We start from the raw sequence: 115,343 nt of genomic DNA, 5'->3' as shown, positions 1-115,343 counted from the left end.
TTGCCTTCGGCGAGACAGGTTTGGAACTTTTGCGCGGCGGCAGTCAGAACTGGCACCTTCAACGCGGTTTCGTTCGCTAATCGCACGCCGCAGTCAATATCCTTTTTGGCGTTTCTGATCGATATTGCCAAAGCATCCGGCTTTTCGTCCAACAAAAAGGCTGCAAAGTTTTGGAATATCCCGCTGTTGGTCGCGCCGCGACTGACCAAAGAGCGTAAGGTTGCAAGGTCGACGTCAATGGCATCGGCAAGCTGGCAAGCTTCGGCTACCACCGCCGCCATGCCCATCGTCATGCTATTATAGACAAGTTTGAGCTTATGGCCCTGTCCAATATCACCCACATGGACGATGTTCTCGCAAAATGCGGTAAGAACACGAGCCGCGATAGGAAACGTGTTCTGATCCGATCCAACGATGGCGTTGAGACGCCCTTGCTCTGCTTGCTCAGGGCTTCGTGTTACCGGGGCATCTATGAAGTGCAATGCCTGCTTTTTGGCCTGTTCGGCTAGAGTGAGGGTTGAAGCAGGATAGGACGTCGTGCAGTCAAGTATCAAACTCTCTCGGGGCAAATGTGCAAATAGCCCATGTTGCCCAAGGCAGACTTCCTCGACCTCGCAACTTGAGGGCAGGGATAAAACGACGGCACTTACATGCCGGGCCAATTCAGAAATTGCGGTGTGCTCATGAGCACCCATGCCAGTCAAGCGTTCCGCGCCAACACGGGTTCTGTTGACTTTGATATGCAGTTCAGCGCCATGACGCAAAAGACTGATTCCTATGCCTGTTCCCATGCGCCCTGCGCCGATTAGGCCGATTCGTTGTCCGACTTTCCCAGGCGTTGCAGTTGACGGAGTTTCAGTCATGCTCTGCGTCGTTATGAGTTCTGAAAAAGGCCACGCTCCTGCAGAATGGGCAGCAGCTGATGATGGTCCTCGATGAGATAATCCGGCTGCGCCGCTCGCAGACGCGTCTCGGAAACAAATCCGCCCGTAATGGCTACGCTGATCAAGCCAAGTTCGCGTGCAATATCCGTTTCGACCGGCATGTCCCCGACGATGAACGTTGAGCTGGGGTTCAGATTGTATGCTCGCATATACAGACGAAGCCGCTCTCCTTTGCTTATGCCTTTATATTGAGTAGCGCGGCTTTCAAAAGCCAGAACCTCCGCGACACAATCTTCGATTCCATGTCTTCGTAATTGGGTAATAAGGGGATCGACTATATGGTTACTGACAATAATGCTGGAAACGTCTTGTTGACGTGCCGTTTCCAATATGCAACGCGCGCCTTCGCGCAGATCGGCTTTGCTCGCCAGCGGTTCGTAGGTGTCGTGAAAAATAGCGCTGTCATGGCTATCCACCGTTTCGATTTCGCTCTCCGACATTCCTAGATTGCGGAATAAAACCGAAAGTGGAACATCGAAATGATCCCGGAAAGTTTGCATATCGATGGCAGCCCGGCCGAAGCGACCCAAAATGGTGTTCGTCGTTTGTAGCAAGGCGTCGGCGTCGTCGAGGAGAGTGCCGTTCCAGTCGAATACAAGAGCAAGTTTCATCATGGCCTCATGCTGCAGACGGTTTCGTTGAGGTGAGATCGGCGATCAATCTATTCAAATTCTCGTCTGCGCGTTTTTGCCCGCCAGGGGTCGGCATCTCGAACGTAAACGCAGAAAGATCGATTCCCTCATGTCCCCGCGGCAGCAAGGAAAGCAGATCTTCAAAGGGCAAATACGTGATGGTAGCAGCGTTGATCGATAGAGCAATTTTGCGTTCGATCACCCGGAGCGTTTGCGGCGCGATCCTATGAAAGCGCAGGCTATCCTGCTGCGTTTCGGGTGGCAGGCTTTTCCATATTTTCCAGAACGCTAGCTCATCTATGGTCTCGATACCCATGCCGTAGTAATTTGGTGCAACGATAGGCGGCGAACCGATTGCCCAATGCACAGCCTTTGCCCCAGCGGCAAGGAGCATCTCCGTCACTGCGCGGCTTGTATCGCCACGAATAAGGGCTTCATCGGCTACGACGATGATTCTATCCGTGACGTCGTTCGTTGCGACGCGGTACTTTTGCCAGATGAGCGAGTTGCGCTCGCCAAGAGATCCGATAAGTGTGCGCTGAGAACGGTTTACCGCGATCACCTCGTGCCGTTGGACGAGCGCACTTTGCTGCTTGGCCAGCGATGCAAATAGACCGTCGGCATACGGTATCCCGGTGCGCGGCATGGAAGAAACGATTATGGGAGCGGAGCTTGTTTCGACTGCTAATCGCGGCCAGACAATTCGGCCCAAGGTCATGCCTATATCATGGCGAGTTGCTAGATGAGAGTGCCCTTGCACCAACGTTCTTGCATTTCCCAGATAAAGCGTTTCGTAGGCGCAAAGCTTGGGGCTGTGTCGAGCCTGGCCCACAAAGTGATCAAGGCAGTCTCCCGTTCTGCCGTTCACATGCTTGATGTGGCTTGGCCGGATCTCGTCGACTCGGCCTTGTAGCCCAGAGAAAGCACTGTTTTCTGAGGCAAAAAGTAGAAAACCATCTTCGGTTTGCATGAATTCCAAAGGCCGCAAGCCCCTGCGATTGCGGAAGGCGGTCAGATTTCCTAGGCCATCCAACAAGAGTGCGCTGACGGCTCCGTCAACGCCCTTATCAATATCTTGGAAGACTTTCTCGTAGTTAACCGGTAGACCGTGCTGCCAATAATCTCTTTGACAAATACTCTCGATAAGCTTGAGCAAGAGCTCCGCATCGGTTTTGCTGCGGATGGCATGACCTTCAGCGTGCAGTTCTTTCCTAAGTTCATCAGCGTTGACCAGAGCCCCGTTCAAACAAACCGTCAAACGGCGGCAGGAGGTTTTATGATTGTCAAAGGGCTGGAAGTCGGCGTCACTCTTCTCTCTGTGAGAGGGAGTGCGAACGTGTGCTATAGCTACATGCGGTCTGAAATGCGCGTCCTGCTCAGTGAAATCAACACTCGCTAGTTTGCCTGCTGGCCGGCATGACTTTGTATGTTGAAACCGTTCTTCATGCATAAACGCGGCAACGCCGAACCCCTCCTGTCCACGGTTTTCAAGCTTCGGCACCATGTGCTTGAGCTGATCGTAAACCGTCCTTTGTGAGCGGCTTGAAGGCAACAGAAATGCGCCTGCAACACCGGACATGCTATGTCTCCTTGACGGACGATTATGGATGTCGCCCGTTGCGTGTTGTTGTTTTCAACCCTGTCCGATTGCAGACATCCAATGTCTGGAACCGACACCGAGCGGAGTAATCCGTCGGCTCGCGCGAAGCACATGGTTTTGCGCCTCAGCAAGCAAGGCTCGTACCAAGTCCTCTTTCGCGCGCATGAGGCTTCGCCGAGATTGGCAAACGAAGTGTGTGATTCGAAAAAGCCGCCCTGATCCGGCTGCCGGACTTCCGAGAACGCGGCCGCCAAAAGTCAGCTTTGGTGGGCACGGTGCCTGATGGGGGCTATCCCGCGGTGCTCCGCCTAGAAGCCGCAGCAAAGAGCGTTACGCGGCTGTTGCCGCGGCGGGAATGTCTTTGTCCAATCCTCAAGCGGCCAGTCCCAACCGTACGCTGAAGAACGAAGACGTTCAGTGAACTGGACGCCCCACCGAGGGACCATCGGGCCTGTTTGCTGATTGAATTCGTGCGCGCTCCGATCTCCTTGATGTCACGGAGCGAACAGCGCTGTCCGCCGTTGTTGCGGCTTTGAAGGGGTAGACGCTCCGTGACGGCATCGATGCGCAAAGTGAAGGCTATTGAAGCGTCACATAAATGAGGAGGCGTTTGTGAACGAAGCTCGCGCGATTGGGCTAGACTTCACAGAACGTAGTTTCAGGCACATGGCGCAGACGCGAGCGAGGTCGGCAAGGGGACCGTATCATGTTTTGATGCCCCTATGTTTGTTTTCAGCCGTGTCGTCTTGAAGACGTTCATGTCCGGCCCCTGACATCAGGGCGTAAAATGTTTCCGCGCACGCTCGCAAAGCACATGGTGTTGTTGTCTTCCAGCAAGACTAGCATAGCGGTTTTCGGCATGTTGATTGCAGCGACGGTGAAGGACGCATTTCAAGAATAGCGGTCTCTCGCCGTCACCACTCAAGAGTTCAGATGAAAGCTATCTATTCTATCAAGCAACTCCGTCATTGTTCGAACGTCGGCGGCGCTACGCAGCACAATGGATGGCATCGCGCGACCGGCCATGTTGCCGACACGGTGGAAATCTCGAAATCATCCAGGATGTCAAGGCCAGCGCGGCAGGTAATCGCAGATCAGGTGGCGACAAGCGGCCGTTCCGACGGCCAGGGGCATCATGTGGACTACCGAAATGCAGAAGTGCCCGCAGATCAACTTGTTCGCGCAAGAGCGAGGCAAAGCGCCCGGCTCGGATATTTGATGAGCTCAACGCAAGCAATTCGTAAACGCCTGCTCGACGCAAGCGTGTCGTTTGGAGCAAACGCCAATATCGCAGAATACTTGAGGTCCGGTGAGGTTGAGATAATACAAGCAGAAGTCGTGCAGCACTTGCAGGCTTGCTTGAGGGCCTGGTTATCGACACCAGCCGCGACCACAACACGACTGCGACCGCAAAACGGATAGCCAAGATGTACGTGCGCGAGGTGTTTGCCGGGCGCTTTGAAGCTGCGCCTGAGGCTACAGACTTGCCAAACGCGGGCTGCCTGGAAGAGATCTACGCGCTTGGCCCCATCACCGTGAGATCGACGTGCTCGCACCACTTTGTTCCCGTTATTGGCCGCATGTGGGTCGGCGTGCTGCCTGGTAAGTCGGTGATCGGTATCAGCAAAGTTGTGCGTGTGGCTAACTGGATCATGGCGCGCCCGCACTCCAAGAGGAAGCCGCTGTTATGTTAGCAGACGAGCTGGAGCGCCGCATTAAGCCGAAGGGATTGGCCGTCATCGTTAAGGCACGGCACCAGTGCATGATCTGGCGCGGCGTTCGCGAGACGGAAACCACTATGGTGACCAGCATCATGCGCGGTGGCTTCCGCGACAGCAAGATGCTGCGTAGCGAATTTCTGGCGCTCATCAAGGACTAAACCGTGACCTATGTATCAACCAAGACATACGGCCATGAAGTCGGCCTATCTGCTACGTTTCGCCAGTGGCGCGCGTCGTCACACTGTCGGCTGTTGGGCCAAGATGTCGCCAAAGGAACTTCTGCTCGCCGTACGGGTATTCAACGCTCGGCAAGTGTTTATCACGGGAGGCAAGCTTGCGCTGCACGAACCTGCGGCCGCTGACGACACTGCTTATCACCTCAAGCTTCTCAGTACAGTTGGAAACATCGGGCATCATCGCCATTCAAGTGCATCCCTGCACATGGGTAATGGTCAACCAAAGATCGGCACTGCGCGGCGGGTTAACGGTTTTGGAAAGAGCGACAGCCGCTCGTTAGTAGCGCAAGAGCTGCAATTTCGTAACTACGATTGATCAAGGGCGATGTCATGTTGAACGCGGCGGAAACTGCTGGTGTAGCTGAGAGCGATTCCTCAGCTGGTAGCTGTCGCCGTTCTCTACTCAGCGATGGCGGATCGCCGGCGACGGTGGATCTGGAAACGCGGAGCGTTCGCGGCGAGACGAGACGAAATGATTCGCAAGGCTGGAAGATCGCCGTTGCAAACCGCCGCGGATCGGAAGTCCTACGGGCTGTTCCGACCGTGCACAAATGGCCCGTTGGCTCGATACCGGCACTGAGGCTGTCGCCGGAGTGCTCGGGCTGTTTCATGTCTAGAGGAGAGATGGCCACCTTCTACACGTTGCCCTGCGAAGTCATCGCGCTTCCGGCCCCTTAATCAAACGAATCCAGATATCAAGGACGTGCCATGGCATTTAAAATTGCGACCTATCTCGATCGGATCGGCCTTGCTCAAGTCCCGACAACGGTTGATGGCCTTCTTGCGCTCCAGCAGGCTCAAATGCGCGCGATCCCCTATGAGAACATTGATGTTCTGCTGGGCGATATCCCCGATCTGACTGAAAATTCGATCTGGGCCAAACTGATCGATGCCCGGCGAGGCGGCTATTGCTTCGAATTGAACAAGTTGTTTGGCTTGGCGCTCGAAGCACTCGATTTCACGGTCCGGCCCATTCTTTGCAGGGTGCGCATGGGGGCTCCGGAAGGTGGCCCACGCACACATCAGGCATTGATCGTGACCATAGAGGGCTACGACTGGCTTGCCGATGCCGGCTTTCCCGGTCCGGCACCGATTGCACCGCTACGAATCGATACGAAGGAGCAGCAAATAGTTGGCCATGACGTGTTTCGTCTGCGGGCCGACCCGGCCAGTGGAGAGCTCGTGCTTGAACGCAAGAACGAAGATGAATGGTTCGCTCTTTTCGGTATCGACCGAGCCGTCGCCCTGCCACCAGATTTCGAGGGCGCCAACTTCATCTGCGCACGCTGGGACCGTATGCCCTTTCCATCCGTACTCATGATGAGTGTGCTGACATCCGAGGGGCGTGCAACCTTGCTTAACAAGAAGCTCAGATTGACTCGCAGCCAATTTAAGGAAACACAAACACTCGAAACGAAGATCGAACTGCAGCAGGTCTTGGCCAATGTCTTCGGGCTCCGACTGCCTCAGTACACCGTTGATTCCTTATGGGAAAAGCTTGGGTCGCGCTGACTTGTATAGGAAAGAAAGTGATCAAGCATTGCCAGCGCGACGATGGCCTGTGCGGTCTCTTTCAATTTCCCATAACCTCGATCACCCGCGCTGATTGGCGAGATCTTTAGTTGAAGGAATCACTTGTGATTCCTTGCTGAGCACCTGATTGGCGAGGTTGGCGAGCCATGCCGGAAACTGTGGTACGCGCAGAAGGCGCGTATCAACAGGGAGGAAAATTCCACCCAGGGGTTGTCGATTGATCTTGCAGCTGACGAGCGTTCGCAGGGCAACTGACGGATCGGCGCCTCGTGCCAAGGCACTCTTTGGACGGCCGCGATCCACCGGGCCGGCGCCCCCGCCGAAAGTTGGTGATGGAGAAAATCGGAAGGGCGGCACATCGTGGGGGCATGACGCCTCCACTTCTCCACCCAAAGAGCGATATCCCACGTCCAGCCTTCCGCTCGCCATGTTGGCGGCGCTTTTTCACCCTCAAGAGCGGATTGACCTCGGGATTCTCGATCTTTTCCAGAAGCTTCCGGTACTAGTCTGATCAGACTGCCTCGTACATTTCGCGTTTCTTGCCCGCCTCTGTCACTGACATGACGGCGTGCGAGAAAAAATCCTTCAGCCGCTTGCCGAACAGGATGAGCGCACCGGCCGTCACCTGCTCATTGTCGGGTCCGCTTACCAAAAGACCTTGCTCAGGCATAAGCGCGCGCAGGGTGTTGCGCGTAACCGGCGCGCGCCCGAGTTTTTCGCAGTAATCCCGCAGGACGGATGGCGTTAGATCCAGATCGAGATCGTCAAGCGAAGCGCCTGCGACCACGCGTTCGTCAAACGCCTGCACCCGCGAAACTTGCGCAGACGCATCGCTAACGGCTGTGTAGCGGTCGTGCCCTACCAGTTCTTTGCCGAGGTCGGCAATTAGTTCGTCGAAGCCATCTATCTTAATAGGCGGAAATTTGTGCCGAGCCTCCGTGCGAGCGACTCGGCATAAGGACGCAGCGTTTCGCCATCACGTATGCACTCTTATATGTATGCCGTGAGGAAGATCGAGCCACCCTTCCTTGTTCTGTGCAAAGATGCCTTCCTCGGCTCCGCGATAGCCGATGAGAATAATCGGCGCGCCGTCGAGCACTGGCCTGAGCAGTGATGCGAGGTTGGTATCGGGAGCGCCGACTTCGCCGGCGGCGTTCTTGTCCGGAATATTGCTCAGCGCGTCCGTGCAACCAGACGAGCTGACATTTATTGAAGACGTTGAACTGGTCGTAATTACCGGGGGGCGGTTGACTTCGTGAACCATCACGGATGTGAGGTTGCCGCGCCTTCAGAGCGTCAGACAGAGACGAATCGAAATTCGTTGTCAGGATAGTGCGGACCAATCCCCGCATCACAAAATCTGAGAGGACCTGGTAGCCGCTGCTGATGTCGTTGTGCGGCCTTATCAGGTGCCTGGAGCAGGGGCGCAACGGATCGAGACTGCTTGCCCGGTTGGTACGAATCTCCTTGTGACCAGCGCACACCATTTGTTCCGAAGAACCTATGATCGGTCGAAGACCGACTATTCAACGTCGCCCCCAAAGCTGCACAGCAGAAAATTGGGCTTATTGGATTAGGGCGCATGGGAAGCGGCATGGGTATCAGCCTGTTGCGCCACCAAATGGAGTTACATATCAAGGCCAACAAAACTCGTTTCGGTGCGGATCGCCTGATTAGCGCGGGTGCCCTTGAACATCCTTCGATCACGGAGCTGGCGCAACATGTAACTGCGGTCGTGCTATCCTTGCCTTCAAGCTGCGAGGTGGAGGCAGTGTGCCTTGGGAAAATGGACTGTTCGTCCATATGCCGCGGGGAGGTTTGATAATTGACTGCACGACTTCTTATCCTGCTTCGACGATCGCGCTGGCTGAGGAAGCTCAAGAACATGGCATAAGCTTCATAGACGCTCCAGTAACACGGAGCCCCGAACAAGCAGAGGTTGGCCTTCTGAAACGCGATGGTCGGATCTAATGAAACGCGTTTTCCTGTCGCTGAAAGCATTCTTGCTGCATTTCGTGAGACCGTTCTTCATGTCGGCGATGTCGGACAAGGTCACAAGATCAAACTTGTCTACAACAGTATGACGATGGGCATAGCGGCGGTAGCCGCGGAGGTCTGCCAATTTGCGCACGGTCTTGACCTCGATCTCGTAATACTCCGCTCTTTAATCGGTCGCGGCTCTATTAATAGCGGAATATTCCAAGCTTTCGTGGCCTTTTTGTTGGGCGAGAAACCCGATGTCTTGGCAATATCAATTGCGAATTCGGCAAAGGATATCGAGTGCGCTTTGCGCTTAGCAGGCGAGAGTGCAGTGTCGGTGCCGGTCTTGACTGCTGCGGCGCAAAAATTCCGTGTCTCAGTTATGGCGGGCAAAGGCGAGCTGACGCTAGCTCATTTCTCCGGCCCTTAACGGTTTCGCTCTAACTGCGGAGCGAGCGCAGACCGTCCCTTTGCGCGGTGTAGCTGGCGGGTCCGGGAGCCTCTTGCGCAATTTCAGAGATAATCGTGCGGATCGCTTCATTCTGACGGGCCAAAACAGGAATACGCAAGAGCAACCGCAAATTGCCGTCTAGCATCCAATTTGGAGTTCGACCCACCGCGTCTTTCCAAAAGCGCGTGATGTGGAATGCGGCGCGCCGAATTTGACGAAGCGAGGAAATGCCCTCGGTGCCGACAAGCGTGATGAGATTGACGAGGCACATGGCTCAACTCCCGTCCAGTGCTTTCGAGCGAAGATCAGCGTCGGTAAGGTATGCGGAGCAGGTCAGTACCATCCAAGACACTCTTGTCGATCCCTAGCACTTTTGCCTCGGTCATTTATAGATGGTCGTAATTGTGAGCCTCGATGCCAGATCGTCGTAGCGCAGCTCATCTCAATCAGAGTTCGATGTCGGTTTAGAGGTGGGGCTTCCTCCTCTCTATGCAGGTCAGATAGATCGCATCGATGTCGCGTACCCGACAAAATGTTGCGACCATTCCAGCGGACATGTTGGCACGCATGCGTGTTTCACTCTCGCTACGCGGGCGAGCACGGTATTCGACGTGGCACGCCGATTGCTGGGATGATGAGCAAAGAGCCTACGGTTGTAGTGAGCGTGTCGCAAGATTGCTGGTTACGTTGGGGGTGAACCTGTGCATTCCAAGTTTGAAAATCAGTCCATAATTCAAGAGGTCGATAGGCTTCATCTTCCGCAGTCTCGGATCAAGCACTTCGCCCCGGTTAGCTATGCCCAAGCGGGCGAAGACATCATTCTGGAAGGAATTTTGGCTGCAAGACTCTGCAAAAGCCTAAGATCTTGGGACAGTATATTCTATGTCGAGATCGGAGCCAACCATCCCATATCTACCTCGAGTACCTATCTTATGTACGAAAGGGGCGCGCAAGGTGTTCTAGTTGAACCCAATCCTGAGTTGGGAGCGCTGATCCGGACTGCGCGCCCGAGAGACGTTCTCGTGCCGGCAGTTGTCTTGCCTGCTCCGCAGGCCTCCGCCACGCTCTTCATCGGAAACGCCCATGAGCTTTCGTCTGTGGATGAAGCACATGTTAAAAGTTTTGGCGACTTCGACGGCTTAGGAGGTATCCGAGACCATATCGAGGTGAGCGCTGTGGGTATTAACGAGCTATTGATCCCATACTCCAACAAGGTCGACTTCTTGTCTATCGATTGCGAAGGACTGGATCACGATCTCATTAAAGCGATTGACTACGAGCGTATCAGACCTGCTGTCATCCAGTGCGAGCCAAGCGAGCATTTTCTGAAGGGCAACAGGGCTCGTATCATCAATTTGATGGAATGCAGATCATACCGGCTTGCCGCAATGACCGACATCAACGTCATCTTCGAGCGATTGACCTAATGCAGCCACCCAAAATCAAGCGGCCAAGCTTTACCATCGGCTGCGGCTCGCGGGAATATTTTCGAAATCGGTGATCTTCGGGCGAAGTGGTTGCTACATTCGATAGGCAGGATGGCGGTGGCGAGATCGTCCTGGTGTCGCCGCAGGTCGAGGAGGGGAGCGTTTTGGAGCGGTGCTTGATTTTAGCGCAGCATTCGGCCTAAGCCGCAGGGATACCGGCTTAGCACTCCAGAAATCTCTTTGTAGAACCTGATAAGGAGCTATGCGGGAGCGTGGGGAATGACGGCCTGAGATAGGCCGCGTATCGCGGCGGGTGTCGAGCCTGCCAGAACCTCCCAATGAGAGCGATACGCCATGGATGCGCCTAGCAACATTGGCCCGCTTCGTCAGCCTGACGAGATCTACGCTCCACTGACGGATACCCTGCGTGTCGTGCGCAGCAGCTTCTGGCACACGGTATTGAGATCGAAGGTGAAACATTTCTTGCCACGCTGAAGGACTTGAGACGGGCGCGCCTGTGTCGTCCGGCATGGTCATGGCCCGGCGGACGATCCAGGCCGGCATCGCTCCGGTAGGCGCTGGCGGCGTTGCTGGGCAAACACTCCCAACCTGTCGCCTGCGGTGGTCTGCGGATTGACGACCGCGTGGCAATGCGAGTACGAGCGCCGGCAGAGGGGCGATCTGTTGGCCCGGCCATAGTGTACGTATGGGCCGATGGCCTCTTCCTTCAGGCCCGCATGGAAGACGGGGAATGTATGCTGGTGCTGATGGGCGCGGCTCCGGAAGGCAAGAAGGAGCTGATCGGCTTTCAGGGCGGCGTGCGCGACAGCGCGCAGAGCTGAGTGAGCTCTTGATCGACAGATTGACATTGAGCAGCGCCGGGTGCAAATCGCCCCGGAAATGGCCGTCGACGACAGCGCGCTGGGCTTCTGGGGAGGCGTTCGACGAGATGGGACGCGGCATCAGCGATGGTCCGTGCACAAGACCTTGAATGTCTTACAAGGTCCCGCTCTCGGTGCGAAGGTGCGGGCCACCATGAAGATGGCTACCGCGCGCCCGATCAGGGCGTCTGCCGAAGCAGCGATCAACTTCTTCGCCGAGAAATACCACGCCAAGTGCGGCCGGGCGGTCGACTGCCTGGTCAGATCGCGACGCACTTCTGACCCTCTACGACTCCCCTGCCGAGCATTGGGCATCGTCTGCCCTCGATCCGATCGAGGGCCTATTCGCCATAGGTGACACCGGACTGTGCGCACCAAGGGCTCATTGCGCGGCTGGGGCTCGCTGACGACCCGTAGCCAGGACTTGGCGCCATTAGTCTGCTCAGTCCAGGGCGCAAGGGCTGGTGCGGGCTAGTTTTACTCGTGCCCGGCCCAGATCGTACGCGAGTCACGCGATGAGAGTTGAAACGCTGCGTGACACTCAAAAACACTGCCGCGGCTTCAGCAGCATCGCCACCGAATGCCGCGGCAATTCTTTTAGCACGTTCTTACTCGCCGAAGCCCAGGCGTACGTGTTGATTTCCATGCCCATTGACACTTCCAGAATCTTCAGAGCTTTCCAAGCCATTCAGGCTATCCCAAGTATTGAGCGCGATAGCGCGCGGGACATCACCTTGGGCTGCAGGGCCGGTCGCGCAATCCTGGCGTCAGGCGCAGAGCTTGTCTGTTTCTTTCGCCTCGCGTCAATTCCCTGATCGCCGATTCCATCGAATGCCCGTCTAGGGCGTTTGATGGATTTTGATCATCACGGAACGCGATTGTGAGCAGCCACTTCGGTATCACTCAAGCCTGCGGTTTCGATCTCGAAAGATCGGAAGCTATTTTAAAGCCATAAAAGCTGAGTCAAGACATAAAACGGGAGGGACGAACGACAGGCACGGAATGACGTGCGGGGCCGATCATTGTCCAAGTGACAAGCTTCGCTCCTATTTAACCCGATTGATTGCTGACGATAGCTACGAGGCTGCGCGTCTTGGAGCTCGGGAAGTGTTGTGCGCCTCCCGGACGTGCCGCTGCCCACAATCGTCGATCGCTTGGCTTGGAAGCCACCAAGCGCCCCATCTGGAGGAGGTCTGGAGATGAGTATTGAGCTCACGATAAACAAGACATCGTGCACTGTCGACGTGTCTCCGGATACGCCGCTGCTGTGGGTGCTTCGCGATGTGATCGGACTCACGGGCACTAAATATGGGTGCGGAATTGCTCAGTGCGGCGCCTGCACGGTGCACGTAGGCAGCGATGCAATCCGCTCGTGCATCACGGCCGTAGGTGACGTCGCGAAACCAGTCACCACAATCGAGGGGTTGGATGCAGAAGGCAATCACCCCGTTCAGCGGGCATGGCGCGAGGAGCGCGTCCCGCAATGCGGTTATTGCCAGGCAGGACAAATCATGCAGGCCGCCGCTCTCCTTGCCGAGATGAAGAACCCCTCCGATCAGCAGATCAGCGACGCAATGGCGGGGAATATATGCCGCTGCGGCTGCTACCAGCGGATTCAGTCTGCGGTGCGCACAGCCTCAAGGGGGGTCTAACGATGAACGTGCATGCGCCGAGAACCTCGTCCAGTCCTTGCGTAAAAATCGAGAACGTTAGCCGCCGTCAGTTCCTTCGCTCGACGGCCGCTGTGGCCGCCTTCGTTCTCGCTGCCGAGATCTCTAGCCTCGAGCCGGGTCTAGCATACGAAACCGGTGGCGCTCAGATGCCGCATAGTGTTGTCAATGATCCGCATGTCTTCGTATCGATTGATTCGTCGGGGATCGTTTTGATTACGGCCCACCGTTCCGAGATGGGCACAGGGATTCGAACGTCACTTCCGATGGTGGTGGCGGACGAAATGGAAGCGGATTGGTCGAAGGTCCGTATAGTCCAAGCGGTCGCCGATGAGCCGCGGTACGGCAATCAGGACACCGACGGCTCTCGTAGCATGCGTCACTTCTTCCAACCGATGAGACAAGTCGGCGCGGCGATGCGCCAGATGCTGGAGCAAGCGGCGGCAACACAGTGGGGAGTTGCCTTATCAGAGGTTCAAGCGGCCAATCACGAGGTCATACATCGATCGACCAGCCGCAAGCTCGGCTACGGTGAACTCGCCGAAGCCGCGATGGACTTGCCGACCCCGCCAGCAGAGAGCCTCAAGTTCAAGCCTGATAGTGCTTTCCGGTATATGGGGCAGGGCAAGATCCCAATCTATGACTTGTTCGACATCACTGTCGGCAAGGCGGAGTACGGATATGATGTCCGCTTGCCGGGCATGAAATACGCCGTAATTGCCCGTCCTCCCGTGGTCGGCGGCAGGATAAAGTCCTTGGACGCAACAGATGCCCTCAAAATTCCAGGCGTCGAAAAGGTCTTGGAACTCAAGGTCAGCTGGGCGCCGCCTGCCGCATTCTCACCTCTTGGAGGGATCGCGGTGGTGGCTACGAACACGTGGGCGGCCATAAAGGGTCGAGAAGCCCTGAAGGTCGACTGGGAAGACGGCGCAAATGGGGATTACGATTCCGCCGGATATCGACGGCAGATGGCCGAAGTGGCGAACAAGCCGGGTCGTATCGAGCGCAATCAGGGAGATTTCGACAAGGCGTTCGCGGCCGCGTCGAAAGTTCTATCCGCGGAGTATTACGTGCCGCACCTCGCTCAAGCCTCGATGGAACCGCTGGTTGCGACAGCGGCCATTCGCAATGGCGAGTGCGAGGTTTGGGCTCCGTTGCAATATCCGTTTGGCGCGCGCGAAGCATTCGCCAAGCTGCTCGATTTGCCAATCGAGAAGATCAAAGTGAACGTCACTCTTCTTGGCGGTGGCTTTGGCCGAAAGTGCCAATCGGATTTCGCGCAGGAAGCCGTACTGCTCTCGAAGGCACTCGATGGCGCGCCGGTTAAGCTCGCCTGGACGCGAGAGGACGACCTCCATCATGGCTTCTATCATACTGTCACTTATTCGCGCTTGGACGCAGGGGTTGACTCATCGGGAAAAGTGATTGCATGGCGGCATCGTTCGGTGGCGCCGACCTTGTTTGCGAATTTCAAGCCTGACCCGAAGCGCGAGCAGGCTGTTGAACTTGGGTTGGGGCTTACAGATGTTGCGCTGGACATCCCAAATATGCGCGTCGAGACTGGTGAAGCGGCGGCGCTGACGCGAATTGGCTGGTTTCGGTCAGTCAACAACATACCTCATGCGTTTGCCGTACAATCCTTTATCGCAGAGATCGCACAGGCCTTGGGGAAGGATCCCAAAGACTTCCTCCTCGAAATCATCGGGCTCCCACGACAGCTTGAGCTTGAGACACTCGGGGTGACGGATCCGCTTTGGAACTACGGCGATCCGTATTCAACCTACCCCATCGACACCGGACGGCTCGCGAACGTGGTCAACTTGGCGGCCTCGCGTGCGAACTGGGGAAGATCGCTTCCAAAGGGAAGCGGGCTCGGAATCGCAGCACACCGGAGCTTCCTGTCGTACGTGGCGACAGTTGTTGAAGTTGGGGTGGATCGTCAAGGAAAGCTCATCATCCCGCGCGTCGAGACTGCTATCGACTGCGGTTTTGCCGTCAACCCCGAGCGGATTCGGTCCCAGATTGAGGGGGCAGCAGTCATGGGGCTCAGCAATTTCATCGGCGAGATTTCGTTCAAGAATGGCCGCGCCGAGCAGAGCAATTTTGATGACTATCCGGTGGCCCGCATAGACAATGCACCGATAAATGTGCGTGTTCACATCGTTCCGAACGGTTCTGACGTGCCCGCGGGCGGTGTCGGCGAGCCGGGAGTGCCGCCTTTTCTGCCTGCGCTCTGCAACGCTATTTTTGCGGCCACGGGCAAACGTATCCGTTCTCTTCCGGCAGGCAATCAGATCCGAGTCTAGACGCTCAGGTCCAATCGCGATCGCCTCGAACCGCGATCGAGCTCGAACACAATCAACAGAACAAATTACCACTAGAGGAGCGACAAGGATGTCCAAGGTAAGCAGGACAAAAGCTGGAGTTTGGGCGACCATCAGCACGATCGTCGGGATAGGCGTAATGGCAGGTGTGCTTGGGAATGCGGCGGCTGCTTCGGATGAAACGACCGAAAAGCGGCTTCTCAATGCCACGCAGGAAACGAGCAACTGGCTGCATCACCACCGCGACTACACGGCACAGCGTTACTCACCGCTGAACCAGATCAATCGCAATACGGTCAAGGGGCTGCACGTTGCCTGGACAATGGCTCTGGGCGGCATCGAGGGTGGCGGTATTTGGAGTCATGGCGGCCTCGAAGGAACTCCGATCGTCGAGAACGGATTCATGTATGTCACCGACGGGTGGGGATCTGTCTATAAAATCGATCTTCACGGGGCGAACGGAAATCTGGTCTGGAAAATGGATCCGAAGACCGACCATGACTGGGCCGGTGCCATTGCTTGTTGCGGCGTTAACAATCGAGGCGCTGCGCTATGGGACAATTTTGTAGTCTCTCATACCCTCGATGGGCGATTGGTCGTGACCAACAAGGAAGACGGCAAAGTCGCTTGGGAACGCAAAGTAGCCGATCCAGACAAGGGCGAGGTGATCACTGGCGCGCCATTGATCGTTAAGAACATGGCTATTAGCGGCGTGGCGGGTGCCGAGTACGGCATCCGCGGCTGGATTGCCGCCACCGATTTGAAGTCTCAAAAGGAAGTATGGCGAACCTATACGACTCCAGGGAACGGCGAACCGGGCAACGAAACCTGGAAGGATAATCATGATGCCTGGAAGACGGGTGGGGGGTCGACCTGGGTGACCGGCTCCTACGATCCCCAAGCTCAGTTGATCTACTGGGGCGTCGGCAATCCTGGTCCAGATTTTGATACTGAGTACCGTCAGGGCGACAATCTTTACACTGATAGTACCCTTGCGCTGGATCCGGACACCGGAAAGATCAAATGGCACTTTCAGCACACACCGAATGATCCGTTCGACTATGATAGCGTCGCGGAGAGAGTGCTGGTTGACATCCCTGTCAAGGGAAAGGCGCGCAAGGTGGTCCTTGAAGCCGATCGCAACGGCTTCGGCTATGCGCTCGACCGCGCCGACGGCTCTTTCCTTTGGGCAACGCCCTTCGTGAAGAAGGTGACTTGGACCAAAGGCATTAACCCCGAGAGCGGAAAGCCGATTGAGTATGATCCCAGCAAATCAGTTCAGACCTATGATCCTCAGGTGACGCTGAACCGGAAGAACACGCATGTCACCGTTTGTCCCGGACATAACGGTGGCAAGAACTGGCCGCCCACCGCTTACAATCCAGAACTGACGACCTGGTACATCCCCGTCATCGAGAGCTGCGACGAGCTGGACAACAAGGAGACCAACGCTGGCGATTGGAAGGCGCGCGAGTTCTTCACAGGTGGCGGTCCAGTCGTGAAGCTGCCAATAACGGGGAGCGTAACCGCCATTGACGCTAGCACTGGTAAGGTTACCGGCAAGTATGAGACCAAGTACCCGATGCTGGGTGGGCTGCTTGCAACGCCCGAGTTGGTGTTCGCCGGCCATCCATCCGGAGAACTCTACGCGCTCGATGCCAAGACTCTGAACAAGGTATGGGAATTCAATACCGGTGGCGGCGTCAACGCTCCGCCCATGACGTTCTCGGTCGATGGAAAGCAGTATATTGCGATCCTCGTGGGACTGGGTGGCGCCTGGGACAAGTGGAACCTCGATTCCACCAAAGGCCTGGAGAAAGTCCCGCCGGGCTCCATGCTCTACGTCTTCGCGTTGTGATCCGCTGCGTGGCGAAGTGGGGCACACTTGGGCGCGCCCCAAATCGTCAATAGTTCAAGAGGAAAGAATGGAATTGACGGTTGGGCGCGTGAACGAGCGGGCTAAAGGCGCGCTGCGCCTTGGCGCGATAGGTTTGATCGCAGGTAGTGCTTTGGCGTTTCTCGCGACACGAGATTTGGCTCGAGGCGAAGGCGGCACACCGGTACCGGGGCAGGTTATCAACGGAGCGCACCATGCGCTCGATGAGGGCCAGCGCATCTACGAAAAGGCAAATTGTGTCGGCTGCCACAAATGGCATGGCGGTGGAGGCGGGGGCTATGGTGGCGCAGCGCTCTCGTTGCGAGCAACGCAGCTCACCCGAGATCAAATCGTCGAGGTCGTCCATTGCGGACGGCCAGGAACAGGAATGCCGCGTTTTGATCGCGACGCCTACAAGGACTACCGATGCTACTCGGACATCACGGCTCAAGATCTCGGCAAGGACTTGCCTCCGGATGCGGCTGCGTTTCTCCGGCCGAAGGAGATCGAGAAAGTCGTCGACTATGTTCTGGAGCATATCAAAGGCAAGGGGCCGACAAGCTATCAAGACTGCAGTGATTTTTACGGAGAGGGCTCAAGGGCCTGCGAAGTCTACAAGAACATCCCGTTAAACTCGCAGGCAGCCGGCGCGGAAGAGAAGAAGCGATGACCCGAACACCATCAATCTGGACGGTGCCACTGTTGCTTTTCTTGGCCGTTCACGGTGCCAACGCGGCTCAGGCGGCCGACTTGCGCGACCTGAGCCTTGGGATGCACGTCGCTAACATCCAGCCTGAAGAGTATATCAACCTTTCTTGTGCCGCTAAGGAAGGAGCCAAGCTAAAGGGCTGGAACGACTTTCAGGCATGTCCGGCTGATCAATCGGGTTTGCACGTTCTCTCGTTCCATTTGAATGACGAACTCAATCCGTTGGCGGCTCTGAGCGACAAATATCAGGGTACGAAGATCGGCGGTCATCCCGTGCTGCTGACGGGGCTCATCGACGGCAGCGGCGCGTTGGAAGGTATTCGGATCGACACGGATCCGAACGCACGTCCTTTCTGGCGTAAAAAGGCATATCTGCTGGCACTCATCGTGAGAGCTCGATACGGGGAGGCCGGGTGGATTTGCCGAGAGGCGAAGCCCGACGAAGGAGACACTCCAGTGGGCGGTCTGCTTATAAAGGAGCACTGCGAAAAGCACTCAGACCGCCGTCACTTTATTCTGGATCGGGAAGTCTATCGCCGCGCCGGCCAGCCTTTGCAGGACTTTGTCAATGCGACGCACTTCATCATCGAACAGACGGTGGACCGCTGAACGCGCATTGCGAAGAACGCACTACAAACGCCCTTGGAGTTCTGCGGTGTACCTCCATCAGACCAGGACTGTTGTTGCGAAATGGTGAGCGGCGTCGGTAATGGGCCCGCATCTCTACGAGAGAGCCAGCAGCCCGCGGGTTTATCTGGCCGACGTGCTGGAGCGTATCACGTCCGATCGCAACGGATCCGCTGGCAGACCGGGCTCGTCTGCTTCCTCCCTCGACTTAAGCCGCTGTTGGACAGGTCCAGCAGCGGCCTTTTTCTTTCGCCAGTGCCGTGGCTTGCGACGAGCGAGCCTTCAGCCGCACGAAAGCCCCTCCTTTTGCGGCGGAGTAAATCGCCGCAACTGTCAGACGCTGATCGAGAGATTCTGCGCGGTGATGGTGAGAAACTGGACAGGAGCGTTGCTCACGTCCACATCAATTAACCCGAGACGGCGAAGCACTGTATCAAGCGAGCGGCGCGCCTGGGTTTCCGGCGCGCCGTCGATACAGATGTCCATCAAACCCGACCGGAGACATTTTTTAGTGCTCTGAGTAAGCGCGTGCCCGATCCAAAAGACCTTGGCAGGATGAGCGTTCAAAGCCGCCGCGATGCCCTCTCTTCCGGCACCCACACTGTACAGTCCGATAACGCGATTGTCGCGCAAGGCTTCCGTCAGCCTCTCTGCTGAAAGCAAATTGTCGTCATGTCCAAAAATGACGAGGTCGAAATTGTGATCGCCATTCGTGTGCTGCGCTAAATAATCCGAGAAGCCGCGTATGCGCTCCCTATGCGCCCGGTAGCCTCCGCTGTGGCACATGGCGAGCAAAGTGCCGCTGCTTCCCCGCAACATGCGCGACATATAGTAGGCGGCAGTCCTGCCAGCCGCGTAGTTGTCGATCCCGATATAGGGCACATCGTCGCCGGCGCTTCCCGTCAGCAATTGCACGACTTCCACGCCCGCCAGGCGGACTTGGCGGATGCTGGCCGTAATTTCAGGATGGTCTGGAGCCAGAACGATGAGGCCGGCTCGGCGAATAGGGGGCTTCGCAATATGTTGGGCGACGGCGGCGATATCATCCTCGCGAACGAACGTCCGGTGCACCAAAATGGTTGGGTCCAGGGAGGCAGCAATTCTCTGGAACGTAGCGTTGAGGTCGGCATAAAACACTTCGGCCTCCGGCTGAACGAGAAGCACCTCAATCCGAATGATGCCGCTGTGAGGCCTCAATCGCCGGTCGCCGTATTTTAGCTTCTTTGCAACCTTGATGACTCTTTCGGCAAGCTCGGTCCTCACGCCGCCACGGTCGTTAAGAACCCGCTCGACGGTTGCGGTACCGACATTCGCCTCACGCGCAATGTCTCTGATTGTTGGACCACTCAAACGCCTGCCTCCGGCGTGACTTTGATCAACACGGAACGGGATTTGCGGCGTTGCCGCACTTACTCGGTCGACTTGGTCTTGTGGACGTAGGGACCGTTGCCGTCGAAAGTGTAGGCGGTCTTCACCGTTGTATAGAATTCCTGCGCGTAACGGCCCTGCTCGCGTGATCCATAACTGGAGCCTTTGCGGCCGCCGAACGGCACGTGATAGTCCACGCCGGCCGTCGGCAGATTCACCATCACCATGCCGGCCTCTGCATTGCGCTTGAAGTGGGCGGCGTATTTCAGGCTCGTGGTGCAGATCCCCGACGACAGGCCGAATGGCGTGTCGTTGGCGAGTTCAAGCGCCGCGTCATAGTCCTTCGCCCGGATTACGCTGGCCACTGGCCCGAAAATCTCCTCGCGCGCCACGCGCATCTCATTGCTCACCTGCGTGAGCAGAGCGGGCGCGAGATAGAATCCGGGCGCGTCGCGTTTCAGCAGCTTTCCCCCGGCGACAAGCTTGGCGCCTTCCACCTGGCCTATGCTGATATATTTCATGTCCTGGTCGAGTTGGCTCTGGTCGACGACCGGGCCGACATGCGTGCCGGCTTTCAACGCATCGTCAATGACAAGCCCCTGCATCCGCTCCTGCAGGGCGGTCACGAATCGATCGTGGATGCCATCTGTCACAATTAGCCGCGACGAGGCAGTACAGCGCTGGCCGGTGGAGAAGAAGGCGCTGTTCACCGCGCATTCCACTGCTAGCTCCAGATCGGCATCATCAAGGACCACCATAGGGTTCTTGCCGCCCATCTCGAGTTGAAGCTTCTTCATCGGTTCAGAAGTGATGCACGTCTGGGCGATCTTGCGCCCCGTCGGCACTGAGCCCGTAAAGGAGATGGCTGAAACTTTCGAGCTGTTCAGCATCGCCTCGCCAACCACCGAGCCGCGGCCCATGACGAGGTTGAATACACCTGGCGGCACTCCGGCGCGTACGATGATCTCGGAGAGCGCATGAGCCGAACCCGGCACGAGCTCGGCAGGCTTGAACACAACGGTGTTGCCGTAGGCAAGCGCTGGGGCGATCTTCCAGGCTGGAATCGCGATCGGAAAGTTCCAGGGAGTGATGAGCCCGATGACGCCAACCGGCTCGCGGGTGATCTCCACATCGACGAATGGCCGTACCGATGGCAGCTTCTCGCCCGCCATCCGGAGGCACTCACCGGCAAAAAAATGGAAGATTTGTCCAGCGCGCGCGACCTCGCCGATGCCTTCCGGCAAGGTCTTTCCCTCCTCGCGGGAGAGCAGGCGGCCGAGCTCGTCCTTGCGAGCTTGGATCTCATGCCAACCGCCTTGAGGATGTCATGCCGGGTCTGAATGGAGGAGCGCGACCAAGCCGGAAAAGCATCAAAAGCGGCGGCGATCGCACGCTCAGTCTCGGTGGCCGAGGCGCGGGCATATTCACCGACAACGTCATTGGTGTTGGACGGGTTGATGTTTGGGGTGACCTCTGCCGCGGGAAGCCACTCGCCAGCAATATAGTTCTTTGTCATCGATAAGCTCTGAGCTCGGGTTGAATTCTTCAGGTAGATACGGCCTCGCACATCGTATCGCCGGAGTGAGTCACTTCAGCAGAACGATTCAGCGCCCCCAGCGGAGGGCCAACGGGTTGACCCCGCGTGCAAGCTCAATCAGCCCGGCCTTCGTTTTGGGATGAATTTGCTCCAGGGGATGCCGCACAGCGTCACATCTGATGACGTTGCCTTCCCTCATCACGCTCTTGGCAGCGCGCAGGCCACATTGACGGTTCTCGTAGTTGATCAACGGCAGCACTGTTGCATAGGCGGCGGCCGCTTCCGTGCTCCGACCCGCCATATAATGATCGAAAACGGCGCGCAACAGATCGGGACACAACGCGCTCGACATCGTCCCGGTCGCGCCAGCTTCGAGATCTGCCATCATAGTAATGGCTTCTTCTCCGTCAAACGGACCCGCTATGGCAGCACCTCCTGCCTCGATCAGATTGCGCAGCTTCGCCGCAGCAAAAGGCACTTCGATCTTGAAATGGTTTGCGAGCGGCACCTCTTGGGCCAGCCGCACGAGAAAGGATACCGAGAGCGTCACGCCGCTGAGCGGCGCATCCTGAATCATAATCGGGATTCTTGCCGCATCGGCCACACGAGCGAAATGCTCGATCATATGGGCTTCGTCCGCCTTGAGACCTGAGCCGTGATAAGGCGGCATCAGCATGAGAAGGCTTGCGCCTCGTTCGGCCGCATAACGTGCGCGCTCCACCGCGATACGAGTGCTGAAATGGCTGCATGTCACCATGACCGGCTTGCGGCCAGCCACATGTGATAGGCAGAGGTCAACCAGCAATCTGCGTTCCTCATCAGACAACAGGAACTGCTCCGAATAGTTGGCCAGGATGCAAATTCCGTCGACCTTCTGATCGATCATGCAATCCAGAACGCGCCGTTGCCCCTCAAGGTCTAGATCTCCAGAGTCGGTGAATGGCGTTGGCGCAACGGGAAACAAGCCACTATAGAGCGCACGTTTTTGGGTTTGCATGGGTCAGGATCTCTTTTCTAGGGTGCGGAGCATAGGAATGAGCGGCTGTATCGGGTTCATCGATCCGGTATCGCGAATGTTCTATGGCTCGCACAATATGTAAGAACGGGCCTCAGTCGTGGTCACGGAGCACCTGCCAAAAATTACTATCCGGCTGATATCGGACTATTGCCGGTCAGTTCTCCTGCGGTTCGGCCGCGCTTCGAAAATTCGGCGCGAACATCGACAGGGAACGCAAAACCACTAACAACTGTCGTTCGACAAACGAGTTCGTTGGCACGTGCATTCCGATCCGCGGGGAGATCAGCCCGTGACAATATGCGGATGCGCTTTCGGTCACTGTCGATCTCTCGCGGGCGCAGTTGATTCTCGAACGATCAACCGCGTCTCGAGATCTACTCTGGAGTGTATATCCAGCGAATTTCGGTCTGCCAGAAAGTAATTAGCTGCCTGTTCGCCCATCAGACGAGCCGGGACGTCAACCGTCGTGAGGCCGGGAGTGAGATATTCGGCGATATCGAGGTTATCGAAACCGATCATCGATATGTCTTGAGGTACACGTAGTCCTGCATCCTGGCAGCCGCGCAAAGCACCGACAGCAAGCACGTCGCTTCCGCAAAATATCGCCGTTACATTTCTATTTTGATTGAGAATGATTTTAGCTGCGGCTCGGCCACGGCTGAATTCGTAGGGGGATTCCACAACGACAATGCTGGAGCGGTCTATTCCACGACGTTCAGCCATGGCCAGAAAGCCCTCAAGGCGACCAGATGCACGATCGTTTTCGCGCGTTACACCAGCAATGACTCCGAGATTCTTGTGACCGAGGTCTGCAAGGTAGCTTGCTGCCAAAGCCCCGCCACTGCGATTGTCAAAACCCATGCTGGGAATCGAGGCATCGTCCGAAAGCGCGTAGGTTACTGCAAATCTTACCTTGTGTTCACGCAGCAGCTTGAGGGTTTCCTTTCGATGGCAGGAGCCCACGAGAACAATGCCATCCACTCCTTTTTCGATAAGATTACGTACAACGCGGATCTCGCGGTCCAGATCGTAGCCTGTTGCAGAGTAGACCAGAGACGCACCCGCCGGCGCCAGCCGGCTCTCCAGGCCTTCCAGCATTCGAGTGAAGATCGCGCTGTCTAACGTCGGAACTATCAAGCCAATCAGCCGGGAACGCGAGGATCGTAGCGCGCGTGCCGACCCGTTGGGAACGTACCCGAGCTCATCAACGACCCGCAAAATGCGCTCTCTCATATCGATCGCAACGGTTTCCGGTCGATTCAACACACGCGAAACTGTGGCGATAGAACAGCCCGCCCGCTTGGCTACTTCGACGACAGTCGGTGATTGTTTTTGGTCCACACGGGGCATTTTATCCAAAGCCATGAGCCTATTTCTTCCTCGCCGCCAGCTTTGAGAGGCTGCGCGCCAGATCGGTTCTGAAATCGTTACCATATCAGGCGGCTCAAAGGAACCAAAAATAGCGCCAAAATGCCGCTATATACGGCTGTGATGATCACTTTTCCCTATCTCCTATCTTTTTTGTTGCACTCTTGCTGGTTCTTGATGTAAACCTTTTCATACTTCGGCGGCCGGTGCACAATGCGCTCGCGTGCGGCAACGGCTTCCGGTGCGAGGCAAGCTGGGCTGGTCAGAAGCAATGAGCCGGCGATTTGGCAGTGGAGAAGGCATGCAAGCGAAGGACAAACGAACGGGTCAGGTGCCAATTATTACGGCTAGGCAAGCCGTATCGCTGATCTCCGATGGTGATTGCGTTTATTTCGGTGGTTCTGCTGGCGTCGCCATCCCGGAGCTGATCATCGACGCGCTCCGCGACGTTCATTCCGAGCAGGCATCTCCTAAGAACTTGATGCTGGTTGGTACGGTGGCAATTGGCGATTGGGCCACGACCGGATTCAACAAATTGGCTGCTCCGGGCCTGGTCCGTCGAGTTGTGGCGAGCGGTTTGAACAATTGTCCTGCGCTTGGACGGCGGGCGCTGGCCAATGAAATTGAAGCGTACACTCTCCCTCAGGGCGTCTTGGCACAGCTCGCCCGTGAAAATGCAGCGGGGCGCCCCGGTGTAATCACGAAGGTCGGGCTGCGGACATTCGCCGATCCCCGCATCGGCGGCTGTAAGCAAAGCGAGTGCAGCAAAGAGGATATGGTTGCGCTTGTCGATATCGAAGGAGAAGAGCACCTGCTCTATAAGACCTTCCCAATCCAGGTCGCCATCCTGAGAGGCAGCATTGCGGACGAGAAGGGAAACATCTCGCTGGAGGACGAGGCATATGTCGGCGAAAGCATGTCGATCGCGGCTGCAGCGCGCCGCTCAGGTGGAACAGTCATTGTCCAGGTCAAGCGGCTAGCCGCATCCGATACGCTAAATCAACGAGAAGTAAGAATACCTGGAGTTCTGGTCGATTACCTCGTCGTCGATCCCAATCAGCGACAGACATATGCGACGGAGTATAGCCCAGCCTATGCGGGCAAAATGCGCGTACCGGATGGCAAATTCGCCTCGCAGCCGTTCGACGTGAGAAAGGTAATCGCGCGTCGCGCGGCGCTTGAGTTGACCCCCGGAGCTACCGTCAACATCGGCTATGGCATCTCGAACGGGATTGCGGTCGTCGCCGCCGAAGAAGGAATATATCGCTCAGTCACACTGACAGCCGAGCAGGGAGTGATTGGCGGCATTCCTGCGCCCGGACAGGATGCGGGCGCCGGCACGAACTACGACATGATAGCACCGCAACCGGATCAGTTCGATTTCTACGATGGCGGCGGGCTCGATATCGCATTCCTGTCTTCTGCGGAAGTCGATCGACACGGCAACGTCAACGTTAGCCGCTTCGGCGACAAGATCATAGGACCTGGGGGCTTCATAAACATCAGTCAGGGCGCTCGAAAAGTCGTCTTCTCCGGCACTCTTACGGCGTCCGGGTTGAAGGCGATCCCGGAAGGCGGCTCTCTCGTCATTGCCAATGAGGGGACGGTCAAAAAATGGGTGAAGGACGTCTACCAAATCACCTTCAGCGGCGCTTTCGCAAAAGAGCGCCAGCAAGAGGTCGTATTCATTACCGAGCGTGCCGTGTTCAAGCTTACTCCGAACGGCCTGATGCTGACCGAAGTAGCGCCTGGCGTATCACTCGAAAAGCACGTGCTGCCGAACATTGAATTCGAGATAGCCGTGTCGCCCGACCTGAAGCTGATGGACGCAAGGATTTTCAAGAATGAGCCGATGAATTTGGCGGTGCGGTTCCACGATGGCGCCGGACAGGCGTAGGGAGGGGGCCGTCGTGACGTTCGTTACAAGAGATTACGAGGACAAGGTCGAAATCCTGGCGATGAACAGGCCAGAGCGACGTAACGCTCTGGGCCAAGACATGCTCAGAGATCTGCTTGAATCCGTGAGCAGAGCGGCCAACGACAAAGACGTCAACGTGATATTGCTCGCTGGAAACGGCCCCGGTTTCTCAGCTGGTGCAGACCTTAAGGACTTTTCGGCCGGCGACATCAACGACACGTTTGACCTGAACCGCCGACTGGGCGCGTTTGTGCGCTCTCTCGCTCTTGTCAGAAAGCCTGTCATCTGTGCTGTCGATGGGTTTGCTTTGGGTGGCGGCTTCATGCTCGCAGTATCGTGCGACGTTGTCGTAACCGCTCCATTGGCGCGCTGGCATTTGCCAGAAGTGTCTTTAGGCTGGTTGCCGGGCTTTGGGCTGGACACTTTAGCTGCACGCGTTGGACCGTTCGCGGCTCGCTCCTTGAGCTGGAGCCCGACACCGATCGATGGCGTGGAGGCTCATCGGTTGGGGCTGGCTGACATTCAGTCGCTCCCAACTGAAACTGCGCGCGAGGCGTCGCTCCGCTACGCCAAAGGCCTAGCGGCAATGCCGCCTCATGCCGTGCTGACCACGAAACAATTCTTCTCCACTTCGGTAACAGCGAGGGCAGAAGTCATGGATGACTTGGCGAACCGCTACTTTGCTCAGGATATCCTTCACGAGACGGCACGAGCGAATATGCAGCGCTTCCTTCCCAAGAAGACGGCGGCGCCTAGCCTCAGGGTGCATGAACAAAGGGTCTTTCCACCAAAGGAATGATATGAATCTCGTCACGCAATCCCTCGTCGTCGTCGAGCGGCCTGAGCCAGCCATACTCCTGCTGCGGCTCAATCGCCCAAGGCAAAGAAACGCATTGAGTGCGGCTCTGTTGGGTCAACTTGCCGATGCGCTTCGTGCAGCTCGTCTTGACGAGGCTGTGCGATGCGTAGTTCTTAGTGGCGATGAACGCACCTTCTCCGCTGGTGCTGACATCAAGGAAATGCAGCAGGACGGCTTCGAGGCGCTGAGCGACCCCACACGGCAGGATGCATGGAATAGCATCGCTAGCTTTCCTAAGCCGCTCATTGCGGCGGTTCGCGGCGTATGCCTGGGTGGCGGCCTTGAGCTCGCGATGCTCGCTGACATCCTGCTGGTGTCGGAAGACAGCGTACTCGCGCAACCGGAAATCACGATCGGAATCATGCCTGGCGATGGCGCAACGCAGCGGTTGACGCGGATTGTTGGCAAATCGCTCGCTATGCAGATGATGTTGACGGGTGAACCAATTAGCGCGGAGCAAGCAGTGGCTGCCGGACTCGCATCCGAAATGCTGCCGGCCTCAGAGTTGCTCGGACGGGCGCTGACGATTGCTCGCGTCATCTCGAATCGCGCGCCGATCGCTGCTCGGTTGGTCAAGGAATCGATCCAGGCCGCCTATGAAACCCCGCTGTCGGCCGGCTTGGCGATTGAGCGGCGCGCGATCCGGTATGCCTTCACCACCGACGATCAAAAGGAGGGCATGGCTGCCTTCGTCGCAAAGCGGCCACCGGTATTCTCCGGACGTTGACGGAGGGCAGAACTCAGGCCGGCCCCATGACTTAGCGGTCGGCCGCATGCGGGAGCACTCAGCGCGGGCTGCTCGCGCCAAAATGTAAACGTTTTCATCATAAAATGAACCGGAGGGAATGAATGACTACTATTATCGAGCCCATCACTCCAGCCACCTCGCAAACCATGGCGCTAGCCACGCCGCATGAAAAGCAGGTTGCCACTAGGAGCATGACCATAGCTTTGGGCGGTGGCGTAGCTTTGGAGTGGTACGACTGGACCGTCTACGGAATGATGGCTTCTTTTCTGTCGCCGCTTTTCTTTCCCTCTACTGATCCGACGACGTCGCTGCTCGCCGCACTTGCCGTGTATGGCGCGGGCTTCTTCGCGCGACCGCTGGGAGCAGCGATACTCGGTCCCATTGCCGATCGCATCAGCCACAAGCGAGTGATGATGATCTCTGTGACCGCGATGGCCTTGTGCTCGCTGCTGATTTCCGTCTTGCCGGGTTACAAGGAGCTTGGCGTCGCGGCCGCCGTGATATTGCTGCTCGTCCGGCTCATCCAAGGCCTCGCCACCGGCGCTGAAGCGGGTGTCGCTAACGCCATCGCGATCGAACTTGCACCGCCGGGCGAGGAGGGGCGATATCTTGGTCTGATCGGTGGCACATTTATCCAGCTCGGTGTCTTCGCATCCAGTTTGGTCGCCTTTTTCGTGAGTGCCTCGGTAGCTCCCGAGACAATGCATGAATGGGCTTGGCGGCTGCCCTTTGCAGTCGGCGGAGTACTCGGCCTGCTGATCATCTATTTGCGTAGCAAACTGCCAGAGACCTTAATCAAGCACGTCATGCATCGCGACGAACTGTCGCGCACTCAGGAAACCACAGGCGACGTGTGGAAGACGCTCTGGAGCGTGCGGCTTTCGCTGCTCGCCGTCATCCTGGTCGTCGGAGCGGTGCAGATCGCGAACTACGCGTGGAATGCTGGTTTGCCCAACCTCGCCAACGGCGTGTTCAAGGAGAACAGCACGTGGGTATATGGGACTACGACTCTCATGGGCGTGATCTGGATCGTCACAGCGCCCTTCGTGGGCGCCTTCGCAGACAAGGTCCGCCCCTCGCGCGCATTCACGCTGCTCCGGCTGCTGCTCGTCGCGTGCTTCTTCCTCACGTTGGTTTACTCGGAGAAGAGCATTTCCACGTTCTTCTTCGTGATGGTGTTCGGAGGCGCGGTCGTCGGCTTCAACATGGCTCTCTACAACTTCATCGCAACTACGCTGATGCCACGAGCGGTGCGCACCACGGGCATCGCTGTCGGGTATGCGCTCGGGGTATCACTGTTCGGCGGGACCTCACCGTATTTGCTGGTGTGGCTGCAGCACGCCAATATGGCTTGGATATTTCCCGTCTATGGATCGGTGGTCGCGGTGCTGAGCGTAGTCGTTTATCACGTCGCGAAGAAGCGCGGCCACGTCTACATCGGCGACTAATGACTTGTAGCTGCAATTCGGCTCAGCCTGGAGCCCAGAATCTTCTTGGGAGAAACTATGTCGACAAGCAATTTCCTATCTGCGCGCCAGCGCATGCTGGCTCGCATTGCGCAAACGAGGGATGCTGTCACGGCGGGCCTGCCGCATTGGGCCCGCACTGAGGATGGAAAATGGATATCCACACCCGATGGTGATTGGACTGGCGGAGCCTTCGTCGGCGAACTGTGGCTAGCGCATTTGGCGGATCCGCGACGCTTCCCGATTTCTGACGCGCATGCAGCTCTGGCCCGCATGCTGCCTCGTGCCCAGCGCCGAACGGCATTCAAGGGCTTTGGTTTCTACCACGGAGCGGCGCTTGGAAGTATCCTCTTCGGGGATGAGACGGCACGTGATGCAGCGCTCACGGCAGCTAGATCCCTGGAGCAGATGTTCGACCCACAATTGGGCTTGATCCCTCTCGGCCAGGATGCCGAGGAAGCCAGCGCGGTGGGGACAGCCGAAAGCAGCATCGACTCCCTCCAGGCCACGAGCCTGCTTTACTGGGCCGCGGACCAGCTGAGCGACTCGCACATGGAGGAGGTCGCCAACACCCACATGCGGAGGGTGTTGGAAATCCATGTGCGACACGACGACTCGGTGATCCAATCATCCACGCTCGACCCGCAAACCGCGAAGGTGCTGAGAACGCATACGCATAAGGGATATAGCGACGTTAGCACCTGGGGACGTGCGCAGGCTTGGGCGATGCTCTATACCGCTCATGCTGCCATGGTCCGTCCAGAGGAGCCTTTGTGGCGCGAATATGCCGTGCGCGTGCTGAACTGGTGGATCGACCACGTGCCCGCGGACCTCATTGCGTACTGGGACTTCGATGACCCAGCAATTCCGACCACCAGCAGGGATACCGCGGCCACCGCTATCGCTGCGGCAGCATCCCTGCGACTTGCGTCAGCACTCGGCCCAACTGGTGGCGCCAAGTACCGAGACTTCGCGGAACGTACCGTGACCCAACTGGTCTCGGGATATCTAACGCCTGTCGGTCCTGACGACCAGCGTCCGCCTGGAATGCTCACCGGGGGATGCTTCACCCGAAAAGCGGTCGCGCGGGATATCGACACAGCGCATGACGCAGAACTGATATTCGGTAGTTACTTCCTGTTTGAATCTCTTGTGATCCTGACCGACCTCTTGTCTGCGGGGCGGATCTAGTAGGACGCACTAGCTACCTCAAAAGCGAGGGCGATGTTCCGGGTGCGGTCGAGAGCAGGGCCGCCCAACGCCACGAACCTCATTCTTGATCGGTGCATGCCTCCTGGTCGGGCTCAATCGCTTTGCGGTCTCGGTTGACTGGCTGTCAGGAGTCGGATCGATGCAATGAAGCGAGACACCCCTTGGCCGTTTGGATAGACGTAGACCATTTAACCCCGTCGGGTGTCTTGCCAATCCGAAAGGCATAGGCTTCTTCGTCAGTCTCTATGCGGTTGCGATACCGACGGGAGCGTCTCTCTCCGCCAAGCTCGCGATTCTTGCACACGGCTTCGCACACTCGAAATCATCTGGTACGGGGTTGTTGTGTGGCAGCTCTTGACCACACCTGCTCGGGATCTCTATCAGCGCTTCGGCATCTGGATCGAATGGGTGCTCGGGTCGCTGCTGGAGCTGTTCGGCATGCCGCTTTTACGGATTGGCGACCGTGACAGGCGATTGGAAAAAGGCGGGAAAGACTGTGCTGTGCTGATTGCGGTGGACAGAACGTGACGAAAACGTGCGGGGAGGGAGGACCGGCCCGACCAGGGCCGGCGGGGACCGTCCCTCCGCTCCGGTGGCCGAACGGCGTCGGCTCTCACCGGGGCGAAATTGTGCTGTCCACGCCTCCTGCCAGCCGACTCCCAGAACTTGCCGCGGCCGACCCCGGCCGACACGGGACCGGGTGATTGACTTTCGCGCCAATTGGTAGCATTTTCCGAACATGGAATTAGGCGGCTCGTCCGCTTTACGGAATAGAAGGGCTGAGCATTCGGTGCTGCCCGAATTCCCTATGTTCCTCCTTTCATACTTATATCGATTGCTTTTTCTACGCCCGTCCTTATGACGAGGTCGTGCACGCCCTTGAGATATTGGCGGAAGCGCTCAAATTTCGTAGGTTTGTTCCATTCAGCAGAGAGAGCTTCCAGTTTCGTCGCAAGTTCTTCGATGCGGCCGGAATGGGCCTTCGCGAAATTTCGTAATCCCTCAGAAAACGCGGCGTCTCTGTCGCGCGCGTCTCCTTCATTAATTATCGCCAGCCTATCAATCATTGTCTTAACTGCAGTGCGAAGGATCTCGCGGTTAGTTTTACCAGCGATGGACGAACCGATGTCCTGAAGTTGCGCATAGGCGAATACCAGCGAATTGAAGTGCGCAAAGAGCACCCGCGTGATGCGTTCCTGGGAGGTCTCTTCTCTGGTGCCTCTCTCGGAGGCTTGAACGATAACGTTGTTTCTTGTTTGGGACCCGCGAGCGGAAGTGATGAAGAGTGCGGGCTCGTTGTGACTTGTTAAATAGCGCCGGTCGCGCCCATCGACTATTGGCCGCCCAGACGCGATCCGGATCGTTACGAGCGGATCTCCGGCAAAGAAAACCGAGCCAAATGTCTCTGCTATTGGATAGGACATCAAGCCCGAGTTGCTCGTCGATGCGGCGAGGTACGCCAATCCGAGGAGCTTTGAGCAGCGAGCGAAGGGCACGGTCTGTTTGGAGCCATCAACGGAATTGATCTGAACAGTGGTTGCTAGAAGACGTTGAGCCAACATTGCCGGCCTGATCGGGGCCGCAACCCCGGCCCTGTCGAATACTAGCTCTTCATAATCCTCCGCGATTAGAAAACCGATTTCGAAGCGTCCAGCAATCTGACCGTCGAAGTAAAGCCGCCGGAACCAAGGGACAATGTCCAGTGAGGATGGCCAGCTGTCCTCTCTGTAGTCGATGTGTTCGGGGAAGCGGATCGCGTTACCCATATCAGCAAAGCGGCTTTCTCCCGCTAAGCCCAAGCCGGACGAGTTTCTTAGTGAGATCTTGCCGAAGCCTCTCACGAACCCTTTCGGCTCTTTGGCCCCCCAGTCTGGGACTCTCAAGCGAGCTCTCTCGCCAGTAACTACTGGCCGGAAGTCTGCAAACGGAATCTGAACAATAATAAACATGTCGCTCCGAGCTCGGCGGCTGATGAGGCCTTTCTTCTCGTCCTTATTATCGGCGATCCTTGCCCGAGACAGTTCAGATCCCTAGCAGAAAATCTGACCGCTTTCACGATTCGCCTTACATCTCTCGCGACGCAGTTCGAATCTGTGGTTCTGGATCCCGCCTCGAGCAGAGCGTCCGTTTCCAAAGGAATCGGATTTCTCTATGTCTCTTGCGACCAGCGCCGTCGCCCGGGTGGGACCCTGAGATGGCATTGGCCAGCGCTTCTCAGTTGAGCCAGGAAATGGTGGGAAGCGTCTAACAGGCCGGAGAGCGCGACTTTGACTTCTCGTGCTTGTCCGAGCGGCTCTTTGAAGATGAACGGCGTTCCCGTGCCGTCAGCAGCATCGAGGATGGACCACGCGCCATAAGGAGTGCCAGGCATGCCAGCGTCATCGGTATCCGAGACATCGAAGTCGACGGTCGGGCCGGCGACGGGGCTCGCCGCTGGTGGAGTGAAGCTATGAAGGAAGGTCCTGGTCAAAGCGCCAGTGCTCGCTTGAGATCGTCGTGCTCAAACGCGCTGGCCATGCGGTTGATCTCGGCCGCGCGGGCACCCACCGCCTTGGCAGTGTCACGCCATGTCGCGGTCACGGTCGCAACCTCTTTGATGATCGCGCGTGCCTGCGGCAGCGTGAGTCCAAAGAACTCCGACGCAGCCTCAAGGAGGTCAAGCGAGCAGGTGCCTTCGTCGAGGTCGATGTTGGTCGTCAGCACCCGCGCCTTAAGATCAGTTGGCACGGGATTGAGATCATAAGCCGGAGAGAGCGACCATCCCGCCTTTCCCAGCCAGAGGAAACCGTGGTTGCGCAAGTGATCGTCCACATTGGAGATCAGCACGTTGAAGACGACACGCCGATAAAGTGCGTGGGCATCTGTCTTTCCCTGTGCGCCATATTGCGCAAGGGCGTCGACGATTTCGGGATAGCTGCCGCGCTCGCCGTCCTTGGCGCCCATCATCGCCATCGCGGACAGGAAGGGGATGCGGATCGCGCCAGTGCGATCGAAGCGTCGCGACAGCATGACCGACTTGCCAGCCATTTCGATCAATTCGTGTTGCGGGGTGGCTATGCCGGACTGGACGGCCAGCCGCAGCGCAATTTCCTCCCAGGTCTCCATGCTGTAATCGTCGGTCTCTTTCGGAAACTTGGCGATGGAGAGGTGACCATGCTGGTCGATGACCGATGCCTTGGGCCGGGCGCCGCCCAGGGAGGAGCCGGGCGCGAAGATGAGCTGAAGGTCTTCGTCCGTTTCCTCGTCCCGGAGAATGCGCTCGGTGATCTGCAGCAGGCTGCCGAGTTCGATGAGGGCCGGTACGCCAGCGCGGATCGGCGCCTGGAAGGGTTCTTCGCCGCCCCAGCGGAATCGGAGTGCGCCAAGTCGCGTCTCGTCCGCGACGCCGAGTAGATAGTCGCTCTCTGCAAGGGTGCGGACCGCACGACCTTCGCGGTCGGCAATGCGGCGTTCGGCACGCTGCATGAGACGGCGGCCCCAGGTATCGGGCGCGGAGTCGCCGATAGAACCAAAAGTCGCGAGCCCGGCGTGGGGAGCGAAGGTGCCACGCGTTAAGGCGAGGGCAGGCTCAAGCGAAAACCGGTCCGCGTCCTCAAGCCATCCACGGTCATACTCGAAAAGGATAGTCTCCGCGCCGCGAACACGATTGCTCCTCGCCAGTCCGATAGGACGAGTGCGACCGCCCAGATCGATGTGCACCTCGAAGTCAGCCATTGCGGGACGATCCTGCTGGCCGCTTGAGGTGGATATGCTTGGGCAATTCGGCGCTGGCCAGCGCCTGTCCGACGCGATCGTTGCTGATGTCGGCGATCTGGCTCAGACCGTCCAGCAGACCGAGCGCCTGAAGAACGCCGGCATAGATACCAATGCTGACGTTGGTGTCGCCGGCCTCTACTCTTTGCAGGGTCGAGCGGGACGTAAAGGCGCGCTCGGCTACAACTGCCATCGGCAGCCGCCGACGCCGACGGGCGTCGTGGATGTCGGCGCCGAGCTTGCGCATGGCCCGCCGAACGGCGGCAGGGGGATTGTGGGGGGTAGGCATTTGTGTCCTTCGCGCTACAGATTGAAAAGCTATGTAGCACGAAGCTTACAGTTTTCCTAGAGAGGGGCGGCGGGGTTAACAAGATCCTCAATTGCGGTCCAGCGAGCTGTCGGTCCTGGGACCGTGGCAGGAGGCTGGGAATAAAATCGGCGGCTCTTGACACCCTCTCCATCTTCACTGAACTCAATGAGGCCAGAAAAGTGGAACTATCGATTCTCACTCTGGCCGGTGGCCAGCCGGTGCTCAGCGGCGTGCAAGCCGGCCGCCAGCTCCTCGGGAAGCTGGTCGCCGCCGCGCGTCCGCCCGCCGAGCCGGAGCCTGTCTATTTGGACTTCGATGGCTCACCGTCGCGACCGCCTCCTTCCTGCGCGAGGGCGTGATCGCTTTCCGCGACCATGCGCGTGCCACCTTGCCGGGACTCTACCCTGTTATCGCCAACGCATCTCAGGCAGTAATGGAAGAGCTCGAAATTTTTCTGCGCCATCGCAAGGATGCGATGTGGATCTGCGGTCTGACGCCGACGGGCGAAGTGCGTGACCCCAAGATTCTGGGCAAACTCGACGAGGTGCATCGCTCGACCTTCGATCTCGTCGCGCGCCTGGGTACGGCAAGCGCGCCGAGCCTGGCGGCCCAGAGCCAAGAGAGCTTGGCGCCAACGGCCTGGAATAATCGCCTGTCCAATCTGGCTGCGCGCGGTCTTCTGATCGAGCGCCGGTCAGGGAAAACCAAAACCTTTGCACCTGTGTTGGAGGTCGCGTGATGGGAATCGAGTTCATCCGCAAAGCCGCGCCGATCCTTTCGATGCTCGCATCGACGGGGACTTTTCGGCCGACCCGCGCCGGATTTCAGGCGCCGTCCTACCGCTTCAAAGTTGGGATGCTCGTCCTGCGGGCTGCTTCGTGCTTAACCGGCGTCCTGCCGCGGTTGGTGAGATCATTTGGCAGCACTACGGACCTTCACCTGGGGCTGGGACATAACCAGGAGAGAGGACATGCAGACACCAACGGTCTATCAGGTAGCCACCTGGCTGGCGCTTATTGCAGTGATGTCACCTGCCCATTGCCCTGACCCAGGAAGAGCGCGTCGCCAAGATCCAGGCGGCCGGCTACTCGCAACTCAGTGACATCAAGCAGACCGCGAGGGCACCACCGCGAAGGCGCGGAAGAACGGCAAGGAAGTGCGCCTCGTCGGCAGCAGCGGCGAGATCAAAGAACAAAAAACCGGGGAAGGAGCATCGCGATGAGAACAGCAATCCTGGCTCTGATCGGCATCGGCGTGTGCGTACTGTCGCCGGTTTCCGAGCCGTTCATCCGGCGGCCCATGCGCAAGACATCGACTGGCAGAAGGTCGATGAGACGCTCGGCCGCACGCCCGCCGTCTCGGACGACGTTCACCGGTACGGCTTCCCGCGCACGGACCTCCCGCCGCCGAGATGGCCAAGCTTGACCTCGCGCGGCTCCAGGCGGCCGTCAATTTTGCATGCCGAATGAGACTAATGACGTCGTTAGTAACGACATGCTTCGGGAGCGCGCCTTGCCTTTGCTCCTCGTGGGGGCCAGCGTGTTGGGCGGCAGTGCCGTGTTATTGGTACAGTCGCTACCGCCAAGACTTCATGGATTTCCGTAGGGGCAAAAACAAGCTTCCAGCGGCACACGGGCCAAGTTAAGCCGCGAAGGAATGTCCAATAAAACGTCCAACAAAGCGTCCAAGACGTAAATGGGCCAAAGCAATTGAATAACGACGGAAAATAGACAGAAATTTCCGCATCGGAGCGCTTCACCCGCTCTATTCCACGATTTCCTGCGCCGGCCTACGATTCTCTGCGATCGCGTTCGCTCGGTGGTGCCGCGCCTTCGCCGCGGAGTTGCGCCATGAGCCAATCTGCGAAGGCTCGTACCGCCGATCTCTGTCGGCTGGCGCGCGGGTAGATCAGACGGTGACCAACGTAGCGGATATCGTTAGCGCGTCCTGCCAGCGGAGCGACCAATCGTCCGCTCGCGAGTTCGCGCTCGGCCAGGAGGGTTGATTCCAGCGCTACGCCCAATCCCTCCGCAGCCGTCGCAATCGCAAGAAAGCTCCGGTCGAATCTCATGCCGTGAAGCGCAGGTGCTTCCAAGCCATTCGCAGTGAACCATTGGTGCCACTGCACCCGCTTGACGTCGGAGCGGATGAGCGTCTGATCGAGCAGATCGGCAGCCTTTCGTATCGATTTTGCGAGCGAGGGCGAGCAGAGCGGCGTGACCGTCTCCTCCGGGAGAGCAACAATTTCGACACCTTCCGCGCGCGGCGGACCGTAGACGATGTCGATATCGAAATCATCGTTGCTGAAGCGCGCATAGTCCGTGCTTGCAGCCAGCCGAACCTCAAGCTTCGGGTAAGCAGCGAGAAACTGTGCAAGCCGTGGCGCCAGCCATTGCGCGGCAAAGCTCGGCGCGGAATGGACGCGCACCAATTGTGGTCCGCGCGCGGCGACTTCCTCGAGGCCGCGGCGGAGCTGGTCGAACGCTGCTCCCGTGTGACGCATCAGATTCTCGCCGGCCGGCGTGAGCCGCACGGATCGTGCACTGCGCTCGAACAGAACGGTGCGAAGCGTGCCTTCCAGCTTGCGGATCGCGTGACTGACGGCACTCGGCGTCAGGTGAAGTTCATTCGCCGCATCGCGAAACGATCCGGTGCGCGCAGCGGCTTCAAAGGCGCGAATTGCCGATATGGGGACATTCGACAGCATCCCATAAGTGAACCAGATTCATCGATCCGTGACAACTGCGCGCTTGTCCATTGGCCCTCCGCGGGTCAATTTTGGCTTTGCCAAGGAAGAATAAATTCGTGGGAGGAACTGATGCTGCTCAGCGGTAAGACGGCCATCATTTCGGGCGCGGCCTCGCCGCGCGGAATCGGACTTGCCACTGCCCGGCGGTTCGCCGCCGAGGGCGCTCGGGTCGCCATTCTGGACATTGACGCTGGCGCTGCCGCGGATGCTGCGGCATCGCTTGGTAACTTCCACATCGGACTAGGGTGCGACGTCGCCGACAAATCGTCCTGCGAGCAGGCGGTCGCCCGCGTGATCGAATCCTTTGGCGGCATTGATGTTTTGATCAACAATGCCGGCGTCACCCAGCCGTTGAAGTTCCTGGAGATTTCGGCGGCCGATTGGGATCGCATTCAGGACGTCAATCTCAAGGGCGTCCTGTTTCTCTCCCAGGCGGTGATCCCGCATATGCGCGCACGGAAATCCGGATCGATTGCATGCATGTCGTCGGTCTCGGCCCAGCGCGGCGGCGGAATTTTTGGTGGTCCGCACTATTCGGCCGCGAAAGCCGGCGTGCTTGGTCTCGCCAAGGCGATGGCCCGTGAGTTCGGCCCGGACGGCATCCGCGTCAATTGCGTCACGCCCGGCCTGATCAGCACCGATATCACCGCGGGCAAGCTGACCGATGAGATGAGGGCGAAGATCCTGGAAGGCATTCCGCTCAATCGTCTCGGCACGGCGGAAGACGTCGCCGGCATCTACACCTTCCTGGCCTCGGATCTGTCCGCCTACGTGACCGGCGCGGTGATCGACGTCAACGGCGGCATGCTCATCCACTGAGCCAGCGAGATAAGGTCCAGACCATGGAAACCTCGACCGAGACGCTTACGAACACGCCCAAGCTGGCGGACCGCGCCTACAATATTCGCCGCAATGCCCTGCGCATGGGCGAAGTCCAGGGCCAGGGGTATATCGCGCAGGCGCTCGACATCTCCGACGTTCTCGCCGTGGCCTATTTCCACGCGATGCGCTACCGGCCGGAGGATCCGTCCTGGGAAGGACGCGATCGCTTCCTTCTCTCGAACGGGCATTACGCCATCGCGCTCTACGCGGCTTTGATCGAGGCGGGGATCGTTCCCGAGGAAGAGCTCGAAACCTATGGCAGCGACGAGAGCCGCCTGCCGATGTCGGGCATGGCCTCCTACACGCCCGGAATGGAAATGTCGGGCGGCTCGCTCGGGCTCGGACTCAGCATTGCCGTCGGTATCGGCCTTGGGCTCAAGCGCAAGAAATCCGAGGCGCGGGTGTACACCTTGTTCTCTGATGGCGAGCTTGACGAAGGCTCGGTCTGGGAGGCCATCCAGTCGGCGGGCCATTACAAGCTGGACAATCTGATCGGCATCGTCGACGTCAACAATCAGCAGGCGGACGGCCCTTCCACGCAGGTCATGGCATTCGAGCCGCTGGTGGACAAGCTTCAGGCCTTTGGCTGGTTCGTGCAGCGCGTTGATGGCAACGATCTCGATGCCGTGGTTGCCGCCTTCAACGCGGCCAAGTCCAATCCCGAGCCCAAGCCGCGGATGATCGTGGCCGACACGCTCATGGGGAAGGGTGTTCCATTCCTGGAACAGCGCGAGAAGAGCCATTTCATCCGCGTCGAGCAGCACGAATGGCAGCTTGCGCTTGCCGCGCTGGAAGCCGGGAGGCAGGCATGAAGACCGTCAGATCAGCACCGGAGCCGGGCAAGCCGCGTCTGACCACCTCTGCCATGATCGCCTCGATCGCGGCGGAGGGGCAGAAAACGAAACCTGCGCCCTTTGGACACGCGCTCGTCGAGCTCGCACGCAGCCGTCCTGATGTGGTCGGTATGACGGCCGATCTCGGCAAGTACACTGACCTGCACATCTTTGCGAAGGAATTTCCGGACCGCTATTACCAGATGGGCATGGCCGAGCAGCTTCTGTTTGGCGCCGCCTCCGGCCTCGCCGCCGAAGGCTTCATGCCATTCGCGACAACCTACGCGGTCTTCGCGTCTCGGCGGGCCTACGATTTCATACACCAGACGATTGCGGAGGAGGACCGCAACGTGAAGATCGTCTGTGCATTGCCCGGCCTGACCTCGGGCTACGGCCCGAGCCATCAGGCCGCGGAGGATCTTGCGCTGTTTCGCACCATGCCGAACATGACGGTCATCGATCCCTGCGATGCTCACGAAATCGAGCAGTTGGTGCCGGCCATCGCGGCGCATCAAGGGCCGGTCTACATGCGCCTGCTGCGCGGCCAGGTGCCGGTCGTGCTGGACGAATATGATTACAAGTTCGAGCTCGGCAAGGCCAAGCTGATCCATGACGGGAAGGACGCCCTGGTCATCTCATCCGGCATCATGACCATGCGTGCGCTCGAGGCCGTGCAAACCTTGAGGGACGACAGCGTCGATATCGCGGTGCTGCATGTTCCAACCATCAAGCCGCTCGATACTGAGACGATCTTGCGTGAAGTCGGCAAGTCGGGCCGCCTTGTCGTCGTTGCCGAGAACCACACAACGATCGGCGGTCTCGGCGAGGCGGTTGCCGCCCTTCTGATGCGCTCAGGCGTTCACCCGCCTTTCCGCCAGATCGCATTGCCGGACGAATTTCTTGACGCCGGCGCACTTCCGACACTGCACGACCGCTACGGGATTTCCACCGCAGAGGTCGCACGGCAGATCAAGCAGTGGCTTTAGCGTAGCGGCGCTAAGCGCCAACCCAGCCAAGCCCGAGTGAGGAGCTACGCCCGTCGCATGTTGCGGCGGCGAGTGATGGCTCCTGTCCAAATGCCAGCGGTCGAGAGTCGGTGAACGAAGAGCCCGGAAGGCTGCACGCCAGCGCTGGTTATGCAGTCGGCACCAACGTCAATGCAGGATCAGGAGGAAAACATGACTGTTTCGAAGCCCGGAAGCATCAGCCGCCGTTCGCTGTTGATGGCCACGGCCGTCCCTCTCTGCGGGATTCTGACCCGTCCGGCGTCTGCCGCCGAGTTCGTCTACAAGTTCGCGACCGGACAGGATCCGACCCATCCGGTGAATATCCGGGCGCAAGAGGCGATCGACCGTATCCGCGAAGCGACCAGCGGCCGGTTGGAGATCAGGCTGTTCCCGGCCAATCAGCTCGGCTCCGACACCGAGCTCCTGACCCAGGTTCGCAGCGGTGGCGTCGAGTTCTTCAATCAATCGTCCTCGATCCTTGCCACCCTGGTGCCAAGCGCGGGCATCGTGAACACGGGCTTCGCATTCGCCGACTACGACAGCGTCTGGAAGGCCATGGACGGCGATCTCGGCACCTACATCCGGGCGCAGATTGCCAGGACACCGATCATGGCGGTGTCGAAGGCCTGGGACAACGGCTTTCGCCAGGTGACCTCGTCAGGCCGCGAGGTGCGAACGCCGGATGATCTGAAGAATTTCCAGATCCGCGTTCCACCCGCGCCGCTGTTAACCTCGTTGTTCAAGGCGCTCGGAGCCGGGCCAACACCGATCAACTTCAACGAGGTCTATTCCGCGTTGCAGACCAAGGTGGTCGATGGCCAGGAGAATCCATTGCCGATTATCGCCACCGCGCGTCTTTATGAAGTGCAAAGCACGTGCAGCCTGACCGGGCATGTCTGGGATGGCTACTGGATCCTGGGCAACAAGCGCGCCTTCGAGCGCCTGCCGAAGGACGTGCAGGAGATCGTGATGCGCGAGCTCGACCGCTCTGCAGTCGATCAGCGCGCCGACATCGCAAAGCTCAGCCAGTCATTGCGAACCGATCTCTCGGCCAAGGGCCTCAAGTTCATCGACGTCGATCGTACTGCGTTCCGCCAGGCGCTGTCCAAAACCAGCTTCTATGCCGACTGGAAGGGCAAGTTTGGCGAGGAGGCCTGGTCGCAGCTCGAAAAAGCCGCGGGCCAGCTATAATGACCAGTATGAGCCAAACGCCGCATGTCGGTGCCGGGACGGCGGCCGGCACCTCTCAAGCCGGCTCGCGCAGTTGGGTGGTGACAGCGAACATTGTGCTCGGCCATGTCGTCGCAGTCCCGGCGGCATTGCTCGTCCTGGCAGAGATCGCGGTCCTGTCCGCGGGCATCGTGGGCAGATACGTTTTTCGCTCGCCGATCGTCTGGTCCGACGAGCTTGCCGGCATTCTCTTCCTCTGGCTCGCCATGCTCGGGTCCGTGATTGCGTTCCAGCGCGGCGGGCACATGCGGATGACCGCCATCGTCGGCGTTCTCAGTGCGGAGCGTCGCGCGTTCCTGGATGTCGTAGCGGCCGCGGCGTCGCTGGCATTTCTCGTGCTCGTCGTTTGGCCGGCCTATGAATTCGCGGCCGACGAGGCATTCGTCACGACTCCGGCGCTCGAGATCGTCAACACCTGGCGTGCGGCAGCGCTGCCGATCGGGATCGGGCTGATGCTGATCGCAGCCGTCCTCCGGCTCATCCGCATCGCGAACCTGCGCAGCTTGTTGACCTCTCTGACGATCGTCGCAGGCATTATCGGGACGTTCGTTCTCTTGGCGCCGGTGTTGAAGCCGCTCGGCAATCTGAATCTTCTGATCTTCTTCGTTTTCGTGGTCGGCGCGATGGTCTTTGCGGCCGTGCCGATCGCGTTTGCGTTCGGCCTCGCCACCGTGGGCTATCTCGCCCTGACGACGAACACGCCCGACGTGGTGATGATCGGACGGATGGACGAGGGCATGAGCCATCTGATCCTGCTCGCCGTGCCTCTCTTCGTCTTTCTTGGCCTTCTGATTGAGATGACGGGCATGGCGCGCGCTATGGTCAGCTTCCTGGCGAGCCTTCTCGGTCACGTCCGCGGCGGGCTGAACTACGTGCTGGTTGGGGCGATGTATCTGGTCTCCGGCATCTCCGGTTCCAAGGCGGCGGACATGGCTGCGGTGGCTCCGGTGCTGTTTCCCGAGATGCGGCAGCGTGGGGCCAAGCCCGGCGATCTCGTTGCGCTCCTGGCCGCGACGGGGGCGCAGACCGAGACGATTCCGCCGTCACTGGTTCTGATCACGATCGGCTCGGTGACGGGCGTGTCGATCTCGGCGCTGTTCACCGGCGGATTGCTCCCCGGCGTGGTGCTCGCGGTCATGCTTGCTGCCGTCGTTTGGTGGCGATACCGCCGCGAGGATCTGTCTCACGTCAAACGAGCCACGGGGCGGCACATTGGCCGCGCCTTCGCGATCGCGATTCCCGCCATCGCGCTGCCATTCGTGATCCGGACCGCCGTTGTCGAAGGCGTTGCGACGGCAACGGAGGTCTCGACCATCGGGATCCTTTACTCAGCCTGTGCGGGTCTCTTCATCTATCGGCAGTTCGACTGGCGCCGCATCTATCCGATGCTGGTCGAGACGGCCTCGCTGTCGGGGGCGATCCTGCTCATCATCGGCGCGGCGACGGGCATGGCCTGGGCGCTGACCCAGTCGGGATTCTCGGCCTCTTTGGCAAAGTTCATGACCAGCCTTCCCGGCGGCGTCCCTGTCTTCCTGGCGGTAACGATCGTGACCTTCGTGATCCTGGGCAGCGTGCTGGAAGGGATCCCGGCCATCGTTTTGTTCGGCCCGCTCCTGTTCCCGATCGCGCGGCAGGTGGGGGTGCACGACGTCCACTACGCGATGGTGGTCGTTCTCGCGATGGGCATCGGACTGTTCGCGCCGCCGTTCGGCGTCGGCTACTACGCGGCGTGCGCGATCAGCCGCATCAATCCGGACGAGGGAATGAAGCCGATCGTGGGCTACATGGTCGCGCTCTTGATCGGCACACTGATCGTCGCAGCCGTGCCCTGGCTATCAATCGGCTTTCTTTGACGTTATGGCCGGACGCCTCGCGGCACATAACCGCGAGGCACCCCGTCAGACGAATTTCGGCAGATGCAGTGGCAGACCTTCGCAGTGCATATCGATCTCTTCGACCTGCCCTTTGCCAACTTCAGTCACGCGTAGCTTCTTGCCCTCGAGCGTAAAGGCACAATTCGTCGGCTGCGGCCCATCCAGGATCAGCCGGTCGACCACTTCGCCCCGTTGGTCCAGCACCGTGATGTTCTTCTGGTTGTAGACCGTGCAATAGAGCCGGCCATCCGTCCCGAAAGCCATACCATCCGGCCCTTTGAAGTCGGAATTGGAATCAGGCTGCAGGACGTTGCCGAAGACCACACGTTTCGGTGAGGCTTCGTCAAGCACGTCGTATCGGTAGATCTCGCCGGTGAAGGACGCGTTGGCATAGAGGTGATTGTCGGGACCGAAAGCAATGCCGTTGGTGAAGCGGATCTTGCGATCGAGCACGCGTACGACCTTCATGGCCGCCGGATCGATCTCATACACACGACCGTCCCAATCAAGGTCCATATAGCCGTCGACGAAGGCCTGGCCGTTGATGAAATCCTCGGCAGCCGTGCCGGAGTCGGTCATGTAGAGCAGTCCATTCGGACCGAAGCAGAGATCGTTCAGAAACAGAAAGCGGTCCGTACCTTCGCCCTGCATGCGCCGGATCTCGTTGCCGCTTTCGTCGATACAAATCAGCGCCCGAAGACCGGCTTCTGCGATCCAGATCCGGCCGTGGCCATCGGTCGTCAGTCCGTTCGGACGACCGCCCGTCGTCCGGATCACCCTGCGATTGCCGCGGGGGTCAAGCCGCGTAATGCAAAGAGTCGATGCGGACATCTCCGTGACATACATCGACCCGTCCGGCAGGCACGCCGGGCCCTCGGGCGCTCCGATCCCGGTGGCAAAGAGTCTCGACGCCATTGTTTCCTCCCGTTCTCCAGATTGTTGGCGCCCGCTAGGCGATGACCAGGCCGCTGGCTGGATCGATCAACACCACACGATTGAGGTCGATGGCGAGGTCGATCCGCTCTCCGTGGCTGCTGACGTCATGAGCCTGCAGCTCGGCAACCGCATCCACTCCGCCGATCTTGATGGTGGTGAATGTGCGGGTACCCGTCGGCTGAATGAGATCGGCGACGGCCGAATAAGAGACCACCCCGTTGCGCAGAGGTCCGCCGCCAGCCCGGCTGAAGTGCTGCGGCCGAATGCCGACGAGAACCTCCCGTCCATCCTCGCGGGTGAGTAATGCGGCCTTTGCGGGCGGAAGTGTCAGCGAATCACCAGGCTGAAACACGGCTGCTGCAGCGCCGCCGTTGGTCTTGAGGGTCGCTGGAATTGATGCGCGGAATGCGCCCCGGCTTCGTGCGGCCGGCGCGTCGAAACGACTGACTACCCCAACGAGGTTTCCAAAGCGGCGCAGCGATCTTCGAAGCGGCGCCGGTTGATGGGTGAGTGGGCCAAGTACTGCACGGGGCAGGGCGTGGCGAAGCGAGGCTCTGTCGTTCAAATTCGCGCCGCCGTCTGGCGGAGCGCCTGGTTGGGAAGGGCGCGGTCGCGACGCAGCCGGCGGCCCGGGCCTCCTGGCGTGGCGCTTCGGAAAGGCCCCCTCGATTTTTTAGGCCGGGCAGAAGGAAATCTCGCCCCGCTACAGCTTCAGGGGCTAGGAAAATTTTTGGAATGCAAACTTAGGCGCCGAAAAAATTTTGAAAATCTCTAGCTGTTAGTACCAAATCTTAACTGGCCAATTGGCGGCTGCATTGGTGCCCTTGCCTCTTGCAAAAACAAAAAGGGAGGCCGAGGCCTCCCAAGCGGCGGCATTCACCGTCAACGTGGACACGGATTTGTGGCTTTTTCATCAGCCAAACCTCCGGATCTGGCGCGCCCCGACCCTTTGAGGTTGAGGTGGTGGCCGCCATCGGAACGGAAGTCGCCGCCGTTCTTGTGCTCGCATCCGCCTGCCGTCCGCGTTACGTACCGCTTCGGGCAGCCCCACGTCTCATCCGGTTGCTTAACGCCTACATCCCGTAGGTTTCGGCGGGATGGTCGAAAATCTCTCGACGTCCACCCGGCGTGGGACGGCGGTTATAGGCCCACAGGGGATCGAGAAATCCAGGCCCGGTGCCGGCCGCCATTGAACACACGCCTAACACGAATCGTGTCTTCGACCGAACTCAACTGTTCTTGTGGATACGCGAACGCGCGATGCTTTGGGCGCGCGATCACGATTGAGGCCGCGCCCCAGGCATCGCGCCATTCAACGCCACTCAGCCGGCGTCCGCCTTGGCCGGCTAGCGAAGCATCCTCTTCATTTTTCCGGCGGGGAAGGAAGTCGCGCTCACTACACCTTCAGCGCCAGAAGAATTTGTCGGGCTGAAGGTTATACCTCCGAGAAAATTCTGAAAAACTTTCGCGAGTGTGATCGAAGCCAATTAGTCCGGCCAATTGACGCTGGCAGTGTCCCTCACCACTGAAGTTGAGCCCCTATACAAGCGACCACGTGGGCTGCACTGAAATAAGTCGGTGTCCCTCTGCAAAGACGTAGCGATTTTGATCTCAATGGGGTTCGGGGCGTTTCGCGAAAGATTGGAAAATCGTTCGGGGGACCGGCGACCACGTCTTCTTGCCCAAGCGAAATCTCTCCGCTCGTTTGAAATGGTCCTCCATCAACTACCCTAAACGACGATCAAAAAAGATGCGGCGCGACATGTAAATTGCAGGAGTAGAGTTCCTGTTCAAAAGAACGGCTTTGATCGGAATAACGAGGCTATCGCCTCCAAATAAATCCTTCGATGCAAATGCACGGTTAAGGCCGGCTGCTCACCACGGGCGCATTATACGTCCTTGATCTCATAGTCCTTCATTGGCGTGCAGAAAACGTCAAAGCGCTTATAGTATTTTATCGTCGGGCCTGGTTTGGTCCGGCCTGAGTTGCTGGCGCTTCAACTACAAAGACAGACGCCCCTGAAGGAAGGACAATCTGCGTGATACTGACGCCGTCAATGCGTGGGTGAACCCGACTGTTCAACCACTTGCTGTATCTATTCGCGCGTGATCTTGGGATCGGAAATCCCTTGATCTAGTCCCTTCGGCTTTCGCGTTGTTTTGTCCTCCTCCACGCCACAGAGGATTTGGCCCCCAGCGGAATTCGCCATGTCCGGTGCACCAAAATGGTTGGGGTCCAGGGAGCCAGAAATTCGCTGGAACGTAGCATTGAGGTCGGCATAAAACACTTCGGCCTCCGGCTGAACGAGAAGCACCTCACCGAATGATGCCGCTGTGAGGCCTCAATCGCCGGTCGCCATATTCTAGTTTCTTTGCGGCCTTGATGACTCTTTCGGCAAGCTCGGTCCTCAAGCCGCCACGTAGTTCTTTTGTCATCGATAAGCTCTAAACTCGGATTGAATTCTGTAGGTACATACGGCCTCGTACATCGTGTCGCCGAGTAAGTCACTTCAGCAGAGCTATTTAGCGTCCCCAGCGGAGGGCCAACGGGTTGACCCCGCGCGCAAGCTCAATCAGCCCGGTTTTCGTTTTGGGATGAATTTGCTCCAGCGGATGCCGAACAGCGTCACATCTGATGACGTTGCCTGCGCTCATCACGCTCTTGGCAGCGCGCAGGCCACATTGACGGTTCTCGTAGTTGATCAACGGCAGCACTGTTGCATACGCAGCGGCCGCTTCCGTGCTCCGACCCGCCATATGATGATCGAAAACAGCGCGCAACAGATCGGGACACAACGCGCTCGACATCGTCCCGGTCGCGCCAGCTTCGAGATCTGCCATCATGGTAATGGCTTCTTCTCCGTCAAGCGGACCCGCTATGGCAGCGTCTCCTGCCTCGATCAGGTTGCGCAGCTTCGCCGCAGCAAAAGGCACTTCGATCTTGAAATGGTTTGCGAGCGGCACCTCTTGTGCCAGCTGCACGAGAAAAGGTACCGCGAGCGTTACGCCGCTGAGGGGCGCATCCTGAACCATGATCGGGATCCTTGCCGCATCGGCCACACGAGCGAAATGCTCGATCATATGGGCTTCGTCCGCCTTGAGACCTGAGCCGTGGTAAGGCGGCATCAGCATGAGAAGGCTTGCGCCTCGTTCGGCCGCATAGCGCTGCGCGCTCCACCGCGATACGAGTGCTGAAATGGCTGCATGTCACCATGACCGGCTTGCGGCCGGCCACATATGATAGGCAGAGCTGCAACTAGCAATCTGCGTTCCTCATCAGACAACAGGAACTGCTCGGAATAGTTAGCCAGATGCAAATTCCGTCGACCTTCTGATCGATCATGCAATCCAAAACGCGCCGCTGCCCCTCAAGGTCGAGATCTCCAGAGTCGGTGAATGGCGTTGGCGCAACCGCCCCTTTAAAGCTCAAGCAGGGATCACACAGCGTGCTTTTGGCCTCTCTGTGATCCGAGATCGTACTAGGAGGCCGGCCAAGCGTCCTACGAAACCTCAGATGGTGAGTGGTCATTTGTCGCGCGCCTTCAATCGGCAAGAAGGACGATAGGCATTTTTGTCCTCGCCGACTTAGAAAGCTCAAACAAAGAAGGATGACTACGCTCCCTTCAAGGATTGTCTCAGTTCATTTCAGGATCTTAGTGCGGCATGCAGGCGAGCTTTTTCCAGCCGTTGCCTGACTCCGTTTAGGCAGCTAGCCAATCTGGCGAACTCTTGAATACCGAGATCTCCGACAACAAACTGATCAAGTTCTTGCTGCGGGGCCGCGATGCTCGCAAGACGCTTGCGAGCGTTATCTGTTAACGACAGGTGTACGAAACGGGCATCCTTAGTGCAAGGCTTGCGCCGCACCAACCGTTTTTCTTCGAGCTGCTTCGAATGCATCGTGATGAAAGATGAACCAACCTCCATCAATTTTGCAACCATGTTGACCGGAACACCGTCTCCCCGTTCCAAGTCGGTGAGCGCCATTAAGATCATCATTTGCGGTCCGGTAATGTCGAGCGCATTCGCCTGGTACTGACGAAGGTCGTCCAGGCACACATTGAGAGATCTGATCTCCCACATAAATCGCCTGAGTACATCCTGATTTTCGGCAGAGCTTTTTCCGAGCCGTGTTGTTAGCCTAGGCAATTTCGGCGCCATCGGATTTCAGGAGCTCCTTCCTTGAACTGTTCGCGCTAGCAGAGTTTTAACAGAGAGGAATAATGTTTGGCTGACCGAATCGACCCGGCAAGTGCGGGATGTTAGATCGACAAGTTGCATCCCGCGAGCTCGCTCCCGGTGCAAATCTGCAGGAGATCCGCCGCTGTGCCTCGCAACTTCACACAACCATTGTGCTGAAATCCGTCAAAAATTTCTCCTTGAACGCACAATTTGAGCGTGACGCCAAGTTCTCAGGCACATTTAATCGCCACGTCGCGCTGGCTCAAGTCTCAACGCACCAAGAGCTCACTAGCACAGGACGAGCGAAGGGGACGCGCCGTACTCAATGTTTGATCGAGGCGCGCCCGAACCCCGCGAAATTGCAGCTTGAGAGCGAGGCCGCCGCTCCAGAGCCACCGAAGTCTATGCTGACTACTGGCGATGCGCTCGACCCGCGAGACGATCTCCGGCCATCGGCGCGAAGTAACTCTGCAGCTTGGCTGCGATGTCAGCCTTCGAAGCGGACGCAAGATCAGAGGTCTCGACAGCCTTGGCGAAGTCGTTCGCGCTCTCTTGGAAGGCCTCGATGTAGCTCTGGTCTCGACGGAGCATGAAATTCTTCTCGTGACGGCGCATCATGAGCATTCCGCTCGCGAGCAGGGGATTTTGGAACTCCTTCAGCCGAGCTTCTATGGCGTGGACGGATGCGCGAAGCGGACCGCTGAGTCCGAGTTTCTCGTTCAGCCCCAGCTTGATTTCGGCTTGCTGCATGTCGGCAAATTCTTCCGGTAGACGCCCGGTAGACGCGCTGAATCGTGGCGATCACGACTTGCGCAGCCTTGTCCAGGCCCGCTGCGCCGAGTTTCTGGACATTGTAGATTTCGGCGAATGACCAGCCAGTTCCCGGGCCGGTAGGCCAAATATTCGCCGCGCGTCTGGCGGACGAGGTTGAGCTCGCTGGTGCTCATTGCGCTGTCCCCGACCATCCAGGTCGACGTGCTCGGCAGGCCGCTGGCGCAGGTGTCAGCGGCGCCTGGTGGTTCGCCTGGCTGCGCAACCCGGCCATCATCAGCATGCCGCTGTCGTTTGCCGTGGCGATCGCGGTGTCGCTGATGACGCGGGAAAAGAACGCGGATGGCCGCTTCGACGAGATGCAGCATCGCATCCTGTTCGGACGCTCAAGGACGGTGCCGCAATCGGCGGAGTGAGCCAGAGCTGGCAGATCCGAATGGCGTCCGCGGAATCTTGCAGATGCCCCTGCAGAATTTCGCCGTAGGCCATTCGAGCGTCAATGTTACGATTTTGAGCCGGACATTTTGACCAGGGGGGACAGAAATGCGCGACGCCTCACATCACCATCGCTTCATCGGCAGCCTGTGCAGTTGCGGAGCGCATGCTCCCGCGCAGCCGACGGTCGAAGAGGCCGTGTCCCAGAGCATCCAGCAGGCACTTCTGCATGGTCTTTTCCCACAGCCGATCTTGCGACGCGAACTGCTTCGCACCGTCGGCGCTGGGGCGATCATCGGCGCTCTCTCCAGCATCCTGCCAATCGACACCTTGAAGGCAATTGCCCAGGAGCGAAGGCCTCTCGAGAAAACCAAGCTGGCTGTTGGCTTCCTGCCGATCACCTGCGCCGTTCCGCTGATCTACGGCGAGAGGCTCGGCAGCTACAGCAAGGAAGGCCTGGATGTCAGTCTGCAGAAGATCGCTGGTATCGCGCTGATCCGCGACAAGATGCTCAACGGCGAGTTGGACGTCTCGCAGCAGGTGATGCCGGTCCCCTTGACGATGACAGCCGGCCTCGGCGGTAACGTCCAGTCGATCAAGGTGCTGACCATCTTGAACCAGAACGGCAACTCCCTCGTCCTTGCCAACAAGCACAAGGACAATCGGGTTCCCGAGAACTGGAAGGGCTTCACGTTCGCAGTCCCGTTCGAACAAAGTCACCAGACCCTGCAGCTCCGCAACTATTTGGCTGCCGCCGGGCTCGATCCGGACCAAGATGTCAAATACCGCATCGTACCTCCGACCGAATACGTGGCGAACCTTCGCGTCGGAAGCATCGATGGCTTTTTCGGCGGCGAGCCGGGCGGGCAGCGCGCGGTCTACGAAGGCGCTGGCTTCATTCATCTGATCTCGAAGGATATCTGGGATGGACATCCCTGTTGCTCCGTCACCGCCGCGGAAAGCTGGATCCAGCAAAATCCCAACACGTTCATGGCGTTCTACCGCGCCATCATCGCGTCCAGTCTTCGTGTCTCGAAGCCGGAGAACCGGGTCGGCATGGCGAAGGTGCTGTCGGAACCGCAATATCTCAATGCTCCCGAAATTGTCCTCGAGCAGGTTTTGAGCGGCACGTATGCCGACGGCCTTGGCACCATCCGGAAAGATGCGCGGCGGGTTGATTATCAGCCGTTTCCGCAATATTCGGCGGCAGTCTGGTTGATGACCCAGCTCCGGCGCTGGAACATGCTGAAGGAGGACGTCGACTACAAGGTGCTCGCGGAAAAGGTGATGCTGGCGACCGACGCCGCGCGGATCATGCGCGAGCAGGGCGTGACGCCGCCAGCGGTCGGCTTCGGCACCGAAAGGATTCTCGGGAAGGAATTCGATTCAAATAAGCCGCAGGACTACCTAGCTTCGGTCCGGAAGGCGGGCTGATGGAGGTGTCACGCCGGCTGCAGCAGCCCTGGGTATCCTCGGTTGCGATTTTCATCGTGTTTGTGTGCGTCTGGGGCTGGTTCAGCGCCGCTTCATCGGGAGGTGTTAGCGCCGCCGACGCCGAATATGCCCGCCTCGCCGGCCAGAGCGCGCCGGGCCAGCAGGCCGGTGCGATCCCGTCACCATGGGCCGTCGAGCTCCGCGGCCGGGAGCTGATCACACACGCTTTCGATCACGACAATCCCAACAATCTCGGCATCGCATGGCACCTGGCCTATTCCATGGGCCGCGTAGCACTGGGCTTCATGCTGGCCTTGCTCGTCGCGGTGCCCCTAGGCTTCGTGCTCGGTCTGTGGCCTGCTTGCCATCGCGCGCTTGATCCTTTCATTCAGATCCTGCGACCGGTATCGCCACTCGCGTGGATGCCGCTGGCGCTCTATACGTTCCGCGACAGCACCGTCTCGATGATCTTCATCATCTTCATCTGTTCGGTCTGGCCGATGTTGATCAGCACGGCAACCGGGACAGCTTCCGTGCGCGCCGAATGGCTGAACGTCTCGCGCGTATTCGGTCTTCCACGATTAGAGCATGTCACGCGCGTCGTCTTTCCCGCCAGTGTACCCATGATCCTGTCGGGAATGAGGATCTCGATCGGTATTGCCTGGTTCGTCATCGTGGCCGCCGAGATGGTCGGCGCCCAGAGCGGCATCGGGTACTTCATCTGGAACGAATGGAATAATCTTCAGATCGCGAGCATGATCGTCGCCATCGTCCTGGTCGGCGGCATTGGGTTGGCGCTAGACATTTTGCTCAAGCGAATAGGCGAAGGCCTCAGTTTCCGGGAATAGAACGATGGCCGATCTCGAGATCAACGATGTGTCAATGTCGTTTGTTGACCGTTCTGGCAAGGGGCTTCTGGCGCTGGATAGAATCTCGCTGGCTATCGAAAACAGCGAGTTTGTCTGCTTGATCGGCCATTCAGGCTGCGGCAAGAGCACGTTGCTAAACATTGTTGCTGGCCTTCTGGCGCCTACAAAGGGTGCAATACGCTGCGCCGGGACGACGATTTCGGGCCCGGGGCCGGAGCGCGCGATGGTCTTTCAGAGCCATGCTCTACTGCCCTGGATGACTTGCTACGAAAATGTTCACCTTGCGGTCAAACAGGCCTTCAAGGGTGCCGCGGCATCCGAATTGAAAGATCGCTCGGAGCAGGCGCTGAAGCTTGTTCACCTGGAGCACGCCATCAACAAATACCCATTCGAGGTGTCAGGCGGAATGAAGCAGCGAGTGGGCATCGCTCGCGCTTTTGCGGTCGAGCCTAAGGTGCTGCTGCTGGACGAGCCGTTCGGCGCGCTCGATGCGCTGACCAAGTCGAGCCTTCAGGACGAACTGGTTCGCATCGTGGAAAAGACCTGGACCACCGTTGTAATGGTCACGCACGACATAGACGAAGCGATCTTCCTGAGCGATCGTATCGTCGCGCTCTCGAACGGACCGGCGGCGCGAATCGGCCGGATTTGGGAGATCGATACCTTGCGACCGCGGGACCGGCTCAAACTGGCGACCCACGCCGGGAGTCTGCACTACAGAAAGGAAATTCTCGAGTATCTCTACAAGCGAGACTGCGTGCCGCAGGCAATGGGAGAGCGGTAGCGGCCGAGGTCGTGCGCCTCGATCCACAAGAACGGGCGGCGACCGGCGGCCTCAGGACCCCTAAGGTATGGAAATCGGTTTCAGGCGTCTTGAAAGCCGCCGTAGAAGATTGTTTGATCGGGCGCCGCGCGGTCACCCACCGTCGGATTTTCGTCGTTGGCCTCTTCCGGATTGGCACGCAGGAGCGAATGTTCGACTGGAACGACCTGAAATTCTTCCTTGAACTCGCCCGGCAGGGGCGGTTGATGCCGGCCGCGCGGCGCCTCAAAGTCGACCACACGACGGTCAGCCGGCGCATTTCAGAGCTTGAGCGGGATCTTGGTATCAAGATTTTCGACCGCAAGCCGAACGGGTTCGTGCTGACGGAGGACGGGCACAAGCTCTACCAGGAGGCCGAGAAAATTGAGGGCGCTGCCCTGGTGATATCGGAAGATTTCCGCGCCACGCCAGCCGAGCCCAGTGGTCGCGTCCGGCTGACGAGCATGGAGGGTATTGCCGCCTTCTACCTTGCAGAGAAGTTGATCCAATTCAATGAGAAGCACCCGGGCGTTGTCGTGGAGCTTGTCACCGAAAGGCATCTGATCAATCTGACCAAACGCGAGGCGGATGTGTGCATCAGCTTCGTTCCCCTCGTAGGCCCCAAACTTTCGGTCAAAAAAGCTGGCGAGTTCAAGCTTGGGCTGTTCGCATCGTCCAGGTACATCGTGGAACGGGGGACGCCGGCCACCATGGAAGAATTGAAGCGTCACGATTTCATTGATTATGTCGACGATCTCGTGGCGATCCAGCCGGTGCAATGGCTGCATGACGTCCTGGTGCCGGAGAGCGTCGTCTTTCGATCGACCAGCATGGCGGCCCAGCAGAATGCGATCGCCGTCGGGCGAGGCATCGGCCTTCTGCCCTTCTTTTCCGCAAAAAGGGATCCTCGCCTTGTACGACTCATGAAGGATGTGGTGGTCACGCGATCGCTATACATCTCCGTCCATGAGGATATCGAATATATGGGTAGGGTGCGTACGCTGCTGCGCTTCCTTCATGAGATCTTCAAGACGGACAGAGCGTATCTGAACGACTTCGAGTGATCGAATACGCGCAAGTGTATCTGCGGAGTTTCTTACGCTCGACGTCCTCCCGGGATGTACTAGAATGCCAGCGCGAGGGAGCGCTGCGATGGCTGACGACTTTACGTACAAGGTACGCGGCTTCTTCGGCCGAATTCCCTCTGAACCGCATCTGCTGACCGACCGCATCACGCCAGTCGAAGGCTGCATCATGTTGTGCCATCTCGGTGTTCTCGATGTCGCTCATGGGGATGATTGGACGCTGGAAATCGCCGGCCTGGTCGAGACGCCCGCGAGCTTCTCCGTCGGTCAGCTCAAGTCCTTTCCAAAGACCGAGGTGGTGTCGGTGCATCAATGTGCAGGCAGCCCGCTGGCGCCCGACAAGCCCACGCAGCGGGTCTGCAACGTGCGCTGGGCGGGCGTTCGTCTGGATCATGTGCTAGGATCGGCCGGCGTGGCGAGGAGCGCAAATTTCCTTTGGTCGCAGGGGGCGGACTCCGGCGACTTCGGAGGCATCGCGTGCGGACATTACGTCAAGGATCTGCCGCTCTCCCGAATATCCGACGACGTCTTGCTCGCCTACGAGATGAACGGAGCGCCGCTGCTTCCTGAGCACGGCTATCCGTTGCGGTTGGTGGTCCCGGGTTTCTACGGCACGAATAGCGTCAAATGGCTCCGCAAGATCGAACTGCGCTCGGAGCGGGCTCCGGGCGTCTTCACCACGACGTGGTACAACGACCTCGCGCCCGACGGCTCGACCCAGCCGGTGTGGGCGATCGCGGCCCAATCGGTCATCGTGGCGCCAAAGCCAAATAGTCAGCTCAGGCGTGACGAGGTTTTGCAAGTCTGGGGATGGGCCTGGGGTGAAGACGGAATTGCGGCGGTCGAACTGAGCGCCGATGAAGGACGGAGCTGGCAGGGATGCCGGTTGGAGAAGGTGTCAGGACGATCCTGGACCAAGTTCATCTGTGATTGGATTGTAAAAGAGGGATGCTGCGGTCTCCTGTCTCGGGCGACCTCGCGATCGGGCGAGAGTCAGCCGGCTGGCGGCCGGCGCAACGCGATCTATCGCGTGCCGGTCCTGGTCGTCTGAAGACGCGCAACCGCTCGTGCAGATTTTCCGCATTCGCCACCCGCCGGCGAAAGACTAATCTGTGGTGCCAGAAACCGAGAGGATCGTCTCAAATGCCGTCGAATTTGCCGCGCTTCAAAGCTGCCGCGTGCCACACATCTTCAGTTTTCCTCGACGCGGCCAAAAGTGCAGACAAGGCCTGCGACCTCATCGCCGAGGCGGCACGCAACGGCGCCTCGCTCGTTGCTTTCCCGGAATCGTTCATTCCCGGTTTTCCCGTGTGGGCGGCGCTGCAGGCGCCGATCATGTCTCATGATTTCTTCAGAGCGTTGTCGGCCCAGGCATTGCGGCTCGACAGCCCGGAATTGACGAAGGTCAGGATGGCGGCCAAGCGCCACAACGTCGTAGTCTCTATCGGTTTTACGGAAGGAACGGTTGCCAGCCTTGGCTGCATCTGGAACTCCAATCTTTTGATCGGCCAAGATGGATCGATCCTCAATCATCATCGCAAGCTCGTTCCGACCTTTTACGAGAAGCTGGTCTGGGCTGCCGGAGATGCGCGCGGATTGCGCGTCGCGCAGACCCCTATCGGCCGCATTGGCATGCTGATTTGTGGTGAGAATACGAATCCACTTGCCCGCTATTCATTGATGGCGCAGGGCGAGCAAGTTCATATTTCGACCTACCCGCCGATCTGGCCGACGCGTCCCTCCAAGGAGAAGGGGGGCTATGACCTACGCAGGGCCATTGAGATCCGGGCTGGAGCTCATTCGTTTGAAGCCAAATGCTTCAACATCGTTTCGTCCGCCTGCATGGACGTAGGTATGAAGGATGCGCTCGGACAGGCGAACCCCGCCATGCTGGATCTGATCGAGGGCACACCGAATGCTGTATCGATGATCCTCGATCCAACCGGGCAGATTGTCAGCGACGTTCTCTCAGACAGCGAAGGTATCGCATATGCCGATATCGACGTCGCGCAATGCGTCGAACCGAAGCAATTTCACGACGTCGTCGGCTACTACAATCGTTTCGATGTGTTTTCGCTGACGATTGACCGGTCGCAGCGCGAGCCGGCCATCTTTATCGACATGGAGGCGGGCGAGGGGGACGAACGGCCGGTCCAGTCGTCGCAGCGCGAGACGGTCAGACCCAGAGCGGCCGAGTTGGAGCGGGCAGTTGCGGACTGAGTGATCCATCAAGTGGCCGAGATGAAGCGCTGTCTCAGCGAGCTGTTGGAGGCAGTGACCGACAGAGCTCGGGCGTTCCGCCGTCGGCTCCCTTTGAAGGTCGGCGCGCGAAGGATGTGATCGTTTCGGGCGGTTACAACGTTCATCCGAAGGAGGTCGAGATCGAGATCGACCTCATTCCAGATGTGCTCGAAAGCGCGGTCGTCGGACTGCCGCATCCTGATTTCGGCGAGCGAGTTGTCGCGGCCGTCGTCCGACGGCAGGAGGCGCTGCTCGGGAAACGGACATTGTCGCGGTGCTGAAGGGCGGCTGGCTGCCTACAAGCTGCCGAACCGCGATTTCTGCGCGATCGAGCTGCCCCCGAATAGCATGCGGAGAGACTCAGAAGAACGTGTTGTGCGAGCGCTATCTCGGGGAGTTCAGAGGATAGAAGGGCAAAGCCCTGGACGCAGAAACGAGGGCCGGCAATTCAACACCTCGACCGGCCAGTCACTTTGCTCGTCTGGATCGTTGCGAGAACCGCAATGGTAAATTGAAGGAACACTCGATTATCGCCCGAATGGGAAATGATAAGTACCGGGACAATGTTTGAATAGCGAAAGCGAGTTGGGAATGTCAGCTACGATCAAGCTCTATGGCGGCAAATTGTCGGGACACAGCCACCGGGTCGAGCTCTTGCTCGGCCTTCTCTCGCTCTCTTACGAGTTGATCCCGACGCCACCTGCCGGGCGGAAGACGCCGGACTATCTCGCAATGAACCCGTTCGGGCAGATACCTGTGATCGACGATGATGGCACCGTCGTTGCCGATTCCAACGCAATCCTCATCTATCTGGCCAAACGCTACGACACTACCGAGACGTGGCTTCCGGAAGATCCCGTTGGTGCGGCTGCCGTGCAACGTTGGCTGTCCGTGGCAGCAGGACAGCTCGCATATGGACCAGCGACAGCTCGGCTGGGCAAGGTGTTCAAATTGACCGTCGATGGCCGGCAAGCGGCCGAGATCGCCAGCAGTCTGTTCAGCGTGATGGATGGTCATCTTGCGAAGCACAATTTTCTCGCGGCAACCCATCCGACCGTGGCTGATCTCGCCTGCTACAGCTACACGCGGGCCGCTCCCGAGGGAGGCATTGAACTGTCGTCCTACCCGAACATTGTCGCCTGGCTGGGGCGGCTGGAAGCACTTCCGAATTTTCAGCAGATGCCAAGCGCGCCTGCGAGCTGATCGGCTAACCTTCTTTCGAGGTGCGCTCATGGCCAGTCTTTCCGAACGGAGCTCGTCTCCTTTTCACCAGGGCGAGATCGACGTGCAGCGACGCGTCGGCGTGGCCAACAGAGTGAGCGACCGCGGCAAACTCTCCATCCGCACGTGGATGCCCGATCAGCACCGCGCGTTCTTCGCAGGACTCGAATACCTCCTTGTCGGCTCGTCGGACCGAACGGGCTGGCCGATCCCTTCGATGCTGTTTGGCCCGCGCGGATTCGTCTCTTCGCCGGATCCAGGACGGTTGCGCATCGAATCGTTACCGAAGACCTTCGACCAGCTCGGAACGAATCTTTCCGTCAGCGCCAGCTTGGGCGTGCTGGGCATAGACCTGAGCAACCGCCGGCGAAACCGCATGAACGGAACGCTGATCGCTGTCGACGAGACAGGTTTCGAGGTGGCGGTCGTGCAGAGTTTTGGCAATTGCCCTCAATACATCCACACGCGCCATATCAGCTCGGCACGATCCGCTGCACCGGAGCAACTCGGTCCCGGCGAGGTGGAGGCTTTCGACGTCTTGGACGACGCGGCACGAGAGCTGATCCGCCAGTCGGCGACCTTCTACGTCGCCTCATGTGCGCCTTCAGATGACGGATCATCGTTCGATTGCGATATTTCTCACCGCGGCGGCAAGCCGGGCTTTATTGACGTGGCGGGTAACCAGATCACCGTTCCGGACTTTGCGGGTAATTCCTTTTTCAACACGCTCGGTAATTTTGTGTCCAATCCCAGGGCGGGACTGCTTTTTGTCGACTTTGTCGTCGGCGATGTCCTAGTGCTGCAGGGGACGATCGAGTTGCTCTGGAATGATCCATCGATTCAGGGCTTCAAGGGTGCCGAGCGCGCCTGGCGGCTTCATGTCACAGCTGCCCGGAGAGTGCGGGCCGCGGCGATCCCTCTCATCGGAGAGGTGGTCGAATATTCTCCGAGGGCGCTCACCACGGGAGCTTGGCCGAGAGGTGAGCGTTCCCAGTGACCCAATGGAGCTGAGGAGAGCGAGCATGACAACCTCGAGCCTCCGATGGAGATCGACAGGGCAAATCTGCGTCCGGTCCGACGATTCTAGGGCGATATTCACGGATTGATCGGCCGAATTCACCTCTCTGGCGGCGATTGCCAGAGTTCACCATTTGACGGCCACGCCAACTGGCGAGTTGAGAAGGCCGTGGAGCTGCCACGGCCTTCCATTTGGAGAAGATCAGGACATCGTCGGCATCACGAACTCGGCGCCTGCCCGGATGCCGGTCGGCCAACGGGTCGTGATCGTTTTCAGCTTGGTATAGAAGCGAACGCCCTCGGGGCCATGCATGTGATGGTCGCCGAACAGAGAGGCTTTCCATCCACCGAACGAATGGAATGCCATCGGCACCGGGATCGGTACGTTGATGCCCACCATGCCGACCTGGATCTGATGCGCGAACTCACGCGCCGCATCGCCGTCCCTGGTGAAGATTGCAGTGCCGTTGCCGAACTCGTGCTGGTTGATCATGTCGGCCGCGTCGTCATAGGACTTGGCCCGAGCCACCACGAGCACCGGTCCGAAGATCTCTTCGCGATAGATCTTCATGTCCGTGGTCGCGCGATCAAACAGGCTGCCGCCGATGAAGTAGCCCTTCTCGTAGCCCTGGCGATGGAAATCGCGCCCGTCCACAATCAGCTTCGCGCCTTCGTCAACGCCGGCGTCAATATAGCCTCGGACCTTGTCGAGGTGCTGCTTCGTCACCAGCGGGCCCATCTCGGCATCGGGGTCGGTACCGGGACCAATGTTAAGCGCGCGGACCTTGGGCGCCAGCTTTTCGATCAGACGGTCGGCGGTCGTGTCTCCGATCGGAACGGCTACCGAGATTGCCATGCAGCGCTCGCCGGCGGAGCCATAAGCCGCGCCCATGAGAGCGTCGACCGCCTGGTCCATGTCGGCGTCAGGCATCACGATCATGTGGTTCTTGGCGCCGCCCAGCGCCTGGCAGCGCTTGCCGTGGCTGGTCGCCGTCTCATAGATGTATCGCGCAATCGGCGTCGAGCCGACGAAGCTGACCGCGACGATGTCCGGATCGGTTAGAATGGCATCCACCGCTTCCTTGTCGCCATGCACGACGTTGAACACGCCGTCGGGCAGCCCGGCCTCCTTCAGCCACTGCGCAAGCACGAGCGAGGCCGAGGGATCGCGCTCCGACGGCTTGAGGATAAACGTATTGCCGCAGGCCAGCGCAACCGGGAACATCCACATCGGGACCATCGCCGGGAAATTGAATGGCGTGATGCCAGCGACCACCCCGAGCGGTTGACGCAGCGAATGGCTGTCGACACGGGTCCCGACATTCTCGCTGATCTCTCCCTTGAGCAGTTGCGGCGCGCCGGTCGCGAACTCCACCACCTCCATGCCGCGTTGGATCTCGCCCTTCGCGTCCGAGAGCACCTTGCCGTGTTCGGCGGTGATCACTTGGGCAAGTTCATCGATTCGATCCTCCATGATCCGCAGGAAACGATTGAGAATACGCGCACGCCGCAGTGGCGGTGTGTTCGCCCAGGCCGGAAAGGCCTTGCGGGCCGCCGCGGCGGCCGACCTCACGTCTTGCGCCGTGGCAAGTCCGAGCGTTGCCGATTGCTCGCCGGTCGCGGGATTGTAAACCGGCGCGGTGCGAGGGCCCCGGTTCGGCACCAACTCGCCATTGATGAAGTTCGGAATAGTCACGGGCATTGGCTGCTCTCCCTAACATGATGCTTGATCGAGCCAGATATGCAGCGCATAAAAATGCGGCATCAACGGCCGAATTCGCGGCTCCGTTGTGCAGAAAGTGTAGTCAATGGATTGGGAGCGCGTTCGGATATTCCTGGAGGTGGCGCGTGCCGGCCAGATTCTGAAGGCCTCGAAAAGCCTACGACTGAACCATGCAACGGTCGCCCGGCAACTGACCGCGCTGGAGAGTGGCTTGAATGCCAAACTGCTCGAACGACACACTACAGGCTGCACGCTGACGGCGGCGGGCGAGGCGCTTGTCGCGGCTGCCGAGCGCGCAGAGAGCGAATTCCTCAAAGTGGGATCGAGCATTGGAGGCGCCGCCGAGGCCCTCACCGGAACGGTGCGCGTAGGGGCGCCGGACGGGCTTGGCAACTACTTCCTGGCCGATCGGCTGGGCGCGCTGGCAGCGAAGCACCCGGGCCTTGTCATTCAACTCGTGCCGCTTCCGCGTACATTCTCACTGTCAAGGCGCGAGGCTGACGTTGCGATCACGCTGGACCGGCCCAAGCAGGGCAAGCTGATCCTGTCCAAGCTCACCGACTACACGCTCAGTGTCTATGCTGCTGATGCCTATCTGGCGCGCGAGGGTCCCATCAAGACGCAGGCCGATCTTGCCGGCCGCCTGTTCGTCACCCAGGTCGAAGATTTCGTCTACAGCAGGGCATTGGACTATGCCTCGGTGCTCGGCCGGCTCATGTCGCGACGCTATGAATGCGGCAGCGTCGTTGCGCAGATGGAGGCCGTTCGTGGTGGACACGGCGTCGGAATACTTCATGATTACGTGGCCCAGCGCTATCCCGAATTGCGGCGTCTGCTTCCCGACATCCGTTTCGTGCGGAATTACTGGCTGACCTCACATCCCGATACGCACGAAACGCGGCGCGTTGCGGAAGTGCATCGCTTCATCGTGACCTCAGTCAAGGCGGCGAGGTCGTCTTTCGAGGCTGCTTGAGCGCCACTGCCGGTTTCTCGGGCGGGGCTGTTTGGTTCGTTCCCGATCCGGCGCATTCCATGAATGCCCGCAGGGCGGAGGACACGAACGCGTCCTTGCGATGAACGAAAACCGTGGTGGCCCTGCCGGTCCCGTTCGGTAATGAATGCAGGTGGATCAAGCCCTGTCGTTCGGCAGAATCACCGACGACGCGCGGCACCAATGACAGCCCGACCGAAGCCGCCACACAACCGATGATTCCGTCGAGCGTTCCCATTTCCATCCAGCGCAGGTCGACGAAACCACGATGCGCAAGATATTCCGACAGCCGCTGTCGATAGGAGCAACCGGCGCGAAACACGATCACCTTCCGGCCGCTTCCCGAAGCCAGGAATTTGCTGAGGTGTTGGGGGGACGTCACCATCGGCGGCGTGATCAGCACCAGCTCCTCCTCCACGATCGGTGTGCAGGTCAGTTCACCGTGCGTGACCGGTGCAGAGACAAAAGCTCCATCAAGCTTCCGAGACAATACGCAGTCGACCAGCGCTGCGGTCGGGCCCGTCTCGATTTGGACGTCAACATCGGGATAAGCGATGCCGTAATGGGTGAGCAACGGTGGTAGGCGTAACGCCGCCGTCGTCTCCATCGACCCAATGCGCAGTTCGCCGCCCGGCCACGCCTCGTCCTTCACTGCGCAATGCGCCTCGGCCAACAGATCGCTGATCCGCTTGGCGTAGGGGAGCAGCCTGCTGCCCATCGAGGTGAGCGTGACGCCTTTCTTGGATCGATGAAAAAGTTGGACGCCGAGCTGGTTCTCCAGCGCTCGAATTCGCTGGGTCACGTTCGATTGGACGGTGTGGAGATCGTGGGCGGCGCGGCCGATTCCGCCGGCCAAGGCGACCGCGGAAAAGAAATTCAGATCCGTACTGTCCATATGGTCATCTCCGGGAATGATGACTCTGATCAATAATAATCACTTTTATGTTGTCAATAGCCGATCTAGCTTCCCAGTATCCAGGGCGGGAACCGAGCCTAGAAAGAGGAAGAGACATGGCTATCAAGACGAGATTGACCGAATTTTTTGGGCTCGAGCACCCGATTGTGCTGGCGCCGATGGATCCGGCCTCCGGCGGCGAGCTGGCCTCCGCGGTTTCCGCGGCAGGTGCTCTGGGCCTTCTTGGCGGCGGTTATGCCAACCGCGCCTGGTTCGAAGAACAGTCCGCAAAGGTGAGCCGCCCAGACGTCGGCTGTGGATTCATCACCTGGGCGCTGGCGAATGATCCGGGTCTGCTCGATCTCGCTCTGGAGCGGCACAAGAAAGCGATCATGCTGTCGTTCTCGGATCCTGCGCCATATGCCCCGAAAGTGAAGCAGGCCGGCATCCCGCTGATCTGTCAGGTGCATACGCTCGAGCATGCCCGGCGGGCGATCGATGTCGGCGCGGACGTTATTATCGCACAGGGCACGGAGGCCGGTGGCCACGGACTCACGGCGCGCTCGACGATGCCGTTCGTTCCAGCGGTCGCTGATATGATCACGCAAAGAGCGCCGCGCGTTCTCCTTCTTGCCGCCGGAGGCATTGCTGACGGGCGCGGTCTCGCCGCAGCGTTGATGCTCGGTGCCGACGGTGCTTTGATCGGATCGCGGTTTTGGGCCACGCAAGAATCTGTCATTCATCGCAACGCCAAGGAAAAAGTGCTCGCAGCCACCGGCGATGAAACGATCAGGACGCGTGTCTACGACGTTGTCCGCAAGAAGGCTTGGCCCCCGGAGTACACTGGGCGCCTGATGAAGAACGGCTTCATCGAAAGGTGGCATGGCCGGGAAGACGAGCTGCGCACATTGCAAGAAGCCGAGCTGCAGCGCGTCGAGAAGGCGTGGGTCTCCGGCGATTACGATACCGCTAATGTCACGGTCGGAGAAGCAATCGGCCTCATCAACGACATTCCAACCGCCGGTGAGCTGGTGAAGCGCATTTCAGCAGAAGCAAGCGCATGTCTTGCGCGCTACGTGCCGACGCGAAATTCTATCGCGGCCTAACGGGTCCGCAACTTTCTACGTATTGCCGGGTGGAAACGGCGCGTGCGCTGCGGCGCACGCGCCCGCGAAAACACGTGCCCAACAAGGCCGAAGGAGAGATATGATGAGCGAACCTAAAGCGGACGCCCCGAACCTGGGAATCTGGACGGTGGTGCTTGCCTCAAGTGCGGGCACGATTATCGAGTGGTATGACTTCTATCTCTATGGAAGCCTTGCCGTGTTCTTTTCGACCCTTTTTTATCCCGCCAACGATCCCACCGCCGCCGTCCTGATCAGCGTTGCAACCTTTGCTACCGGATTTGTCATCCGGCCGTTCGGTGCCATCCTGTTCGGCAGTCTTGGCGACCGATTGGGACGCAAGCACACGTTTCTGCTGACACTTATCTTAATGGGAATTGCGACCACCGCGGTCGGTCTTTTGCCGACATATGCAAGTATCGGCTTTGCCGCACCTGTCGCGCTGGTCGTGCTCCGACTGGTACAGGGCTTGGCCATCGGCGGCGAGTACGGTGGCGCTGCCATCTATGTCGCTGAGCATGCACCGGCAAACCGTCGTGGCTTCTTCACTAGCTTCATCCAGACCACCGCCACCTTGGGCTTCTTTGTTGCAATTCTGGTCGTGCTGGCGTGTCGGCTATCGCTCGGGGAGGAAGCATTCCGTGCTTGGGGATGGCGTATCCCGTTCTTGCTGTCTGCACTTCTCGTCGTGATTTCGATCTATCTTCGTCTCAAGCTCAGCGAGTCGCCGGTTTTCGCGCAGATGCGCCAGGCCGGCAAGGTCTCGCGCGCGCCGGTTCGCGAAAGTTTCGGCACGAGACAAGGATTGGGTTATGCGCTCTATGCTCTCTTCGGTGCGACGGCGGGTCTGGGATGCGTGTGGTACACCGGGCAATTCTACGCGCTGTATTTCCTGCAGAGCGTTCTCAAGGTGGACTTCCTGACGGCGAATGTCTGCGTCGCCGTTGCTCTAGCCATCGGCACGCCCCTGATCGTCGTGAGCGGGGCCTTGTCAGACCGCATCGGACGCCGGCCGCTGATCGTCACGGGCCTTTTGCTTGCCGCCGCGCTCTACGTTCCTATCTACATGGGCATTGCGAGCGCCGCGGCTGCGCACAATTACGTGGCCGTCACGGCGCTTATCCTGGCGCAACTCATCTTCGTAGCGCTGGTCTACGGGCCGAATGCCGCGTTTCTCGTCGAGCTCTTTCCGGCGCGGCTGCGATATACTTCGCTGTCGCTTCCCTATCACATCGGCACCGGGATATTCGGCGGCTTCGTTCCGCTGATCAGCCTCTCGCTCGTCAGCTACACCGGCAACATCTACGCCGGCCTGATCTATCCGATCGCGATCGCCCTCATGACGGCGGCGGTTAATGTCCTCTGCCTGCCGAAGTCTGTCGCGGTCGACCTTTCCAGTGAATTCGGCAGGACACCGGCAGCCGGCCGCCAGATCGCATGAGCCGCGAAGCCGCCAATTGCCATCAAGGTGTTCGTGCAAGGCCCTTTGCACGAACACCCGGCGGGAATTTGTCGTGACGATGGTATGAAGGACTAATTCGACGTCTGCGATGAGCCCCTGGCTGTCGTGACTGCGAAGATTACCTCCCTCGACTTGTCGCAGATGTCCTGCGACCCAGTCACCCCGTTGCCGATTGCAACGGGGTGTTTTTTTTGAGGCCCGCATCTGCTTCGTCGAAGGCAGCCCTATGCTCAAAGCAGCAGCAATCTGTTTCGATTGTAGGCGACCAACGCCGGTGCACCTGCTCGTGCTCCGTTGCGCACGCCCGTTTGCGAAGATTCGCACTGTCTCGCCTCTCCGGGATGGATACAGTTTTGTGAGCGAGGGAGGGCATTGCCAATGAAGCTGATAACCAAATTGTTGCTGCTGACATGCGGCGCGCTGGTCACGGGAGCGACCGGAACAGTTCCGGTCTTGGCCAAGGAGAGCGTAAAGCTTGCGTTTATTGGACCATTGTCGGGCGGCAATTCAGCTCCCGGCATCGGGGGCCGCAACTCCACGCAATTGGCCGTGCAATTGCGAAACGCCGACCCCACGGCAAAGTATACTTACGAGCTCGTCACCTTCGATGACGAATGCAAGCCGAATATCGGCATCCAGGTCGCAACCAAGGCTGCATCAGATCGTAGCATCATCGCCGCTGTGACCCACTATTGCTCGGCCGTAGGCATCGCGACGGTTGATACCTATGCCCGGTTCGGATTGCCGGTCGTGGTGTGGGGCGCCATCCTGCCCGAGATCACCTATGGCAACGACTACCACGAAATTCATCGCGTCAACGGGACGATGATCAATGAAGGCAAGCTCGCAGCGGAGTTCCTCACCAAGCAGGGGTTCCTGAAATACGTTGTCGTTCACGACACCACCGACTACGGCAAGGGACAGAACAAATACTTCAGCGAATATCTCAAGTTGGCCGGCGGCGAGATCGTCGCGACTTTTCCGGTCAGCCCGGATCAGCAGGACTTCACGGCTGAACTCACCAAGATCAAGGAGCTCAAGCCGGATCTGATCATGGTGGGCGGCCTGACGCCGCTCGGCGTCCGATTGCGGGCTCAAATGGATCGGGTCGGTGTCACCGCCCAGCTTGCGGGCGTCTCCGGCATCATGAACGCAGGCTTCCTGGAAGGCGCAGGTGCCGCGGCGGAAGGAACGATTTCCTTCCATAACGGCGCTCCCATCAGCAAATATGAGCAGGGCCAAGCGTTTCTCGACGCATACGCCAAGGCGGGCTTTCGCGAAGACCCGGACGCTTATGGCCCCTTCGCCTACTCCGCCGCCAATCTGATCATGGATGCGATCGAGAAGGTTGGCCCCGACCGGGCCAAGGTCAAGGACTTGCTCAATACGACCAAGGCATACAAGTCGCTGGTCGGCGAGATCAATTTCGACGACCACAGGCAGAACATTCTGAGGGCCAACGTCTATGTCGCCCAGGATGGTAAATGGGTCTATTGGCCGGATAGCGAATATTCCGCCGGCAAACGAAAACTCCGCCTCAACTGACCAACACGTCATGCGTCGCCCTAGCGCGCGGAGACATTGATGGACCTCGGGATCGTAGCGCAGCAGGTGTTCAACGGCCTCATGCTGGGGGTGATCTACTCAATGATCGCCGTTGGATTTTCGCTGTTCTTTGGGGTGCTCGACGTCATCAAGTTCTCGCATGGTGACGTCGTGACCCTCGGAAGTTTCTCAGCCTTGGGAGCCGCCGGCGTTTCGGGAGCTCTCTTTGCGCTGCCCCCTGCGCTGGCCTTGCTCGCCGGTTTGTCGGCTGCGGTCGGCGCCGGGGCGCTCGCGGGCATCGTGATCGGGAGGGTTCTTGTGATCCCTTTGCGCGGCGCGCCCAGCATCAATGTGCTGCTCGCGACCTTGATGGCCGGCACCGTGCTGCGCGAGGCCATCCGGCTTGGCGTGCCCAACGGCGGAAACCCGAAGCCGTTTCCGGCTTTGTTGCCGAGCGGCATGATCAAGGCCGGTTCCTTCAGTGTGGGTATCGACAGTGTGATCATCTTGTGCGCCGGACTGCTGCTGGTGGTGGGAACGCATTTGTTGGTGACCCGCACCCGGTTCGGGCTCTCGATCCGCGCCGTGGCCCAAGATGACGAGGTTGCGCGCCTAGCAGGCATTGACCAGCAGCGCGTGGTGCTGGGGACGTTCGCATTGGGATCGGGGCTCGCCGCTTTTGCCGGCTGCATGCTCGGGCTGTATTACCGCGAGATCAGCTTCAATATGGGCGTTCTGCTCGGCATCATCGGATTCGCCTCGGCCGTGGTGGGCGGTCTTGGAAGCCTGATCGGGCCGATCATCGGGGGATTTCTGTTCGCCGGCGTGCAGACGCTGGTCGTGGTCGCGATGCCGATCTCGAGCGCTTATCGCGATGTGGTGGCCTTTGCCGTCATCATCATCCTGATTGCGTTGTTCCCGACAGGAATGATTGCAGAACAGCGCAGCGACCGGGTGTGACATGAGCAGCCTTTCAAGCCCGGCTCCCTCGCTCTCCGTTCCGCGGATTCGTCGTCATCCGCGCGCCCTCGTCACAGCCGTGGTAGCGCTTCTGTTTTCCGGCGGCGGCGTGATGATGCACGCCGAATCCCAGCCCGTAGTTCTCGCCTTGCTCGCGGCCTTTATTCTGGCGTTTGGAGTGGCGGATCGAACGCAGATCGGCCGGGAGATCGCCGCCACCTGCGGCGACTATCGAGGCGTTGCCAATGGAATGGCGTTGCTCTGTGCGTTGATCCTGATTGTCCTGTTTCACGCCGATCACTACGCGCTTCTGATGCTGGCAACCGTGGCAATCTTCTCGACTGCCTGCATCGCGCTCAACTTGCAGCTCGCATTCGCCGGCATAGCCAACTTCGCAGGTGCGGCCTTCTTCATCATAGGATCATATACGGCCGCCGTAGTGAGTGCATACACCACGGTTCCGCGCGCATTCGCGCCGGCGATCGGCGCGCTTGTGACGGGTGCAATGGGCCTCGTGCTGTTGCTGCCGGTGCTGCGCACGCGCGGACACTATGCGGCGCTCGTGACAATCGCCTTCGGCGTGCTGCTGCGGACCTGGCTCGAGGTCAACGACGTGCTCGGCGGCCCCCAGGGCCTGAAGATCGGAAGCTTTTCGATCCTGGGGCTGGATTTCGCCCGGCTCAACCAGATTGGTCCATGGAGCGTGTCGTTCTATCTGCCCTATGCAACGCTCTCGGTCTGCATGTTCGGCCTCGTGTTCATCCTCGTCCGTCGCCTGGAAAACTCGTGGGTCGGGATCGCCCTGGACGTTGTCCGCAGCGATGAGACCGCCGCGGCGGTGTTCGGCCTGTCGATCCGGCTGTGGAAGGTCGTCGGCTTTGTCCTCGGCAACGCCATCATCGGCATGGCTGGAGCGCTCTACGGGATGATGAACGGGTTCGTGACACCGAACGGGGCGGGCCTCGGGGACTCACTGCTGATGCTCTCAATCGTGGTGCTGGGCGGAATCGGCAATTTGTGGGGCTCGGTCGTAGCCGCCTTGATTATCCTGGAGCTGCCGGAAAAACTGCAGACGATCCAGGAATTCCGCCTGTTGCTGTTCGCCTTGCTCGTGCTCGTCATCTTGCTGTTCCGCCCGGGCGGTATCCTGCCTCGTCCGGCGAGGGACCTGTCACGCTTCATCGACGGAGCGCCAAAATGAGTAGCACTCTGCTACAATGTGCCGGTCTCACCAAGACATTCGGCGGGCTGGTCGCGCTCGACCGTTTCGACGTCGAAATCGGCCGCGGCGAGACGATCGGGCTGGTCGGGCCCAACGGATCGGGAAAGACGACATTCTTCAACGTCATCACGGGACTTTACGACCCGAGCGGGGGATCGATCCGGCTTGATGGCCACGACCTCTTTGGCTGTGCGCCGCAGATGATCGGTCGTGCCGGTGTCGCGCGAACGTTTCAGCGATCGAGGCTGATGCTCGATCAGAGCGTGTTCGACAATATTGCGGTCGGAGCCCTCTGCCATTGCGATCTCGGTCTTTTGACAAATCTGTTTCGCCGCGCGAGGTGGGGCAGAGAGCTGCGGGAGACGGTCAATCGCGCACGGGAGATTGCGTCCCGCTTCAACGCCGGGATTGCCGACCGGCTGTTCCAGCCTGTGAGCTCTTTCCCGATGATCGACCGTCGCCGGATCGAGATCTGCCGGGCGCTGATCGGCAGGCCGCGCCTGCTGTTGCTGGATGAGCCCTCCGCCGGTATGACCCCCGATGAGACGCGCGAACTCATGGACGATCTCCTCGCATTCAGGTCCGAGATGCCGGATCTGGCCGTGGTCCTGGTGGAGCACGAAATGGACGTCATCCGGCGTGTCTCCGATCGCTGCATCGTGCTCAATTTCGGGAGGAAAGTCTTCGAAGGCAGTTTTGACGGGTTGATAGCCGACCCCGAAGTGCAGGCGGCTTATCTCGGGAGAGGGCAATGATCAGCGTGCGACGAACCGCGGCGCGGACATTGTCGGTCAATGCGATCAACGCTGGCTACGATCGCGCCGACGTTCTGAAGAACGTGACCATCGAGGTCAGGCCCGGTACGGTAACGGCCATCCTGGGCGCCAACGGCGCCGGCAAGAGCACGTTGATCCGGGCCATCCTCGGGTTGACCCGTGTTCGGAAAGGCGAGGTACGCTTTGGGCATGTGGCGACAACCAATATGCCTACGCACAAGATCGCGGCTCTCGGGATCGCAACGATCCCGGAAGGCAATCGCGTGATGCCGCGCATGAGCGTTCTTGAGAACCTCAAGGTCGGCGGATTGATCATGCGTGACGACAGGCGCGTTGCGGCCCGGATGGATGAGATGTTCGAGGTCTTCCCGCGTCTGAAGGAGCGGCGAAGCCAGCTTGCGGGAACACTGTCCGGCGGCGAGCGGTCGATGCTCTCCATCGCGCGAGGGCTGATCGCCGATCCGGAGCTCGTGATCTTTGACGAGCCCTCGCTCGGCCTGTCGCCGTTATTTGTCTCGGAGGTTTTCGGAATAGTCCGACAACTAAAGTCAGCCGGACTTTCGGTTCTGCTGATTGAGCAGAACGTGCGTCAAACGCTCGACGTCACCGATTACGGATACGTGCTGGCACAAGGACTCGTTGTCGCCAAAGGAAGCGCTGAACTCTTGAAAGAGAATTCCGAGCTGCACAAGGCATATTTTGGAATCCACTAAGGAACGGAGCTCGCTATGAATTTTCAGGTATTGGAGCGGATCAATCCGCTGCGCAAGCCGAAGGGTTTCGAGCCGGTGGTCCAGCGTTGGTCCGTCGGTTTCCCACGCAAATGCGAAGCTTTGTGCCTTGCATTTCACGGCATCCAGGGACCGAACGCGGAAGCCGTCTACAAGTCCGGCTTCATACCGTGGATGTCCGAGGCCGTCTGCCTGCCGAACGGCCCGCACGTGCACGATCATGCGTGGTTCGTCGATCACAACGGCCTCTATACGCATGTGGTTGCGAGCTATTGGGTTGACCAGACCCGTCGTGATGATTGGCTCGAAGATCGACGCGTGGCGAATTGGTGGAACGATTCGGCGAGGTGTTCGGAGGCGACGGGCTACTTCCGCGAGAGCTTGACCGTTCCGATCGAACGCCTTGAGACGCTGTATTGGAACGATTATCCAGCCGGAATGAGTCGCTCTAACGAAGTGGCGCTCTACCCGACACCGTATTGCGGCTATTACGGCGCGATGCGCGACCGGATCCCACTCGCCGCGATCGATCCTTTGCCGTCGGCGCTGGCTGAGCTCCCATCAGCGACGCCGCGCGAGACCAGGTCCAATCGGTGGCGGATCGCTACGCCCCAGAATCTCACGGTCATTCGGTCGGCGGCCTTTTGGGGGCGCTGCGATGCCGACCAAACCGAAGATTACATGCGCGACCTGCGGACACCCCTCGAACGCGGAATGGACTTCTTGCGCGAAAGTCCTGAGGCAACGGGTTGCTGCTCGCTGCGATTCCAGCAAACATGCGATGCGGGCGGGGCACCCGAGCTCGAGACTCATGCGCTCGGATACTTTCTGTCGCTTGGCCACATGGAAAACTGGGCTGAGCATCATCCCTCGCACGGCGCGATATTCCGCGCCGCAATGGCCCGTTACCGCAAGTTCGGCACGAAGAACCAGCTCAGAACCTGGCATGAAGTGTTCGTGCTGCCGGAGAACAACCAGCTTTTCGAGTATGTCAACTGCGCGCCGGGGACGGGCCTGTTGAACTACTTCGAAGGCGAGCAGCGGTCCTAGGCTGGACGGCTCGGGTCACGGCCGGGATTCGATCAGATCGAACAGGGCTGTCATCGCGCTCGACACATAGACATCCTTTCGCCAGACGAACACCGTCTTAACGGCGGCCCGGGAAGGCGGCAACGCATGCGCAGCGACCCTGCCATCCCGGGCGGCAGCTGCGATTGCACCTCTCGGCATCAAGGTGACACCAAGGCCGGCTGAGACGCAACTGATGATGGCGTCGAGAGAACCAAGCTCTTGCGGCTCGGACAGAGTGATCCCTAATTCCATCAGCATCGTCTCCAGACGGACACGATAAGAGCAGCCGATCTGAAAGACGACCATCTTCAAACCGTCGATGTCAGCCAGGTCCTTTGTCCGGATCGACGGGGTCGTTACGAGCACGAGCTCCTCGTGGAAGAAAGGCCGTTGATTCAGGTCCGGGTGATCGACGGGGCCGACGACAAACGCGCCATCGAGACGATACTCAAGGACTTCATTCAACAAGCGTGTGGTGTTTCCGGTCGTGATTGCGAGCCGGACGTGGGGGCAGGCGTTGGCAAACCTTGGCAGAAGAGGAGACAGTCGCAACGCGGTGGTCGTCTCGAGGCTTCCGATCAGCAGAGTGCCCCTCGGCACACCATCATCCCGTGCCGCAGCTCGGGCATCCGCAGCAAGTCTTGAAAGCCTCGCGACATAGGGGAGGACCCTGCGGGCTGCCGAGGTTGGCGTTACGCCCCGTGCGTGACGCTCGAAGAGTGAAATGCCAAGCTTGCCCTCAAGCACTCGGATACGAGTTGTGACTTTGGATTGAGCAGTACCCAGTTCCGTTGCCGCACGGCTGATACTTCCAAGACGCAGAACCGTCTCGAACACTCTGAGATCGGAGAGATCCATTCCAGTCCACTCTTGAAGCCAACAGCAGCAACAATTCGAACGACGTCACAATCATCCTAACGAATAATGTGGACCGCGTGGAAGACGCATTGGGGAACGATGCGGCGCGCATCGTTATCTAGAGAAGAGATGACCGTCATCTCAACTGGTAATGTTTCCCCGCAGACCGGAGTCATCGCAACAGGGGCCTGCAAACTCCTCGTATCAATGCGCCGTGTTCGACTGTCACAGACGCTCTAGGTGACTCCTGCGCGCTAAAGGCATTTTTTATCAATGTGGGATAGATGAGGCGGAGTGATGGTCGGACTCCGCGTGTTAAGGATTTTTCATGCTTGCCAAGCTCAAGATTTCTTCCAGGCTGATGTTGATGGTGGTTCTCTCTGTTCTGGGAATTGCATCCGTGGCCGGGTTCGGCTTGTCGGCCCTCAAGAGCAGCTTGCTTGAGGACCGAAAAGACAAGCTTCAGCAGCTCGTCCTCCTGGCGAAGCAGGCGCTTGAATTGGACTACCAGGCATCCCGAGCGGCAGGGCTCTCCGATGCGCAGGCCTTGGAGCGGAGTAAGCAACTGCTTCAATCATTGCGTTTCGGCAATGACGACTATCTTTATGCCCTCGACATGGACTCCGTGCTGGTCGCGCATCCCAATCCCAAGTTTCAGAACAAGAGCATGAAGGACAACGCGGATGCCAACGGTGTCTTTTTCTCCCGGCTGCAAGTCGACCTTGTGAAGTCCGGCGGATCCGGCTTTGTCGCGTTTAGCTTTCCCCGTGCCGGCGTCGGCGACCCGCTTCCTAAGATCGCCTATGTTGTCGGATTCAAGCCCTATGACTGGGCAGTCGCGGGCGGCATTTATCTGGATGACGTCGACGCGATATTCATGGCAGAAGCAAAGCGCATTGGCCTTCTCATCGCTATAGCCCTTGCTCTTGTCGTGGCCACGTCGATTTTTCTTAGCCGTAGTATCACGCGGCCGATCGCAAGCCTCACTGGGGCAATGCGAAAGCTCGCGAGTGGCGATACAAGATCGTCGATTCCTGCGCTCTCGCGTGCGGATGAAGTCGGAGAAATGGCGAAGACCGTCAAGGTGTTTCAGGACGCCATGATAGAGACCGCTCGCCTTCGCCAGGAACAGGACGAGATGAAATTGATGGCCGAGACGGAGAAGAGGGGGCTCCTGGGCAAGCTGGCTGACGAGTTCGAGCAGGGTGTGAGCACGTCACTCGATGCCCTCTCTCAGTCGGCTTCCGCAATGAGGACGACGTCCCAGAGCATGTCGGAGACGGCGAAATCTGCCAGCCGCCAGTCCGGAGTAGTTGCGACTGCTGCAGAAGAGGCCAGCTCAAGCGTGCAGTCGGTCGCGTCGGCCACTGAGCAGCTCTCGGCCTCGATCGCCGAGATAGGCAATCAGGTGGCGCGTTCGACCAAGGTCGCCGGAGGCGCCGTTGAAGAGGCGCGACGGACTAATATCACAATTTAAGGGCTTGTAGCCGCGACATCAAAGATCGGAGACGTGGTTCAATTAATAACCGCGATCGCCAGCCAGACGAACCTGCTGGCGCTAAATGCAACAATTGAGGCCGCGCGTGCCGGCGAGGCGGGAAGGGGATTTGCCGTTGTCGCAAGCGAAGTGAAGTCGCTCGCAGGCCAGACCGCACGTGCAACTGAGGAGATCTCCACCCAAGTCAACGGCATGCAGGGCGCCATGAGTGAGGCTGTCCAGGCAATCGAAGGAGTGAGCGGCACGATATCCTCGATCAACGAGATCGCAATTGCGATTGCATCCGCCGTGGAGCAACAGGGTGTCGCGACGCGCGAGATCGCACGCAGCATCCAGCAGGTCGCGCAAGGCACCGAAGAGGTATCGCGCAACATCGTAGGGGTGAGCGAGGCGTCTGGCCAAACCGGGGTGGCTGCAGCTGATGTGCTTGCGGCTGCAGGTGGGCTGAGCAACCAGTCCACTTTGCTGGGAGCGGATGTCGATCGTTTCCTGGCGAGTGTTCGCGCCGCGTGAGTTAGAGTGCTCCGTCGTCCATCTTAAGGACAGATGACGGTCATCTGAATTCATGATCTCGCTCGGGCAGAGAAAACTTACAACGAGTATTGCAGCTTTTCGTTGCTCGGTCAGCCTTGGTTGCCCGCCGCAGCTTTGTTAGTTGAGCCAGAAGTGAGGAGCATCGCCATGCCATTTTTGCGGTTCGATTTGATCGAGGGACGAAGTGATGCGGAGATCCAACGGCTTATGGATGTCACTCACGAAGTCCTGGTAGAAACGCTCCACGTGCCGCCCCGCGATCGCTATCAGGTGGTGCATCAGCACCCACAATCCAGCATCGTCGCGCTTGACACAGGTCTTGATATCAATCGGACCGATAAATTGGTCATGCTGCAATTGACGAGCCGCCCGCGCGACAAGGCGTCCAAATTGGAGTTTTATCGCGTCCTCGCCGAGAGGCTGTCGTCATCGTGTGGAGTAGCGCCAACTGACCTCTTGATAAGTTTCGTGATCAATGCGGACGAAGATTGGTCATTCGGCATGGGAAGGGCCCAGTTCGTCACCGGCGAGTTGCACTAGGCCTGGAGCGAGTTTCCGTCAGTGTTGGTGCAAAAGAACCGACGCCGTCCGCTCGCCAGCACCCAGCAGAGACGCGTGCCTCGCCAATGAACTCAACGCGTTGTCGCGTTCGAATGACATAAGCAATTCGCGGGCCGGATTGCCACTTGGTTGCGGATTTCCCCCCAAGAAGGCCAATAAGAGCTCTTCAACGCTAAGGTTGCGGATTTTTCGCCCGCTCATGCGGACACGTGCTCGAGCTGCACAAAGTAGATACGATCGAACTTCAATGCCGCGGCAGGCTCAAGACATTCGACAAGAACCGTAGCCTTACCTAGTTATAGACTATCGTTTTTATGACCGTCATGTAGTCGCGCGGCAGAGACCGTTGCAATGACCCTACTTGCTTTCCCCAAAACAGGTTGGCAGGCGGTACAATACCGCTGCTGGAAACCTTCGCGCATTAAGTGCCGCCCTCACGCAATTCGATTTTGGTCACGTTCGCGCCCCTGAAGAAATGTCGGTCGCATTGGCGGTGCTGGAAGCAGCCAATTGCTGCATCGGGCCATTATGCGCGACCTTGATGATGCTTCCTAGCTGGAACCATCATCGAGCTGTCGCGCGATCTGTCGCATTCTATTCAGGACGCACGCGACAAGTTAGCTTCAAGCGGACTCTAAATTCCTTTGCCCGTCAAGCTGCTTACAATGAACAGCAGCGGTGGACCGGTCAGGTCGATGTCCTAGAAGCGCAGCGCAACGCCGAGGCTGCTGAGCTGATGGCTATAGCAGGTTTAACGCCCGCTGGCGGGCCTGTCCTTTCCCCAAGTTTTGGCTGTAAGCGGCGGGTTTTCGGATCTACCCCGAGTGCAACATCACGGGGCATTCAACCTCGTGGCACTTAACGTCACCACAGTCGACCGACAAAATTGGCGCGGAGATAGGCAGCCCTGCGGCGCACCTTGCTGCGCCAACACCAGAACTGGAGCAAGTGATGACAAAACGTCTGCATGCCGCGCTGGAAGGCTTGCCGAAACTAGTCTCCTGATCGCTAGGGCGGTCGCCCAGAACGCTCGCCTTTCGTTGTGTGCTAGTCTTGCACCTTAAGGGCTGCTGGTGATGCCGCGCGCGAGTAACCGGCGCCATCGAGTGCGGGTTCGAGCGTGGTTCGCGTCCGGTCTCCTGCTATTTGGAAGCAACCCAGTTTCGCAGGCCCTCGATCGTGCGAAAGCCGTCGGCGGCGTAGCAGCGTGTGGACGGCTGAGATGCTCGCATCATCTCAGCCAGCGCATGTCCGGGCCCGAGGTCCAGCACCTCGGTGACGCCCAGCTCTGTAAGCGCGTCCAGGGTTGCCGCCCAATCGATGGGATGGGCGACCTGGTTTGCCAGTTTCACCGTGGCGCCGGCGACCGAGAAGATCCGTTCGCCGTCACCGCCGGCAAGTAAGACGCGCTGGCCTGCGACGGCCGCGTCACTACTAGCATCGAGCGCCTGCTGCAGAGGTTTACAGGCCTTCGCCAGCCTCGTCGTATGCGACGCGATTTTGACGGCGAGAAGGCCGGTGCGCGCTCCTGCCCCAGCGGCCTCGTCGCAGAGCGCGATAACATCCCGCTCCACGCCTCCGACCACGAAAAGAAGGTCAGGATTCCTGATCGCGATCTCGCAGCGGTGCTTTGCAAGCAAGAGTTCGATCGCAGTCCGGTTGAGCCCGCGGATGTAACCCAGGCGGCCATCGGGCTCCGTTGCGCTTTCCATCAGCCGTGCACGAATATTGGTGAGCCGCAACGCTTCGTCGGCGGTCCAGATTCCCGCGATACTCCAGGCCGCCATCTCGCCGACGCTATACCCGGTGACAGCGGTCTCTTCGGTCAACAGGTCAGCGATGCAGGCGTGGATCGCGAGAGCCGATGTGACGGTCAGGACCTGGCTGGCATGATTTTCCGACAGTTGCTCGGCGTTGAGCGTCCGAACGAATTCCCGAGGATCCTCACCGAGACAAGCCGTCGCCGCGGCGAAGATTGACTTCGCGGCAGGCTGGTCCGCGACAAGATCAAAAATCTTGTCCGAGAGCGCACCTTGTCCGCCGCAGAGCAGTGCTAGCATCCCTGATCGATCCGATCGACGAAAAGGGCCATTGCCAGCAGGTCTGCGGAGCCGCCGGGACTGAGATTGCGTGTCACGAAAGCTTCGTGAATCTCGGCAGCACGCCTGCGCCATTCCGGCGATCCAACCCCGCCCGCGGCAAGAAAGGTGGAGGCGCTGGCTTGCGCGAACCCCAGTCCCTCGGCCCCGCCTCGATGCAGGAGGTTGGTGTCGGTGACGTTACTGATCAAGCTCATGCAGGTCTGAACGCGAACGGCTTCCTCGTCATGAGGCGCAAGCTCGCGCGCTGCATGCAGCGCGGGTAGGGCGATGTCGTAGACCGACGGGAAACCGTCGGCGGCTTCCCCCCTGGCGCCGCCGGCGCCGTAGCGCCGCGCGGCCACGGCGCCGTGGCTGCGCAGCGATACCGGACCGGACAGGATGTCCTCGCCCCAACGCTCCGAAACCAGCCGGCCGAGGGATTTGCGAATGCCCACGGCGTTCCGATAACCGGCCGCGGCGCAGAGCAGACCCAGTCCGAAGATCGCGCCCCGATGCGTATTCACACCGCAGGTCGCAGCCAACATCGCGCGCTCTGCGGCAACGCCGATCGCGCGCAACCGGTTCATGCCGGCACCTTTGGCGCCTGCGGCGGCCAGATCGCCGAAAAACGGCGTCAGGGTGTCGGCGCTCAGGCACAACAGGGCGGCGTCCATGTCGCGATGCGCACCGTTGTCGACACGGCTAACGAGCCCCGGCTTTGGATAGGTCTCGACTTCGAGCTTCAGGCAGAGCGATGCGAGATGGCCGAGCTGCTCCGCAGGAAGCGCGCGACCCGGCAGTGATTGCCATCTGAGCGCAATGGTCATGACACGAGATCCGCGAGGAAGGCCGCGCGCGTCGTCGTGGTGACGCCTGCCGGACCCTTCACGAGGACTTCGTCCGCGTCAGTACCAGTCAGTTCGCGCCATTGAACCCCGCCGGCGGGACCTGTGATCTCCCCGTCCAGCCGCATCGGCACCTGCTTTGCGATCCGCGCGATGTCGGCCACCAGAGTTGCGGCCTGCTTCGCCGACGACAGAGGCCAGAGCAGATCGAGGTCCGATCCATCCGAAAGATAGGGAAGGCCGGTGAGATGCTGCCAGGCCAGGCTGCCATAGGTGCGGGTCTCCGGCTGAAGCCGGAGCAGCTTCTCGATCGTCTCGCGCCAGCGCGCGGGCGCCGCCACCGCTGCGTCGGCCAACAGCGGAGGCGGGGCCGATGCGACGATATCGGCAGCAGCGAGCGAGACCGCGATGCGTTGCTTGCCGTGGCTCGGCGGCAACGGCAGACCGAGCGGAACGAGGCCTGCGGTATCGCTGCAAGCCGGCCGGCGAACGACGAGCGGGCGTCCGGCGTGGGCCCAGCCCGCGACGATCGGCTCGCTGGCGAGTTCGGGATCGCGGTTCATCACCGCGGCCCATCCGGCTGCCGAAGCCTTCACCATGCTGTGGCGCGCGAGAGGCTCAAGCATGTCGCGCCCCCTGATGTGAGTCCGTAGCGCGCGCAACACGCTCGGCAAGCTCGGCGGCCTTCCGTCGTCCACCGCGTTCGCTGCCGAGCCGGCCGCGATCATCCGGTCCGAGCGACCGTTGCAGCACGGCGGCAAGCTGCGGCGCCAGCGGCGCAGCTTCGTCCCAGACGACGTGGACGCCGCCTGTCAGCACCATGTTGTCGAGCCCGGGCGCGAACACCGGCGTGGGTTCCGCCTTGGCTTTCAAGACGTCGATCGGAAGCTTGGTCACCCGCGCCATCGACGGCAGGTCCATCACCGCGGGATGCGCGCCGGGCAGCGCCACCAGCGTGCCGGTGGCAAGCGCGGTGGCGATGAACGCGCCGGCGGCGCTGCCGCCATAGAGCAGGCCGACGGTGCGATGTCCCTCGGCTTCCGCTAGCAGCAGGGCCTTGGCGAGATGCGACAGATATTCGCTGAGGCCCAGCAGCTCGTCGCGCTTGCTCATGCGCTGGCTGGCGGAATCCACCAGGAACAAGATCGGCGCCCGATCCTTCGATTTGACGATCTCGATCACGCGCCTCGCGAGCACGATGGCTTCGTCCACGCCGAGCGGCTGTTCCTGGGTGATGCCGAGGACGTGGATCGGTCCGCCGTCAGGCAGGACCGCCTGTCCCGCGATCACCGCGCCCGTGGTTTCGATCTTGGCACCGTTCGGGAACAAGCCGGTCAGGATGTCATCGAGCGTCATCGGCATTCTCCCTGTTGCTGGCCGCGCGAAGGAACGCGCCGGTCGGAAGTGCGGGGATCTCGGACGGCTGGTCGATGCCAAGCGCCTGCCAGATCTCGACGGCGTCCTCGTCTTCGCCGAAGCGCTGCAATCGCCGCTCGAGGCGCGTCTGCTCGGCTTCAAGAACCGTTGCGTCGCATCGTCCGTTAGCCTTGAGCGCATCGATCGCCGCCTCGCGAAACGCCAGCGCCTCGTCGTCGACGAACGCATCGGCGCCGCCGATGAGGTAGCGGTGCTTGCCGCCCATGGTGCGCCAGACCAGGGCGCGGTCGCGCGAGTCGAATTCCTCGATGCCTTTGTTGGTCTCGATCACCTCGGGGCCGCTGACGCTGAGCCGTCCCTGTTCGGAGATGATCAGGCGCGAGCAAGTACCTGCGATCAGGCTGCCGCCGCCATAGCAGCCGGCGCGCCCGCCGATCAGGCCGACGATGTGGATGCCGGCGCGCCGCGCCTCGACCACCGCGCGCATGATCTCCGCGATCGCGAGCTCGCCGGCATTGGCCTCCTGAAGCCGCACGCCGCCGGTGTCGAACAGGATCAGCACGCTTTGGTTCAGCGTGCGCGCCGCGCGCAGCAGTCCGGTGAGTTTCGCACCGTGGACTTCACCAAAGGCGCCACCCATGAAGCGTCCTTCCTGCGCGGCAACGAGCACCGGCGCGCCATCCAGCCGGCCGCGCCCGATGACGATGCCGTCGTCGAACTGCGCCGGCAGGTTGAAGATCGAAAGGTGCGGGCTGATCTCGCGCAGCTCCGGGCCGATGAATTCACAGAAGCTGCCGGCATCGACCAGCGCGTCGATGCGCTGCCGGGCGCTTGCCTCGTACCAGCTCAGCGAGACATCATTGGCGGTGACGGCTGTCATCGTTCCGGCTCCTCGATCTTGCGGATGCCCTGGGCAAGTCGCAGCGCCACGGTGTCGGGGCGGGCGCCGCCGTCATTGATGGAGATGCGCAGGCCGCCGGCAGAGCGGCGGGCGACGAAATCGCGAACGACGGCGTCCCACACCGCGCCGAAGCCATGAGCCGCGGTTGCGATGTCGATCGTGCACGTGTCGGCCGGTGAGGCCCGTTCCAGCAGCACCTCGAGATTGCCGGAGGCGACGACGCCGACGATCGCCTGCGCGCGGGTGCCGCCCGCGGATCTGGCAGCGGTCAGTCTGAAGCTGAGCTTTTCCATGCGAAACCCCTCACCAGTTGCGGAAGCGGCTGGGCGGACGGTAGAGACCGCCGGAGGCCAGCATGAGATCTTTGATCGAGCGGGCCGCCAGCAGGCGGCGGTCGGCATCCAGCGGATCGATGCCGAGATCCTCGGGACGGCGGATCACGCCGCGTTGCCGGAGCTGCTCAACCAGCTTCGCATCGCGCGCGCGTCCGATGTCGGTGTAGCCGGCCACGCCGCGGATCGCCTGCTCGCGCTCGTTCTTGCTGCGGCACATCAAGAGGTTGGCGATGCCTTCCTCGGTGACGATGTGGGTGACGTCGTCGGAGTAGACCATCACCGGCGCCAGATCGAGGTCGAGCTTGCGCGCCAGCTCCAGCGCATCCAGTTGCTCGACGAAGAGCGGGACATTGCTGTCACCGAAGGTCTCGCCGATCTGCACCACGAGCTTGCGGCCGCGGCGCAGCGCAGCATTGGAATCGGGGTCGGCTTCGGCGCCGGCCTTCAGCCAGGGTTCGCTCGGGTGACGGCGGCCGCGCGGGTCGGATCCCATGTTAGGCGCGCCGCCGAATCCGGCGATGCGGCTCGTCGTCACCGTCGAGCTGTGGCCTTCGAGGTCGATCTGCAGCGTCGATCCGATGAACATGTCGCAGGCATAGAGGCCCGCCGTCTGGCAGAAGGCGCGGTTGGATCGCAGCGAGCCGTCGGGACCCGTGAAGAAGATGTCGGAGCGCGCCGCGACATAATCCTCCATGCCGACTTCCGAGCCAAAACAATGGATCTGCTCGACCCAGCCGGATTCGATCGCCGGAATCATGGTCGGATGCGGATTGAGCGCGAAATGCGTGCAGACCTTGCCCTTGAGGCCGAGCTTCTCGCCGTAGGTCGGCAGCAGCAGCTCGATCGCGGCGGTGTTGAAGCCGATGCCGTGATTGAGCCGGCGCACGCCATAGGGCGCGTAGATGCCCTTGATGGCGAGCATCGCCGTCAGGATCTGGGTCTCGGTGATGGCCGCAGGGTCACGGGTGAAGAGCGGCTCGACGTAGAAGGGACGGCCGGCCTCGACCACGAAATGCACGAGGTCGCCGGGAATGTCGACGCGCGGCACCTTGTCGACGATCTCGGTGACTTGCGCCACGACGAGACCGTTCTTGTAGCTGGTCGCCTCGACCACCGTCGGCGTGTCTTCGGTGTTCGGCCCCGTATAAAGGTTGCCGTCCTTGTCCGCGCTGACCGCCGCGATCAGCGCGACGTTCGGCGTGAGGTCGATGAAGTAGCGCGCGAACAGCTCGAGGTAGGTATGCACCGCCCCGAGCTCGATCTTGCCGCCGAACAGCATGCGCGCGATGCGCGCCGATTGCGGGCCAGAATAGGAGAAGTCGAGCCGCCGCGCGATTCCCTTCTCGAAGATGTCGAGGTGGGAAGGCAGGACCACGCCGGATTGGACCATGTGGAGGTCATGGACATCCCCGGGGTCGAGGTTCGCGAGGGCCGAGGCAAGGATGTCGGCCTGCTTCTGATTATCACCCTCCAGGCACACCCGGTCGCTTGACCGGACCACCGCCTTCAGAAACGCGCCCAGATTCGGGATCGGGACTATCTTTCCCTTGGCGTGCCGGCGGCCGGCCGCGAGGCGCTCCCCCAGGGCGGCCTTTTGCATACCCCAACGACTCATTTCGGCTCCTTGGCATGCGGGATGAACTTTGATGTCGCTTAATGTATACGTATTGCCATCGATTGTCAATTAATGTATACGCAAAGACAGAAGCGATGAATATTCGCATACACAGGAGGGAATTTAGGATGCGAATGCATACAAACAGTTCGGGTCCAGGGGCCGCCGCCGCGCTCGCAGAGGGGAGGCGCCCGTGACCATTTCCGGCGTAGCGCTACTCGCGATCTGCACGTTGCTGGGGAGCCTGCTCGGGGACCTGCTCGGCGTCGCCCTCGGTGTGAAGGCCAATGTCGGCGGCGTCGGCATTGCGATGATGTTCCTGATCGCGGCCCGGCTCTGGCTGATGCGGCACGGCCTGCTCAGCCACGGGCTCAAGACCGGCGTCGAGTTCTGGGGCAGCTTCTACATTCCGATCGTGGTCGCCATGGCCGCGCAGCAGAATGTCGTTGCTGCGGCAAAAGGCGGTCCGATCGTCGTCATTGCTGGCGCCGGAGCGGTCGCGGTGTGTTTCGCGATGGTGGCTCTGATCGGCCGGCTGAGTAGCCGCGTCGAGACCATGGACGAGATCGAGGCCCGAGAAGCGCTCGAGGCGAGCGTGCCTCACTTCAAGTCCGGGAGGATCGGATGACCATGATATCTCACGTTCTCGCCGCAAGTTCGCTGATCACGGCCTTCGCCGCCGTCGGGGTCCTGATGTGGATCTCCGGAGCGATCTCGAAATACCTCACCTTCGGACGCATCCACGGCTCGGCGATCGCGATCATGCTGGGTCTCGTGCTGGCCTTTTTCGGCGGTATCGCCACCGGCGGTGAAAAGGGCGTCGCCGACCTGCCGGCGCTGACCGGGATCGGCCTGATGGGAGGTGCGATGCTGCGGGACTTCGCCATCGTCGCCACCGCCTTCGAGGTCGATGTCGTCCATGCACGCAAGGCCGGGCTGATCGGTGCGGTCGCACTCGGATTGGGAACGGTCGTACCGTTCATCCTCGGCGTGTTTGTCGCCGCAGCGTTCGGCTACACTGACGCCGAATCGCTGACGACGATCGGTGCCGGTGCGGTCACCTACATCGTGGGACCGGTGACGGGGGCGGCGATCGGGGCATCCTCACCGGTTATTGCGCTCTCGATCGCGACCGGTGTATTCAAGGCGGTGATCGTGATGATCGGCACGCCCTTCGTTGCCAAGATGATCGGCCTCGACAATCCGCGCAGCGCAATGGTGTTTGGCGGCTTGATGGGAACGGTCAGCGGCGTTTCCGGAGGGCTTGCGGCGACCGATCGGCGCCTGGTGCCTTACGGCGCATTGACCGCGACGTTTCACACGGGCTTGGGATGCCTGGTCGCACCGTCCATCCTCTACTTCACGGTGCGCGCAATCATAGGAAGCTGAATGGCTAGTTTTCTCAAAGTTGCAGCCGAAGCGGAAGAGGATGGCGGGCTTCTGTCCGATCGGATCCGAAACGCGTTGACTGATGAGATCACTTCCGGCGCTCTCGTTGCCGGCTCGGCATTGGAAGAACAACAGCTTGCTGATCGCTTCGGAGCCTCCCGCACGCCGGTGCGGGAGGCCCTTCGTCAACTCGCGGTCAGTGGTCTGGTGGAAGTGCGCGGACGTCGCGGCGTCGTCGTTGCCCGGATGACAGCCGAGCGCATCATGGACATGTTCGAGACGAGTGCTGAGGTGGAGGCCATGTGCGTGAGGCTTGCGACCTATCGCATGACGCCGCTGGAGCGCAGCGATCTGATTGAGCTCCACGACACCTCGCTGGCAATGGTCGACGCCAACGACGTCGATGCCTACGACGCGTTCAACCGGCTGTTCCACGAAGGCATCTACAGCGCAACGCACAACGCGTTCATGGCCGAGCAGGCGCAGGAGGTCCGTGCGCGTCTCAGCGCCTTCCGCCGCACGCAATTGCGGCAAGGCGATCGCATCCGCAAGTCCCGCGACGAGCACGACGCCATCATGCAGGCGATTGCGGAGGGCGATGGCGATACGGCCTCTCGCAGAATGCGCGCGCACATGTTGAACGCCGCCGCAGCGCTTCGCCGCTACATCGACGACCGCGCCGGCGGACAGGCTCGGGCCTGACAACATGTGACAGTAGGATGAGCCTACCTGCGCATTTGGCTGTACTTTACGCAAATTGGCCCATGGTCGATTGGGTCGGGCGTTTGATGTTTTGCTTGTGCTGATGGCATGTCGACCGTCAGATCGACACAGCGACAAAGCGTTAGCTTAGCTTGCGCGACGCGCGATAAGAAGCGCGGCCCCAAGTCCGCACATTACGGCTCCAGAGGTCTGTCTCGTCCGCGCGATGAACGTGGGTCGCCCGGCGAGTCCATCCCTCGCTTTGGCCGCCCAACGGGTCACGATCAGGTCTACGGCAGTGTTCAAGGCGACGGAAATCGTGCCGAGCACAACGAACTGCAGAGCCACGTTCACGCTCGTGTCGACGAACTGCGGAATAAAGGCAAGGAAGAACGCGGCCGTCTTTGGATTCAGCGCCTCCACGACGATGCCTTCGCGCATTGCACGGCCAGCGCCGGTCGTCTGGACTTCGGCCGGCGCGGGGACTCGCGCTTCCCTCCAAGTCTTGATGCCGAGCCAGATGAGATAGAAGGCGCCGGCGATCTTCAGCGCAGTGAACGCTTCCGCGCTCGCCATCACCAGGGCCGAAATGCCGATCGCGCCGGCGAGCACGTGTACGAAACCACCGACACCCAAGCCGACGCTGGATGCTAATCCCTCGGTCCGGCCGCCGGCCAGCGTGCGGGCGACGATGTAGAAAATGCCCGGCCCCGGCGTGACCGCCACGACCGTAGCGGCGGCCAAGAACAGCGCGAACGTCTGAAGCTCGAACATCGTACCTCCGAAAGCTAGACAGGTACGGGAATTAGAGGGGCTGCGGCACGATCCGCAGGATTCTCGCTGGCCGCCAGGCCCGCCGCGACGCCGACGCGATCGGCCTCTGGACGGTTCTGGCTCATCTTGCGCTTGCCTTCGAAGCGCACCACGGGGATGCGGATCCCGACGATGCCGCGCAACTGGGCAGCAATGAAATCCGCGGGAGCGTCCGAGACGGCCCATGGCTTCGCACGCGCTGCTTCGTGCTTCCGCGTCAGGCGAGTCACCACGTCGAGCAGACGCTCTGGATCCTGGAAGAACTCGGCCGGTCCGAACGCGTGCACAGCGACGTAGTTCCATGTCGGCACGACCTTGCCGGTCTCCTGCTTGGTCGCGTACCAGGAAGGCGTTACATATGCCTCCGGACCCATGAAGATCGCGAGCGCGTTTCCGATCGGAGGGAGCTTCCACTGCGGGTTGGCCTTAGCCAGATGCCCGTAGATTACGCCGTGCTCGTCCTCGCTTTCGTCGAGAAAGAGCGGAAGGGGGGTCGCCAGCGGTCCCTCGGCGGTCGCCGTCACAAAGTTGGCCAAGCGGGCGTCCCGGATCGTCGCGCGGATGCTATCGAGGTTCTCGTCCTTGAAGGCGGGAGGTGTGTACATGACCGGTCTCCGTTGTAGGACATGGAGATAGCGTGGGTCTGGACTACGTTAAACGTCCAGTTTTTCTCAAATCATCTAGTCCAGTTTGCGAGGCGATCAATCTGCTCGACGGCGTCGGCGAGCAATTTGCAGCCCTTCTCGATCTGCTTCGCATCCAGAGCCGAGTAGCCCATCACCAGGCCAACCACGTCTGGACGACCCGCTGTGCGCTGGTCGAAGAGGGGCGAAATCGGGTAGACACCGACGCCCTTAGAGCGCGCCGTCCTGACGAGATCGTCCTCCGCCGCGATCGGCAGTCCCTCGAACCATGCGACCAGATGCAAGCCGGCGGCGGCGCCCTCGACCCGGACGCGGTCCCCGAACCGGCGATGCAGGGCCTGCAGCAGCGATTCCCGGCGTTCGGCGTTGCGTCTTCGAGCACGTCTGACATGACCTTCGTAGGTGCCGCTCTCGAGCATCGCGGCGAGGGCCTCCTGTTCGAGCAACGGCGTGTGGCGGTCCATGACCTGCTTGGCGGCGGCGAAGGCGGATTGCAGCCCTGCGGGCACGACGAGGTAGCCGACCCTAAGGGTGGGCGACAACGTCTTGGAGACCGTACCGAGGTAAACGACCCTGCCGCTGTCCTGGAGCGTTTGCAGCGGCGGGACCGGCTTCGTGTCGTATCGATACTCGCTGTCGTAGTCGTCCTCGATCAACCACGCATCGTGTTTTCTCGCCCACGCGAGAAGTTCGTATCGTCGCGCGACCGGCAACACGCCGCCTAGCGGATATTGGTGGGACGGCGTCACGTAAGCGAGCCGGGCTTCGATCTTCGCGACGCGCTTGGTGTCGAGGCCGTCCGCGTCTACGGGGACCGGCACCGCGATGGCGCCCGTCGCCGCGAAAACCACCTTAGCGATCTGGTAGCCGGGGTCTTCCATGACGAAGCGGTCGCCAGCGTCGAGGAGCAGCCGAGAGCAGATATCGAGCCCCTGCTGAGAGCCGTTGACGACGACGATCTGGTCGACGTGGCACCGCACGCTCCGGGATCGCCACAGATAGCCCTGAAGGGCTCTTCGGAGCCGCAGCGATCCGCAAGGATCATCGTATGCCAGGTGTACGGGCTTGCGGGAGATGGCGGCGACCATGGCCTTCTTCCAGGCGGACACCGGGAAATCCGACGGTGAGAGCTCGCCGTATCGAAAGTTCGCGACCAGGCCGCGAGGCGGATCGGTCCATCGGGAGGCATCCTTCAGGAGTCGCGCCCCGAGTTGTGAGAGGTGAATGTTGCGAGCCGAAGTGCGGGACGCTTCGCGCTTTTCGATCGCGCCGACGGCCGCGCCGACCACGCGGGGCCGCGCACCGTGACGGACATTTATGAAGCCTTCCGCCGCCAACTGTTCGTAGGCGACGGTAATGGTCGAACGGGAGACGCCTAGTTCGGCGGCGAGGGAGCGTGAAGACGGCAAGGCGCCGTCGGTGCCGTAGGTCCGTCCGATTATCTGCGCCTTGAGCGTTTCGTATATCCGTCGGGCACCCATCCGCCCCGATGTTTCCATGACGCCTCCATGTGCGAGCGGCCTTGGCGTCCAGAGGAAGCGGCAACCGTGATCGCCCGTCAAGCCTCGCGCAAAGGTTTGCTACTTGTCCGTCGTGAACTCCGGCGTGCTCGCAGCATCCGGTGCTAGTCGACCGATCAGCCCGTGGATGTCGCCCAGGACCCATAGATCGGTCACCTTGTCGCCTCGAAACGTGAAGATCGGAGCACCGTACCACCAGACGTGTCGCCCAGTGGGCGCATGTCCGAATATCGACTTTCGATGGATGCCATGGAAGCGCAGCTTGCCTGAGACTTTGTTGCGCTCCTCGACGAGATCGAGAATGTCCGACGTGTAGTGTTCTAGGGATGCGGTGACCCACCGGACGTAGTCGACGAATTGCGCGTGCCCGACGACCGTAGGACCGAGCGAACCTCGGAAAGTGAACTCCGGATGGAAGATCTCCGGAATCAGCGCGACGTCGGCGTGATCCCACATCTCCTTGTAGAATTTCCGTACAACCTCCTTTTGCGGGGTTAGTTCGCTCCGATCCAAAATCAAAGGAGCTTCCAGTCCTGCCGGCGGTGCGATCATCTCGCGAGCCTTTCGATCATGTTCATCGATTCACGTCGACGACCGTGCGCCCTCGCACTTGGCCACTCATGAGGCGGTCCGCGGTGGCGACGACGTCGTTCAAACCGATTTCAATGGCCGTCTTCTCCAGATCGGCTTCGGTAAGCAAGGAAGCGAGACGATCCCAGGCTTCGACGCGTTCTGCCTTCGGGCGGGTCACGCTGTTGATGCCGAACAGCGCCACTCCGCGCAGGATGAAGGGGGCGACGCTTGCGGGAAAATCCAATCCTTGCGCCATGCCGCACGCGGCGACCGCTCCGTCCGCTTTGATCCCGGCACAAACGTTGGCGAGCGTATGGCTGCCTACCGAGTCGATCGCAGCGATCCATCGTTCCTTCTGCAGCGGCTTGCCGGGCTGCGACAATTGTGACCGGTCGATGATCTCGGCAGCGCCCAGGCTCTTGAGATAGGGCTCCTCGTCCGGTCGGCCGGTCGAAGCCACGACGCGGAAACCGAGCTTGTGGAGAAGCATGATCGCGATGCTGCCGACGCCTCCGCCGGCGCCGGTCACCAGTACGTCGCCCGCGCCGGGACGGATGCCATACTTCTCGAGGGCTATGACCGACAGCATCGCGGTATAGCCCGCGGTACCGATGATCATCGCGCGGCGGGAAGGCATCGAGGGCGGCAGCTTGATCAACCAGTCGGCCTTGACCTTTGCTCGCTGCGCGAGGCCGCCCCAATGTTGTTCGCCGACACCCCAGCCATTGAGAACTACCCGGTCCCCCGGCGCGAAGGTCGGGTCGGAGCTCGACGAGACCACGCCAGCGAAGTCGATCCCGGGTACCAGCGGGAAGGATCTCACGATTGGGCCCTTGCCGGTAATCGCGAGACCGTCCTTGTAGTTCAGCGTGCTGAACTCGACGTCGACGGTCACCTCACCGTCGGGCAGGCGGCTGTCCGGCAATTCGGCGACGTCGGCGCGATATCCCCGCTCGTCCTTCTCGATCAACACGGCTTTGAACAACTCGAACTCCTCTTCACGATTTTCTTCTGGACTTGGCCTTCGGCTCGTCCGGACGCGGCAGGCCGGCGACGAAACCGGCGATGAAGGTATCGAGCGGGAGGCCGTTCTTGACGAGGCGCGCCCGCATCACCGCTCCCTCCCAGCCGATCCAGAAAAACTCAGCCAAGGCATCACAGTCCGCGCTGCCGATCTCGCCGGCCTCGCATGCGAGTTCCAGGCAATGCGCCACCTTCCGCTGCCATCCTTTGACGATCTCGTCCAACGCGGACCTGTAATCGTCGGGCAGCGCCTCGACCTCCTGGCTGAGGTTTCCGACGAGGCAGCCGCGCGTATAGCCGTATTTCGCCATGCCCGCTTTGGCGTCCTCGACGAAAGCTCGCATGCGCGCCAACGGCGCAAGCGTTCCGTCGTTCAGGGCGCGGTCCAGCTTGTGTCGGAAGAAGGAGTCGTAGGCTCTCATGATTTCGCGGCCGTAGTCGGCCTTGCTTTCGAAGTAGTGGTAGAACGAGCCCTTTGGCACGGTGGCACGGCGCAGCAGCGCGTCCAGGCCCGTAGCTGCGAAACCTTGTTGGGTCATCACCTCCATTCCGCAACGGATCAGAACGTCACGGGTCGGCGCATATCCGACCTCGTCTCGGCCCGTCACGTTCTGGCGGTGATTATCTGAAGATTTCGCCATTGTGTCCTCATTAGACCGATCGTCTAGAACACAACCATTGGGCTTGGCAAGCCTGGAACTCGGCTGCCGGGTGGCAATATCGGCCGAAATGCTGCTGTATAGCGCATATTGTACGCTTTTCCGCAGCGTTTGCCGAGTCATTGTGCGGCTCCGGGTCGCGTCACGTTAGTTTCACACTTGACACAAAGTGTCCTTGGCTCGAAGTTGGATCGTCCTTCGAGGGAGGTGCTGCATGTTTCGATCATTCCGAAGAGCCACGTCGATTGCCGCCGGCGCCGCCATCCTTTGTCTCGGCTTCCTTGCTGAGCCGGTCGAGGCCGCCGATGCCTATCCCTCAACCACGATCAAGCTGGTCGTCGGATTTCCACCCGGAGGGCCAACGGACATCATCGGCCGGGTGATCGGTCGTCTGCTCGCGAAGGAGTTGAACCAGAACGTCATCGTCGAGAACAACGGCGGCGCCGGGGGAATGATCGCCGCGTCCAACGTCTCCCGCGCAAACCCTGACGGCTACACGCTTCTCGTCGCGGTGGAGTCCTCGAATACTCGCGCCAAGGCACTGTATTCGTCGGTGCGCTACGATCAGCAGAAGGGCTTCACCTATATCCGGAAGGTTGCGAAACAGCGGAACCTGCTCGTGGTGAACCCGAAGCTTCCAGTTTCCACTGTTCCGGAACTCGTCGCCTATCTGAAAGCGCACCCTGGAGAAGTAAACTTCGGCGGTACGTTCGGAGCGACGTCCCATGTCGGCGGCACGCTGTTCGACATGGCCTATGATACGAAGATGACGTTCATCAACTATTCGGGCGGCAACCAACCGATCGTCGATTGCATGTCGGGCATCCTGCAGGTGGGCTTCTTCACCGAAGCCACGATCGGCCAGCAGGTCAAGGCCGGATCCCTGAAGGCGCTCGCGGTGACGTCGGCCGACCGGTCGCCGGCCTTCCCGGATCTGCCGACGATCGAGCAGGCCGCTGGCAAGCCTCTCGATATCTCGCCGTGGTTCGGGGTCGCGGGTCCGCCGAACCTTCCCGCGGCCGTCGTCGCCAAGGTTGGCGCAGCACTCGACAAGGCTTCGAGCGACCCGGAATTCCTGAAGCAACTGGAAACGATCGGCGCCACGCTGATCACTGGTTCAACGGTGGAGAGCTTCACGGCCGAGGTCGGACAGGAAGAGGCCTACTGGAATAAGTGGGCCAAGGACATCGGGGCGCCTCTTCAGAAGTAGCTCGCTCGCCGAAGGATCTCCTATGGGCTTCTATCACCAGTACGACGCTCAACTTTCTGCGGAAGAGCGCGAGCATGTGGCGAAGGCGCGGGCATTCTGCGCCGGCCCCTTTTCGGAGAGTGTCTTCGCAGCGCACATGTCGGGCGAGGCGTTTCCCGAAAAATGGATCGCCGAATGGGCTGCACTCGGCATGCTGGGCCTCCAGGCAAAGCGTGCTCACGGTGGACTGGAAGCGTCCTACCTGTGCAAGATTCGCGTGGCGCAGGAGATGGCGCGTCACGGCTTCGCGGCGGCGTTCTGCCTCAACCATCACCAAGGCGGAGCGACGCGACTTTCCCAGACCGGGACGCCGGTCCAGATCGAGCGACTATTGCAGCCCGCGCTACGCGGGGAGCTTCTCCTGACGACGGCCATGACCGAGCCGGCGGGCGGCAGCGATGTCTCCGCTCTTACCACGACGGCCGCTCCGGTCGACGGCGGCTGGGCTCTGAGCGGCACAAAAGCGTGGATGACGGACGGCCTGCTGGTCGGTGGTTTGATCGTCCTCGCCCGTGTAGGCGACGCCGCGGGGGCAGGGGACATCGCCAGCTTCTATGTCCCGGTCGGCGAGGCCGATACGGTAAAGCGGACCGAGATCGTCGTTCCCGGAGCGCGTTCCTTCCGCCTGGCCGAAGTGGCCTTCAACTCCCACTTCATTCCCGAGTGGTGTCTGATCGCTGCGCCCGGCACCGCGCTCAAGACATCTATGGCATCGGTCAACGCGGCCCGCGTCCACGTGGCCGCCATGTGCGTCGCGACCCTGCATGCGGCACTGTGCGAGGCGGTCGACTACTGCGAAGCTCGGCAGGCCTTCGGAAAGTCGCTGACCGGGCATCAGGGCCTGCGCTGGGAGCTGGCGGAGGTGTCGGTCCGGCTCGAGGCCGCCAACGCGCTCGTCTTCCGCGCCGCCGAGCAGATACAGACCGGGGGAAATCCGGTCGCGCTGGCTGCGCAAGCCAAGAAGTTCGCTGTCGACACCACACTTTGGGGCATCGATCAGTGCGTCCGGATCCTGGGCGCGTCGGGCGCCGGCGCGGGCCACCGCCTGAACATGCATTTCGCCGAGGTCCGGATGGCGGCCTACGCCGACGGCACCAACGAGATGCTGCTCGACCGGGTCGGCCGCGGCCTGTCCGCGACGTATCCCAAATCAATCCCGTAGCAAACACGGCGGACGAAACGATGCGCAACGTAGTGGTTGAGGACGCGGCGGCCGCCGTGGAAGGCATTAAGGACGGCGACACCGTCTTGATGGGCGGATTCGGCGGAGCAGGTCTTCCGCTCGGAGTGGTCAAGGCGGTGCTCGACCGCGGCGTCCGCGACCTGACGCTGATATCGAACAACGCCGGCTCCACGGAGGACGATCTGTCGCTGTGGTTCGAAGCCAGGATCGTTCGCAAGATCGTCTGCTCCTATCCGCGGAGCGCCAAGCAGTTCGCCGAACAATATCGTGCAGGCACCGTCGAGCTCGAGCTGGTTCCACAGGGCACCTTGGTGGAGCGCATCCGGGCGGGCGGCGCCGGTCTCGGCGGCTTCCTTTCTCCCGTCGGCGTCGGAACGGTGTTCGCGGACGGCAAAGAGAAGATCGTCGTCGACGGACGCGAATTCATTCTTGAGCTACCGCTTCGTGCAGATTTCGCTTTCGTCAAAGGTCATCTCGCCGACACGCTCGGCAACGTCACCTACAACAAGACGGCGCGCAACCACTGCGCGGTCATGGCGACCGCCGGCCGGACGGTCGCCGTGGAAGTCGACCGCGTGGTCGAGGTCGGCGATTTGGATCCGGAAGCCATAGTCACTCCATGCATCTTCGTCGATCGCGTTTTCGCAAGGAGCTCCCGATGACCCCGCTTTCACGTGACGCGCTGGCGCGCATGGTCGCGTTGCATCTTCCCGAGGAAGGATTTGTGAACCTCGGCATCGGCGCTCCGACGCATGTGGCCGATTACCTGCCGGCCGGTTCGGGCGTGATCCTTCACAGTGAGAACGGTATCCTTAACGTTGGCCCGAAGCCTGCAGCCGGCGAGGAGGACTGGGACCTCATCAACGCCGGAAAGATGCCGATTTCCTTGCGGACGGGCGGTTCTTACTTCGACTCCAGCCTCTCGTTCGCGATGATGCGGGGCGGCCATCTCGACGTCGCCGTGCTCGGCGCATTTCAGGTCTCCAAGGAGGGCGACCTCGCCAACTGGACCACCGGCGACAACGGGTCTCCGCCCGGTATCGGCGGAGCCATCGATCTGGCGGTCGGCGCCAAGTCGATCTGGGTGATGATGGACCACACCACGAAGGATGGCCGCTCCCGCATCGTGGAGCGATGCGGGTATCCACTCACCGCACGCAGAGTGGTGACCCGCATCTTCACCAGCCTCGCCATCATCGACGTGGCCGAGGGAGGACTGGCGGTCCGAGCGCTGCTCGACGGCCTTACGATCGAGGCGCTGCGCGATCGGACGGAGGCGCCGCTGCACGTCGCCCGCGAGATCCTGACCATCAGGCAGGACGGGAGCGTCGCATGAGCTATCGCGTCGCCGAACTCGTCGTGGACAGCCTCGTCGCCCATGAGGTCGACCGGGCGTTCGGTGTGCCGGGGGAGAGCTTCCTGGCCCTGCTGGACGCACTGCGCGATCGAAACGATTTCGACCTGGTGACCTGCCGCCACGAGGGTAGCGCGAGCCTCGCGGCCGTAGCCGACGCCAAGCTCACCGGCCGCGCCGGCGTCGTGATGGCGAGCCGTGGTCCGGGCGCCTTCAACGCCGCGCTTGGACTGCACGTCGCGGCGCAGGAGGCGATTCCGCTGGTGATGCTGGTCGGTCAAGTCGACCGTCCGAACCTTGCGCGCGACGCCGTGCAGGAGATCGACTGTGGTCGTTCGTTCAATGGCGTGCTGAAGTGGTCCGTGCGTCTGAACTCGGCGGATCTCGTTCCGGAGATGATGGCCCGCGCGTTCGCGGTGGCCAATGCGGGAACGCCCGGTCCCGTCGCCATCGAACTGCCGGAAGATCTCCTTGAGGACACGGCCGAGGGATTTGCGGCCACAGCCAATGGGGCTGTGCGTCCGGAGCCGGGCGCTGCGGCGATCGAACAGGCGACGGCGGCGTTGTCGGCCGCGGAGCGGCCGATCCTGCTGGTCGGTGGCGAATGCCGGACGGCATCGTTCCGCGAAGATCTTGTCGCGTTTTCCGAGAAATGGAACGTCCCGGTCGCCACCATGAACAAGATGCAGGACCAATTCCCGAACTCTCACCCGCTGTGGGCCGGTCAGTTCGGGTTCTTCACGTCCGAGCCCCATGTGAAACTGCTCGAACGCGCCGACCTCGTCGTTGCCGTCGGAACGCGTCTGGGCGATCTGTCCTCGCTTGGCTTCGCATTTCCGAGACAGGCCAAACCGCGCCAGCCGCTGGTCCACGTCTATCCGGATCCCGATGCGATCGGAAAGCGCGTTCGGACCGACGTGGCGGTCGTATCCGGATCGCACGCGTTCGTGTCGGCCATGCTCGCCGCGCCCGCGACGGCGCGGGACCGCACCGCGTGGCTTCACGCGGCTGCCGCGGCGCGGACGGCCACGCATGGTTGGCCTCGGTTCGGCGTACCATCGGCGGACGTCTTCGGTCATGCGGTGGCGGCCATCGCTGCGCACTTCAGGCCCGATGGCATCGTCACGACCGACTCCGGCAATTTCGCCGGATGGGTCCATCGCATCTTCAGCCTCGAGCCGACCGCGCGGCTGCTCGGCTCGGCTTGCGGGGCGATGGGCAGCGGAGTCCCGTCCGGGCTCGCCGCAAGCCTTCGTTTTCCGGGGCGGCAAGTGGTCGCCTTCTGCGGAGACGGCGGCTTCCTGATGACGGGCAACGAGCTTGCGACGGCCGTCGCCAGAGGCGCGAACCTCAAGATCGTCGTATCCAATAACCGGTCCTACGGGACCATCCGGTCGCACCAGGAGCGGGCTTTTCCCGACCGTCCGTATGGCACGGATCTGTCGAATCCCGACTTTGCCGCTTTGGCACGCGCCTTCGGCGCGACGGGCTTCGTCATCGAGGACGCGGAACGTGCCCCGGCGACGGTCGCGGAGGCGATGACGACCAAGGGACCGGTCGTCATCGAGGTGCGCTCGGACGTGCGCCAGACGCTCGATAAATCGCTCGCCGCTTCACGATGAAGCCAGTTCGGATTAAGGCCCAGGGAGAGAACACGATGGACGCGATCGCAATCGAGGAGCCCGAGGTCACGATGTCTTGGCAGGGCGTCGTGCGCTACCTGCACAAGACCCCGCGCGCCTTTTTGCCGATGCGCTCGTTTCCCTCGCTCGAGCTCGTCGCTGGACGCGGCATCGAGGGCGATCGATATTTCGTCGGCCACGAAACAGGATTCTACTCCCACAAGCCGGAGGAGGGACGGCAGGTCACCCTGTTCGAGATGGAGACGCTCGAGGCCCTGCAACGCGACCACAAGATCGAGTTGCTGCCCGAGGAACATCGCCGCAACGTGACCGTCGAAGGTGTCCCGCTGAATCATCTCGTCGGCCGTCGCTTCCGGCTCGGAGAAGCGATTGTCGAGGCGACCCGTCTTTCGACGCCGTGCCGGCACATCGAGGAGATACTCGGCAAGTCGGTCTTCGATCCGTTGATCAACCGGTCGGGGCTGAACTGCAAGATCATCGCGGGGGGCACGCTGCGCGTAGGCGACGCCGTGAGGCCGATCTAGATGGCGAAGGCGATAAAGACGGTCTCCACCGTTGTCTCGAAAGTAGAGGATCTCGGCAACGACACCAAGCGCTTCACGCTGGTCGACCAGGACGATTGGGAGCTGCCACCGTTTCGGCCGGGGGCGCACATCGACGTTCACCTGGGCCAGGGTCTCGTCCGGACCTATTCGCTCTGCAATGACCCGTACGACGATCGGCGCTACGTGATCGCAGTGAAGCGCGAACGCGAAGGCCGCGGCGGCTCGAACTTCCTGCACGACCTGGTGGAGGTGGGACAGCCGATTTCGGTCTCGCTGCCGCGCGGCGGGATCGCACTGGACCAGGAGGGAACGAACGTATTCCTCGCGGGAGGCATCGGTGTAACCCCGTTCATCTCCGCAATTCGGCATCTCGAGCGCCGAGGGCGCTCGAACTACGTGCTGCACTGGACCAGCCGCGGACGACCGGTCCTGACCGACATGATCGCGCCGGCAATCGAAGCAGGCCGTATCCGCCTCTACGACACGACCGCGCAGGCCAAGCCCGTCATCGCCGCAATTGTCGGGGAATTCGCCGGATCTGGTCTGGCGGCTTGCTGCGGACCCGCAGCGATGCTGAAGGCTTTCGAAGATGCCGTCTCGGCCTGGCCGGAAGAGCGCAAACACATCGAGATGTTCACCCCGCCCAAGGTCATCGCCCGGAGCGACGTGCCTCCCTACGAGCTCTATCTGTCGGCGAGCCAGAAGCTCGCGACTGTCACACCAGATGTTGGTCTTCTCGGAACGCTCGACGCGCTCGGCGTCGAGGTCCCCGTGTCCTGCGGCGGCGGCATCTGTGGCGCCTGCCGCACGCGCTGGACCGAGGGGCCGCCCATCCATCGCGATCGCGTGCTTTCAATTGCCGAGCGGCAGAATGAGCTCATCGTCTGCGTGGGCGATTGCGCCGGACAAAGGCTGGTGCTGGATCTGTGATCAGTCGGGGTCCCGTTCCACGGTTTGAACTGTCAGTGGTTTGGTGCGAGATCGATGCAGGCAATAACTTCGGAAAAGAGCCGAGCGCAATGACACTCAACCTCAAATTCCTCCGCGTGCAGAGCGGCATGACGCTGGAGCAGCTTGCCGCCGATTCCGGTCTGACCCGCAGCTATCTTTCCAAGCTGGAACGCGGGCTCTCCTCTCCGTCGATAGGTTCCGCGCTCAAGATCGCCGAGGCTCTCGGAACGACCTTAGACCGCTTCTACGGCCAGCCGGACGACCACGACCCGATCACGATTGTCCGCGCGAAGAACGGGAAGGCGGGCGACGTCGACACGCACCTGTCGCTAGTCGCCGGACTGGCTCCCGAACGCACGATGCGCGCCTTTATCGTGCGACCGACCAAGACGGCGAAACGCGGTCGCATCATGAGTCACCACGAAGGTGAGGAAATCCTGTTCATCCTCACCGGCCGGATCGAGCTCGTCATCGGAAAGCGCAAGGAGACACTGAATCCGGGCGATTGCATCCAGTTCGACTCCACGATTCCGCACAAGCTGACGCAGGTGTCTTCCGAACCGGCATCGGCGCTTGTCGTGATAGCGACCAAAACCGCATAGAGGTGCCGAGATGCCGATCATGCTGCGAAAGAAGGACTTCTACGCCGGGCTGCTCATGGTGCTGCTGGGCGCCGGGATCGGTCTCAACGCGACGACCTATACGCTCGGGACCTTCGCGCACATGGGACCGGGCATGTTTCCGTTCATGCTCGGTGTCTTGATGGTTCTCGTCGGAGCTTTGATCTTCATCACCGGGTTGGCGACGCCTCTCGAAGAGGGAGAGCGCATATTGCCCGCAGCGATGGAATGGCGCGGCTGGGCCTGCATCCTCGCGGGTCCTCTGATGTTCGTCCTCTTCGGCCTCTATTTCGGCATGGCCGCGGCCACCTTCATGTGCGTCTTCGTTTCCGCGCTGGGCGACAGGACCGCCACCCTGAAAGGCTCGGCCGTCCTGGCCGCAGTCGTCGCGGTCGTCGGCTGTCTCCTCTTTTCCTACGTGCTGAAGGTTCCTTTCCCGCTGTACCGTTGGGGGTTTTAGATGTTCGCGAGTGCGCTTTCCGATCTCTGGTACGGCTTCGGCGTCGCTTTCGAGCCGCAGAATTTCATGTGGTGTTTCGTCGGCGTCCTTGTCGGTAACATGGTGGGCGTCCTGCCGGGAATGGGGCCGCTCGCCACAATCTCAGTGCTGCTGCCGCTGACCTTCGGCATTAAGCCGGTCGGCGCCATCCTGATGCTGTCAGGAGTGTTCTATGGGGCGCAATACGGCGGCGCGATTTGTTCGATCCTGCTCAACTTGCCGTGCCATCCGCCGCACGCGGTGACGTGCCTCGACGGGTTTCCGCTAACGAAGCAGGGCCGCGGCGGCGCGGCGCTCGGCATCACGGTCCTATCGTCGTTCGTCGGCGCTTCCTGGGGCATCCTGGAAATGATCTTTCTAGCTCCGGTGCTGGTGAAAGTCGCGCTGGAGTTCGGTCCAACTGAAATATGCTCGCTGATGCTTCTGGGCCTGCTCGCCGGTTCGACGCTGGCGAAAGGCTCGCCTCTCAAAGGCATCGCCATGACGTTGCTCGGCCTGTTTCTAGGAATCGTGGGAACGGATGTCGAGACCGGCTCGGAGCGCTTTACGGTCGGCATCCCGAATCTCCTTGACGGGATCGAACTCGTCGGACTCGCTCTCGGTCTATTTGGTATCGCCGAGTTCATGAAGAGCGTGAGCCAATACTCCGAGGTGAACACGCGCTATTCGAAGGTCGGTCTGCGCGATCTGCGCCCGTCGCGCGACGAACTCCGCCGCTCCATCCCCGCGATGTTGCGCGGCACCATCATCGGGAGCCTTTGCTCGCTCATTCCGGGAACTGGACCAACGATCGCTTCCTTTATCTCCTACGCGGCCGAGAAAAAGGTTTCGAAAACGCCGGAGAAGTTCGGCACCGGTATGATCGAAGGCGTCGGTTGTCCAGAGGCATCGACGTATTCGTCGGTACAGGGCGACTTCATCCCGACTATGAGCCTTGGCATTCCCGGGGACGCAGTCATGGCTCTGATACTGGGTGCGCTGATGATCCAGGGCATCGTGCCCGGTCCTCAACTGATCAAAGAGCACCCCGCCATTTTCTGGGGTCTGATCGCGAGCTTCTGGATCGGCAACGTCATGCTGGTCTTGCTCAACGTCCCGCTGATCGGGCTCTGGGTGAAGCTCCTGATGATTCCTTACAAATATCTCTATCCAAGTGCGTTGTTCTTCGTCGCGATCGGCGTCTACTCGACCAACAACGACATGTTCCAGGTCGGCGAGACCGTCGTCGTCGGGATGGTCGGCTATCTGCTCCTGCTGCTCGATTTCCACCCGGCCTCGATCCTGCTCGGCTTCGTCCTCGGGCCACGCCTGGAAGAGAACTTCCGCCGTTCGCTGCTGGTCTCGCGCGGTGACGTCATGATTTTCGTCGAGCGGCCGATCAGCGCGTTCTTTCTGTTCCTGTGCGTGACGCTTCTGGCGGCGCAGGTCTACGTGCGTTTGCGCAAGCCGAAGGCCCTTGCGGCACTCGACGTCGCGGAGGGGAACGGCGTCGCAGCCGCCCGCCCCGCGGAGTGAGCTTTTAATCGGCCAAGGGCCGGTTGCTTCGCGGCCCAGTAAAGAGGAGAGACGGTCCAGGCAACAAGAGCTCCAAGGCAAGAAGTATTTCGACGAACGCGCCACCCGCGAGATGGCGCAGAATCGGCACGCCAGCAAACGCACGGTGCAGGGTAGCCTCGCCTACCCTGGGCGGATACTGGCCATGCGTGCGCGTTCGGCATTGCGGGCTTTCTGGCGGAGGGACGATCTGCGGGCTTGTCGGTGACGCCGCCGTACGATCTAGTCGGGTGTCAGGCCATGGGGCTCGCTGGGATCGAACTGTCGGATTGCCCCGTAGACGAGGCTGCAGTGCTCTTTCCTCCGGGCGACGGCTTCAAACGTGCCATGGCCGGTGTCGACGTCGCCCGAACGCTCGTCGCAGCCCTGTGCTGTGGAATGATGGAGGCCTTGCTCGATTGCGCGCTGGCGGCCACGAACGGCCGGACCGACTTTGGTTCGAAAACCATCGATTTTCAGGGCTGCAATGGCTGCTGGTGACGTCGCGACGGACCTTCACGCCGCGCGGCTGTTGTTCTCTGCTGCGGCATCCAAGCTCGATCGCGGTGAGCGCGCTAGAGTTGACGCCGCCCACGCGAAAAAGTTCGCCACGAGAGCCGCAATGAACGGCATCATACAGTGTATGCAATCGATTGGCGCGAGAGCGCTTTTGACCCAGACGCCGATAGCGCGTCACGTGACCACGGCAAAGACGGCCCAATATCTGGACGGAACGACCGAAATTCAGCATGTCGTGATCTCTCGCTCACTGAAGAGTAGAGTGAGGGACCAGCAGGGAGCGGACGATGTCAGAAATAGACAACGAGAGGTTCACGAATGATCCGCGCTCGCTTTTTCGCTCCAATCTCGATGAGCTTGAACAACGGATAAAGACGGCTTGCGTGCGGGCAGGCCGTCGCCGCTCGGAAGTTCGACTGTTGCCCGTTAGCAAGACGGTGCCAACCGTCGTCATCCGTATCGCGTCCGAACTCGGCCTCTCTAACTTTGGGGAAAACAAGGTTCAGGAAGCCGAGGGCAAGGCTCGAGATCTCGCCGATCTGTCGCTGAACTGGAGTATCATCGGCCACCTCCAGACAAACAAAGTGAATTCGATGATCAAATTCGCCAGCGAGTTTCACGCGCTGGACAGCATACGATTGGCTGATGCGCTCCAGACCCGGCTCGGCGCCGAAAGTAGACGTCTCGACGTATTCGTCCAGGTCAACACCTCCGGTGAGGTGAGCAAATACGGTCTCTCGCCGAACGAAGTGGGTGACTTTGTGCGTCGGCTTCCCGACTATCCGGCCCTGATTCCTCGCGGCTTTATGACTCTCGCAATCTTCAGTCGTGACGCCGACAAGGTTCGCGGGTGTTTCAAGTTGCTGCGGCAGTTGCGAGACGCGCTACGCGATAGGATATCGCCGCGACTTAACCTGCTCTCTATGGGTATGACAAGCGACTTCGAGATGGCAATCGAAGAGGGGGCTGACGTCATTAGAGTTGGCCAGGCCATTTTTGGGCCGCGACCGACGAAAGACGGACACTACTGGCCCGGGCTCCTTCGAGGGAACGAAGGATCATCTTAATACATAGTGCTTCGCGCGGCGCTAAAACGCGAGCGCGGCCTCCCTTGAAACGGTCCGCCGCTCCATGAGCAGAATCCGAGCACAATGGGTGCGACGACGATCAATCCGGAGATGGCAACCCGGTAAGGGGAAGCCCGCTTGCGGGGCTTCAGCGCAGCCGTATGAAGAATCGCGCCGCACGTGCTGCGAATTGGCCAGGAGCGGCTTGCGAGCGCGCTTAAATGGAACCTGCTGCTCTCCCTGGCCGAGGCAGAATTTTTTTGTCTCCGCTGGTCGAGCCGCGTCCTGGACGAGACCGAAGCAGCTATCGAGGAAATCTTGAGCGGCAAAGGCTTTGACGATGCAACGGGGCGCGCGGAACGGGCGCGCGCGCCAGCATGGAAGCTGCCTTCGAAGACGCCATGTTACAGATTTTGACAACTTCTTGCCGGTCGCGGCGGGTCTGCTCGATCCCGGCGATCACAACGTTGTCGCTGCGGCCGCCAAGACGCAAGCCGCAATGATCATAACGGAAAACCTTAAGGACTTTCCGGCGGGAATTCTTTCCGACCTGAACATGGAGGCGAAATCCGCCGACGCTTTCATTGCGGATACTATTGCACTCGACGACACTCGCGACGTTGCAGCCATTCGGCGTATGCGCGAATGGTTCTCTAGTCGATTCGACCGCGACTCGCAACCTGACGATTCAGTAATAAGATTCTGACACATGTCCGAACTGCACGGTGCAATACCTCGCGCTCGAACCTTGCGATCCGGCCCGGAACATGGCCCGTTTCTATGTGCTCACGATCGAGCCAACCCTGTTTGGCGACACTGCATTGCTGCGGGAATGGGTCGCCTCGGCCAACGGCCGCCGGCGACTCGATCTGTTCGTTGGGCCCGGGTGCAGGGCCGCCGAGGCGCTCGAGGCTTGGCTCGTGCGTAAAGCCCGTCGTGGGCTACTTCCGGCGAAGCCCCACAGCTGCAGTGAGCGGTTCCGTCCACCGCAACAGCAAAGTCGCCAGCAAAGCTGAAGCTTATGCGAATCAAGTCATACGCGGACGCTCAAGCCTGCGTTTCAAGCTACTGATGGACAATTTGCTTCTCGAAGGATCTTGAGCTGTAACACCGTCGTTGGCGTGCAGTACAGCCACGGACATTTTCGCCGACCTTCACGTTGACGCCGGCGTCCTTGGCGGTCTTCTCGACCGCTGCGGTGCCGCCGAGAACGATCAGGTCCGCCAGCGAGACCTTCTTCACGCCGGACGAGGCATTGAACTCCTTCTGGCCACTCCCATATCTGGGAGGTGTGGCGTCTCCAATCGTTGTTCATTCCCGAATAACACATCGTGATCCCAGGCGGCGCTATTCAAAGGCAGACGCGGCCGTCGCGGATCACGCGGGTGAACTCGCTCCAGCACGTGAGCATGTTGTCCATCGCCTTAGCCTCTATCACCTTCGCCGCTGGCGCCAACGTCTTCTCGATGATCCGCGCCTTATCATCTTGCCACCAGCGCCGCCGCCACTCCAACCCGTCCCAACCCGGCCGCCTGACGAGCTCAATGCGAGGTGTGCTGCAGATGCACACGGAAGGGGGTTTGCAGTGAACAACTGACCGTGGGGATAAGCTGCGCGAAAGATGAGGGCGGGCCCCTCGGGATCGGCTTTCAGGAGCAGGTCCCAAACCAGTCCAAGCTGCTGCGTTCAAAAGGCGTGGTGGTGAGCGTTGGATCAAAAGTCCGAATGAAATTCGGGCAGGTGAGCATTCGAGAGACGAGCGTGAGCAAACCCTCGGTGACGCGCCGAAAGGCTTTAGACACTGCCAAAACCAGAGGCGCTCGCATCCTCTGGGATAAATCTGTCGGTTACCTGGTTACTGGGCAGATAGCAGTCGGCGTATAGGGGGCGTGAAGCGGATGCAGGCTTTCGTGTGGAACTGCAGGAACCAGTCCCTGGATGCCAAGGGAGAAGCTGAAGCGGCCAAAACTGCGAGGCGAGAGTACCGAAGCCAGGGCCTGGGGCGGACCGACCCGTACTAGCGGTGAAGGCCCCGTAATCGGGCCGGAGCAAAGGGGTCGGGTCAGGACAAATCGTATTGACGTACCAACTGGAAACAGGATGACGACGACGATCACGACAAACAAGCCGTTTCATATCGATAAGAAACGTGTGTACGACGCTTACAAAGCGGTCAAATCCAATGCGGGTTCGGCCGGTGTGGATGGACAGACGATCGAGCAGTTCGACTCCGACTTGCAGAACAATCTCTACAAGCTTTGGAATCGGATGAGCTCGGGAAGCTACTTTCCTCCACCGGTGCGCGCCGTCTCCATTCCCAAAAAGGCTGGAGGCCAGAGGATTTTAGGTGTGCCAACCGTAGCGGATCGAGTGGCCCAGATGGTTGTCAAACAACTCATTGAGCCGGACTTGGACCCAATATTTTTGGCAGACTCCTATGGCTATCGGCCGAGAAAATCGGCACTCGATGCTATCGGCGTCACGCGCAAGCGGTGCTGGAAATACGACTGGGTTCTCGAGTTCGACATCAAAGGTCTGTTCGACAACATCGACCACGAACTTTTGCTACGGGCTGTCCGGAAGCACGTGACGTGCAAGTGGGCGCTGCTCTACATCGAACGATGGCTGACGGTACCTATGGACAAGGATGGAATAATTATCGAGCGAACCCGCGGCACCCCTCAGGGTGGCGTGATTAGCCCTATATTATCCAACCTTTTCCTGCACTACACTTTCGACCTCTGGATGGGACGGGCGCACCCCAACCTCCCATGGTGTAGGTATGCAGACGATGGCCTAGTGCACTGCCGGAGCGAGCAAGAAGCGGAAGCCCTAAAGGCCGAGCTACAAACTCGCCTGGCAGAATGCGGGCTTGAGATGCACCCCACCAAAACCAGGATTGTCTACTGTAAGGACAGCCGGCGGAAGGGGAGCTATTCGAACGTCAAGTTTGACTTCCTTGGCTACTGCTTCCGGCCGCGACGGGCAAAGAACTCACAAGACGCCTCGGTTTTGCAGTTTTCTGCCTGGGATCAGCGCTTCGGCGCTGAAGTCTATGCGGGCGGCAATCCGGGATTTGAACCTCCGAAGACGGACCCATGTGTCAATGGCTGACATCGCTCGGCAGCTCAATCCACTCCTGCGGGGGTGGATTGAGTATTACGGTCGATTCACGCGGGCGGCTCTGGGGCCAATCCTTCGATACGTCAATCAGACAATCGAGGCTTGGATGATGCGGAAGTTCAAACGCTTTATGGGTCGCAAGGCCAAGACCGGCCGCGTTCTCGAACGACTATCTCGCGAACGTCCCGGGTTGTTCGCACACTGGAAGATCGGCATACGCGGCTCGTTCGCCTGATGGGAGCCCAGTGAGGCGAGAGTCTCACGCTGGGATCTATGAGAGGCCGGCGGTGAGATTCCGCCGGCCTACTCGACACCTAAGGTCAGCAGCTTCACAGTAGACGTTGCAAACAGGCTTGCCTTCTCCGGCCGCTATTGATCAACGCTCTGCCCTCTTGCCTAACCACCCGAATGCTTCCTCATTGAGAAATGCAAGGCTTTCTCATCAGAGTAGGTAGGTGCTCGCTTCAGGTTGTTGCCGCATGCTTTCACCATCTCGCCAGACACCATTCATAACGATAGGACGCGTGCAGCAATGAAGACTTTGCTCAATCCCTCGCACGTCTCGCGCTGCCGTCAACTGTATGAGGACGCTGCCGCCCAAAACGGCATTAATGTTTCGATCGGATGATACGACTTCAACGAGTACGTCTCGATTTTGTCAGCATCTTCGCCAATGAGGGCTTCATCATTCGCCTCATCGGTGTGCTCATGCTGAGCAGAACGATGGATGGGCCGTCCAGCGGGCACGCAACATACCTGGAAACCGTCGCCCCGTTGAGCGACGATCCGACCGTCAGCCTCCCTGCTATCGCCAGGCAACCGGCCGGCTCTTTCCGATGAATCGCGATCCGCCAGTTACATTGCGGGGTGCGATACCAATTTGCAGTCAATCAGCTGTGCTACCCTCCACTCCTTGGCAGCAGTGGCAATCATCTTCCGCGAGATCACGCTCATCTCGATCTCTTCAATTCGGCGATGCGTCCTGATGCATGAAGATCAGGCGTGCCGGATGTTGCTTTGCCGCGAACAGCTGATCATTAGTGATGAGCCCGGTCTCGACGAGGGTGTCCAGAACCAGGTTTGCACGCTCACGCGCATTCGGAAGAGCAACATGCGAAGGTAGATCTAGTGGCGCATTTATCAGGCCGGCAAGCAGGGCTGCTTCGCCAAGTTCGATATCCTGAACCTGCTTGTGGAAATAACTCTGCGCAGCTTTACTGACGCCGAAGATGCCGCCTCCGATCTGCACACGGTTTAGGTAGATCTTCAGGATTTCATCCTTGCTGAGCCGCCATTCGAGCCAAATTGCGACAAGCGCCTCCTGAATCCTGACCTCCAAAGTTGGTTCATCTGAGGGGAATAGAATTCTCGCAACCTGCTGGGTAATCGACGAGCGCACGGCCTTTGTGCCCGGGCCGGCATGCAATGAGAGCGCGATCGCGGTAAGGTCAATGCCGAAATGGCTATAGAAGCGGCGATCCCCGGTTGCCAACGTCGCCTTGACTAGGACGTCCGGAAGCTCCTTCACTGAAATCGAGCTGTACGTCGCGCAAGCGCTAGTCAGACCCGTGCGGCATTCCGGCAGACAGAGTGTGGGATCGGCGCCCTCGCTCCAATCCTGATCACCTGTTTTCTGAAAAACGGGGTTTGCCACGATCATTGACAGTATGAGGCTGATGAGCCCGAATGTTAAGGCCTCCGAAAGCGGATCGACGATCGTACAGCGCAAGGATCGGCGAACAAGCCTCGCACCGCGCATAAGCTCCGTTAGCATGCAGGCAATCGAATAGACACGCCTGGCTCCAGCCATCATACGATCTTGGATTGGGGTTCTTCTTCGCGGTATCATCTGACTCACTTGCGTTTCAAATTATTTGAACTTAGCGCGTCGAAACGCGTGCCGCTTGCGGCACGCCGCTCCGTTCGGACGTCCCCGCCAAAAAAAGCATCTGTCGTAGTTCTGGAGCCGCGACACGCCGCAGCACAACGTAAGAACTCGCGCATCGGCTGCACCTCGCCGAGGGGGACGGCTGCGAATTCTGCAGGTGAGAGGTGAGCCCGCGTGAATTGTTTAGCCCTCGCGGTTTATTGTCGAGCGCTTCTGGTCCGCAAGATCTGGTTCTGGTTGCCAGCAGGCGGGTTGCTCGAGCGAGTTGCGCGACGGCGCATGACTGCTGCAGCTCTCTGCGGAGTGGGCCGTAGCCATATGCAGCCGCGCGCGCTCTCGTCGGCTGCGAAAACGCCGAGTACGGACGCCGTAGCCGGCCCCACCGGCGGCGACAATCGAAAGGACAATAAGAGCTGCCACCATCATCTCAAGCGCGCCTCGCAGATCCTCAATGTGCCGCGCCTGCACCTTGAGGCCGGAATGTGTCTCGGTTCGGAGAATCGAACCGCTAGTTAGTACAACTTGACGCTAGGTACGATTCAAGTCTGTTAAGGGCCAGCTCTCGATTCAGTCAGGTGTCGGTTCGTGTAAGTTGTGATCATTCAGCGTAGTGGGCCTGCGCAATTCTCTTGCACCACGAACTTGCATGACGGCGGCGTAACGACCGCAACCGGTGCTTAAATGGCGCAAATCATGCTCCCCGCTTCGATATAAGCATAAGCGTGCAGCAACTAGGCCTTCATTGGGAAGCTGCAAAAACAACGCCAACGCGCGAGTTCATAAGAAGTGCAATTGTCAACCCACATCAAGATCGTCCCGATTTAACCGATTTGGCGAGGAGCCCACATGCAGCGTCTTTTGTCCGACAAGAAATTCGCCTGGTGCCGAGGCATCCGACCAGTCCGGGTTAATCCGCCTGCAGCGCGCAGCCTGCGCGTCTGGCCCAACCTTTGCTGTAGTGATGGACCCACTGTAGATCTGCATGAAGCTGACCACCGACTTTCAGGGGCGCGGTCCGGCACGGTCTCACTGTGCGGTCGACCGCGCTTTCGATCTGGGAGGAGAGCTGCTCTAACGTTGGGATATGATGACGAAGAGGCCGTCGATGCAGAGTTCTCGAGTCGTCGCGCCGGAGACGAGTTGCAGATTGATAGTAGTGGGCATTCGCCGCGCATTTAAGCGGCGCGATCCCAGATAGGAGAGGTATGGATCGGATCGCTTGGGGTAAAGGCTTGCCAGAGCCCAACACGCAATTGTCTCATCTCGGTCGCGCGCCGGCTGAACACGCCGGGATGGTCAATGTTCCTGTCTATCGAGGTTCCACGATCGTTTCGGAAACCCTCGAAGAGTGGGATAGGCGCAAGCAGAATCCAGTGACGAACTACGGACGATTCGGCTCACCGCTGTCTCGCGCTCTCGAGGCTGCCATTTGTGAACTGGAAGGCGGGTATCGTTCGATCTTGTTCCCTTCGGGTCTCTCTGCGTGCTCCCACGCGCTTCTCGGGATCCTGAGGGCCGGGGATCATGTTTTGATCTGCGATAACGTCTATGAACCGGTGAGGATGTTCGCGAACCAGGTTCTAACTAGATTTAAGGTCAAGGTGGAGTACTTCCATCCCACACAACCTTCGGATCTACTCGCGAAGATTGGGACAAAAACGCGAGCTGTGTACCTGGAGTCCCCGGGGTCCATGACGTTTGAGGTACAGGATCTGCCCGCGCTGTGCGCGATCGCACATCAATCGGGTGCGCTCGTGCTCATGGACAATACTTGGGCGACGCCGCTCTATTTCAAACCCTTTCTCCATGGCGTCGACATCTCGATCCATGCCGCGACCAAGTATATCGTTGGTCATTCCGACGCCCTTCTGGGCATTGCTACCGCTAACAAGGAAGCGTGGCCGCTCCTGCAGCCAAGCGCTCATCATTTCGGGGAGATTGCTGGGCCAGATGACATCTATTTAGCTCTTCGTGGACTGCGCACACTAGCCGTTCGCATGAGGCAGCATTACGAAAATGGCATCAAGCTGGCTCAAAGCCTGGAAGACCACCCGGCAGTGGGCCGGGTTCTACACCCTGCGCTCCCGAACGATCCCGGCTACAATATTTGGAAGCGGGATTTCTTGGGTGCAAGTGGCCTGTTCGGCGTCGTTCTGAGGCCTATGTCCAAGGCCCAGCTTTCGGTTTTCTTCCAGAAACTGCGCCTTTTTGGAATCGGATTGTCGTGGGGTGGGTACGAAAGCCTTGTGCTGCCTGTCGATGATCCTCCACGAACGGAAGCAATGGTTTCATTTGATGGACCGTTGATTCGTATTCACGCCGGCATCGAGGGGCCGAGTGATCTCATTGCGGACATGCATCAGGCGCTGCAAGCCGCCTGCGAACACTCCGTGAGCGACGCTGCTTACCAGGATGAGAGCAGAGACGGGTGATTTCAAGGGCAGTATTGATGGCGCGGAGGAGGCCGATAAAAGCGACGCTTGGGGGCGCTATCGAGCAGAGATCAGTAGCGCAGACAGTCGCGAGTTCTGGGCATGTTGGCCGACACGGCCGATGATCTACCATTTGTAAAGCGGTTTTATGGCCGTGCATCTCCGAGGTGGAGCACCAGCCCCGTGCAGGAAGACCATGCGCACGGCTTCTGTCTGTCAATGTGCGTGAGCACAACGCCCATGACGTGCGGTCAGTTGGATGTCATTTAAGCCGCAGGTGCCATTGCCGTATTCGGATGATTCGCTCGCCCAAACATGTCCGGGTGCTTTTGAACACGAGCGCTTGGCAATACGCGATCGCGCAACCGGGGATCTCCGGCGTTCCGTTCGGTACGGCGCGACCGCCATGGCAAACGGGTATCGCAACGGATGCATGCCATTTCTGCGTCTAATTGCCTCTGCGCCCTATGACGCGGGCGCTGGGTCTACGCTAGCTCGGCTGGCCCCCGGAGCAAAGGCGGGAGGCTGACCAACGCGTAAACGATCGTTCGCGTACTTGCCGATGCAACATATATTCTTCAGCTACCGCCAACAAGGTTGTCTCTCTTGCGACGAATGTCCGAATTCTAGCAGTGAACGTTGCGTCCCCAGTTCTCCAGCACTCGTGCTTTTGCGGCACTGCTCCTTGCGCCTCAGCTGGTACGACATTTGCTGGACGCTTCAGGTCCGCCTCCTCCCGAAGAAGCGCATGCACAATGTTCTCTATCGAGCAACTATCTGATCTGAGGCAACTCGATTGCAGCTCATGATGAGAAGTATGATTGTCGCGTTCGGTCGAGCACTTCGCAAGCAAGAGAAGGCTGAAGTGGCGCAGGGCCCCTACCCAAATCGATCCACTCAAAAGACGCAGCACCGGTTTGCCTAAGTCGGTGGCGGGAGGCACCAAATGGACCTATTTTGCTTCATCGAATGCGCAAAACAGAGTCGATCTCCCGAGGTGTTGTTCGATCTGCTTGTGAGCTGTTCGAGCGAACAGGGCTTCAGTCAAGTCGCTTACGGGGCGCTGACGGACGCGGAGCCGACCCGCCGGCCAGAGTATCTGCCAGCCGCGGTGACAGTGAACTTTCCTTCCGCGTGGTGCGAGCGCTATGCTGAACGCCGATACAATGCCATCGATCCCGTGGTTCGGCGTACGACGATGCAGTCGGCGCCGTTTCTATGGGATCAACTCGCTCACAAATATCAATTGCAGCCCGGCGAAATGCGTGTGTTGAACGAGGCCAAAGAGGCCGGTCTGAAGCATGGCGTAACCGTACCACTGTTCGGACCATTTGGACAGCTATCTGTCGCATCCTTTGCATCCAGGTTCGACGATGTCGACCCTGAGTATCGCCTCAGTCGTCTCAACGCATTGGCCTGGCAGTTTCATCATGCATTTGCAGAGATCGCGCCGTCATCGGAGGGCAGATGCCATATGCAAGTGGCCCTATCCGAACGAGAAAAGGATTGCCTCCGCTGGGTGGAAGAGGGGAAATCATCCTGGGAAATCGGAGTCATCCTGAGAGTCAGCGAGAATACGGTGAACTTTCACCTGAAGAACGCGATGCGAAAGCTAGAGACGAACAGCCGTACCCATTGCGTTGCCAAGGCGATTCGCCTCGGTCTTATCTGACGTTTCGGCGCCGCTGCCGCGTATTGACCTATGCCGAACTCACGAGCGAGCGATCTGACCAGCGTGACAATATGACAATAGCAGCGAGGACGCGTTCAGCCCAAGGTGCAGAAGATGCTGTTGCCGCGAATAGCTGACAAGCCTGTCATCTCGATCGTCTTCGGGAGCATAGATGCGCATCCCGCCGAGGGGTGGTCGTGTTTTCGATGCGGGAGAGATTCGCACGATTGCCTAAATCCGACGTGGACTGGCCATGACGGGAGACCATTTGCCGCATCGATGACGCGCGTGCGATGACAGTGATCTTCGCAAGCGTGGTTGGTTGTGGATGCCGCCACTCGTCCAATATGGGAGCGGTTTTTGGGCTTGGATTGCGACAACCTAGTGCTTCATCACAGTGATTTTGACGTTTTGATACCGAGCCATTCGAGGATCGGCAAGCTTTCCGGCGGCACGAGGATTTCGATGCTTCTGGGGACGCCAGGTTGACGGCGAATGAAACCGTTTCGTTCGAGGGTGACGATCATCTGGTGGACCGAAGGCGGGCTGACGCGGAAATGGCGCTGCATGTCGGTTTCGGCGGGTGGGCGTCCGAACATGTGCGCGTAGGTGTAGATAAAGGCCAGGTAGTGTCCCTGCTTCTCCGTGAAGTGCGTGCCTGATTTTTGACTCATCGCTGGATTCGTCCCGGCCTCCGACAAGGAGGCGAAGCATGAATGTACGTTATCGGGTCGAATTGAGCCAAATCGAGCGGGACGAACTGACGGCGATGCTGGGCGGCGGGAAGCATGCTGCCCGCAAGCTCAAGCGGGCGCAGATTTTGCTGGCGGCCGATGCCGGCAGTTGCGACGCGGAGATTGCCCGGTCTGTCCGGGTCAGCCTGTCCAGCATCGGCCGGACCAAGCGCCGCTTCGTGGAAGGCAATCTGGAGCGGGCCTTGAGCGAGGAACCGCGTCCGGGCGCAGAGCGCAAATTGACCGGCAAGGAGGAGGCCCTGCTGGTGGCGACGGCGTGCGCCAAGCCGCCCGCCGGCCGCAAACGTTGGACGCTGACGCTGCTGGCGGACACGATGGTCAAGCTCACCGATCATGACAGCCTGTCGGGCGAGACCGTGCGTCGCCGGCTGGCCGAGAACGACCTCAAGCCATGGCGCAGGGACATGTGGTGCATCCCCTATGTCGACGGCGAATACGTCGCCCGCATGGAGGACGTGCTCGACCTCTACGCCGAGGCGCCGGATCCCGTCCGGCCGCTGGTCTGCTTCGACGAGACCCCCGTCCAGCTCATCGGCGAGGTCCGTCAGCCGATTCCAGCCGAGCCGGGACAGCGCGAGCGTTACGATTACGAGTACCGCCGCAACGGCACCGTCAATCTCTTCGTTACCTTCGACCCGCATCGTGGCTGGCGCAACGTCAAGGTCACCGAGCACCGCGCCGCCGTGGACTACGCCTACTGCATGCGCGAACTCGTCGACGTCCATTATCCCGACGCCGACTGCATCCGCCTCGTGTAGGACAATCTGTCGATCCATACCGCCGGCGCGTTGTATCAAGCATTTGCGCCTGCCGAGGCCCGTCGCATCCTGCGCCGCCTCGAATTCCACTTCACCCCGAAACACGCCAGTTGGCTCAATATGGTCGAGTGCGAGATCAGCGTGCTCCAGCGCCAGTGCCTCGGCCGCCGCATCGACGACCCAAAAAGGCTCCGAAACGAGATCGCAGCATGGCAAAAGCGGCGGAATAAAACCCGAGCCCGCATCAAATGGATGTTCACAACCGACAAGGCCCGCGCCAAACTCGGCCGCGCCTATCCAGCCACCGCCAAAGAGTCAAAATCACTGTGATGAGCCACTAGTCGCCTGGGATAACGGTATTGCTTGATGCAGCAAGCCCGCCCTCGCAAAAACAAGCCCCGGCCATGGGCCGGGGCTTTCGATCCGCCGTTCGTACTGCTGATCAATATTTCAGAAGAAACGGGCCGCCGAACTTATAGTTGAGCCGTGCAGTCACAAGATCGAAATCCTGGCGGATGCGATCGGTTCCGCCTGCGGGCGCCGGGAAGTGCACCGCTCCGGGCTGCATGAATAGGTGGTCGTACTCGAGGCTGACCGACCAGCTCGGCGCGAAACCGTACTCAATCCCAGCTCCCAATGCACCACCCCAAAGAATGTGGTCGCTCTTCCCAAGCTGCGCGCCCGTGAGGGTCGAGCTAATCTGATAGGTATTGCTCGTCACTGCGGCACCACCTTTGGCGTAAAATAATACGTTGTCCACGGCATAACCGATCTGCCCCGTTACCACGCCGAACGCATCAATCTTGGTCTGGTTAATATCCGCAAACGCGACGCTGTCATTCGAGCCAGTCAAATCAGCCCAGTTCCCCTGGCCTTCAACACCAAGGACGATCTGGCCCATCTGCCTTCGATAGCCGATCTGGCCACCCACAGTACCGCCGGTCGCATCATGGCAGCCCTCAGGCGTGCCGCCATTGAAGTCCCAGCAATTCGAGCTTGAGCCCAAGCCGCCGTTCATACCGACGTAGTAGCCGCTCCAGTCGTAGATCGCAGCCGCAACAGGCTGCGGAGCTTTGGTATAGAGAGGCTGGACGGGCTGTGCAGCCAGATCCGCGCCGAATGCGGGCGCCACCGCGCCAAGCGCCACAATGCTTACAGTCGCAAGCAACAAGTTCTTCATTTCTAATCTCATGTCTTGAGTGCCCCGAGCCTCGCGCGTCTTAACAACATCGGCGCGAATAGCTGTAACTGCATCGCAACATTTGCGCCGAAAGGAATGCTTGAACCGAACCCTGCGTCAGGTTGCGGCGTTGCGGATCATCTTCAACTGCCTCGCAATGCTCCTTCGCGTGCGAACGTAGATTGCGTAGGCGTGGGCGAAAAGCGGGCTGCTGATCTCAGCGGATGAAGCGCACCGCAAGCCACATGATGCCCAGCCACACCGCAACCGAAAAGAGCAAAGCGCTTTGCAACGTCCTTGCTCTTATCCTGTGACGCCATCGAAGGAGCTGCGATGAGCAACCGGTGAAGCGCCGACCCCGTACAACAGCTATCACTTCATCGTAATCTGCGAACCGGAAGTGAGAGCGATGCTTGCGAATATACGCCAGTCGCTCAGTGGGTGAGAGGCACTGTGCCCACACCTCCCATGCCTCATCATCAAAACACGCGCTATTCTCAAGGACCTCGGCGAGGCGCTCGTCAGGTTTCATGATGCATCCGCTGTACTGACTATCGCGGATCGAGTTCTAGGAGGGAAGCCTCACCTTCGAAACCTCTCAGTTTAGGTAGGCGAGTTCAGCGAATCGAACTCGGCCAGGAAGCATTGGTCACGGTCAATGCGGCGCTGATCCTGCGCGAGATGAAATTCGAAGTCGTGCGATGGCTCTGGATCTCTCTTCTCGCCCAGTGCAGATCGCCACGGGCATAGAAGCGGTGTAGATGCCGCAGGAGAGTGAAAGGTGCTCCTTTGTCGATGCTGTCGCAATCGTGCTCGCCGTCGCATTCGTTCAAGCGCTAGCTCGCGTGCCAGACATATCTTCTCCGCGGTGTGCACCAGCGCTGATTGGAATTCGGTCCGGCAATGGCTTCCGCGCATGCTAAGGTCACAAATGTACGTTGCAAGGTCCAGGGCCGGTTGCGAATACACCGCCGCCGACCCGATCATCCGTGAACGGCCGACTCGCAGTCTTCACCGTCAGTGTCTCGGGTCAAATCGGCCATCAGTCACACGTTACACCGCGCTGTTGGGACTGACTCCACGCGAGCACGCGCGTGCCCTCCACGCCGCCTTGCGATTCTGTGCTCGACGAGCTGACGGCGGTCGGCGTTCGCCCTCGTGTGGCACGATCGGCAATTTCCTTGCTTGAGCAAGGCCGAATGCAACGTTAGGAACCACGGCGTGCGGGAACTCGGAGCGGCGGCGGAGCAGAAGTGCCGGAATGAAAGTAAGCGCCATAGAGCCGGGCGTGCTCACGTCGCTTGCGGGAACGCCAGCTGCGCATAGCGTATCCTAATCCAAAGCCGCCGAAGAAGATCATAGTGAGAAAAAGCAGCGGTGTCGTCATCTGGATGTCTAAACCGGAGAATTGCTTTGATGTGTTACGTCACACTCCCGCCATCGGTCGTTGACTAGTTGGTCGGCGCGAGGCGGCGGATGCCTGGTTCCTACAACGTGACGCTACGTACGATTCAAGTCCCTTCGGCTACTATAGCGCGACAATCTGGATGGGACGCACTTCTATCCTGATTGCCGCGCCGCAAGCTACTCCCAGCCAAAATGTATTCTAACTTGAGGTGGCCTGCAGCAGCAGTGCGTGGAGCCAGGCATAGTATGCAGATCCGCGGAGTGGCCCACGCCGTGATCGTTGCAGGAAAACGACATTCGTGATGGTTGATACCTGTGGTTTGGTCAGAGTGCTGCGCTTCTCTGGGCGGCATTGCCCCACGCGCCGGGGGCAACGGAGAAGACTTTCGGTCGCAGCTGAAACGTGGACGAGACTAGCCGTCTCGCGGCGCACTCGGAGTGCCGTTAGGACCTGGACTATTTGCGCGCCGCGGCGGCCGGCAGGCGGTCGCATTGCAGTGCAAGGGGTACCGTACTCATCCTCTGAGACCGAGGGCTTGAATACACGGTTCTTGCCTTGACGATGCCGGAGAAGTGGTCCTGCCACCTGTCCCGCGGCATGCCTGCTGACGAGACGAAACTGTTAGGGAAAAGCAGGCTGCCTGTATACCCATCGCTGGGCGATCTCGAAAGGACCGCCGGCTCTCAAAACCAGGACGATGTCTTATTACCCGATCGAGTGATCTAACCTACGCCTTATGCAGAATTCCGCCAGGTGCTAGGCGCAACCTCGATTTGATTAGACGAGTAAGAGTTGAACGTCCGATCGAGCAAATCGCCAAGAACGCAGGCGCCATGAGTCGGGTCGGACTTGGCTTCACGTGTCGTTCCCCGAGCTAGAACAAGTTTGGCGATTTGCGTACGATTGGCGATAGTACGGCGATCTGGCGGTAAAGCTGCGACTGCCTGGTCGAAAATGTTAGCTAGGATGCGGAGGTCTTCTGGATAGAAGAGGTCACCGTATTGTTTCGCCGGGACTGTTCGCCTGCTGGGTCTGCTGGCGCTCGCCTCGCCTATTGCGCCGAGTTCCAGCTTCGCCGCGACCAGTTCGCTTGTGAGTTCGTCGAGCAGCTTGACCGCTCGGAGCGCGAATTTGTCCTGGCAGATCAGTTGAGCAACGACCTCCAATTGTAGAGCAATGCGGTGCTCAAGGTGCTGAATGCGCGACGTGCAAACAATCTCCTTCGGCTTGTCGGTTGTCGGGCCCGGGCACAAAAACTTGCCATGCGTTCCATTTCCGTCGGGCAAATCGGCTGGTCTGCGCGAGAGCCAGTCGCTGTTGCTCAAGGTACAGAGCGCATAGGCTTTCATCGGGAGCAGGAGGAAGATGTTGATCGGGGTGTGCAGCGAGAAGCCGATAAATCGAAGCTCGCCGGCACGAAGGGCCGCCACGCTGCATCGAATCATGGTCATCGCGACGATGGTCAGACCGGTCCACCAGGGCACGGTGCCGGTGAGCGCGAGCTGAGCGAGCGCGGCAATCGATGAGATGGCGAGCAGCAGCGGCCCGAGGTTCTGTCCGAGCACGTCGAGCGTAAGGTACCGGTCCAGGCCGGGCAACAGGTGCAAACCCAGCAGCGTGTCGCGGTAAGTGCTGCGCGCCCAGCGGAGCTGTTGCCGCAGATACGGCAAGAGCCTGTCCGGGACCACCGTGGCGGCGATGGCGTCCGGAACGTATTCGGTTCGAAACCCTGCCTTGAGCATGAGGATCGTCAGATGGCGGTCCTCACCGAAGTCGCTCGGCTTTCCCCGGAAGAACTGCGTCTCGTACTGGTCCAGCAGCAACAGCAGCGCGGAGCGGCGGTACATGGCACACGGCCCGCAGCAGCACATGACGGCGCCAAAGCGCGTCTGCGCCGCGCGCTCCTCGTTGCAAGCCAACCAGTACTCCATGTCGATCAATCGGGTCAGCCAGCTGTCGTTCCGGTTGCTGGCCGTCAATTGCCCCATGGCCGCGCCGACGGCTGGATCCTGCATCTTGCGTACGAGCTTGCTGACCACGTCGCTGGCGATTTCCGTGTCGGAATCGACGTTGAGCACGAGATCGCCGAACGACCGGCGTATCGCTGTGATCTGCGCCTTACGCTTTCCAACGTTGCTTGGCAGCAGAATGACGTTGAACCTCGGGTCATGTGCGTAGCTCCCATGGACCGGGGCCACTGCACCGACATTTGCAGAGCCGTCATCGACCACATAGACCTGCAATCGCCCTGGGTAGTCCTGGCTTGCGAGAGACTTCAGGCAGGCCGCCAGCGTGCGCGGGTCCTCGTTGAAGCAGGGCACGATGACATCCACGCTGGGCAGAGCACCGGTGTCGACCGGGTCGTACGGCGGCAGTGAGGCGTCGGTTCGCCGCGCATAAAGCGCCTGCGCGCTCTTATGGACGCTGGAGAGCAACGCGTAGGAGGCAACAGCAACGGTGCTGACGGTGGCAAGCAGGCTCATGGGAATTGATCTATTCAGTGAGTTTGAGGAAGCGACCGGATTGCAAATCCACGGTCATGCAGTGCTGAAATGAGCTGGGTGAGCGCCGTCACAGTCTGGTCGCGTCGACCAGAGTGAGGGCAGCGTTCCAACTCGTCGGGAGGGCACCCGTCGTGCAGGAGCACGATTGCCCCCGGCCGGACCGAGGCCAGCACCGCGGCAACAATCGCCTCGCCGCCAGGACGAGACCAGTCTTGCGGGTCGACTGACCAGTGCAGGGCTGCCAGTTCGGCCTTCGCCGACGCGGCGAGGGCCTCCTTGGTCCATATCCCATACGGC

The 115,343-nt window shown here is 59.9% G+C and carries 102 protein-coding genes and 9 pseudogenes (2 of these 111 cut by a window edge); 68 read left to right on the top strand and 43 right to left on the bottom strand.

Annotated features, from left to right (window positions below; all coding sequences use genetic code 11):
• The 3 genes in view from IVB18_RS41315 to IVB18_RS41305 are tightly spaced (at most 11 nt apart) and all read right to left on the bottom strand, a layout consistent with a single transcriptional unit that may run on beyond the window.
• A protein-coding gene (locus tag IVB18_RS41315) for an NAD(P)-dependent oxidoreductase (protein ID WP_247985921.1) crosses the window boundary here: on the bottom strand, positions 1-863 show its 5' portion. 64 nt of this gene lie to the left of the window's left edge; only the first 863 of its 927 coding nucleotides appear in the window; its start codon is at positions 861-863; its stop codon lies off the left edge, out of view.
• Positions 864-874: 11 nt separating this feature from the next.
• The gene (locus IVB18_RS41310) at positions 875-1,555 is read right to left on the bottom strand and encodes an HAD hydrolase-like protein (RefSeq protein ID WP_247985920.1); all 681 of its coding nucleotides are present in this window, start codon (positions 1,553-1,555) and stop codon (positions 875-877) included.
• A gap of 7 nt (positions 1,556-1,562) precedes the next feature.
• Complete coding sequence (locus tag IVB18_RS41305; RefSeq protein ID WP_247985919.1) at positions 1,563-3,155, bottom strand: hypothetical protein; 1,593 nt, start codon at positions 3,153-3,155, stop codon at positions 1,563-1,565.
• Between the two features lie 1,373 nt (positions 3,156-4,528).
• On the opposite strand from IVB18_RS41305, the pseudogene IVB18_RS41300 reads away from it, so the two are divergent.
• The 4 genes and pseudogenes from IVB18_RS41300 to IVB18_RS41285 all read left to right on the top strand — a co-directional run.
• Positions 4,529-4,870 (top strand): annotated as a pseudogene (locus tag IVB18_RS41300) (GTP cyclohydrolase I); the annotation flags it as partial.
• A complete protein-coding gene (locus tag IVB18_RS41295; RefSeq protein WP_247985917.1) occupies positions 4,864-5,055 on the top strand; it encodes a GTP cyclohydrolase I in 192 nt (63 codons plus the stop codon). The pseudogene IVB18_RS41300 and the gene IVB18_RS41295, both read left to right, overlap by 7 nt.
• A gap of 34 nt (positions 5,056-5,089) precedes the next feature.
• Positions 5,090-5,449, top strand: coding sequence for a hypothetical protein (locus IVB18_RS41290; RefSeq protein ID WP_247985916.1), 360 nt, complete (start codon positions 5,090-5,092; stop codon positions 5,447-5,449).
• A gap of 392 nt (positions 5,450-5,841) precedes the next feature.
• A complete protein-coding gene (locus IVB18_RS41285; RefSeq protein WP_247985915.1) occupies positions 5,842-6,645 on the top strand; it encodes an arylamine N-acetyltransferase in 804 nt (267 codons plus the stop codon).
• 532 nt (positions 6,646-7,177) lie between these two features.
• Here the strand turns inward: IVB18_RS41285 and IVB18_RS41280 are convergent.
• Together IVB18_RS41280 and IVB18_RS41275 are read right to left on the bottom strand one after the other, a co-directional pair.
• Entirely contained in the window at positions 7,178-7,474 is a 297-nt protein-coding gene (locus tag IVB18_RS41280) for a hypothetical protein (RefSeq protein ID WP_247985914.1), read from the bottom strand.
• 168 nt (positions 7,475-7,642) lie between these two features.
• Positions 7,643-7,930: a hypothetical protein gene (locus IVB18_RS41275; protein ID WP_247985913.1), complete on the bottom strand. Its 288-nt coding sequence runs from the start codon at positions 7,928-7,930 to the stop codon at positions 7,643-7,645.
• Positions 7,931-8,623: 693 nt separating this feature from the next.
• Here IVB18_RS41275 and IVB18_RS41270 point away from each other — a divergent pair.
• Positions 8,624-9,076: an NAD-binding protein gene (locus IVB18_RS41270; RefSeq protein WP_247985912.1), complete on the top strand. Its 453-nt coding sequence runs from the start codon at positions 8,624-8,626 to the stop codon at positions 9,074-9,076.
• 10 nt (positions 9,077-9,086) lie between these two features.
• Here the strand turns inward: IVB18_RS41270 and IVB18_RS41265 are convergent, their stop codons facing one another.
• The gene (locus IVB18_RS41265; RefSeq protein WP_247985911.1) at positions 9,087-9,368 is read right to left on the bottom strand and encodes a hypothetical protein; all 282 of its coding nucleotides are present in this window, start codon (positions 9,366-9,368) and stop codon (positions 9,087-9,089) included.
• Positions 9,369-9,798: 430 nt separating this feature from the next.
• Here IVB18_RS41265 and IVB18_RS41260 point away from each other — a divergent pair, with 430 nt between their 5' ends.
• Entirely contained in the window at positions 9,799-10,524 is a 726-nt protein-coding gene (locus IVB18_RS41260; RefSeq protein ID WP_247493916.1) for an FkbM family methyltransferase, read from the top strand.
• Between the two features lie 1,422 nt (positions 10,525-11,946).
• On the opposite strand, the gene IVB18_RS41255 is transcribed toward IVB18_RS41260, so the two are convergent.
• A complete protein-coding gene (locus tag IVB18_RS41255; RefSeq protein ID WP_247985910.1) occupies positions 11,947-12,093 on the bottom strand; it encodes a hypothetical protein in 147 nt (48 codons plus the stop codon).
• 511 nt (positions 12,094-12,604) lie between these two features.
• On the opposite strand from IVB18_RS41255, the gene IVB18_RS41250 reads away from it, so the two are divergent.
• From IVB18_RS41250 to IVB18_RS41230, 5 genes are all read left to right on the top strand, one after another.
• Entirely contained in the window at positions 12,605-13,057 is a 453-nt protein-coding gene (locus IVB18_RS41250) for a (2Fe-2S)-binding protein (protein WP_247384456.1), read from the top strand.
• Between the two features lie 2 nt (positions 13,058-13,059).
• A complete protein-coding gene (locus IVB18_RS41245) occupies positions 13,060-15,381 on the top strand; it encodes a molybdopterin cofactor-binding domain-containing protein (protein ID WP_247985909.1) in 2,322 nt (773 codons plus the stop codon).
• 88 nt (positions 15,382-15,469) lie between these two features.
• Positions 15,470-17,257 carry a PQQ-dependent dehydrogenase, methanol/ethanol family gene (locus tag IVB18_RS41240; protein WP_346732585.1) on the top strand — a complete coding sequence of 596 codons (1,788 nt, stop codon included), beginning with the start codon at positions 15,470-15,472 and terminating at the stop codon, positions 17,255-17,257.
• A gap of 67 nt (positions 17,258-17,324) precedes the next feature.
• A complete protein-coding gene (locus IVB18_RS41235; RefSeq protein WP_247985908.1) occupies positions 17,325-17,945 on the top strand; it encodes a c-type cytochrome in 621 nt (206 codons plus the stop codon).
• Positions 17,942-18,592, top strand: coding sequence for a hypothetical protein (locus tag IVB18_RS41230; RefSeq protein WP_247493921.1), 651 nt, complete (start codon positions 17,942-17,944; stop codon positions 18,590-18,592). The genes IVB18_RS41235 and IVB18_RS41230 overlap by 4 nt, the downstream gene beginning before the upstream one ends.
• Positions 18,593-18,943: 351 nt before the next feature.
• Here IVB18_RS41230 and IVB18_RS41225 read toward each other — a convergent pair whose 3' ends face one another.
• The 4 genes and pseudogenes from IVB18_RS41225 to IVB18_RS41210 all read right to left on the bottom strand — a co-directional run bounded on the left by IVB18_RS41225 (position 18,944) and on the right by IVB18_RS41210 (position 23,898).
• Positions 18,944-19,960: a LacI family DNA-binding transcriptional regulator gene (locus IVB18_RS41225; protein WP_247493404.1), complete on the bottom strand. Its 1,017-nt coding sequence runs from the start codon at positions 19,958-19,960 to the stop codon at positions 18,944-18,946.
• A gap of 59 nt (positions 19,961-20,019) precedes the next feature.
• Positions 20,020-21,494 (bottom strand): annotated as a pseudogene (locus IVB18_RS41220) (aldehyde dehydrogenase family protein).
• 88 nt (positions 21,495-21,582) lie between these two features.
• Positions 21,583-22,512 (bottom strand): dihydrodipicolinate synthase family protein, encoded by a 930-nt coding sequence (locus IVB18_RS41215; RefSeq protein ID WP_247985907.1) that lies wholly within the window; start codon positions 22,510-22,512, stop codon positions 21,583-21,585.
• A gap of 336 nt (positions 22,513-22,848) precedes the next feature.
• Positions 22,849-23,898 carry a LacI family DNA-binding transcriptional regulator gene (locus IVB18_RS41210; RefSeq protein ID WP_247985906.1) on the bottom strand — a complete coding sequence of 350 codons (1,050 nt, stop codon included), beginning with the start codon at positions 23,896-23,898 and terminating at the stop codon, positions 22,849-22,851.
• 304 nt (positions 23,899-24,202) lie between these two features.
• Between IVB18_RS41210 and IVB18_RS41205 the strand changes: the two genes are divergently transcribed.
• The 6 genes from IVB18_RS41205 (at position 24,203) to IVB18_RS41180 (ending at position 30,632) form a co-directional block, all read left to right on the top strand.
• Entirely contained in the window at positions 24,203-25,798 is a 1,596-nt protein-coding gene (locus IVB18_RS41205; protein ID WP_247985905.1) for a CoA-transferase, read from the top strand.
• 13 nt (positions 25,799-25,811) lie between these two features.
• Positions 25,812-26,618, top strand: a complete 807-nt coding sequence (locus tag IVB18_RS41200) for an enoyl-CoA hydratase/isomerase family protein (protein ID WP_247985904.1) — start codon at positions 25,812-25,814, stop codon at positions 26,616-26,618.
• 1 nt (position 26,619) lies between these two features.
• Entirely contained in the window at positions 26,620-27,405 is a 786-nt protein-coding gene (locus tag IVB18_RS41195) for an enoyl-CoA hydratase-related protein (RefSeq protein ID WP_247985903.1), read from the top strand.
• A 122-nt stretch (positions 27,406-27,527) separates the two neighbouring features.
• A complete protein-coding gene (locus IVB18_RS41190) occupies positions 27,528-28,874 on the top strand; it encodes an MFS transporter (protein ID WP_247985902.1) in 1,347 nt (448 codons plus the stop codon).
• A 57-nt stretch (positions 28,875-28,931) separates the two neighbouring features.
• Positions 28,932-30,083 (top strand): hypothetical protein, encoded by a 1,152-nt coding sequence (locus IVB18_RS41185; protein ID WP_247985901.1) that lies wholly within the window; start codon positions 28,932-28,934, stop codon positions 30,081-30,083.
• A gap of 363 nt (positions 30,084-30,446) precedes the next feature.
• The gene (locus tag IVB18_RS41180) at positions 30,447-30,632 is read left to right on the top strand and encodes a hypothetical protein (protein ID WP_247985900.1); all 186 of its coding nucleotides are present in this window, start codon (positions 30,447-30,449) and stop codon (positions 30,630-30,632) included.
• Positions 30,633-30,910: 278 nt separating this feature from the next.
• On the opposite strand, the gene IVB18_RS41175 is transcribed toward IVB18_RS41180, so the two are convergent.
• The 3 genes from IVB18_RS41175 to IVB18_RS41165 all read right to left on the bottom strand — a co-directional run bounded on the left by IVB18_RS41175 (position 30,911) and on the right by IVB18_RS41165 (position 34,146).
• Positions 30,911-32,053, bottom strand: coding sequence for a hypothetical protein (locus IVB18_RS41175; RefSeq protein ID WP_247985899.1), 1,143 nt, complete (start codon positions 32,051-32,053; stop codon positions 30,911-30,913).
• A 517-nt stretch (positions 32,054-32,570) separates the two neighbouring features.
• Positions 32,571-33,818, bottom strand: coding sequence for a HipA domain-containing protein (locus IVB18_RS41170; RefSeq protein WP_247985898.1), 1,248 nt, complete (start codon positions 33,816-33,818; stop codon positions 32,571-32,573).
• Positions 33,811-34,146 (bottom strand): helix-turn-helix transcriptional regulator, encoded by a 336-nt coding sequence (locus tag IVB18_RS41165; RefSeq protein ID WP_247985897.1) that lies wholly within the window; start codon positions 34,144-34,146, stop codon positions 33,811-33,813. The genes IVB18_RS41170 and IVB18_RS41165 overlap by 8 nt, the downstream gene beginning before the upstream one ends.
• Before the next feature lie 376 nt (positions 34,147-34,522).
• On the opposite strand from IVB18_RS41165, the gene IVB18_RS41160 reads away from it, so the two are divergent.
• Complete coding sequence (locus IVB18_RS41160) at positions 34,523-34,906, top strand: hypothetical protein (protein ID WP_247985896.1); 384 nt, start codon at positions 34,523-34,525, stop codon at positions 34,904-34,906.
• A gap of 479 nt (positions 34,907-35,385) precedes the next feature.
• A pseudogene (locus IVB18_RS41150) lies at positions 35,386-35,567 on the top strand (peptidase M23); the annotation flags it as partial.
• 389 nt (positions 35,568-35,956) lie between these two features.
• Here IVB18_RS41150 and IVB18_RS41145 read toward each other — a convergent pair.
• Entirely contained in the window at positions 35,957-36,874 is a 918-nt protein-coding gene (locus tag IVB18_RS41145; RefSeq protein WP_247985895.1) for a LysR substrate-binding domain-containing protein, read from the bottom strand.
• 111 nt (positions 36,875-36,985) lie between these two features.
• On the opposite strand from IVB18_RS41145, the gene IVB18_RS41140 reads away from it, so the two are divergent.
• The 5 genes from IVB18_RS41140 (at position 36,986) to IVB18_RS41120 (ending at position 42,721) form a co-directional block, all read left to right on the top strand.
• Positions 36,986-37,735 (top strand): glucose 1-dehydrogenase, encoded by a 750-nt coding sequence (locus tag IVB18_RS41140; protein ID WP_247985894.1) that lies wholly within the window; start codon positions 36,986-36,988, stop codon positions 37,733-37,735.
• Between the two features lie 23 nt (positions 37,736-37,758).
• The gene (locus IVB18_RS41135; RefSeq protein ID WP_247985893.1) at positions 37,759-38,610 is read left to right on the top strand and encodes a transketolase; all 852 of its coding nucleotides are present in this window, start codon (positions 37,759-37,761) and stop codon (positions 38,608-38,610) included.
• Positions 38,607-39,617: a transketolase family protein gene (locus tag IVB18_RS41130; protein WP_247985892.1), complete on the top strand. Its 1,011-nt coding sequence runs from the start codon at positions 38,607-38,609 to the stop codon at positions 39,615-39,617. The genes IVB18_RS41135 and IVB18_RS41130 overlap by 4 nt, the downstream gene beginning before the upstream one ends.
• A gap of 192 nt (positions 39,618-39,809) precedes the next feature.
• The gene (locus IVB18_RS41125; RefSeq protein WP_247985891.1) at positions 39,810-40,829 is read left to right on the top strand and encodes a TRAP transporter substrate-binding protein; all 1,020 of its coding nucleotides are present in this window, start codon (positions 39,810-39,812) and stop codon (positions 40,827-40,829) included.
• Entirely contained in the window at positions 40,829-42,721 is a 1,893-nt protein-coding gene (locus tag IVB18_RS41120; RefSeq protein WP_247985890.1) for a TRAP transporter large permease subunit, read from the top strand. Before IVB18_RS41125 ends, IVB18_RS41120 begins: the two co-directional genes overlap by 1 nt.
• A gap of 45 nt (positions 42,722-42,766) precedes the next feature.
• On the opposite strand, the gene IVB18_RS41115 is transcribed toward IVB18_RS41120, so the two are convergent.
• The 5 genes and pseudogenes from IVB18_RS41115 to IVB18_RS41095 all read right to left on the bottom strand — a co-directional run bounded on the left by IVB18_RS41115 (position 42,767) and on the right by IVB18_RS41095 (position 48,610).
• On the bottom strand, positions 42,767-43,657 hold the full coding sequence (locus IVB18_RS41115) for an SMP-30/gluconolactonase/LRE family protein (protein WP_247985889.1): 891 nt from the start codon (positions 43,655-43,657) through the stop codon (positions 42,767-42,769).
• A gap of 34 nt (positions 43,658-43,691) precedes the next feature.
• Positions 43,692-44,243, bottom strand: coding sequence for a hypothetical protein (locus tag IVB18_RS52050; protein ID WP_346732584.1), 552 nt, complete (start codon positions 44,241-44,243; stop codon positions 43,692-43,694).
• A gap of 1,958 nt (positions 44,244-46,201) precedes the next feature.
• Positions 46,202-47,123 (bottom strand): annotated as a pseudogene (locus tag IVB18_RS41105) (dihydrodipicolinate synthase family protein).
• Between the two features lie 200 nt (positions 47,124-47,323).
• Positions 47,324-47,839, bottom strand: a complete 516-nt coding sequence (locus tag IVB18_RS41100; RefSeq protein ID WP_247985887.1) for a MarR family transcriptional regulator — start codon at positions 47,837-47,839, stop codon at positions 47,324-47,326.
• Between the two features lie 432 nt (positions 47,840-48,271).
• The gene (locus tag IVB18_RS41095; protein WP_247985886.1) at positions 48,272-48,610 is read right to left on the bottom strand and encodes a hypothetical protein; all 339 of its coding nucleotides are present in this window, start codon (positions 48,608-48,610) and stop codon (positions 48,272-48,274) included.
• A gap of 302 nt (positions 48,611-48,912) precedes the next feature.
• On the opposite strand from IVB18_RS41095, the gene IVB18_RS51760 reads away from it, so the two are divergent.
• From IVB18_RS51760 to IVB18_RS41050, 10 genes are all read left to right on the top strand, one after another.
• The gene (locus IVB18_RS51760; RefSeq protein WP_256476627.1) at positions 48,913-49,047 is read left to right on the top strand and encodes a hypothetical protein; all 135 of its coding nucleotides are present in this window, start codon (positions 48,913-48,915) and stop codon (positions 49,045-49,047) included.
• Positions 49,048-49,174: 127 nt separating this feature from the next.
• Positions 49,175-50,500: a CmpA/NrtA family ABC transporter substrate-binding protein gene (locus IVB18_RS41090; RefSeq protein ID WP_247985885.1), complete on the top strand. Its 1,326-nt coding sequence runs from the start codon at positions 49,175-49,177 to the stop codon at positions 50,498-50,500.
• Positions 50,500-51,348 carry an ABC transporter permease gene (locus IVB18_RS41085; RefSeq protein ID WP_247985884.1) on the top strand — a complete coding sequence of 283 codons (849 nt, stop codon included), beginning with the start codon at positions 50,500-50,502 and terminating at the stop codon, positions 51,346-51,348. The genes IVB18_RS41090 and IVB18_RS41085 overlap by 1 nt, the downstream gene beginning before the upstream one ends.
• 4 nt (positions 51,349-51,352) lie before the next feature.
• Entirely contained in the window at positions 51,353-52,153 is an 801-nt protein-coding gene (locus tag IVB18_RS41080) for an ABC transporter ATP-binding protein (RefSeq protein WP_247985883.1), read from the top strand.
• 188 nt (positions 52,154-52,341) lie between these two features.
• On the top strand, positions 52,342-53,235 hold the full coding sequence (locus IVB18_RS41075; protein ID WP_247991855.1) for a LysR family transcriptional regulator: 894 nt from the start codon (positions 52,342-52,344) through the stop codon (positions 53,233-53,235).
• Between the two features lie 88 nt (positions 53,236-53,323).
• On the top strand, positions 53,324-54,307 hold the full coding sequence (locus IVB18_RS41070; RefSeq protein WP_247985882.1) for a molybdopterin-dependent oxidoreductase: 984 nt from the start codon (positions 53,324-53,326) through the stop codon (positions 54,305-54,307).
• Between the two features lie 92 nt (positions 54,308-54,399).
• Positions 54,400-55,476 carry a carbon-nitrogen hydrolase family protein gene (locus IVB18_RS41065; RefSeq protein ID WP_247985881.1) on the top strand — a complete coding sequence of 359 codons (1,077 nt, stop codon included), beginning with the start codon at positions 54,400-54,402 and terminating at the stop codon, positions 55,474-55,476.
• Between the two features lie 116 nt (positions 55,477-55,592).
• Positions 55,593-55,778: a hypothetical protein gene (locus tag IVB18_RS41060; RefSeq protein ID WP_247985880.1), complete on the top strand. Its 186-nt coding sequence runs from the start codon at positions 55,593-55,595 to the stop codon at positions 55,776-55,778.
• Positions 55,779-56,088: 310 nt separating this feature from the next.
• A complete protein-coding gene (locus IVB18_RS41055; protein ID WP_247985879.1) occupies positions 56,089-56,700 on the top strand; it encodes a glutathione S-transferase in 612 nt (203 codons plus the stop codon).
• 28 nt (positions 56,701-56,728) lie between these two features.
• Entirely contained in the window at positions 56,729-57,715 is a 987-nt protein-coding gene (locus IVB18_RS41050; RefSeq protein ID WP_247985878.1) for a pyridoxamine 5'-phosphate oxidase family protein, read from the top strand.
• Between the two features lie 222 nt (positions 57,716-57,937).
• On the opposite strand, the gene IVB18_RS41045 is transcribed toward IVB18_RS41050, so the two are convergent.
• Positions 57,938-59,437, bottom strand: coding sequence for a CoA-acylating methylmalonate-semialdehyde dehydrogenase (locus tag IVB18_RS41045; RefSeq protein WP_247985877.1), 1,500 nt, complete (start codon positions 59,435-59,437; stop codon positions 57,938-57,940).
• Between the two features lie 106 nt (positions 59,438-59,543).
• Here IVB18_RS41045 and IVB18_RS41040 point away from each other — a divergent pair, with 106 nt between their 5' ends.
• Positions 59,544-60,431, top strand: a complete 888-nt coding sequence (locus IVB18_RS41040) for a LysR family transcriptional regulator (protein ID WP_247985876.1) — start codon at positions 59,544-59,546, stop codon at positions 60,429-60,431.
• Here the strand turns inward: IVB18_RS41040 and IVB18_RS41035 are convergent.
• Entirely contained in the window at positions 60,397-61,344 is a 948-nt protein-coding gene (locus IVB18_RS41035; protein WP_247985875.1) for a LysR family transcriptional regulator, read from the bottom strand. The genes IVB18_RS41040 and IVB18_RS41035 overlap by 35 nt on opposite strands.
• Positions 61,345-61,460: 116 nt before the next feature.
• Here IVB18_RS41035 and IVB18_RS41030 point away from each other — a divergent pair, with 116 nt between their 5' ends.
• The 8 genes from IVB18_RS41030 (at position 61,461) to IVB18_RS40995 (ending at position 70,214) form a co-directional block, all read left to right on the top strand.
• Complete coding sequence (locus IVB18_RS41030; protein WP_247985874.1) at positions 61,461-62,450, top strand: nitronate monooxygenase; 990 nt, start codon at positions 61,461-61,463, stop codon at positions 62,448-62,450.
• A 100-nt stretch (positions 62,451-62,550) separates the two neighbouring features.
• The gene (locus IVB18_RS41025) at positions 62,551-63,909 is read left to right on the top strand and encodes an MFS transporter (RefSeq protein WP_247991854.1); all 1,359 of its coding nucleotides are present in this window, start codon (positions 62,551-62,553) and stop codon (positions 63,907-63,909) included.
• 399 nt (positions 63,910-64,308) lie between these two features.
• Complete coding sequence (locus IVB18_RS41020) at positions 64,309-65,475, top strand: branched-chain amino acid ABC transporter substrate-binding protein (RefSeq protein ID WP_247985873.1); 1,167 nt, start codon at positions 64,309-64,311, stop codon at positions 65,473-65,475.
• Between the two features lie 39 nt (positions 65,476-65,514).
• A complete protein-coding gene (locus tag IVB18_RS41015) occupies positions 65,515-66,435 on the top strand; it encodes a branched-chain amino acid ABC transporter permease (RefSeq protein ID WP_247985872.1) in 921 nt (306 codons plus the stop codon).
• 1 nt (position 66,436) lies between these two features.
• Positions 66,437-67,636, top strand: a complete 1,200-nt coding sequence (locus IVB18_RS41010) for a branched-chain amino acid ABC transporter permease (RefSeq protein ID WP_247985871.1) — start codon at positions 66,437-66,439, stop codon at positions 67,634-67,636.
• A complete protein-coding gene (locus IVB18_RS41005) occupies positions 67,633-68,412 on the top strand; it encodes an ABC transporter ATP-binding protein (RefSeq protein WP_247985870.1) in 780 nt (259 codons plus the stop codon). The genes IVB18_RS41010 and IVB18_RS41005 overlap by 4 nt, the downstream gene beginning before the upstream one ends.
• 83 nt (positions 68,413-68,495) lie before the next feature.
• Entirely contained in the window at positions 68,496-69,146 is a 651-nt protein-coding gene (locus IVB18_RS41000) for an ABC transporter ATP-binding protein (RefSeq protein ID WP_247985869.1), read from the top strand.
• Positions 69,147-69,176: 30 nt separating this feature from the next.
• Complete coding sequence (locus IVB18_RS40995) at positions 69,177-70,214, top strand: phenylacetaldoxime dehydratase family protein (protein ID WP_247985868.1); 1,038 nt, start codon at positions 69,177-69,179, stop codon at positions 70,212-70,214.
• A gap of 15 nt (positions 70,215-70,229) precedes the next feature.
• Here the strand turns inward: IVB18_RS40995 and IVB18_RS40990 are convergent, their stop codons facing one another.
• Positions 70,230-71,093, bottom strand: coding sequence for a LysR family transcriptional regulator (locus IVB18_RS40990; RefSeq protein ID WP_247985867.1), 864 nt, complete (start codon positions 71,091-71,093; stop codon positions 70,230-70,232).
• 328 nt (positions 71,094-71,421) lie between these two features.
• On the opposite strand from IVB18_RS40990, the gene IVB18_RS40985 reads away from it, so the two are divergent.
• From IVB18_RS40985 to IVB18_RS40975, 3 genes are all read left to right on the top strand, one after another.
• Entirely contained in the window at positions 71,422-72,570 is a 1,149-nt protein-coding gene (locus IVB18_RS40985) for a methyl-accepting chemotaxis protein (RefSeq protein ID WP_247985866.1), read from the top strand.
• Positions 72,571-72,594: 24 nt separating this feature from the next.
• Positions 72,595-73,104 (top strand): methyl-accepting chemotaxis protein, encoded by a 510-nt coding sequence (locus tag IVB18_RS40980; protein WP_276581227.1) that lies wholly within the window; start codon positions 72,595-72,597, stop codon positions 73,102-73,104.
• Between the two features lie 168 nt (positions 73,105-73,272).
• The gene (locus IVB18_RS40975; protein ID WP_247985865.1) at positions 73,273-73,665 is read left to right on the top strand and encodes a tautomerase family protein; all 393 of its coding nucleotides are present in this window, start codon (positions 73,273-73,275) and stop codon (positions 73,663-73,665) included.
• A 1,163-nt stretch (positions 73,666-74,828) separates the two neighbouring features.
• On the opposite strand, the gene IVB18_RS40970 is transcribed toward IVB18_RS40975, so the two are convergent.
• Genes IVB18_RS40970 through mdcA form a run of 7 tightly spaced genes read right to left on the bottom strand, consistent with a single transcriptional unit; the run spans position 74,829 to position 80,840 of the window.
• Positions 74,829-75,746, bottom strand: a complete 918-nt coding sequence (locus IVB18_RS40970) for an acyltransferase domain-containing protein (protein WP_247985864.1) — start codon at positions 75,744-75,746, stop codon at positions 74,829-74,831.
• Complete coding sequence (gene mdcB, locus IVB18_RS40965) at positions 75,740-76,594, bottom strand: triphosphoribosyl-dephospho-CoA synthase MdcB (protein ID WP_247985863.1); 855 nt, start codon at positions 76,592-76,594, stop codon at positions 75,740-75,742. The genes IVB18_RS40970 and mdcB overlap by 7 nt, the downstream gene beginning before the upstream one ends.
• Positions 76,591-77,238, bottom strand: a complete 648-nt coding sequence (gene mdcG / locus IVB18_RS40960) for a malonate decarboxylase holo-[acyl-carrier-protein] synthase (RefSeq protein WP_247985862.1) — start codon at positions 77,236-77,238, stop codon at positions 76,591-76,593. Before mdcG ends, mdcB begins: the two co-directional genes overlap by 4 nt.
• A complete protein-coding gene (gene mdcE / locus IVB18_RS40955; protein WP_247985861.1) occupies positions 77,231-77,968 on the bottom strand; it encodes a biotin-independent malonate decarboxylase subunit gamma in 738 nt (245 codons plus the stop codon). The genes mdcG and mdcE overlap by 8 nt, the downstream gene beginning before the upstream one ends.
• A complete protein-coding gene (locus tag IVB18_RS40950; RefSeq protein WP_247985860.1) occupies positions 77,955-78,869 on the bottom strand; it encodes a biotin-independent malonate decarboxylase subunit beta in 915 nt (304 codons plus the stop codon). The genes mdcE and IVB18_RS40950 overlap by 14 nt, the downstream gene beginning before the upstream one ends.
• The gene (mdcC, locus tag IVB18_RS40945; RefSeq protein ID WP_247985859.1) at positions 78,866-79,183 is read right to left on the bottom strand and encodes a malonate decarboxylase acyl carrier protein; all 318 of its coding nucleotides are present in this window, start codon (positions 79,181-79,183) and stop codon (positions 78,866-78,868) included. The genes IVB18_RS40950 and mdcC overlap by 4 nt, the downstream gene beginning before the upstream one ends.
• Before the next feature lie 10 nt (positions 79,184-79,193).
• Positions 79,194-80,840, bottom strand: a complete 1,647-nt coding sequence (gene mdcA, locus IVB18_RS40940) for a malonate decarboxylase subunit alpha (RefSeq protein WP_247985858.1) — start codon at positions 80,838-80,840, stop codon at positions 79,194-79,196.
• Positions 80,841-81,033: 193 nt separating this feature from the next.
• Between mdcA and madL the strand changes: the two genes are divergently transcribed.
• From madL to IVB18_RS40925, 3 genes are read left to right on the top strand one after another with little or no spacing between them, the layout of a single operon-like run.
• Complete coding sequence (madL, locus tag IVB18_RS40935) at positions 81,034-81,468, top strand: malonate transporter subunit MadL (protein ID WP_247985857.1); 435 nt, start codon at positions 81,034-81,036, stop codon at positions 81,466-81,468.
• Positions 81,465-82,229, top strand: a complete 765-nt coding sequence (madM, locus tag IVB18_RS40930; RefSeq protein WP_247985856.1) for a malonate transporter subunit MadM — start codon at positions 81,465-81,467, stop codon at positions 82,227-82,229. Before madL ends, madM begins: the two co-directional genes overlap by 4 nt.
• Entirely contained in the window at positions 82,230-82,931 is a 702-nt protein-coding gene (locus tag IVB18_RS40925; RefSeq protein WP_247985855.1) for a GntR family transcriptional regulator, read from the top strand.
• A gap of 147 nt (positions 82,932-83,078) precedes the next feature.
• On the opposite strand, the gene IVB18_RS40920 is transcribed toward IVB18_RS40925, so the two are convergent.
• The 6 genes from IVB18_RS40920 to IVB18_RS40895 form a co-directional block, all read right to left on the bottom strand.
• A complete protein-coding gene (locus IVB18_RS40920) occupies positions 83,079-83,705 on the bottom strand; it encodes a LysE family translocator (RefSeq protein WP_247985854.1) in 627 nt (208 codons plus the stop codon).
• Positions 83,706-83,719: 14 nt separating this feature from the next.
• The gene (locus IVB18_RS40915) at positions 83,720-84,349 is read right to left on the bottom strand and encodes an FMN-binding negative transcriptional regulator (protein WP_247985853.1); all 630 of its coding nucleotides are present in this window, start codon (positions 84,347-84,349) and stop codon (positions 83,720-83,722) included.
• 71 nt (positions 84,350-84,420) lie between these two features.
• Positions 84,421-85,887 carry a PLP-dependent aminotransferase family protein gene (locus tag IVB18_RS40910; RefSeq protein ID WP_247985852.1) on the bottom strand — a complete coding sequence of 489 codons (1,467 nt, stop codon included), beginning with the start codon at positions 85,885-85,887 and terminating at the stop codon, positions 84,421-84,423.
• Between the two features lie 81 nt (positions 85,888-85,968).
• On the bottom strand, positions 85,969-86,427 hold the full coding sequence (locus tag IVB18_RS40905) for an ester cyclase (protein WP_247985851.1): 459 nt from the start codon (positions 86,425-86,427) through the stop codon (positions 85,969-85,971).
• A 55-nt stretch (positions 86,428-86,482) separates the two neighbouring features.
• Positions 86,483-87,466 (bottom strand): MDR family oxidoreductase, encoded by a 984-nt coding sequence (locus IVB18_RS40900; RefSeq protein ID WP_247985850.1) that lies wholly within the window; start codon positions 87,464-87,466, stop codon positions 86,483-86,485.
• A gap of 13 nt (positions 87,467-87,479) precedes the next feature.
• Positions 87,480-88,286, bottom strand: coding sequence for a TetR/AcrR family transcriptional regulator (locus IVB18_RS40895; protein ID WP_247985849.1), 807 nt, complete (start codon positions 88,284-88,286; stop codon positions 87,480-87,482).
• A gap of 91 nt (positions 88,287-88,377) precedes the next feature.
• On the opposite strand from IVB18_RS40895, the gene IVB18_RS40890 reads away from it, so the two are divergent.
• From IVB18_RS40890 to IVB18_RS40825, 14 genes are all read left to right on the top strand, one after another.
• Positions 88,378-89,373 (top strand): tripartite tricarboxylate transporter substrate binding protein, encoded by a 996-nt coding sequence (locus tag IVB18_RS40890; protein ID WP_247985848.1) that lies wholly within the window; start codon positions 88,378-88,380, stop codon positions 89,371-89,373.
• A 22-nt stretch (positions 89,374-89,395) separates the two neighbouring features.
• On the top strand, positions 89,396-90,574 hold the full coding sequence (locus tag IVB18_RS40885) for an acyl-CoA dehydrogenase family protein (RefSeq protein ID WP_247985847.1): 1,179 nt from the start codon (positions 89,396-89,398) through the stop codon (positions 90,572-90,574).
• A gap of 20 nt (positions 90,575-90,594) precedes the next feature.
• The gene (locus tag IVB18_RS40880) at positions 90,595-91,257 is read left to right on the top strand and encodes a 3-oxoacid CoA-transferase subunit A (RefSeq protein ID WP_247985846.1); all 663 of its coding nucleotides are present in this window, start codon (positions 90,595-90,597) and stop codon (positions 91,255-91,257) included.
• Entirely contained in the window at positions 91,254-91,931 is a 678-nt protein-coding gene (locus tag IVB18_RS40875; protein WP_247985845.1) for a 3-oxoacid CoA-transferase subunit B, read from the top strand. The genes IVB18_RS40880 and IVB18_RS40875 overlap by 4 nt, the downstream gene beginning before the upstream one ends.
• Positions 91,928-93,571 (top strand): thiamine pyrophosphate-dependent enzyme, encoded by a 1,644-nt coding sequence (locus IVB18_RS40870; RefSeq protein ID WP_247985844.1) that lies wholly within the window; start codon positions 91,928-91,930, stop codon positions 93,569-93,571. The genes IVB18_RS40875 and IVB18_RS40870 overlap by 4 nt, the downstream gene beginning before the upstream one ends.
• A 35-nt stretch (positions 93,572-93,606) precedes the next feature.
• A complete protein-coding gene (locus tag IVB18_RS40865) occupies positions 93,607-94,116 on the top strand; it encodes an MOSC domain-containing protein (RefSeq protein WP_247985843.1) in 510 nt (169 codons plus the stop codon).
• The gene (locus tag IVB18_RS40860) at positions 94,117-95,067 is read left to right on the top strand and encodes a PDR/VanB family oxidoreductase (RefSeq protein WP_247985842.1); all 951 of its coding nucleotides are present in this window, start codon (positions 94,117-94,119) and stop codon (positions 95,065-95,067) included.
• 89 nt (positions 95,068-95,156) lie between these two features.
• Positions 95,157-95,690 carry a helix-turn-helix domain-containing protein gene (locus IVB18_RS40855; protein ID WP_247354948.1) on the top strand — a complete coding sequence of 178 codons (534 nt, stop codon included), beginning with the start codon at positions 95,157-95,159 and terminating at the stop codon, positions 95,688-95,690.
• 10 nt (positions 95,691-95,700) lie between these two features.
• The gene (locus IVB18_RS40850) at positions 95,701-96,168 is read left to right on the top strand and encodes a tripartite tricarboxylate transporter TctB family protein (protein ID WP_247985840.1); all 468 of its coding nucleotides are present in this window, start codon (positions 95,701-95,703) and stop codon (positions 96,166-96,168) included.
• Positions 96,169-97,722 (top strand): tripartite tricarboxylate transporter permease, encoded by a 1,554-nt coding sequence (locus tag IVB18_RS40845; RefSeq protein ID WP_247985839.1) that lies wholly within the window; start codon positions 96,169-96,171, stop codon positions 97,720-97,722.
• A gap of 243 nt (positions 97,723-97,965) precedes the next feature.
• Positions 97,966-98,241, top strand: coding sequence for an acyl-CoA dehydrogenase family protein (locus IVB18_RS40840; protein WP_253076235.1), 276 nt, complete (start codon positions 97,966-97,968; stop codon positions 98,239-98,241).
• A 305-nt stretch (positions 98,242-98,546) separates the two neighbouring features.
• Entirely contained in the window at positions 98,547-99,326 is a 780-nt protein-coding gene (locus IVB18_RS40835) for a YggS family pyridoxal phosphate-dependent enzyme (protein WP_247985837.1), read from the top strand.
• A 424-nt stretch (positions 99,327-99,750) separates the two neighbouring features.
• Positions 99,751-100,032, top strand: a complete 282-nt coding sequence (locus IVB18_RS40830; protein WP_247985836.1) for a hypothetical protein — start codon at positions 99,751-99,753, stop codon at positions 100,030-100,032.
• Between the two features lie 19 nt (positions 100,033-100,051).
• A complete protein-coding gene (locus IVB18_RS40825) occupies positions 100,052-100,342 on the top strand; it encodes a WGR domain-containing protein (protein WP_256476623.1) in 291 nt (96 codons plus the stop codon).
• Between the two features lie 49 nt (positions 100,343-100,391).
• Here IVB18_RS40825 and IVB18_RS40820 read toward each other — a convergent pair whose 3' ends face one another.
• Positions 100,392-100,568: a hypothetical protein gene (locus IVB18_RS40820; RefSeq protein ID WP_247985834.1), complete on the bottom strand. Its 177-nt coding sequence runs from the start codon at positions 100,566-100,568 to the stop codon at positions 100,392-100,394.
• A gap of 858 nt (positions 100,569-101,426) precedes the next feature.
• Between IVB18_RS40820 and ltrA the strand changes: the two are divergent.
• Both ltrA and IVB18_RS40810 read left to right on the top strand, forming a co-directional pair.
• Positions 101,427-102,684 (top strand): annotated as a pseudogene (gene ltrA / locus IVB18_RS40815) (group II intron reverse transcriptase/maturase).
• A gap of 404 nt (positions 102,685-103,088) precedes the next feature.
• Positions 103,089-103,289, top strand: a pseudogene (locus IVB18_RS40810) (hypothetical protein); the annotation flags it as partial.
• 124 nt (positions 103,290-103,413) lie between these two features.
• Here the strand turns inward: IVB18_RS40810 and IVB18_RS40805 are convergent.
• Positions 103,414-104,259: a transglycosylase domain-containing protein gene (locus IVB18_RS40805; protein ID WP_247985833.1), complete on the bottom strand. Its 846-nt coding sequence runs from the start codon at positions 104,257-104,259 to the stop codon at positions 103,414-103,416.
• A gap of 1,283 nt (positions 104,260-105,542) precedes the next feature.
• Between IVB18_RS40805 and metC the strand changes: the two genes are divergently transcribed.
• Entirely contained in the window at positions 105,543-106,769 is a 1,227-nt protein-coding gene (gene metC, locus IVB18_RS40800; protein WP_247985832.1) for a cystathionine beta-lyase, read from the top strand.
• A 946-nt stretch (positions 106,770-107,715) separates the two neighbouring features.
• Positions 107,716-108,441 carry a LuxR family transcriptional regulator gene (locus IVB18_RS40795; RefSeq protein WP_247320906.1) on the top strand — a complete coding sequence of 242 codons (726 nt, stop codon included), beginning with the start codon at positions 107,716-107,718 and terminating at the stop codon, positions 108,439-108,441.
• A 392-nt stretch (positions 108,442-108,833) separates the two neighbouring features.
• On the opposite strand, the gene IVB18_RS40790 is transcribed toward IVB18_RS40795, so the two are convergent.
• Entirely contained in the window at positions 108,834-109,115 is a 282-nt protein-coding gene (locus IVB18_RS40790; RefSeq protein WP_247983521.1) for a helix-turn-helix domain-containing protein, read from the bottom strand.
• A gap of 38 nt (positions 109,116-109,153) precedes the next feature.
• Between IVB18_RS40790 and IVB18_RS40785 the strand changes: the two are divergent.
• Positions 109,154-110,284: pseudogene (locus IVB18_RS40785) on the top strand (IS630 family transposase).
• 112 nt (positions 110,285-110,396) lie between these two features.
• Here IVB18_RS40785 and IVB18_RS40780 read toward each other — a convergent pair.
• From IVB18_RS40780 to IVB18_RS40765, 4 genes and pseudogenes are all read right to left on the bottom strand, one after another.
• Positions 110,397-111,134, bottom strand: coding sequence for an outer membrane beta-barrel protein (locus tag IVB18_RS40780; RefSeq protein ID WP_247985831.1), 738 nt, complete (start codon positions 111,132-111,134; stop codon positions 110,397-110,399).
• A gap of 617 nt (positions 111,135-111,751) precedes the next feature.
• Entirely contained in the window at positions 111,752-111,967 is a 216-nt protein-coding gene (locus IVB18_RS40775) for a hypothetical protein (protein ID WP_247985830.1), read from the bottom strand.
• Between the two features lie 1,873 nt (positions 111,968-113,840).
• Positions 113,841-115,025, bottom strand: a pseudogene (gene nodC, locus IVB18_RS40770) (chitooligosaccharide synthase NodC); the annotation flags it as partial.
• Positions 115,026-115,039: 14 nt separating this feature from the next.
• Positions 115,040-115,343, bottom strand: a pseudogene (locus IVB18_RS40765) (chitooligosaccharide deacetylase NodB); its annotated part runs 14 nt beyond the window's last position; the annotation flags it as partial.

The organism is Bradyrhizobium sp. 186, from assembly GCF_023101685.1.
Taxonomy (GTDB): Bacteria; Pseudomonadota; Alphaproteobacteria; order Rhizobiales; family Xanthobacteraceae; genus Bradyrhizobium.
This window is presented reverse-complemented; position numbering and strand designations above follow the sequence as displayed.

Coding starts and splice junctions, on each gene's coding strand:
- IVB18_RS41310 (WP_247985920.1), bottom strand. CDS start 1,555: ATGAAACTTGCTCTTGTATTCGACTGGAACGGCACTCTCCTCGACGAC.
- IVB18_RS41305 (WP_247985919.1), bottom strand. CDS start 3,155: ATGTCCGGTGTTGCAGGCGCATTTCTGTTGCCTTCAAGCCGCTCACAA.
- IVB18_RS41295 (WP_247985917.1), top strand. CDS start 4,864: ATGTTAGCAGACGAGCTGGAGCGCCGCATTAAGCCGAAGGGATTGGCC.
- IVB18_RS41290 (WP_247985916.1), top strand. CDS start 5,090: ATGAAGTCGGCCTATCTGCTACGTTTCGCCAGTGGCGCGCGTCGTCAC.
- IVB18_RS41285 (WP_247985915.1), top strand. CDS start 5,842: ATGGCATTTAAAATTGCGACCTATCTCGATCGGATCGGCCTTGCTCAA.
- IVB18_RS41275 (WP_247985913.1), bottom strand. CDS start 7,930: ATGGTTCACGAAGTCAACCGCCCCCCGGTAATTACGACCAGTTCAACG.
- IVB18_RS41270 (WP_247985912.1), top strand. CDS start 8,624: ATGGTCGGATCTAATGAAACGCGTTTTCCTGTCGCTGAAAGCATTCTT.
- IVB18_RS41265 (WP_247985911.1), bottom strand. CDS start 9,368: ATGTGCCTCGTCAATCTCATCACGCTTGTCGGCACCGAGGGCATTTCC.
- IVB18_RS41255 (WP_247985910.1), bottom strand. CDS start 12,093: ATGGCTTGGAAAGCTCTGAAGATTCTGGAAGTGTCAATGGGCATGGAA.
- IVB18_RS41250 (WP_247384456.1), top strand. CDS start 12,605: ATGAGTATTGAGCTCACGATAAACAAGACATCGTGCACTGTCGACGTG.
- IVB18_RS41245 (WP_247985909.1), top strand. CDS start 13,060: ATGAACGTGCATGCGCCGAGAACCTCGTCCAGTCCTTGCGTAAAAATC.
- IVB18_RS41240 (WP_346732585.1), top strand. CDS start 15,470: ATGTCCAAGGTAAGCAGGACAAAAGCTGGAGTTTGGGCGACCATCAGC.
- IVB18_RS41235 (WP_247985908.1), top strand. CDS start 17,325: ATGGAATTGACGGTTGGGCGCGTGAACGAGCGGGCTAAAGGCGCGCTG.
- IVB18_RS41230 (WP_247493921.1), top strand. CDS start 17,942: ATGACCCGAACACCATCAATCTGGACGGTGCCACTGTTGCTTTTCTTG.
- IVB18_RS41215 (WP_247985907.1), bottom strand. CDS start 22,512: ATGCAAACCCAAAAACGTGCGCTCTATAGTGGCTTGTTTCCCGTTGCG.
- IVB18_RS41210 (WP_247985906.1), bottom strand. CDS start 23,898: ATGGCTTTGGATAAAATGCCCCGTGTGGACCAAAAACAATCACCGACT.
- IVB18_RS41205 (WP_247985905.1), top strand. CDS start 24,203: ATGCAAGCGAAGGACAAACGAACGGGTCAGGTGCCAATTATTACGGCT.
- IVB18_RS41195 (WP_247985903.1), top strand. CDS start 26,620: ATGAATCTCGTCACGCAATCCCTCGTCGTCGTCGAGCGGCCTGAGCCA.
- IVB18_RS41190 (WP_247985902.1), top strand. CDS start 27,528: ATGACTACTATTATCGAGCCCATCACTCCAGCCACCTCGCAAACCATG.
- IVB18_RS41185 (WP_247985901.1), top strand. CDS start 28,932: ATGTCGACAAGCAATTTCCTATCTGCGCGCCAGCGCATGCTGGCTCGC.
- IVB18_RS41175 (WP_247985899.1), bottom strand. CDS start 32,053: ATGTTTATTATTGTTCAGATTCCGTTTGCAGACTTCCGGCCAGTAGTT.
- IVB18_RS41170 (WP_247985898.1), bottom strand. CDS start 33,818: ATGGCTGACTTCGAGGTGCACATCGATCTGGGCGGTCGCACTCGTCCT.
- IVB18_RS41165 (WP_247985897.1), bottom strand. CDS start 34,146: ATGCCTACCCCCCACAATCCCCCTGCCGCCGTTCGGCGGGCCATGCGC.
- IVB18_RS41145 (WP_247985895.1), bottom strand. CDS start 36,874: ATGCTGTCGAATGTCCCCATATCGGCAATTCGCGCCTTTGAAGCCGCT.
- IVB18_RS41140 (WP_247985894.1), top strand. CDS start 36,986: ATGCTGCTCAGCGGTAAGACGGCCATCATTTCGGGCGCGGCCTCGCCG.
- IVB18_RS41135 (WP_247985893.1), top strand. CDS start 37,759: ATGGAAACCTCGACCGAGACGCTTACGAACACGCCCAAGCTGGCGGAC.
- IVB18_RS41130 (WP_247985892.1), top strand. CDS start 38,607: ATGAAGACCGTCAGATCAGCACCGGAGCCGGGCAAGCCGCGTCTGACC.
- IVB18_RS41125 (WP_247985891.1), top strand. CDS start 39,810: ATGACTGTTTCGAAGCCCGGAAGCATCAGCCGCCGTTCGCTGTTGATG.
- IVB18_RS41120 (WP_247985890.1), top strand. CDS start 40,829: ATGACCAGTATGAGCCAAACGCCGCATGTCGGTGCCGGGACGGCGGCC.
- IVB18_RS41115 (WP_247985889.1), bottom strand. CDS start 43,657: ATGGCGTCGAGACTCTTTGCCACCGGGATCGGAGCGCCCGAGGGCCCG.
- IVB18_RS41100 (WP_247985887.1), bottom strand. CDS start 47,839: ATGGCGCCGAAATTGCCTAGGCTAACAACACGGCTCGGAAAAAGCTCT.
- IVB18_RS41095 (WP_247985886.1), bottom strand. CDS start 48,610: ATGCAGCAAGCCGAAATCAAGCTGGGGCTGAACGAGAAACTCGGACTC.
- IVB18_RS51760 (WP_256476627.1), top strand. CDS start 48,913: ATGCCGCTGTCGTTTGCCGTGGCGATCGCGGTGTCGCTGATGACGCGG.
- IVB18_RS41090 (WP_247985885.1), top strand. CDS start 49,175: ATGCGCGACGCCTCACATCACCATCGCTTCATCGGCAGCCTGTGCAGT.
- IVB18_RS41085 (WP_247985884.1), top strand. CDS start 50,500: ATGGAGGTGTCACGCCGGCTGCAGCAGCCCTGGGTATCCTCGGTTGCG.
- IVB18_RS41080 (WP_247985883.1), top strand. CDS start 51,353: ATGGCCGATCTCGAGATCAACGATGTGTCAATGTCGTTTGTTGACCGT.
- IVB18_RS41075 (WP_247991855.1), top strand. CDS start 52,342: ATGTTCGACTGGAACGACCTGAAATTCTTCCTTGAACTCGCCCGGCAG.
- IVB18_RS41070 (WP_247985882.1), top strand. CDS start 53,324: ATGGCTGACGACTTTACGTACAAGGTACGCGGCTTCTTCGGCCGAATT.
- IVB18_RS41065 (WP_247985881.1), top strand. CDS start 54,400: ATGCCGTCGAATTTGCCGCGCTTCAAAGCTGCCGCGTGCCACACATCT.
- IVB18_RS41055 (WP_247985879.1), top strand. CDS start 56,089: ATGTCAGCTACGATCAAGCTCTATGGCGGCAAATTGTCGGGACACAGC.
- IVB18_RS41050 (WP_247985878.1), top strand. CDS start 56,729: ATGGCCAGTCTTTCCGAACGGAGCTCGTCTCCTTTTCACCAGGGCGAG.
- IVB18_RS41045 (WP_247985877.1), bottom strand. CDS start 59,437: ATGCCCGTGACTATTCCGAACTTCATCAATGGCGAGTTGGTGCCGAAC.
- IVB18_RS41040 (WP_247985876.1), top strand. CDS start 59,544: ATGGATTGGGAGCGCGTTCGGATATTCCTGGAGGTGGCGCGTGCCGGC.
- IVB18_RS41035 (WP_247985875.1), bottom strand. CDS start 61,344: ATGGACAGTACGGATCTGAATTTCTTTTCCGCGGTCGCCTTGGCCGGC.
- IVB18_RS41030 (WP_247985874.1), top strand. CDS start 61,461: ATGGCTATCAAGACGAGATTGACCGAATTTTTTGGGCTCGAGCACCCG.
- IVB18_RS41025 (WP_247991854.1), top strand. CDS start 62,551: ATGATGAGCGAACCTAAAGCGGACGCCCCGAACCTGGGAATCTGGACG.
- IVB18_RS41020 (WP_247985873.1), top strand. CDS start 64,309: ATGAAGCTGATAACCAAATTGTTGCTGCTGACATGCGGCGCGCTGGTC.
- IVB18_RS41015 (WP_247985872.1), top strand. CDS start 65,515: ATGGACCTCGGGATCGTAGCGCAGCAGGTGTTCAACGGCCTCATGCTG.
- IVB18_RS41010 (WP_247985871.1), top strand. CDS start 66,437: ATGAGCAGCCTTTCAAGCCCGGCTCCCTCGCTCTCCGTTCCGCGGATT.
- IVB18_RS41005 (WP_247985870.1), top strand. CDS start 67,633: ATGAGTAGCACTCTGCTACAATGTGCCGGTCTCACCAAGACATTCGGC.
- IVB18_RS40990 (WP_247985867.1), bottom strand. CDS start 71,093: ATGGATCTCTCCGATCTCAGAGTGTTCGAGACGGTTCTGCGTCTTGGA.
- IVB18_RS40985 (WP_247985866.1), top strand. CDS start 71,422: ATGCTTGCCAAGCTCAAGATTTCTTCCAGGCTGATGTTGATGGTGGTT.
- IVB18_RS40975 (WP_247985865.1), top strand. CDS start 73,273: ATGCCATTTTTGCGGTTCGATTTGATCGAGGGACGAAGTGATGCGGAG.
- IVB18_RS40970 (WP_247985864.1), bottom strand. CDS start 75,746: ATGCTAGCACTGCTCTGCGGCGGACAAGGTGCGCTCTCGGACAAGATT.
- mdcB (WP_247985863.1), bottom strand. CDS start 76,594: ATGACCATTGCGCTCAGATGGCAATCACTGCCGGGTCGCGCGCTTCCT.
- mdcG (WP_247985862.1), bottom strand. CDS start 77,238: ATGCTTGAGCCTCTCGCGCGCCACAGCATGGTGAAGGCTTCGGCAGCC.
- mdcE (WP_247985861.1), bottom strand. CDS start 77,968: ATGACGCTCGATGACATCCTGACCGGCTTGTTCCCGAACGGTGCCAAG.
- IVB18_RS40950 (WP_247985860.1), bottom strand. CDS start 78,869: ATGACAGCCGTCACCGCCAATGATGTCTCGCTGAGCTGGTACGAGGCA.
- mdcC (WP_247985859.1), bottom strand. CDS start 79,183: ATGGAAAAGCTCAGCTTCAGACTGACCGCTGCCAGATCCGCGGGCGGC.
- mdcA (WP_247985858.1), bottom strand. CDS start 80,840: ATGAGTCGTTGGGGTATGCAAAAGGCCGCCCTGGGGGAGCGCCTCGCG.
- madM (WP_247985856.1), top strand. CDS start 81,465: ATGACCATGATATCTCACGTTCTCGCCGCAAGTTCGCTGATCACGGCC.
- IVB18_RS40925 (WP_247985855.1), top strand. CDS start 82,230: ATGGCTAGTTTTCTCAAAGTTGCAGCCGAAGCGGAAGAGGATGGCGGG.
- IVB18_RS40920 (WP_247985854.1), bottom strand. CDS start 83,705: ATGTTCGAGCTTCAGACGTTCGCGCTGTTCTTGGCCGCCGCTACGGTC.
- IVB18_RS40915 (WP_247985853.1), bottom strand. CDS start 84,349: ATGTACACACCTCCCGCCTTCAAGGACGAGAACCTCGATAGCATCCGC.
- IVB18_RS40910 (WP_247985852.1), bottom strand. CDS start 85,887: ATGGAAACATCGGGGCGGATGGGTGCCCGACGGATATACGAAACGCTC.
- IVB18_RS40895 (WP_247985849.1), bottom strand. CDS start 88,286: ATGACTCGGCAAACGCTGCGGAAAAGCGTACAATATGCGCTATACAGC.
- IVB18_RS40890 (WP_247985848.1), top strand. CDS start 88,378: ATGTTTCGATCATTCCGAAGAGCCACGTCGATTGCCGCCGGCGCCGCC.
- IVB18_RS40885 (WP_247985847.1), top strand. CDS start 89,396: ATGGGCTTCTATCACCAGTACGACGCTCAACTTTCTGCGGAAGAGCGC.
- IVB18_RS40880 (WP_247985846.1), top strand. CDS start 90,595: ATGCGCAACGTAGTGGTTGAGGACGCGGCGGCCGCCGTGGAAGGCATT.
- IVB18_RS40875 (WP_247985845.1), top strand. CDS start 91,254: ATGACCCCGCTTTCACGTGACGCGCTGGCGCGCATGGTCGCGTTGCAT.
- IVB18_RS40870 (WP_247985844.1), top strand. CDS start 91,928: ATGAGCTATCGCGTCGCCGAACTCGTCGTGGACAGCCTCGTCGCCCAT.
- IVB18_RS40865 (WP_247985843.1), top strand. CDS start 93,607: ATGGACGCGATCGCAATCGAGGAGCCCGAGGTCACGATGTCTTGGCAG.
- IVB18_RS40860 (WP_247985842.1), top strand. CDS start 94,117: ATGGCGAAGGCGATAAAGACGGTCTCCACCGTTGTCTCGAAAGTAGAG.
- IVB18_RS40855 (WP_247354948.1), top strand. CDS start 95,157: ATGACACTCAACCTCAAATTCCTCCGCGTGCAGAGCGGCATGACGCTG.
- IVB18_RS40850 (WP_247985840.1), top strand. CDS start 95,701: ATGCCGATCATGCTGCGAAAGAAGGACTTCTACGCCGGGCTGCTCATG.
- IVB18_RS40845 (WP_247985839.1), top strand. CDS start 96,169: ATGTTCGCGAGTGCGCTTTCCGATCTCTGGTACGGCTTCGGCGTCGCT.
- IVB18_RS40835 (WP_247985837.1), top strand. CDS start 98,547: ATGTCAGAAATAGACAACGAGAGGTTCACGAATGATCCGCGCTCGCTT.
- IVB18_RS40805 (WP_247985833.1), bottom strand. CDS start 104,259: ATGGCTGGAGCCAGGCGTGTCTATTCGATTGCCTGCATGCTAACGGAG.
- metC (WP_247985832.1), top strand. CDS start 105,543: ATGGATCGGATCGCTTGGGGTAAAGGCTTGCCAGAGCCCAACACGCAA.
- IVB18_RS40795 (WP_247320906.1), top strand. CDS start 107,716: ATGGACCTATTTTGCTTCATCGAATGCGCAAAACAGAGTCGATCTCCC.
- IVB18_RS40790 (WP_247983521.1), bottom strand. CDS start 109,115: ATGAGTCAAAAATCAGGCACGCACTTCACGGAGAAGCAGGGACACTAC.
- IVB18_RS40780 (WP_247985831.1), bottom strand. CDS start 111,134: ATGAAGAACTTGTTGCTTGCGACTGTAAGCATTGTGGCGCTTGGCGCG.